We start from the raw sequence: 110,645 nt of genomic DNA, 5'->3' as shown, positions 1-110,645 counted from the left end.
AATCCCGTCCGCCCCGCGCCACTGCCCGTGGCTGGCCCGGCCCCGGCGGCGGCATGGTCGGCTACGTCGATCCCGCACCCGAGTGGCGAGGCACCTCCGTACAGGTGTGTGGTCTGTGGCCGTTCGGCGCGGGCGCCGGGACCCCCATGGTCGGGGTGCCGCTCGGCCGTGACCTGGACTCCGGAGCCACCGTGTGCTGCGATCCCGTGTCCTGGTTCATGCGCACGGGCCTGCTGGCCAACCCGTCGATGTTCGTGCTGGGCCGTCCCGGACTCGGCAAGTCGACGGTCGTACGGCGCATGGCCCTCGGCCTCTCCGGCTACGGAGTCCATCCGCTGATCTTCGGTGACCTCAAGCCCGACTACGTGGACCTGATCAGGGCCATCGGCGGCCAGGTCATCAGCCTGGGGCGGGGCCGCGGCAACCTCAACGTCCTGGACCCCGGCGAGTCCGGCAAAGCGGCGGCCCGGCTCACCGGCGACGCCCGCGGACGGCTCCTCGCCGATATCCACGGCCGCCGCCTCAACATGGTCTCGGCCCTGGTGACCATCCTGCGCTCGGCGCCGCCGACGGACCGCGAGGAGACGGTCCTCTCGACCGCGCTGAACGTCCTGGACGACCGGCACGACGCACGCTCTGGCCGGGTACCGGTGCTCGGTGACCTCGTGCAGGTCATCAAGGACGCCCCGGAAGCGGTACGGGCGGTCGCCCTGGACCGGGGCGACCTGACCCGCTACCGGGACATCACGGAGAACCTGGAGGCCTCACTGACCGCGCTGCTCGGCGACGGCCGCCTGGGCGGCACCTTCGCCCGGCCGACGACGGAGGCGATGAAACTGGACCGCCCGGTCTGCTTCGACGTCAGCGGCATCGACGACAGCGAGGCCCTGCTCCAGGCCGCCGCCCTGCTGTCCTGCTGGTCGTACGGCTTCGGCGCGGTCGCCGCGGCACACGAACTCGCGGACGCGGGACTGGAACCGCAGCGCAACTACTTCCTGGTCATGGACGAACTGTGGCGCGTCCTCCAGGCGGGCCGCGGCCTGGTCGACCGCGTCAACGCCCTCACCCGGCTCGACCGCCAGCGCGGAGTGGGCCTGGCCATGATCACCCACAGCATCGACGACCTCCTGGCGCTGCCCACGGAGGAGGACCGCACCAAGGCGAAGGGCTTCGTGGAACGCGCCGGCATGGTGGTCAGCGGGGGCCTCCCGCCCGCCGAGATACCGCAGCTCGCCCAGATCGTGGAGCTGACCGAGGCGGAGAAACGCCTGCTGGTCGACTGGTCCACCCCGTCGGCCTGGGACGCGGCCAACGGCCGCAGGACCGAACCGCCGGGCCTCGGCAACTTCCTCATCAAGGTCGGCAACCGGCCCGGCATTCCTCTGCACGTCGACCTGACGGCGGCCGAACTCAAGGTCAACAACACGAACAAGAGGTGGAACAAGTAGGTGTGCGCCCACCGCGCCGAACCCGCGACAAGGACACACCGGACCGTTGGCGACTGAGGGCGTGCCCCTCGCATGGGCGCTCAGCCGGTGGTGTCGATTCTTTCGAGGACGAGATCGCTGATCTCCGCGAGCACGGTGATCTGCCCGGGGGTGAGGTGGTCGATGAACAGCCTGCGGACGTCGTCGACGTGGCGAGGGGCCGCGGCGGTAATCGCTTCCCGTCCCTCCTCGGTCACCGACACATAGGCTCCGCGCCGATCCTCGGCGCACTCGGCGCGCTCGATGAGTCCGCGCTTCGCCATGCGGGTGAGCTGGTGAGACAGCCTGCTCTTCTCCCATCCGAGGATCCGGGCGAATTCGAGCATCCGCAGCTGCCCGCCAGGAACTCGTGTCAGTTCGGCCAGGACCGTGTAGTCCGCGCCGGACAGACCGAACTCTTCATGCATGGACCGACCTGTCCGATTGACGAGGATGTCGTGCATGCGTAGCAGGCCTCGCCAAGCGCGTTCCTCGTTCGCCGTCAGCCATTGCGGAGAGTCACTCATAAGTCCAGCCTACAAAGGGTCTGATGCACGCTTATGAGTCGTCCTCGGCGGCGGTTGGCCACGGCGGCGGGCGCGCCGCCCGTACCTTCCCAGGTCGGATCGGGAGAAGACAGACCGGGAGGAGAGAGATCGGGAGAGGAGACAGGAGGACGACCGGGGCCGCCACCCCCCACAGGAGAGGCCCCGGTCGCCGTCCGGCGGAGCCGCGTTACGGCCCCGTACTCATAACAGCGCCACCGATGCGTTTTCTGTCACACCGCAGAATGTCAGCGCGTAGTTGCAGGTTGTACAAGACATGGACGCGGGCCCGGGAACGCCGTAGCGTGCAGAGTCGCGTGGGGCGGCGCGGCCAGTGACCAGCCGCGATTTCAGGACAGGTTGTGGGAGTGCTGGGGGACGACGCGGAGCTGACCGCCGCGGTGCTCGCGGCACAGGACGGGGACGAGGACGCCTTCCGTACTGTGTATCGCGCGGTGCACCCGCGGTTGTTGGGCTACCTACGGACCCTCGTCGGCGAGCCGGACGCCGAGGACGTGGCCTCCGAGGCCTGGTTGCAGATCGCCCGTGACCTCGGCCGCTTCTCCGGCGACGCCGACCGCTTCCGCGGCTGGGCCGCCCGTATCGCCCGTAACCGTGCCCTCGACCACATACGGATGCGCGGCAGACGCCCCGCGATCGGTGCCGACGAGACCGAGCTGACCGGGAAAGCGGCCGATTCGGACACGGCGGACGAGGCGATGGAGGCACTCGCCACCGGCCGGACGATGGCACTGATCGCGCGGTTGCCGCAGGACCAGGCCGAGGCCGTCGTCCTGCGGGTGGTGGTCGGACTCGACGCGAAGAGCGCGGCCAAGACGCTGGGCAAACGGCCTGGCGCGGTACGGACGGCCGCGCACCGCGGACTCAAACGCCTCGCCGAACTGCTCGACTCCGACGAGGGGCCGGAGCACGCCGACGACCCCGAGCATGCCGACAACCCCGACCATGCCGCCGCCCCTGAGCACCCCGCCGCGTCGCCCCGCGCGCTCCCCGGCGCATCCCCCGAGGTGTCCCTCGGCCCTCCGGGTCAGGACGGCGGATTCGGTGGCGTACCCCCACAACGCACCATGCGGCCCGGAGCCGCGGCCTCCGCGGGTGTGACGGATTCGCGCCTGCGGACGCAGAAGGACATGTGATGGCCGAGGAGCGTGACCCGTGGCTTGACAGGGACGCGGCGGAGAGAATGCTGCGCGGTGAGCCTGTCCAGACGGCGGACGAACACGTCCGGGCCCGGTCGGAACAGCTCGCCGAGGCCCTGCGGGACATGACCGCCGTCACATACGCGAACGAAACATACGCGCACGAAGAGGAACTTCCCGGCGAAGCCGCCGCCTTGGCCGCCTTCCGCAAGGCCGCGGCCGAGGGCGGTGACGCGCGCGGGGCCGTCCGGGACCGCGGCGCCCTGGGCACGGGCGCCGGGAATCTGCTCGGTACGGTACGTATCGCGCTGGACCCCCGCGCCGTACGCGCGCCGCGGTTCGCCCGCCCCATGCGCAGGGGACTCGCCGCGGCGGTGGCGGGCTGCGCGCTCGGTGGCATCGCGGTCGCGGCCGGCGCCGGCGTACTGCCGACGATCTTCGGCGGCGAGCACAACCCGACCCCCGTCAACTCCGTCTCGGCGGTGGCCTCTCCGAGGCCGCTCGCCTCCGGGTCCGGATCGCCCGAGGGGAGCCGGGACCCGGCCGACCCCTGGGGCACCCCGAGCGGGACCGGTACGGGACAGCCCTCGCCACCTCCGTCGCCCACGCCCGGCGCCGGCGGTACGCACGAGGGTGGCCACGCCGGTGAGAACGACGGCGCGGGCAAGGGCGAAGGCGGAGACGACGGTGCGAAGGGGAAGGGCAAGGACAACCAGCCAGGTCCCCCCTCGGGCTCCCTGTCCGGAGAGTGGTTCAACAAGACGGCCAACGCCTGCCGCGCCTACCGCGACGGTGTGCTCGACCCGAAACGCAAGGAAGCCCTGGAGTCGGCGACCGACGGTCCCGAAGGGGCCGCGCGGTTCTGCGACCGGCTGCTCGGCGACGACGGGCGCCACAGCGTCAAGAACGACAAGGGCGAGGACTACGGGGGCGACGAGGGCGAGGGCGACGGCGACACAGGGGGCGGCGGCGGGTTCGTGGGATCACCGGGCGTGCCCACGAAGCAAGCGCCCACGCCGCCCCCGTACTGGACGCCCGCGCCGTACGAGCCTCCGACCCCGGATCCCACGCCGGTCCCCACGCCGGTTCCCACGCCCGTCCCGACGCCTGGCGTGACGGCCGGTCCGTCGCCGTCCCCGAGCACGAGCGGCCTGGGCTGAGAGCCGGATCGGAAGCCGGTCCAGGATTCGGTCCAGGAACCGGACCAGGAACCGGACCAGGATTCGGACCGGCCGCCGGATCCGGCCCTCGACGCGGCCCGTTCGGGCGCGCACACGGGATCTGTCGAATAGTTCCCCACGCCCTCCTGAACTGGAGCTTTACGGTTCCGGGAGATCGGGTGTGACGTTTTTGCGGGCCACGGCGCAGTACAGAGTGAGCCGACTGGTCATCGGCCGCGCACAGAGCCGGGGTTCCCCCCGTACCTTCGGCTCGGCGCACTCGGCGCGGGCGGGACACGTTCCCCCGGTCCCGCCCGCGCCATCCTCTTCTTCGCGCCTGAGCGGGCGCCGCTCTCGCGGACCTGGGCCGCCGCCGTAGGTGTTGCTCAATGGATGGTTGGGGCCCTACCAGTAGATGACGACCTTGTCTCCTGTGCGGACCTGGTCGAAGAGCGAAGCGACCTTCTTCTGATCCCGGACATTGACGCAGCCGTGCGAGGCACCCTCGTAACCACTGGCCGCGAAGTCGGCGGAATAGTGGACCGCTTGACCGCCGCTGAAGAACATCGCGTACGGCATCGGGGTGTCGTACAGCGTCGAGACATGGTCCCGTGACTTCCAGCCCACCGTGAACGTGCCCTCACGGGTCGGGGTGTACTGCGAGCCGAACCGCACGTCCATCGCCGATTTGACCTTGCCGTCGATCATCCAGGTGAGGGTGCGGCTGCTCTTGCTCACGCACATCACCCGCCCCTTCAGGCACCGCGGATCGGGCTTGGCGACCGGCCTGGTGGTCGGCGGGCGCAGTTCGTCAGGGGTCGGCTTCCTGGTCACCCCGACCAGCCGCTGCCAGGTGACGGTGTCCGTCGCGCCGGTGGCGGGCAGCCCGCGGTCCTTCTGGAAGGTGGAGACGGCGGAGACCGTGATGGAGCCGTAGTAGCCGGTCGGGTTGAGAGCGAAGTGACCGGTTTGCTGGAGCCTCGCCTGGAGTTCCCGTACCCGATAGCTCTCCGAGCCGCTCGCCATCAGCGTTCTGGGCCGGTACGCGGTGCGGCTCGGCGTCGGCGCCGGGGGCGGCGTGGCGGTCCTGGGCGGCTCGGGAGTGGGCGTCGGGGCCGCCGTGGTGCGGACGGCGGGGCTTGTCGGCGGCTTCGACGACGGCGACGGCCGCGACGGCGAGTGTGACGGCTCCGGTGAGGAGCCGCTCGCCGTTACGGGAACACCGCCCTGCTTGGCATCGGCCGACCCGGGGAGCGGCTGCACCGTACAGCCGACGCCCGCGGCCAGCACGGCGGCTGTGGCGAGCCCTCTGCGTAGGGCGGATGTCCTGAGCATCTTCGGCGTCCCCCGGTTTCTCCCGTGATCCATGGCATGCGTTCCTCAGTGTTCCCTCAGACAGTCCCCCGCAGGGCAAGGTTGCCCAAGCGGGCGAGGAATCCTGCCCCGGAGTCATCTTCCCCTGCCGGGAGACGAATTCCAGCGGGGGATTCCCCGGAGTGAAAGTACTTCCGGCCATGCTGCCCGTTCGGGCTGCCGCGATGCCGCGCATGGCCGCGCGTCGGCGTCCGTGTCCGCGCGCCGGTGTCCGGGCCACCCCCGCGTGTGCCCCGTACGCACCGTACGCGCGCCGCTACAGTCCGTCATGACCGGCCGGTCATGACTGTCCGTCAGCGGAGGCAGGGAGCAGAGCAGATGGCACACGAACCCGGCGGCGAACGGCTCACCGAGAGCGGTCTGCCCGTCGCACCGGTCTACGGCCCCGACGCGCTGGCGGGATGGGACCCCGCCGAGAAGCTCGGCGAGCCCGGCTCGTACCCCTTCACCCGTGGCGTCTACCCGACGATGTACACGGGCCGGCCCTGGACGATGCGCCAGTACGCGGGATTCGGCACCGCGGCCGAGTCCAACGCCCGCTACCGACAACTGATCGCGCACGGTACGACGGGTCTGTCCGTCGCCTTCGATCTGCCGACCCAGATGGGGTACGACAGCGACGCACCGCTCGCGGGCGGCGAGGTCGGCAGGGTCGGGGTCGCGATCGACTCGGTCGACGACATGCGGGTGCTGTTCGACGGCATCCCACTCGGCCGGGTCTCCACGTCGATGACGATCAACGCCCCCGCCGCACTGCTGCTCCTCCTCTACCAACTGGTGGCCGAGGAGCAGGGCGTACCGGGCGCCGCCCTGACCGGCACCGTCCAGAACGATGTGCTCAAGGAGTACATCGCGCGCGGCACGTACATCTTCCCGCCGAAGCCGTCGCTACGGCTGACCGCGGACATCTTCCAGTACTGCCGCGCCGAGCTGCCCCGGTGGAACACCATCTCGATCTCCGGCTACCACATGGCGGAGGCCGGGGCCTCGCCCGTGCAGGAGATCGCGTTCACGCTGGCCAATGGCGTCGAGTACGTACGGACGGCCCTCGCGGCGGGCATGGACGTCGACGACTTCGCGCCCCGGCTCTCCTTCTTCTTCGTCTCCCGTACGACACTGCTCGAAGAGGTCGCCAAGTTCCGCGCCGCGCGCCGCATCTGGGCCCGGGTCATGCGCGACGAGTTCGGCGCCCGGGACCCCAAGTCCCTGATGCTGCGCTTTCACACCCAGACCGCCGGCGTCCAGCTGACCGCGCAGCAGCCCGAGGTCAATCTCGTACGGGTGGCGGTCCAGGGGCTGGCGGCGGTGCTCGGCGGTACGCAGTCGCTGCACACCAATTCCTTCGACGAGGCCATCGCCCTGCCGACGGCCACCTCGGCCCGGCTCGCGCTGCGTACCCAGCAGGTGCTGGCGTACGAGACGGATGTCACCGCCACCGTCGACCCCTTCGCCGGCTCGTACGCCGTCGAGGCCATGACGGACGACGTCGAGGCGGCGGCGGTCGCCCTGATGACGCGGGTCGAGGACCTGGGCGGCGCGGTCGACGCGATCGAGCGCGGCTTCCAGAAGAGTGAGATCGAGCGCAGCGCGTACGCCGTCGCCCGGGAGACGGAGTGCGGTGAGCGGGTGGTCGTCGGGGTCAACCGCTTCACCCTCGACGAGGAGGAACCGTACGAGCCGCTGCGCGTCGACCCCGCGATCGAGGCCCAGCAGGCGGCCCGGCTGGCGCGGCTGCGGTCGGAGCGGGACCGGCCCGCGGTGGACCGCGCGCTCGCGGGGGTGCGGGCGGCGGCGGAGGGGACGGCGAATGTGCTTCCGCCGATGAAGACGGCGCTGGCGGCGCGGGCCACGGTGGGGGAGGTGTGTGACGCGTTGCGGGAGGTGTGGGGCAGGTACGTACCGACGGACGCGCGCTGACTTTCCGCCGACCTTTCGCCGCCCCTGGACACACATGCGGGTATTGGTCCGTGTGTGCGACACTCCGGCCATGCTGGGTGTGACTGATCTGCCCACCTATCTGGTGGGCCTCGTGCTGATCGTTCTGCTGCCGGGACCGAACTCGCTCTATGTGCTCTCCGTGGCGGCCCGGCGCGGGATACGCGCGGGCTATGGCGCGGCGGCGGGCGTCTGGTGCGGCGACACCGTACTGATGGTGCTCTCCGCCGCCGGTGTCGCGTCGTTGCTCCAGGCCAATGAGCTGGCTTTCGGCGTCGTCAAGTTCGCCGGCGCCGGTTATCTGATCTGGCTCGCGATCGGAATGATGCGCGCGGCCCGGTCTATGTGGCGCACCCGGCACGAGCGCGCGCAGGCGGCGTCCGCGTCCGCCGCCTCGCCGACGGCGACGGAGCGGCCGTATCGCAGGGCGTTGGTGATCAGCCTGTTCAACCCGAAGGCGATCCTGTTCTTCATCTCCTTCTTCGTGCAGTTCGTCGACCCGGGCTACGCGCACCCCGCGCTGTCGTTCGTGCTGCTGGGACTGCTCGCCAATGTGGCCAGCGCCCTCTATCTGTCGGCCCTGATCTTCGGCGGCACGCGCCTCGCCGCCACGTTCCGCCGCCGCAAGCGGCTGTCGGCGGGGGTGACATCGGCGGCGGGCGTGCTGTTCCTCGGCTTCGCGGTGAAGCTGTCACTGAGCAGCGCCTGAGCACCGCGCCGAGGTGCCGCGAAAACGCACATGGAGCGCGGCGGCGGTCAGTTGGGGGCCGGTGAAGTCGTTTCGTCGGCCTTGATGTCGAAGTTGATCTCGTCTCCCTTGACCGAGGACACCGTGACCGTCACGCCCAACGTGCTGCCGTCGTCCGCCGTGAGCGTGCACCGGGTGGTGGTACCGACCTTGCCGGTGAGGTCCTCGGGACAGGTGATCTTCGGCTCCGGCCGCCCCGTTGTGGCGGCGAGCTTCTCGGAGACTGTGGTCGCCAGCTTGTCCGCGGAGAGTTTCGGAGTGGACGTTCCGACGTCGACCGAGGCCGAGCAGCCGACGAGCAGCGCACCGGCGGCTATGGCCGAGAGGATCGACGTTGCTGCGGGCAACCGCGTTGCGGTCATGGTGGACTCCGGTCTGGGGTCGTGGCGGGAACTGGCGGGAAGCGCCAGGAAGCATACGTGCCGGGGGACGGTGTCCGCTCTCCGTCCCCCTGTCGCCCCATCAAACGTCCTTACTTGTGCATGATTTGTGTATGAGCGCATTTGAGCCGCGGGCGGGCCGTCTCGGCTCGGGAGCGGCAGGTAGGGTGCACGACGAACTTCCGTGACGCGCGTGTTTGGCGTGAAACGGATGAGGTGTGAAGGGCAACGGGGGTTGCGCATGGGAACCGGAAACGGTGGCGAGCAGACACTCGCCAGCTCGGCGAGTGACAAGCAGCGCGCGGCGAAATACATGGCGGAAGACATGCTTCCGGACACCCAGGCCGCCGCCCGCATGGGGCAGGGCGGCGGAGTGGTACGGCCGCCGTTCCTCGCCCCCGCGGCTCCGGCGAGTCCGCTGATCAAGCAGGACACCGGGCTGAAAGGGCTCTCCGCCTGGGCCCTGGACCAGGGTGTCTCCGACGCCCTGACCGCCTGGAGCGGGCAGGCGAACCGGCTGATGGGCCGGTTGCAGCAGGAGTTGAACGGGCTCAACGGCGCGAAGAACACCTTCCAGAACCAGGACATCGCCACCGGCGCGCAGGCGGACGCGGTGCGGCTCCCCAGCAGCTTCGACGGTATGTGAGGGGAGCGGCCATGACACTGAACTATCAGGACGTGATGACGTCCGATCTGTCCCCGCTCACGGACGTGTCCGAGGCATGGAAGAAGATGGGCGAGCGCTTCGGTGAGCTGAAGACCGACTACGAGACGAACGTGCAGAAAGTGCTCGGCAACGGGAACTGGCAGGGGCTCGCCTACAGCACGCAGCAGCAGTACGCCTCGGCCACGGCCTTCGAGTACGGGGCGGCCAAGACGGAGGCGCTGGCCATCGCCAGTCTTCTCACGGACGCGCACACCGAGCTGACCCGCCTTCAGAAGGCGGCCAAGGACCTGGTCGAGGACGCCGAGAAGAAGGACTACAAGGTCGACGGCTCCGGCAAGGCGACCTATGTCGGATACGACAAGCTCTCCGAACAGGACAAGTACGCCCTCCACCACGACCCCGACTACCCCCGGCTGCTGTCCGACGCCCGTGCGAAGGCGCAGCAGTGGACCGATGACATAGCCAAGGCGGTCAAGGCGGTCGACGACGCCGACCAGAGCGTGAAGCGGGCGCTGACCCGCGCGACGAGCGACGCTTCGATGGACGGAATCGGGATCGGCGGGTTCAACGCGAGGGCCGAGGGCGACCTGGCGAAGGCGGGGAAGCCGGACCCCAAGGTCCAGACGGAGGACGGCGGGTGGGTCGTCGAGGGCGAGGCCGACGCCACTGGCCCCGGGACCGGAGCATCGGCCACCGGGCCCGACGTCTCGTCCGGCAAGCTGGCCGAGGCCGAGGCGCATGCCGACCTCGGCCGCGCGACCGCGGAGGGCTCGCTCACCAACGGGCCGCTGAAGCTCGCCGGGGAGGCCGAAGCCTATGTGGGCGCCAAGGCCTCCGCGGGCGGCGGCGTCACCAACGAGGGCATCAGGGGCGAGGCCGGCGCCTTCGCGGGCGCGGAAGCCTCGGCCAAGGGCACCGCCGACGCCGGACCCGTCGGGGTGTACGGGCGGACGGAGGCCAAGGCGGGCGCCGAGGCCGGCGTCAGCGCCGGGGCCGGCCTTGAAGGGTTCCAGGCCGGTGCGGAAGCGTTCGCCGGGGCGAAGGCCGGCGCCGCGGGCGGCGCCGACATCGGCGGCATCGGAGCGGGCGGCACGGTCGAGGGCTGGGCCGGCGTCGGAGCCGAGGCCGAGGCGACGCTCGGCAAGGGCGAGGACGGCAGATGGCACATCGGCGCGAGGGCGGGTGTCGCCCTCGGGCTCGGCGGCGAGGTGGGCTTCGAAGTCACCGTCGATCCGGGGAAGATCGTCGACACGGCGAGCGACGCGGCCAACGCCGTGGGCGACGCCGCCGGAGCGGTCGGCGATGCGATCGGCAGCCTGTTCTGATGCACACTTCCCGCAGACCCATGCCGTAGTGAGGAGGGCCCGAGATGCCCACGACCCTGCCCGTACCGATCGAGTTCGAACTGCCGGAAGGCTGGCGCGCCGCACCACCGGACAAGGCCGGCGCACCGGGCGCGGCGTTCGTCGCGCTGCATCCGCGACCGGATGCCGGATTCACCGCGAACATCACGATCGACGGTGAGTACCGCCCGGACGCGGCGACGCTGCCCGAGATCGCCCACGAGTCCGTGGAGCGCCTGCGGCAGGCCACCACGTCGGTCGTGGTCGCCGGGAGCCGCGAGGTCGGCTCCGCGGACGCACCCGGGTTCACACAGACGCTGGCCGTCTCGGCCGTCGTCGGCGGCGCACCCCAGGAACTCGTCCAGTCCCAGGTGTATCTGTCCATGCTGGACGTCGCCGATCCGCGGAAGCGGGCGGTGATCCGGCTGGTCCTGACGGCCACCGTGGCCCAACACCCTTCCGTGGTGGAGGACTTCCAGGACTTCGTGCGCACCGTCCGCCCGGACACCGGCGCGGCCTCGTAGCGCGTCGGACGGAAGCGGCGGATCTCGCGGCGGCGGACCTCGGGCGGGCGGGCCCGCGGCGGCGGACCTCGCGCGGGCCGGCCCGCACCGGCAGACCTTGCACCGGCAAACCGACTCCTCATAGGTTGAACTCATGGGACTCTTCGACAAGCTGACCGGAACCAAGCGCCCCGCCGACGGCATCGCCCCGCGATCCGCCGCCGAGGTCCACGCGGCTCTGCTCGGTCTCAACAGCCCTGACGTCCCGTACGTCATCCGGGACGGCCGCGAGGAGGGCGCCGATCTGGTGGCCGAGTGGCGCATCCTGGACCCGGCCTGGCAGACCTTCTTCGTCCGCACCCAGGTGAGCCGGGTGTTCCAGGTCCGTATGCGCCTGGTCGGGGAGAAGAACGAAGTCCGATCCCTCGACCAGCAGTACGAGGTCACGTGGCACGGCGACACCCCCAGGCTGGCCGTCTCGGCCGAGGCCCAACGCGGCCAGGTGCAGACGGTCTCGAAGCGCTGGACGCTCGGCGGGGGCGAAGACGGCTCGGGAACGACCGAGACGTTCAGCTTCGACAGCTCCGACCTGAAGAACCCCTTGCAGGACACCGTCCTGGGCGCGGGGTGGACCTGGCGCGGAGTCATCACCGGCAAGCTCTGAGGCCGGTGGGGGATGACTTCGTTCTGGACGGGCGAGCGGGTACGGCTGCGCGGTATCGAGCCCGAGGACTGGACCGCGTTCCTGCGCTTCGCCATGGCCGACGAGTTCGCCCAGCTCCACCCGATGAGCGAGCAGTGAGCGGCTCGGCCATCGAGGGTGCCGAAGGCGTCGAGCGCGACGAGGGCGTTGAGGTGTCCCTGCCGTTCACGGGGCCCTGGCGGGTGGAGAACAGCCCCGCGCGGCGGGTGCCCAGCCACGGCACGGACCTCTTCGGCGGGCGGTACGCCATCGACTTCACGGCCGTGGACGCACGCCATCGGTCCGCCGCCGGCCGCGGTTGGCGGACCTTCCTCGCCGTCGAATCGCCCGAACTCTTCCACGCCTTCGGGCGCCCCATCCTGGCTCCCGTGGACGGCGTGGTCGTCGCCGTGCACGACGGCGAACCCGACCACGAGGCCCGCAGATCCCAGCCGGCGCTGGCGGCCTACGCGCTGAGCCAGGGCGCGCGCCTGCGGCGGGGAGTGGCAGCCGTCGCAGGCAACCACGTGATCATCTCGATGACCGGGCAACAAAGGGGACAAGAGGGGCAGGGGGCACCGGAGCGACGAGCGCGACGAGAGGTCTACCTCGCGCTGGCGCACTTCCGGCAAGGGTCACTCCGGGTGTCCGCCGGGCAGCGGGTCGTCACGGGGCAGCATCTCGGGGACTGCGGAAACTCCGGCAACTCCACCCAGCCGCACGTCCATATGCAGGCCATGGACAGCTCCGACCTGTCCGTCGCCCGGGGCCTGCCCATGCTCTTCCGCCACTACCGGGAATGGACGTCCGGACCTGGTAGCCACCGGCTCGCCCATCGTGCCGTCCCGCGCGAACGCGCGGTCGTCGAACCCTTCCGTGACAGCTGAGCCCCCGCCGTACCAGCCGCCGGTGTCCGAAGTGTTTCGTTCCCCTTACCGATGGTGTGCGTTCACCTCCCGGGCGGAGGGATTTCCTACCCTGTCACCCATTCACCATCTGTCCGTGGGGCAGTAGACGCCGGGAGCAGCATGACGAAGGCCCGAAGACTGTGGCCGATATGGCGCGGCGGCAAGAACGCCGAGAACGGTCGGAGCCGAAACACCGGCAGTACCGCCACCGCGCCCTCGGACGGTCCGCACGTCAAGGATTCGAAGGAACTGGAGGAGTGTCTGCGCGTCTGCGCGCTGCACGCTGACCGGCTCTCGGCCGCCGGTACGGACGGCGACCGCAAGCGCACCGCTCTCGCCGCGAAGCTGCGGGATCTGCGGACCGCGTACGCCTCCGCGGCGCACGCTCCGGCCTCCGGTACCTCCCCGGCCGCCGGGACTTCCCCGGCCTCCGGGACCTGCACGAACGAGGTGTTCGACGCGCTGCTCGCCGCCGGAACCGCGGCCCTGGAGTGCGGTGACGGCGGCGAGGAGCCGGCGCTCGCCCTTCTCATCAGCGCCACCGTCCTGGCCGAGCGCGGAAGCTCCCGCGCCGGCTGGCGGCTGCGCGCCAGGGTCCTGGAGGCCGCCGGTGACGAGATCGCGGCCATCGACGCGTACGAGCGCTATCTCGCGCTCACCGACGACGACTGGTACGGCGTCGCCCCCCGTCTCGCGGGGCTGCGGATCGCCGCCCGGCAGCAGGAGGAGATGCTCCGGCTGCTGGCCCGCGAGTGCCCCGGCGCCGAGGAGCTCGTGACCGCGTCCGCCTCCGTCTCCGAGGTACGGGACGTGTGGGAAGAGGGACTGCGGCTGCACGAGAAGGGCGAGCGCGAGCGGGCCGAGCCGCGCCTCGTCGGCGCGCTGCTGGCCATGGGCCGCGACCGCCATCCGGTCGGGGAGCTCCAGAACGCCGTCGGCCAGTATCTCGACCTGCGGATCGCCGCGGCCGACGGTGACGCCTCGGCGCTGCGCGGGCTCATCGGCCACTACGCGGAGCAGCGCAGGAACCGGATGCGCCCGCCCCTCGCCGATCCCACCCTCGGCGGCGTCGACTGGATCGGCGTCGGTGAACTGCGGAACCTCATCGCGGGCAAGTCCATCTGCCTGGTGGCCAACTCGGAGAGCCTTGGCCGCGGTTCGCTGGGGCCGGAGATCGACGCGTACGACCTGGTCGTACGGTTCAGCTCGTACCGTATCGACGCGCCGGCCACCGGTACGCGGACCGACCTCCACGCCACCGCCCACGAGCACGGCTTCAACTGGGACCGGTCCGTGACGACGCGGATGGTGTTCGGCGGGTCCGCGGAGAAGTGGGGCTACTCGCTGCGCGAGCGGCTGGTGCCCGGCGCCCAGCGGTATGTGACCGACGACTCGGTGCGCTGGCCGCTGCGCCATCTCGGCGGGGTCGACTGGGACGCCTGGCCGTCCGTCCCGACCAGCGGGTTCAACACGCTGTGGCTCCTTGATTTCCTGGATGTCAGCCCGGCGCTCGATCTGTTCGGCTTCGACTTCTACGAGAGCGGCGTCCACCGCCTGCCCGGAGCGATGCGCGTACCCGTCACCTCCGAGCGCGAGCGGACCAGCGAGAAGGCATGGGTCATGGAACGCGCCCAGAGCGTCAACGACATGAGGATTTCCCTGAGATGACCCCGAGCCCTGTGCCCGCGAGCGCCGTGCCCGCGACCCCGAACCCCGCGACCCCGAACCCGGCGGTCCCGAATCCCGGGGCCCCGAACCCCGGGACCTCGGACACCGGGGCCGCGAACTCGCTCACCGGCAAGCGCCGTATCGCCTTCGCCGCGCTGGTCGGCGACGACGACGTGCCCGGCCTCCTGACGCTGCTGCGCAGCCTCGCCCTGTCCAACCCGGGCGTGTGCGAGGACTTCGTCGTCCTGCACAGCGGTCCCGGTCTGCCGCCCGCCACCGTCGCCCGTATCCACGCGCTCCACCCGCGCGTCGAGCTGCGCCCGGCCGGGAGCGCCGGGACCGGATCGCGCCACGATCTGTTCCGTGTCCCCGGCTACGACACCGTGATCGTCCTCGACCCGCGCACGGTCGTACGGGGCGATCTCGGCGCGCTGCTGCGGCTGCGCGAGGGAGTGGTCGCCTTCACCCCGGGCGACACCCTCGTCATCCAGCGGGACCACACGGACACGGTGACGTCCGGGGGCGAGGCGCCGGTCAGCGAGTCGCCCGACGACCGGGGGGAGTACGAACTCTCCGACGCCGAGCTGCACGCCGCGTACCTCGCGCTGAACGGCACGCCCCACCACGATCTGATCGTGCACTACGGGACCCCGCACGTCGCCCGCACCGGAGACGTCGAGAGCGCCCGCCGGGTCGCGCTCGCCCATATCGCGGCGGGCGAGTTCCAGGAGGCCGCCGACCTGCTGGGATCGGTCCGTATCCCGGTGAACGAGGCCTGGCCGCACGAGGTGTTCGGGCACGCCCTGATGAGCCTGTCCCGCTACGAGGAGGCCGAGGCCCAGCTGCTGCTGGCCACCGCCGCCCCCAAGCGCGCCGCCACCGCCTTCGCGCGGCTGGCCCAGATCGCCTGGATCCACGGCGACGACGCCACGGCACAGCGCCACGCCATGAACGGGCTCTCCGCCGATCCCACGCACCGGGGCGCGCGACAGATACAGCGCCGTACGACCGGCGCGCTGGGCGACGAGGCAGTGGGCGACGACGTACCGGGCGGGGGTCCGGCCCCGCGCGAGGGCGCGGCGCGCGACCAGCTCGCGCATGTCGCGTACTACATGCCCCAGCAGGGCAACGCCGGGGACAAGCTGCTGCCCGAGTCCGTACGGCTCACCTTCGACGCCGACACAGGACCCGGCCGCTGGCACTCGATCCACGCCCACCGGCTCTTCGACGAAGCCGCGCTGGAGCGGGTCAACGCCAGGCGCGGGCTGGTGATCGGGGGCGGCGGGCTGTTCATACCGGACACCGCGCCCAACGGCAACAGCGCCTGGCAGTGGAACGTCCCCGACGCGATGCTCGACCGGATCGACGTGCCCGTCATGGTGTACGCGGTCGGCTTCAACGCCTTCGACGGACAGTCCTACCGGCGCGAACGCTTCAACGCCGCGCTGCGCCGGCTCGTCGAACGGTCCGCCTTCTTCGGGCTCCGCAACCACGGCTCGATCGAGAAGGTCCGTGCGCTGCTGCCCGCCGAACTCCACGAGAAGGTGCGCTTCCAGCCCTGCCCGACCACCGTCACCCGGCAGCTGGTCGAGGGCTGGACCGACCCCGCGCACCGGGAGAACACCGTCCTGATCAATGCCGCGTACGACCGGGCCGGGCTGCGTTTCGGCCATGACTACGGGCATTTCCTCGCCGAACTGGCCAAGGCCATAAGGGCGTTGAGCGGTCATGCCGAGGTGAAGTGTGTGGCGCACTCGGTGGACGACGAGCGGATCGCCTTCGATCTGCGGCGCGAACACGACATCTCACTGCCGGTGGTCCCGATGTACGACTCGGAGAACGACGAGATCCGGGACATCTACGCCCGTACGAAGCTGGTCATCGGGATGCGCGGGCACGCGGGGATGATCCCGTTCGGCTGCGGGACGCCGATCATCAGCCTGATCTCGCACCCCAAGATGGCGTACTTCCTGTCCGACATCGAGCGCCCGGAGTGGGGCGTCTCCGTCCATGACAAGAACCTCGGCGCGGTGCTGACGGAGCGGGCGCTCGGGCTGCTGGACGATCACGCCGCGTCCGTCGCCGACGTACACGCCAGACAGCGGGAGCTGTGGAAGGTGACGCGGGCGAACGCGGCCGAGCTGCGGGCGATCCTGGGGGCCGGCGCGCAGACGCCGACCGGCGGTCCGTTCGGCTGAGCCCCGCCGGACGGGCGGTCTGTTCCCCGCCGGACGGGCGGCACGTGGCGGCCCGTCCGGCGATGGGGAGCAGACCTAGCGCAGCACCGCCCGGCGCAGCTTCCGCGCCCGGCGCACCATCCGCCGGGCCGTCGCGTTGCGCGGGATACGGGCCAGCTGCGCCGGGACCGCGCCGGGCAGCGCCAGCGCCGTGAGCCGGCGCCGCTTGAAGTAGCGCCAGGTGTGCGTGTCGAGATGCTCGGAGAGGTACTTCTCCGCCGTGGGCCGCAGCCCCGGGTAGATCTGGTGCTGCATCGCGTACCCGACGGTCGCGACCAGCTCCGCGATCCGGGGCTCCGGCGTGTGGGCGGCGGCGTCACTGTCGTCCAGCGACGGCAGCAGCGCGTCCACGATCGTCACCGGTACGCGGTTGCTGTTCTGGTACGGGGTCAGCCGCTCCAGCAGCAGTTCCGTGCCCGTGTGTGCCACCGGAATGCCGTAGAACGCGGACGCCGTGAACAGCGCCGTCGAGAAGCAGCCGACCACCAGCGCGGGCTTCAGCCGCCGGTAGAGCACCTCGGCGAGCACCGGGCTGTCCAGGATGGTCAGTTCGGCGCCGAGCTTCTTCGCCTCCTGCTCCAGCTTCCGTGACCAGGCGGCCGGGGCCGTGGGATGCGGTTTGAAGACCACCTGGGTGTGGCCCTTGGCGACCGCGCCCCGCACCATCCGGATGTGCAGTTCCTCCTCCTCGCTCTCGGTGAGGATTCCGAGTGCGGAGAGGTACTGGCCGAGGAGCAGCGCCGGGGGCTCCGACGGTGTGTCGAAGTTCCGCTCGGCGTCGGTGAGTTCGTCGAGGACACGCAGGAAGGCGTCCGTCGGCACCAGCTCGGGGTCGACGCCGAACTCGGTCAGGAGCAGCGGCTTGAGCCCCGGTACGAGATCGAGATGCAGCAGTCTGCGCACCCGCTCGCCCACCAGGGGCTCTATCTTCGAGCGGGTGGGCCCGTAGCTCATCAGCCCGTCCGCGTACACCTCGATCGGCGCGCCGGTGAAGATCTGCGCGATCGCGAGCGCCGGATTGACCTGGATCGACTCGACGATCAGCTGTACGTCGTCGTCGCCGAGCCGCCAGGCCAGCCGCAGATGGCGTTCCCAGATGGGGATGTCGTCGGCGCGCGGCGCCCAGCTGCCCGGGTGGAACGGCGCGATGGTCTCGTTCCACGACACGAGGTCGTCGAACCGGTCGCGCAGCTCGTCGAAGCCCGGCATCTCGTCGATCGAGGGCGTCAGCTCGGGCGAGCCCGCGTTGTTGCAGACGACCAGCAGTCGGCGGCCGGCCGCGGGGAAGAGCCCGGCGTCGATCGCGGCGGCCAGGGTGGCCGCTCCGTAGAGGGTGGAGGCGCAGAAGACCTGCGTCGTACGCCCGGCCGCGGGCGCGCTCGGGAAGAGGGACGACGCCATCACGCTGCCGCCTTCCCGGTGGACACATGCCGCCTTCGCAGGCGGCGCAGCCGGGCCGAGCGGTCCAGGTCCATCGAATCCAGCGCTTCCTTCAAGACGTCCTGAGGCAGTCGTTTCAGCGCGCCGGCGCTCATCGTGCGCAATTGTCGCGCCACGGCCGGTTCGAATCGCTCTTTGGACGCCAGATGGTGGGAAATGATCGCGCAGTAGGTGCGCACGGCTTTCAGCATAAAACGGTCGGCTTCCGCGTCTTTCGCGGTCTCCTCGATGACCTGGTCGAAGGCGCGGATGAAATCGAGCTGCCGTACGTCACCGATCTGGGTGAGCGACGAGGCGACCCCGCGCCGGTAGAAGATCCCGAGCAGTCCGACCACGGCGAAGGACTCCGCCTCGCGGTGCAGCCGCCAGATCCAGGGCCGGTCCTCGGCGGTCCGCAGCCCGTCGGGGAAGTGCACCAGACCGCGGTCGACGAGCCGGCGGTGGTAGACACCGGCCCAGGCGTACGGATAGTCGACCGCGGTGGAGCGGTCGGCGGGCAAAATCGCGTCCCGGGGCGACAGCACCTCCCCGCGCCGGCCGACGGGGACGCGGTGGATCGTCCGCGCCCTGGCCGTGAACTGCACATGGTCGGTACGGACGAAATCGCAGCCCAGCCCCTCGATGGAGGCGAGCAGCTGTTCGTAGTAGCCGGGCGCCACCCAGTCGTCGCCGTCGAGGAAGGTGACGTACTCCCCGTCCGCGGCGTCCAGACCGGTGTTGCGGGCGGTGGCCAGCCCTCCGTTCTTTTCATGTCTGAGGAGGACCGCCCCCGGAAGGTCGCGTGCCGCCTGTTCGAGGATCTGTGGGGTCCCATCGGTCGAACAGTCGTCGACAAGAACGAACTGGAAGTCCTCGCGGCTGTTCGCGCGCAGGCTTCTGAGGGTTTCGAGGGCGTACGTCTGCACGTTGTAGAACGGCACGACAACAGAGAGCTTGGCCACCCGCGAGACGCTAGGCGGCGGCACGTCATGCAGCCTGACATCCGGGCGCATGGAAGGTGAACGAAGAATGGCGGAATGGTGAAGCGGTCCGGATCCCGGCCGTTTTCCGGCCGTTCCGGGCTCACGTCGCCATTCGTAGACGTGCTGTTAACCCTTTATTGCCATTGAGTTGGGGCGACAAACGGAATGACTTTCTAACGTCCTCGTCGTGCCATCACGTACCAGCGGTCAAGCGGTCCGGGTCGCCGTGCTCGCCGACTCCGACACCCGGTGGAAGTGGGGCGCGCTCACCGCGCGCCGCATCACGCCGGACGATCGCTCCATAGAGCTCAGCGGTTTTCTCCTGCGCGGACGGGCCACGCCCACCGCGAGACAGCTCGCCGAGGTCGGCGCTGAGGCGGACGCACTGCGTGAGCTCACCGGCACCGACTTCCTGCGGACGCTGCGCGAGGAGTCGTACGACATGGTCGTCCTGGCCCTCGTCGGCGGCGCCGTACAGGCGATGCTGCACGGGATAGCCGCCCTGAAGCTGACCGACCGGCCCGTGATCGTCACCGGCTATGTCGGGGTCGTCTACGAGAAGCTCTCCGACGGGCTGCTGCTGCGCCACGGCGCGGATGTCGTCCTCGCCAACTCGCGCTACGACGCGCAGCGGTTCCGCACCGTATATGAGGGAGTCGGCGCCGACGCCTCCTCCGTCACCGAGGCCGCGCTGCCCTTCCTCGGCGGTGAGCGGTATGTGCCAGAGGAAGGCCGCGACACCGTCGTCTTCGCCGCCCAGCCCTCCGTACCGGCGAGCCGCGCCGACCGTACGTATCTGCTGCGGCGCCTCGTCGAGCACGCCAGGCTCCACCCGCGCCGCGAGGTGCTGCTGAAGCTCCGCAGCAAGCCCGGCGAGCACACCACACATGTGGAGGAGTTCCCCTACCAGCGCCTCGCCGAGAAGGTGCCCGGCGGTCTGCCGCCCAACTTCCGGCTCGTGTACGGGAACATGGGCGAGGTCCTCGACCGCACCGACCTGCTGGTCACCGTCTCCTCGACGGCCGCACTCGAATCCCTGCACCGGCGCATCCCGACCGCGATCCTCACCGACTTCGGGGTGCGCGAACCGCTCGGCAACCACCACTTCATCGGCTCGGGCTGTCTGGCGTCCTGGGACCAGCTGGACGGCGGCGGGCGCCCGCGCCCCGACGCCGTCTGGGCGGACCGGCAGGGCGTCGCCGCCGACGGATCGTACGCGTCGGCCTTCGACACCGCCCGGCGGCGGGTGGCGGAGCTGCTCGACGGGCCTGAGCTGCCCGACATCGACCCGTACTACACGGCCACCACCGCACCGGGGTATCTGCCGCCGCTGCTGGCCCGCTACCACCTGGCCGTGGACGGGACTCCACTGCCGACCCGGGCCTCCAACGGCGATGCCCGAGGGGTCAGGCGCGTGGTACGCGAGGCCGTACGGGGCGCCGCGCGCGGCGCCTACCGCCACGGAGTGCAGCGGGTGGCGCCCGTCATCCGCCGCATGGGCGACCTGTGACCGGGCCGTCGGCACGGGCACAGGAACCGACCTCCGGCCGGTCGGCCACCCCGGGACGGGTGGCGGACGGCCGGGCCGCGGACGCCCCCGGAGCGGACGACCCGGCCGCGAACCGAACCACCCCAGATGACCGAGCCGCAGCTGAACGACCCACGGACGAGCTGTCCGCGGACCAAGGAGTACAGATGACCGTCCTCGCGGTGATCCCCGCACGCGGCGGATCCAAGGGCGTACCCGCCAAGAACCTCGCCCCCGTCGGTGGCGTACCGCTCGTCGTGCGCGCCGTACGCGCCTGTCTGGCGGCCCGGCGCGTGACCGATGTCGTCGTCTCGACCGACGACGCGGCCATCGCCGAGGCGGCCCGCACCGCCGGCGCCGAGGTCGTCCTGCGCCCCGCCGCCATCGCGGGGGACACGGCGACCAGCGAGGCAGCCGTGCTGCACGCGATGGACGCCTACGGCGCGATGCGCGGCAAGACCGCGGAGGTCGTCCTGCTGGTGCAGTGCACCAGCCCGTTCATCACCGCCGACGACCTCGACGGCGTCGCGGGCGCGGTCACCGAGGACGGCGCGGACAGCGCGCTGACCGTCGCGCCGACCCACGGCTTCATCTGGCGCCAGGACAGCGCGGGCAGCGCGGACGCCGGGGCGTCGGGCGGCTACGGCGTCAACCACGACAAGGCGAACCGGCCGCGCCGCCAGGACCGCCCCCAGGAGTATCTGGAGACCGGCGCCGCCTACGCGATGCGCGCCGAAGGCTTCCGTGCGGCCAAGCACCGCTTCTTCGGCCACACCGCGCTCGTCACCACCGACCCCGCCCGGGTCCTGGAGATCGACGACCCGCACGATCTGGCCCGCGCCCGCGCGCTGGCCCCGCTCCTCGACCCGGCCGTCCTGCCGACGTACGACGACATCGACGCGGTCGTACTCGACTTCGACGGCACCCAGACCGACGACAAGGTCTTCGTCGACTCCGACGGCCGCGAAATGGTCGCCGTGCACCGCGGCGACGGGCTGGGGATCGCCGCGCTGCGCCGCAGCGAACTGAAGCTGCTCATCCTCTCCACCGAGCAGAACCCGGTCGTCGCCGCCCGCGCCCGCAAGCTCCAGGTGCCGGTGCTGCACGGCATCGACCGCAAGGACGTCGCGCTCAAGCAGTGGTGTGACGAGCACGGGATCGCGCCCGAGCGAGTGCTCTACGTCGGCAACGACGTCAACGACCTCCCGTGCTTCGGACTCGTCGGCTGGCCGGTGGCCGTCGCGAGCGCCCATGACGCCGTACGCGCCGCGGCGCGTGCCGTCACCACGACCCCCGGAGGCGAGGGAGCGATCCGCGAGATCGCCGCCTGGATCCTCGGGCCGGGTCTCCAGACCCCCCACACCCCCACCCTCAACAAGTAAGGACGCTCCATGAGCACCAACTCCACCTCGCGCCTGCGCACCTTCGGCACGCGGACCGCCGGACCCGGCCAGCCGGTCTACGTCACGGGTGAGATCGGCATCAACCACAACGGCGAGCTGGACAACGCCCTGGCCCTGATCGACGTCGCCGCCGACGCCGGCTGCGACGCGGTCAAGTTCCAGAAGCGCACCCCGGAGATCTGCACCCCGCGCGACCAGTGGGACATCGAGCGGGACACCCCCTGGGGCCGGATGACGTACATCGACTACCGTCACCGCGTCGAGTTCGGCGAGGACGAGTACCGCGCCATCGACGAGCACTGCAAGAAGCGCGGCATCGACTGGTTCGCCTCCCCGTGGGACACCGAGGCCGTCGCCTTCCTGGAGAAGTTCGACCTGCCCGCCCACAAGGTGGCCTCCGCGTCCCTCACCGACGACGAGCTGCTGCGCGCCCTGCGCGCCACCGGCCGTACGGTCATCCTCTCCACCGGCATGTCGACGCCGAAGCAGATCCGTCACGCGGTCGAGGTCCTGGGCAGCGACAACATCCTGCTCTGCCACGCCACGTCCACGTACCCGGCCAAGGCCGAGGAGCTGAACCTGCGCGTGATCAACACGCTCCAGGCCGAGTTCCCGAACGTCCCGATCGGCTACAGCGGCCACGAGACCGGTCTCCAGACCACCCTCGCCGCCGTCGCCCTCGGCGCCACCTTCGTCGAGCGTCACATCACCCTCGACCGCGCCATGTGGGGCTCGGACCAGGCCGCCTCGGTCGAGCCGCAGGGCCTGCAGCGCCTCGTCCGCGACATCCGCACCATCGAGGCGTCCCTCGGTGACGGCGTCAAGAAGGTCTACGAGTCGGAGCTCGGCCCGATGAAGAAGCTCCGCCGTGTCGCGGGCGTCGTCGCCGAGTCCACCGAGTCGGTGGCGGTCTGACGCCATGACCGGTGCCGGCGGGGGCTCCCCGCACCCTCGTGCGACCGCGGGCGCAGGCGCCGGCGGGAACGCCGACGCGATCGCATTCGTGGAGAGCCCGGTCCAGCTGCTCAATGTGCTGGAGTGGACGCGCGCCAGCGCGACCGGTGACGCGCTCACCGTCGTCGTGCTGTCACCCACCGATCCCATGTCGCGCGGTCAGCTCCGCAGAATGGCGGAGCTGGCCCGTGACGAGGGTTTCACCGTGCGCTGGCAAGAGGCGCGCGGTGGTGCGGGGGCGCCCCTGCGGACGCTGCGGGAACTGACCCCGCTGCTCCGCAAGGCCGGCCGGATAGTCATCGGGGACCCGTTCTCCCGTTATGTACAGCTGCTGCTGACCCTGGTCAGCGGCAAGGAACTGACGGTGGTGGACGACGGCACCGCCACGCTGGAGTTCATCGGGCAGATCGCCCGCGGTGAACGGCTGGTGCGCTGGCACCGGCGCGGCGGCAGCCGCGGGCCGCGGGAACTGGTCCTCGCGCCCGTCACCGCGGCCGCGCGACGCCGGCTCTCCCCGTCGGACGGTCGTACCGTCGAGGTCTTCACCTCGATGCCCGTCGAGGAGATCCCGGCCGGCATCACTGTCACCGCCAACCGCTTCGAGTGGACGCGGGCCACGTTCGGGCCGCCCCGGATAGCCGCGGGCGCGGACATGGTCGGTACGTCACTGGTCGAGACGGGCGTGATCGACGCGGACCAGTACATCGAGGCGGTGACGGCCCTCGCCCGCACACACGGCGCCACCCGCTACTTCGCGCACCGCCGCGAGGACGTGGACAAGCTGCACCGGCTCCACACGGTCACGGGCCTGGAGATCGTCCGCCCGGACCTCCCCCTGGAAGTGATCGCGCGCCGCGGGCCGATCGGCAAGACGATCCTGAGCTTCCCCTCCACGGTGGTCCACACCCTCCCCCTGGCCCTGGCGGGCACAGGCGTACGCGTCGCGGTCTGCGACATCGCCCCGGAATGGCTGAAGGAGACCGCGAGCCCACGCGCCCAGGGCTTCCTGTCGGGGGTGACGGGCACGGCCCGCGACATCCACCGCCTCCCGAGACTGCCTTCGCCGGCCTGAGGCACTGAGCCGGGAACGGGAGTCGCGCCCCAATAACAATCAATTTGTTAGACTGGGCGTATGGCCACTCCTCCTGTTCCTGGCGAAGGTCCCACGCGGCCGGTGTCCGTCTCTCTCCACGAAGGCACGATCGCGGCTCTCAAAGAACGCACAGGTAGGCGCGGCATGTCCGCGTATGTCGAAGCCCTCATTCAACGGCAGCTGGAACGAGAGCGGCTGCGGGAGCTGATCGAGGACGCGGAGGCTCAGCATGGCCCGGTCGACCCGACAGCGGTCGAGGCCAAGCGGGCCCTCCTGCGCGGTGACTCCGGCGGCTCAGTGAACGCCGCGTGAGCGGGACGCTCGTCCTGGACTGCGAAGGGCTGTCCAAGCTCGTACGAGGCACCCCCGAGCTCACGGAGTGGCTGGCCGCGGCCGAATCCGAAGACGTGCGCGTGGTCGTCAGTTCCGTCACGCTCGTCGAAGCCCGCGACCCCAAGGTCAACCAGGCCCGGTTCGATTACGCCGTCTCCCGCTTGAACATCATCCCACCCACGGAAGCCATCGCCCGCCACGCGAGCAGGCTCCTCGCGGCGGCCGGCCTGCATGGCCACAAGTACGCGCTCGACTCCATCGTGGCGGCCACCGCACTGGCCTCGCCCGCCCCGGTAACCGTCCTGACCTCGGACCCCGAGGATCTCTTGATGCTCTGCGGCTCCGGTGTCCGCGTGATCAAGGTCTGAGACATGGCCCTGAGGCTCCGGTCCCGACGAACGTCGGCCGCTCGGCGCCGCGAGGATGCGCCGGTATACCCGCTTGGTCCGTACCTCATGCACGCCGGAACCCGGTTTCTTGGCCTGTGTGGCTGAAATTTTCTTGATCGGGGGCTGGTTGATCAGTGAAGGGGCCTACTCTTCAACAGGTGAGCCAGTTGATGTCCTGCGAGTCCGAGCCAGACCTGCCCGCGCCAGCGGAAGCCGCACTCCCCGGCACGTTGCCCGAAACTCTCCGTGCCGAGCTGATCGCCTTCCGCCGGGACATGCATATGCATCCCGAGTTGGGCAACCAGGAATTCCGCACCACCGCCGCGCTCAAGCACCGGCTGGAGCGAGCGGGGCTCGTGCCGCGGGTGCTGAAGACCGGGACCGGGCTCGTGTGCGACATCGGGACGCCGGACCCCGCCCGGCCCATGCTGGCCCTGCGCGCCGACATCGACGCGCTGCCCATCCCGGACACCAAGACGGGGGTCCCGTACCGCTCCACCGTGCCCGACCGGGCGCACGCCTGCGGGCACGACGTCCACACCGCCGCCGTGCTCGGTGCGGGGCTGGTTCTCGCCGAGCTCGACCGGCAGGGGCAGTTGCCCAACGCCGTACGGCTGATCTTCCAGCCCGCCGAGGAAGTGCTGCCGGGCGGCGCCGCCGACGCCATCGAGTCCGGGGTGCTCGACGGCGTCGGCGGCATCGTCGCCGTGCACTGCGACCCCAAGGTTGACGCCGGGCTGATCGGACTGCGGCCCGGCCCGATCACCTCCGCCTGCGACCGGCTGGAGATCAGCCTCGACGGTCCCGGCGGCCACACCGCGCGTCCCCACCTCACCACCGACATGGTGACCGCCGCGGCCAAGGTGGCGACCGAGGTCCCCGCGCTGCTCGCCCGCCGGGTCGACGCCCGCTCCGGGCTCTCCGTCACCTGGGGACGTATCGCCTCGGGCCACGCCTGTAATGTCATCCCGCAGCACGCCGAACTCTCCGGCACCGTCCGCTGTCTGGACCTGCCCGCCTGGCGCGACGCCCCGGACCTGGTGCACGCCGCGATCGACGAGATCGCCGCGCTGCATCACGCCAAATCGCAGATCGAGTACATCCGGGGCGTGCCGCCGGTCGTCAACGACCCGGTCGTCACTGAGCTGCTGCGCGCGGCGCAGACCGCCCGCCGCGGTTCGTATGCGATCGAGGACACCGAGCAGAGCCTCGGCGGGGAGGACTTCTCCTGGTACCTGGAGCAGGTGCCCGGCGCGATGGCGCGGCTCGGCGTACGGACCCCCGGCAGCCAGGCCAGGTACGACCTGCATCGTGGCGATTTCGACGTCGACGAGCAGGCGATCCAGGTCGGCGTGGAGCTTTTCACGGCCGCCGCGTTGATCGACGGAAACCGTTTGTAGGCGGCCATGACATCTCCGGCTCGCACTCCGTTCGCGACGATCCGATAACAGCTTCCGTACAGGTCTTTATCTGACATCTACGCGCGTTACGATCCGGGGCGAAACCAGCGCCAGCCGAGGCGCTTCGGTCAGGTTGAAGGAGCCTCCCTTGCGCCGGATCACCAGGATCGCCACCGTGGGTGTCGCGTCAGCGGCACTCGCGCTCACGGCCACCGCGTGTGGCAACAAGTCGTCGTCGGACGCGGGTTCCGACTCCAAGGAAGCCGGCGCCGCCATCGCGTACGACATCGGCGGCCGCGGCGACCAGTCGTTCAACGACGCCGCCTTCGCGGGCCTGTCCAAGGCCGAGACCGATCTGAAGATAAAGGGCAGCGCCGCCGAGCCCTCCGAGGGTGAGTCGGACGCCGACAAGGTCCAGCGCCTGACCGAGCTGGCCCGCTCCGGCAACAACCCCGTGATCGGTGTCGGCTTCGCGTACGCGCCCGCCATCAAGAAGGTCGCGCCGAAGTTCCCGAAGACCACCTTCGGCATCATCGACGACTCCTCGGTGACCGGCAAGAACATCGCCAACATGGTCTTCAACGAGGAGCAGGGCTCGTACCTCGCCGGTGTCGCCGCCGCCAAGGTCACCAAGTCCAAGACGGTCGGCTTCATCGGCGGTGTCGAGACCCCGCTGATCAAGAAGTTCGAGGCGGGCTTCGCGCAGGGCGTCAAGGACACCGACCCGGCGGTCAAGGTCCTGTCGCAGTACCTGACCCAGCCCCCGAACTTCGACGGCTTCTCCAAGCCCGACCTGGGCAAGGCCGCCGCGCAGGGGCAGCTCGACAAGAAGGCCGACGTGGTCTACGCCGCCGCCGGTCTGGCCGGCTCCGGCTCGATCGAGGCCACCGCGGGGGCCGGCAAGTGGGCCATCGGCGTCGACTCCGACCAGTACAGCCAGAAGGGCCTGGCCGCCTACAAGGACCAGATCCTGACCTCGGTCACCAAGGATGTCGCCGACTCGGTCTACAACCTGATCAAGTCCGTCCAGGACGGGACGCCGCAGACCGGTGAGATCCGCTACGGCCTGGACAAGGACGGCGTCGGCCTGGCCGACTCCAACCCGGCCTACACCAAGCTGACCGATGTGGTCGCCGCGGTGGACCAGGCGAAGAAGGACATCGTGGACGGCAAGATCACCGTCAAGACCACGCCGTAACGGCTCTGTCCGGTCGCGCGGTGGTTTCTCCCGCGGGCCCGGGGCGACGGTGTACGCCGTCGCCCCGGGCCCCGGGCGCACCTGTCGGCGACCGGTCGGCCCCCGCCGGTGCGCCGGCGTACGCCCCGGCTCACCGCCCGGGATACAAACCCCCGGTCACCGCCCGGTCACCCCCCGATCGGCCCAGCACCCCCCGTCTTACGATTCGGCAGCGCTACGCGAGTAGACGACCCTCCGGCGCGATAACTTCACCCCCGCCTGCCACTGTCACCCCCGCCTTCACTCCTTTCCCGCCAAGGAGAGTGCGTCATCAACGCGTCCAGCAGCCCGCCCAGCGGTCCCACCAGCAGCCCCCCCGCAGTCGAACTGCGCGGCATCACCAAGAGATTCCCCGGCGTTGTCGCCAACCACGACATCGACATCACCATCCGCAAGGGCACGGTCCACGCCCTGGTCGGTGAGAACGGCGCGGGCAAGTCGACCCTGATGAAGATCCTCTACGGCATGCAGAAGCCGGACGAGGGCACCATCACCGTCGACGGCGCGGAGGCCGCGTTCACCAGCCCCGCCGACGCCATCGCGCGCGGCATCGGCATGGTGCACCAGCACTTCATGCTCGCCGACAACTTCACCGTCCTGGAGAACGTCGTCCTCGGCGGCGAGAGCCTGTACGGAATCGGCGCGAAGGCGCGCAAGAAGATCAAGGAGATCTCGGACGCGTACGGCCTCGGCGTACGCCCCGACGCGCTCGTCGAGGACCTCGGGGTCGCCGACCGCCAGCGCGTGGAGATCCTCAAGGTCCTCTACCGCGGCGCCCGCATCCTGATCCTGGACGAGCCCACCGCCGTGCTGGTGCCGCAGGAGGTCGAGGCGCTCTTCGACAATCTGCGCGAGCTCAAGGCCGAGGGCCTGACCGTCATCTTCATCTCGCACAAGCTGGGCGAGGTGCTGTCGGTCGCCGACGACATCACCGTCATACGCCGCGGTACGACCGTGGGCACCGCCGACCCCGCGCACACCACCACCAAGCAGCTCGCCGAGCTCATGGTCGGCAGTGAGCTGCCGTCGCCGGAGACCCGCGAGTCGACGGTGACGGACATACCGACGCTCACGGTGGACGGGCTGCGGCTGACCGCGACCGACCCCGACGGCGCGGTACGCGAGGTGCTCGACGGCATCTCCTTCACCATCCACCGGGGCGAGGTCCTGGGCATCGCGGGCGTCGAGGGCAACGGCCAGACCGAGCTGATCGAGGCGCTGATGGGGCTGCGCGACCCCGACACCGGGGTGATCACCCTCGACAACGCCGACATCTCGCACGCGCCCACCCGCAAGCGCCGCGAGGACGGTATCGGCTACATCCCCGAGGACCGGCACCGCCACGGCCTGCTGCTGGAGGCCCCGCTCTGGGAGAACCGCATCCTCGGCCATGTCACCGAGCGGCCCAACAGCCGCGGCGGACTGCTCGATCCGAAGGCCGCCCGCGCCGACACCACCCGGATCGTGCGCGAGTACGACGTCCGTACGCCCGGTATCGAGGTCACCGCGGCCTCGCTCTCCGGCGGCAACCAGCAGAAGCTGATCGTCGGCCGCGAGATGAGCCACCACCCCAAGCTGCTGATCGCCGCCCACCCGACGCGTGGTGTGGACGTCGGCGCGCAGGCGCAGATCTGGGACCAGATCCGGGACGCCCGCCGGGAGGGGCTGGCCGTCCTGCTGGTCTCCGCGGACCTGGACGAGCTGATCGGGCTCTCCGACACTCTGCGGGTGATGTACCGCGGCCGGCTCGTCGCCGACGCGGATCCCGCCACCATCACTCCGGAGGAACTGGGTTCGGCCATGACCGGCGCGGCCACCGGTCATCTGGAGGCAGAGCCCGAGCCCGCGGCGGAGTCCGCGCCGACGGCACAGGCACCACAGGCCGCAGCGGCACCCCCGGAGGACGACGCCCGATGAAGAAGTTCGACAAGGACCGGCTGATCCTGGGCTTCGCGGGCCCGGTGCTCGCGCTGGTCGTCGCCATTGTCCTCACCACCGTGGTGCTGCTCGTCTCGGGCAGTGACCCCTTCGAGCCGTACCGCATCATGTTCGAGTCCGCCTCGTACGTCGATGTCCAGGTGCTGATCGTCAACCAGGCCGGCACGTACTACCTGGCCGCGCTCGCGGTCGCGGTCGGCTTCCGGATGAACCTCTTCAACATCGGTGTCGACGGGCAGTACCGGCTCGCCGCGATGATGGCGGCGCTCGTCGGCGCCAGCGTCGATCTGCCGGGCCCGCTCCAGATCGCGCTGATCGTGATCGTCGCGATGCTGGTCGGCGCCTTCTGGTCCGGCATCGCCGGCATTCTGAAGACCACCCGCGGGGTGAGCGAGGTCGTCTCCACGATCATGCTCAACTCGATCGCCACCAGCCTCGTCGCCTGGCTGATCCTGCCGAAGAACTTCGGCGTCCAGCCGGCCGGCTCCAACAATCTGACCACCGGTGACATCCCGGAGTCCGGCTGGTTCCCCGGCCTGTCCATGGGCGCCGAGGCCGGCGAGATCTACGGCTTCACCTTCGTCGCCGCCGCGTGCGGCCTCATCTACTGGTTCGTCCTCGGCCGTACCCGCTTCGGCTTCGACCTGCGCGCCACCGGCGCCAGCGAGACCGCGGCCCAGGCCTCCGGCGTCGACGCCAAGAAGATGATCCTCACCTCGATGCTGATCTCGGGCGCGGTCGCCGGCCTCGCCGGGATGCCGACGCTCCTCGGCGACACCCACACCTACAGCCTCGACTTCCCGACCGGCATCGGCTTCACGGGCATCACCATCGCCCTGCTCGGCCGGAACAACCCGCTCGGCATCGCCTTCAGCGCCCTGCTCATCGCCTTCCTGGACAAGGCCTCCGCCTCTCTCGACCAGTACGGGTACGAGAAGGAGATCGCCACGATCATGCAGGGCCTGATCGTGATCTCGGTCGTCGTCAGCTACGAGCTGGTCCGCCGCTACGGAATCCGCCGCCAGCAGCACAAGGTCGGCGCGGAACTCGCCGCCGGTGGAGCCCTCACGACCGAGGCCCACCCCAAGAACGACATGTCCGAGACCGAGAAGGAGGGGGCCGCGCTGTGAGTACGAGCACGAGCACCGTCTCAGCCACCAGCGCCGCCCCCAAGAAGGGCGGGGGCCGCCGCACACTCTCGCTGCCCGTCATCCTGCTGTTCGTCGCGGGGGCGCTGGCCCTCGTCTCGCTCGTACGGCTGATCAGCGGCGCCGAGGACATCACCTCCGTCGGCCAGGTCGCCGGCGCCCTCGAACTCGCCATCCCCATCGGGCTCGCCGGGCTCGGCGGACTGTGGGCCGAGCGCGCGGGAGTCGTCAACATCGGCCTCGAAGGCATGATGATCCTCGGCACCTGGTTCGGCGCCTGGGCCGGCTTCCAGTGGGGTCCGTGGGCCGGCGTCCTGTTCGGCATACTCGGCGGCTGCCTCGGCGGTCTGCTGCACGCCGTCGTCACCGTCACCTTCGGTGTGAACCACATCGTCTCCGGTGTGGCCATCAACATCCTCGCCGTCGGCGCCACCCGCTATCTCTCCAACTTCGCCTTCGACGGGGTCGACGGCGGCTCCTCCAAGCAGTCCCCGCGCATCGACTCCATCACCGAGATCACGGTCCCCGGGCTCGCCGACTGGATGCAGGACCTCCAGGCCAGACACTGGTTCCTGGTCTCGGACATCGCGGGCGTCGTCGGCGGTCTGGTGACCAATCTGTCGCTGCTCACCGTGGTCGCGCTGCTGCTGATCCCCGGCACCTGGTGGGTGCTGTGGCGTACGGCGTTCGGCCTGCGGCTGCGCTCCTGCGGCGAGAACCCGGTCGCCGCCGAGTCGCTCGGCGTCAACGTCTACAAGTACAAGTACATCGCCGTCACCGTCTCCGGCGGGCTCGCCGGACTCGCCGGCGCCTTTCTCGCGATCGTCGCCACCGGCATCTACCAGGAGGGCCAGACCGGTGGCCGCGGCTATATCGGTCTCGCCGCGATGATCTTCGGCAACTGGATGCCCGGCGGCATGGCCCTGGGCGCCGGGCTGTTCGGCTTCACCGACAGCCTCAAGCTGCGCGGCGGCGCCGAGAACGTCCACGCCATGCTGCTGCTTCTCGCGATCCTGCTCGTCCTGGTCGTAGCGTGGCAGCTGTACAAGAAGAAGTACGTCTCCGCGGTGATCTCGGCGGCCGTCTCGGCGCTGCTCTTCGCCTGGTACGGGCTGACCGACCAGGTGCCGAGCCAGTTCGTGGACGCCGCCCCGTACGTCACGACGCTGCTGGTCCTCGCGCTCTCGGCGCAACGGCTCAGGATGCCCAAGGCGGACGGGATGCCGTACCGGAAGGGGCAAGGAAAATGACCGCACCGGCCGGACCGGCGGTGGACTGGGAGGCGCTGCGGGCCTCCGCGCGTGCCGCCATGACCCACGCGTACGCCCCGTACTCGAAGTATCCGGTCGGGGTCGCGGCCCTGGTGGACGACGGGCGTACGATCACCGGCTGCAATGTCGAGAACGCCTCGTACGGCATCGGGCTGTGCGCCGAGTGCGGTCTGGTCTCGGCGCTCCAGCTGAGCGGCGGCGGCCGGCTCACCCACTTCACCTGCGTCGACGGCGCGGGCGAGGTGCTGGTGCCGTGCGGGCGCTGCCGCCAGCTGCTGTACGAGTTCGGTGGCCCGGAGCTGGTCCTGGAGACTCCGGACGGCTTCCGCACGATGGCCGAGATGCTGCCGCAGGCGTTCGGCCCTGGGCACCTGAACTGACCGCGGCCCTCGGGGCGTACGCCCCTTCCTGAACCGGCCCCTCCACCGCCGCGACCGACCCGGCGGTGGAGGGGGCCGTACCACCTCGAATCTATGCGCGTAGAGACCTCCGGGATACTCTCGCCACGTACGGCGCCACGTACGGCAGTCATCGAAAGGATCACCATGGACGTCATCTCCGTCATCCGCACCAAGCGGGACCGGGGCGAGCTGAGCCCGGAGCAGATCGACTGGGTGATCGACGCCTATACGCGCGGCGAGGTCGCCGACGAGCAGATGTCGGCGCTGGCCATGGCGATCCTGCTCAACGGCATGAACCGTACGGAGATCGCGCGCTGGACCGCGGCCATGATCGCCTCCGGCGAGCGCATGGACTTCTCCGCGCTGTCGCGACCCACGGCCGACAAGCACTCCACCGGCGGCGTCGGCGACAAGATCACACTGCCGCTGGCTCCGCTGGTCGCCGCGTGCGGCGCCGCCGTACCGCAGCTCAGCGGCCGGGGCCTCGGCCACACCGGCGGCACGCTCGACAAGCTGGAATCCATCCCCGGCTGGCGGGCGCTGCTCTCCAACGCCGAGATGCTGGACGTCCTGGACACCACCGGAGCCGTCATCTGCGCGGCGGGCGACGGACTGGCCCCGGCCGACAAGAAGCTGTACGCGCTGCGCGATGTGACCGGCACCGTCGAGGCCATCCCGCTGATCGCCTCCTCGATCATGTCCAAGAAGATCGCCGAGGGCACCGGTTCGCTGGTCCTGGACGTCAAGGTCGGCTCCGGCGCCTTCATGAAGACGATCGAGGACGCCCGCGAACTGGCCTCCACCATGGTGGGCCTGGGCACCGACCACGGGGTACGGACCGTCGCACTGCTCACCGACATGGACACCCCGCTCGGCCTCACCGCGGGCAACGCCCTGGAGGTACGGGAGTCCGTCGAGGTCCTGGCGGGCGGCGGCCCGGCCGATGTCGTCGAACTGACCCTCGCCCTGGCGCGCGAGATGCTCGACGCGGCGGGCCTGAAGGACACGGACCCGGCGAAGGCACTGGCCGACGGCTCGGCGATGGACGTCTGGCGCCGCATGATCGCCGCGCAGGGCGGCGACCCGGACGCGGCGCTGCCGGTCGCCCGCGAGACCCAGGTGGTGGTGGCCCCCGCCACGGGCGTCCTGACCCGCCTGGACGCGTACGGAGTGGGCGTCGCCGCCTGGCGCCTGGGCGCCGGCCGCGCCCGCAAGGAGGACCCGGTCCAGGCGGGCGCGGGCATCGAACTCCACGCCAAGCCGGGCGACCCGGTCACGGCGGGCCGGCCCCTGCTGACGCTGCACACGGACACCCCGGAGAAGTTCGACTACGCGCTGGACGCGCTGGCGGGCGCGTACGACATCGAGGCGCCCGACACGGAGTTCAAGGCGACGCCGGTGGTGCGGGAACGTATCGCCTGACCCGCGCCTGACCTGGGCTTTCCTCGTTCGGGTGAACGGGATCGGTGGACGGCCGCCGATCCCGTTCGGCATGCTGGGATCGAGATATGACGCATCGATCGAAGCACACCAACAGCTGGGACGAACTCGTCCGCTTCTGGGAAGAGACGGACTGGCCGGAGGGCTGCAAGGTGGAGATCGTTGACGGAGTTGTCACGGTGGCCCCGCCGGCATCCTGCCGGCACGGCCGCATTACCAGCAAGGTGACCCGCAGCCTGTGCGATGTGGTTCCTGCGGATTGGTACGTGTTCCATAGGCAGGCGACGGTCGTTCCTTCGCCCCGTGGTCTGTACATTCCGGACGTCGTCGTTTTCCCGAAACCCGCCGGGTGTGGGAGCGACTACTTCGTACCGGCCGCGGCCGCGGAACTCGCCGTCGAGATCACCTCGGAGTTCAACGCGCACCAGGACCGCGTCAGCAAGGCAGCGGGATACGCCCGGGCGGGCGTTCCGCTCTATCTGCTGATTGACGGTTGGGACCCCGGCGGCCCCACCGTCACCCTCTACGGCGAACCCAAAGGGGATGTGTACCGAGTCCTCCATGCCGTCAAGTTCGGTGAAGAGATCACCGTGCCCGCCCCCTTCGACCTGACCCTCGACACGAGCGCGTTCCCGGTCGGCTGACCGCCCGTCCCGCCTCCACACCGTACGGGCCCCGCCCGGAGCGCTGCGATGAGTTCCGGCCGCCGGACCGGTCTCCCCCGTGTGGATGCCACGAAACCGATCGTTCTCGTCATCGCCGGCCCCCTCACGCCGGCCGATGTGCCCCGGTTCCACGAGGAGTTGTACGAGCGGCTGCACGGAGAACTGGCCGCGCGGCCGGACGACTTCGTCGTGACAGAGGTGATCTGTGAGGTCGGCGGTCTCGTCCGGCCGAATCTGGCGGCCGTCGAAGTGCTCGCCAGGCTCCAGCTCGACGCCCGCAGACGGGGCTGCCGGGTCCGGTTGCGGGACGCCGGGCGGGAGTTGCGGCTGCTGCTGGATCTCGTCGGTCTCGGAGACATGGCACGGGACACGCCCCCGGACAGGACCTAGGTGCGCGGCGCATCCAGCGATCAGGTGGTTCGCCGTGTCGTCCGTGGACAGACGCCCGGCGACGGGGAAGGGGACCATCCCGGGGCGCGGGTCGCGTGCCCCATGAAGGAGAGGTGCTCGACATGCGAGCGTTCACGCGTGCCGCGCTGGTCGCCGTCTGTGCGGTCGGTGCCGTCCTCGCCGTCGTTCCCACGGCCCAGGCCGCGCCCAACGCGGCGGCGCAGAAATGTCGTTACTTCTACACCAACTGGGGCCAGGGCCCGAACGGCGAGACCACCGGATTCGGGGACTACGCCGAGGGTGCCACCGATCCCCAGGGCCGGATCTGCCAGAAGGGTTGGTGGTCCGACGCACGCGAGAAGGCCGACCCGCGCGAGACGAAGCGAGCCGACCCGCGCGAGAAGGCCGACCCGCGCGAGAAGCAGCAAGAGCGCGCACGCGGCTGACGCTGCCCTCCCGGCCCTCCGACGTGGTCCGCTCATGGTCCGCTCGCGTCGGAGGGCGGACACCAGGGCCCCGGCAGAAGCCAGGACCCCGGCAGAACGGACCTACGCCTTCTCCAGCCCCGCCGGCAGACCGAACAGCGGGAACCACCGCTCCGTGTCCAGGAAGCAGTGCATCGTGGCGATCTTGCCGTCCTCGATCTCGATGACCTGGAGCGCCCACGGGGTGAAGCCGTCCCCCGACTCCGCCGGCTTGTAGTGCGCGAAGGCCGGTGTGCCGTTGGCCAGCGTCGGCAGGAGCCGCGAGCCCCGGCAGCCCGCGCCGATCGTGAGCATGAAGCCGGTGATGTCGTCGTGGCCCTGGAGCCACAGGTCGTACGGCGGCATGGTGAACTTCGCGTCGTCATGGAGCAGCGCCGTCAGCGCCTTCATGTCGTAGCCCTCGAAGGCCGCCACATACCGTTCGAGCAGCACCTTCTGCTCCTCGTCGAGCGGGTCCGCCGCATCCGTCGCGGCCGGTTCGGACTCGGCGATCGTCGCCCGTGCCCGCTGGAGCGCGCTGTTGACGGAGGCGACCGTCGTCTCCAGCAGCTCGGCGACCTCGCTCGCCTTCCACGCCAGCACCTCGCGCAGGATCAGCACGGCCCGCTGCTTGGGCGGCAGATGCTGGAGCGCGGCCACGAACGCCAGCCGGATCGTCTCGCGCGACACCGCCGTCTCGGCCGGGTCGGCCACCGAGGGCAGCACCCGGCCGTCCGGCACCGGCTCCAGCCAGACGTTCTCCGGAAGCGAGGTGAGCTGGGCCTGGGCCACCGGCGTGGGGCCCGACAGATCCATCGGCCGGGCCCGGCGGTTGCCCGCGTTGAGCATGTCCAGGCATACGTTCGTCGCGATGCGGTAGAGCCACGACCGCAGTGAGGAGCGGCCCTCGAACTTCTCGTAGCTCTTCCAGGCGCGCACCATCGTGTCCTGTACGGCGTCCTCGGCCTCGAAGGCCGATCCCAGCATCCGGTAGCAGTAGCCGGTCAGCTCCGTACGGTGCTTCTCCAGCCGGGAATCCAGGTCCTGTGCGGTTGCAAGATCACTCATCGTGTCACCCCAGTCGCCCCCTTGAGACCAGTCTCCGAGACCGGTCTCACGGAAGCTACCGCAGCGCACTGACAGTCCGCTCAGGTTCCGGGCTTACGGCCGTAAACGTAGACATCGTCGCCGTTCTTCAGCAGCGACCAGTACTTCGCGGCGTCCGTCTTGGTCATGTTCACGCAGCCGTGCGAGCCGGGCGGGTTCCACATGCTCAGGTTCGCCTGGTGGAATGCCTGCCCGCCGTCGAAGAACTGGCTGTAGGGCATGGGCACGTCGTAGATGGTGGAGACGTGGTTCTTGTTCCGCCAGTAGATCTTCTTGAGCCCGGTCCTGGTCTCGTAGCGGTCCCGCCCGGTACGCACCGGCACCGGTCCGTACACCAGCTTCTTGCCGTCCTGGATCCAGCTCAGCTGGCGTGAGAGGTCGACGCAGGCGATCCGGCCCTTGTTGGTCGGGCACTTGCCGGCCTTGTTGGGCGTTTTGCCCGCGGCCTTCTGCTTGTTCATCAGATCCATCACGCCCCAGGTGATGGGCCCGGCGTAGCCGATGGTCGGCGTGATGCCGTGCTTCGACTGGAAGGCGCGGGTCGCCTTGCAGTCCGTGCCCGACTGCTTTCCGTCCACCGGCCGGCCCAGGAACTTCTCGACCTGCTTCTGGTACGGGCCCGTGCTGGTGGTGCACGACGCCGCCTGCGCGGGCGTGGCCCCGCCCAGCACGACGGTCAGTGGGACCACCAGTGCGGCGACCCCCGCCGCCACGGCCCCGTTACGGGTTATGTCCGCGCGTCTCATCCCGTTCCGTCCCCCTCTGCCCCTCGGCCGCGCCACTCGGAAGGCGCGCTCTGTGGGCTAGACGGGTGAAACGAGGGGTTAGTTGCGCGGAGGGGACAGAATGGCGCGACTCAGTCGGTGGCGAGCCGCCGGGCGTATGCCGGAGGCACGCTGGAGGCACGCCCCGGCATACGCCCGGGGCACGCCGGCGGGGGCCCGCGCCGCGCCGCTCAGTCGGTGGCGAGTGTCCGGGCCCGCGTCCCCGCGAGCGACCGCCGCCGCTCCACGCGCGCCGCGTGCGATCCGTACAGCGTGATCGAGACGACACCGAGCACCGCCAGCAGACCCAGCGCCACCGCCGCCGCCCAGCCGCCCGCGTGGAACGCGATCGCGCCCAGCGTGCCGCCCGCGCTGCTGCCCAGGTAGTACGCGGACTGATAGAGCGCCGAGGCCTGCGCGCGGCCCGTCTTCGCCGTACGGCTCACCGACGACGAGGCGACCGCGTGGCCCGCGAAGAACCCCGCGGTGATCAGGACCAGTCCGAGCAGTACGGCGGTCAGCGAGTCCGCCAGCGTCAGCAGCAGACCCGCCGCCGTCGTGCCCACCGCCAGATAGAGCGCGCCGCGCCGGCCCAGCCGCTCGACCAGCCGGCCCGCCGCCGCCGAGGAGACCGTACCGACCAGATAGACCAGGAAGATCGAGCCGATGACGCCCTGCGGGAGACTGAACGGCGCTGCCACCAGCCGGTAGCCGATCACGGTGTAGACCGCGCCGAACACCGTCATGAAGAGCGCGCCTATCGCGTACAGCCGGCGCAGCAGCGGATCGGCCAGATGTCCGCCCACGGTCGTCGCCAGCGCGCGCGGACTCAGCGACCGCGACGTGAAGTTCCGCGCCTTCGGGAGCAGGGCGCGGAACACCACCGCGCACACCACCGCGAGCAGCCCGACCGCGCCGAGCGCCGCCCGCCAGCCCCACAACTGGGCGACCCAGCCGGTGAGAACGCGGCCGCTCATCCCGCCCACGCTGTTGCCCGCGACGAACAGACCGATCGCGGCGACCAGCGCCTTCGGCCGTACCTCCTCCGCCAGGAACGCCATCGCCGAGGCGGGCAGACCGGCCAGCGCGGCGCCCTGCACGGCGCGCATCGCCACCAGCCACTCCACGTTCGGCGCGAACGGCACCAGCAGCCCCACGATCACCGCGACCGCCAGCGACACCGTCATCAGCGTGCGCCGGCCGAACCGCTCGGACAGCGCGCTCAGCGGCAGTACGAACAGCGCGAGCGCGCCCGTCGCGGCCGAGACCGTCCAACTCGCCTGGCTCGCCGTCACACCGAGTCCGGCGGAGATGGCGGGCAGCAGGGCCTGGGTGGAGTAGAGGAGTGCGAAGGTCGCGACTCCGGCGGCGAAGAGCGCGAAGCTCATTCGGCGGTAGCCGGGGCGGCCGGGGGAGAGCAGCGAATCGGTGGCGGCGGCGGACGGTGCGGCGGCGGCACCCGCGGTGGCGGGTGCCTCGGTACTGACGGAAGGCATGCTTCGAAGGTAGGCACCGCATCTTCATGCGTCCAATGCATGGAAAGGCGATAATCGTTCCCATGGCGCATGAACCCAGCTCACGACGGCGGCTGTCACGGAGCGGTGACGAACACGACATGGATCACACCGGGCCCGTGGACCGCACGGCGTCCGTGGCCGGTCTGGACCCCGACTCCTGGTCCGCGGTCCTCGCGCCCCGGCTCGCCCACTTCGCGGGAGTGGCCCGCCATGAGCATGTGACCCGCGCCGCCCAGGACATGGCCGTCCCGCAGTCCACGCTCTCCCGGGCGATGGTCAGGCTCGAACGGGACCTGGGCGTCGCCCTGTTCGCCCGCAAGGGCCGCACGGTCTCCCTCACGCCCGCGGGCCGTACGTTCCTCACCTCGGTCGAACGGGCCCTCGCGGAGGTCGAGCGGGCCGCCGAGTCCGTACGCGCCGACGCCGACCCGGCGTCCGGCAAGGTCGCCTTCGGCTTTCTGCACACCATGGGCTCGGAGACCGTACCCGCGCTGATCAGGGCCTTCCGCGCCGACCATCCGCGGGTACGGTTCCAGCTCGTGCAGAACTACGGGGAGGCGATGCTGGAGCGGCTGCGCGCGGGCGAGCTGGACCTCTGTCTCACCTCACCCGTGCCGGACGCCCCTGATCTGGTCGCCCGCAGGCTGGACGAACAGCGGCTGCGGCTGGTCGTGCCCGACGACCACCGGCTGGCCGGACGCCGGCGCGTACGCCTCGCCGAGGCCGCCGACGAAACGTTCGTCACGCTCGAACCGGGGTACGGGCTGCGCCGGATCACCGACGATCTGTGCGCCGAGGCGGGCTTCCGGCCACGCGTCGCGTTCGAGGGCGAGGAGGCGGAGACGCTGCGCGGACTGGTGGCCGCGGGCCTGGGCGTCGCCCTGCTGCCACCGCCCGCCGTGGCCCGCCCCGGGGTGGTCGAGCTGACCGTCACGGCGCCCCGCGCGGCCCGCGAGATCGGCGTCGCCTGGCTCGACGGACACCCGGACACCCCGCCGGTGGCGGCCTTCAAACGCTTTCTGATCTCCCGCCGCGGCCAACTGCTCCCGGACTGAGGGGGAGTGGGGGCCGAACGGAAACGGCGCGGCTCACTGCCGCAGCGACCGTCCGAACCCCGCCGCCAGCGGCATCCGCAGCCCCAGCGGCGGCGGCGCCGCCAACGCGTCCGCGACCGGCCTGGAGTACATCCGCGGCAGCAGCGCGCCCAGCGCGAAGTCCGCGGCCAGCGCAAGGACTTCGTCGTGGTGCTGGCGCAGCGCGTGGCCGTCGGAGTGGATCTCGAAGCGGCAGGTGTCCCGGTTGACCTTCTTGGCGCGCTCGGCCAGCCGGTAGGAGAGTTCGGGGTCGGTGCGCGCGTCGGTGGTGCCGTGCATGATCATGACGTGCCGCCCCGTCAGTTGCCGCACCGGCTCCGGTTCGGCGGCCCGGTCGTCCTCCGGCAGCCAAGGGGCCATCGCCAGCACGGAGTTGACGGCGCGGTGGCCCGCCGCGTGCAGCGCGGCCCGGCCGCCCATCCCGTGTCCCGCCAGACACACCGGCACATCGCCGTAGCGCCGTACGACCTCGTCCGCCGCCCACTCGGCGTCCGCCGCCAGCCGTGCCCGCGCGCCGTTCCAGCCGCGCTCGCCGTAGTGCACCACATGCGCGACCAGCCCGTCGGCGGCCCCCGCCCTGGCGAGATGGCGCAGCAGGGGCACCATGCGCGCGTACGCGACGGGGGAGGGGCGGCGCGCGGAGACGGGCTCGCCATCGGGAAGCACCAGGATCACGCCCCCCACCGCGGTCCCCGCGGCAGACGCGCCGAACGCCCGCCCCAACCGTGCCCGCGGCTCCGCGTGACCGCGTGCCGAACCGTCCCGGCCTGCCGTACGTCCCCCCGGCCCGGGAGCCGCTTGCTGTCCCATAGCAGAACAGTCTCAGAAGGAGAGGTGTACTCCACCCGTCCGCCCGGTCACTGTTACATATCGACACCCCGTGCTCTACGCGCGTAGGCGTTAGAGTGCGGAGATGACGAGCCAGACCTACCGTCCGCCCAGTGCCGACCAGATCCGCCGCGCCCCCAAGGCCCTTCTCCATGACCACCTGGACGGCGGACTCCGTCCCGGCACGATCATCGATCTCGCCCGTGAGACCGGCTACGAGAACCTGCCCGAGCAGGAGTCCGACAAACTCGGTCTCTGGTTCCGGGAGGCCGCCGACTCCGGCTCGCTGGAGCGCTACCTGGAGACCTTCGCCCACACCTGCGCCGTCATGCAGACCCGTGACGCGCTCTTCCGGGTCGCCGCCGAGTGCGCGGAGGACCTGGCGCAGGACGGCGTCGTCTACGCGGAAGTGCGGTACGCGCCCGAGCAGCACCTGGAGCGCGGACTCACCCTCGAAGAGGTCGTGGAGGCCGTCAACGACGGCTTCCGCGAAGGCGAACGGCGCGCCCAGGCCGACGGCCGCCGCATCCGCGTCGGCGCCCTGCTCACCGCCATGCGGCACGCGGCCCGCGCCCTGGAGATCGCCGAACTCGCCAACCGCTACCGCGACTCGGGCGTGGTCGGATTCGACATCGCGGGCGCCGAGGCGGGCTTCCCGCCCACCCGCCACCTCGACGCCTTCGAGTATCTGAAGCGCGAGAACAACCACTTCACCATCCACGCGGGCGAGGCCTTCGGGCTGCCCTCGATCTGGCAGGCGCTCCAGTGGTGCGGCGCCGACCGGCTCGGCCACGGCGTGCGCATCATCGACGACGTCGAGGTCGCCGAGGACGGTTCGGTGCAGCTGGGCCGGCTCGCGGCGTACGTACGCGACAAGCGCGTTCCGCTGGAGCTGTGCCCCAGCTCCAACCTCCAGACGGGCGCCGCCGCCTCGATCGCCGAGCACCCCATCGGGCTGCTCCGCAAGCTGCACTTCAGGGCCACGGTGAACACCGACAACAGACTGATGAGCGGCACGAGCATGAGCCGGGAATTCGAGCTGCTGGTCGACGCCTTCGCCTACACGCTCGATGACATGCAGTGGTTCACGGTCAATGCGATGAAATCAGCATTCATTCCTTTCGATGAACGACTGGCCATGATCAATGACGTGATCAAGCCGGGATATGCCGAGCTGAAATCCGAATGGCTGTTCAGGCAGACCGCTGTGACCAGCTGATTCTTGAAGGCGGCGGGGTGATCGCCGAAATGGGGAAGCGGCCGGGAACACGGAATCCCGGCCGCTCTCGGGTATTTGCGGGCCATGCGCGCGGATGGCTAGGTTGGAAAACCGCTCGTATTCCCCCGCTTTTTGGTTTCCCGATTCCCAGCTCCATCCCTTCCCCCTCCCCACCCTCAAGGACGAAATCCCAGATGAAGCAGTCCGCCATCAAGACGCTCGGCACCGTCGCCCTCGGAGCCGCCTTCGCCGCCACCGCCGCGGGCAGCGCCACCGCCGCGTCCGTCGTGCCCGAGACCGCCGCCCCGACGGACCTCGTCACCAGGACGCTGCCGGTGGGCGACCTTGTCGGCCAGCTCCCCCAGCCCCTGCCCAGCGCGCTGGCGGCGACCGGGCTGGCGCTCGGCACCGTCCAGCAGACCATGCCGTACGCGGCCGACGCGGTGAAGACGGCCGCCCCCGTCCAGCAGCTGGTCGGCGGGCTGCCGGTGAACGGCCTGGGCAAGGGGCTCCCGGTCAACGGGATTCCGCTCGGCGGCTGAGCACGAGCGCACACAGCGGTGGGGCGTACACCCGAATCAGGGTGTACGCCCCACCGTTACGCGTACGGGGTACCTGTCGGCCCGGCGGCTACCAGGCGGCCGTGGCGGTCTTCTCCTCCGGCAGCAGCAGCCACAGCGCCAGATAGAGCAGGAACTGCGGGCCCGGCAGCAGACACGAGACAAGGAAGTACACCCGCATCCTGTCCGTGGAGATACCGAAGCGCTGGGCCAGCGCCGCGCACACTCCACCGAGCATCCGTCCGTGTCGAGGGCGGACCAGACCAGCCATGATGGGCTCCTTCGTGAGACCTTCCGGGAGCCTCTCTCGTCGTGCTCCCCGATGTCTCCATCGTGCGCCGGGAGCGGGGGACGGAGCGTCGCTCTACGGAGCGATGCCGACCCTGGGAATCGTCGGGGTCGATCCCTGAAGCGCCTCATCCCGCGCGACGGTGTCGGACTCCTTCTCCGGGCCGCCCGGGTGCGACCTCCGAGGGACCCGGCGGGGGACCGTACGGGAACGGCGCGCGCGGCGCAGCCTGGCCCGGCCGGCCGGAACCACCGCCAGATGCGCCAGCGCCACCCCCGCCGTATTGAGCAGCAGCGAGTCCACATCGACCACCCGGCCAGGCACCCCGGTCTGGAGCAGTTCGATGCCGAGCGAGATCATCGCGCCGGCCGTGACCGTACGGGCCATGGAGGCCCACCCGGCGACGAAGAGCCGGCCGTCGGCCATCGGGAGCAGCACACCGAGCGGGGCCAGCAGCAGAAGCCCCTCGCCGATGCGGCGGGCGGCCTGGACGGGCCCCAGCGCCAGATCGGCCCTGATACCCGCGAAGGGCGTCAGATTGGCCGCGTTCACCCACATGACGTCCAACGGGCGGAGCGTCACCCATCCCACCAGCAGCAGATGCAGCAGGAGGAGAACGAACCCCGCCATACGGAAGCGGATGACGGCACTGCCGCCCGGACCTTGACGCACGTTTCCCAAGACGCGGCGGCCGGCGGGATCGGTTCCGCAGGCCGTGGAAGAAGGGGTTCATGAGACGGGTATCACCCGTCCGGCCCGTCCGGGCCCCGGAACTACGAACCGGACGGGGAGGCGGAGCCGGACGGCGCCGGGACCGGGCCGAGCGTCGGCACCGGTCCGTCCGGCTTGGCCTTCGTCGCCGGGGTGCAGCCATAGACGTGCGGCGGATAGTCACCGGGCCCGCCGAGGACGACCTGCCCGTCCGTCGCCTCGCTCTCCGCGAACGTACAGACGATCTGCGCCAGCGCCGTCGCGGGCAGATCCTCCGGCTGGCGGCTGAGCCGCAGTGTGCCGGCGGGGTCGCCGTCCCGCGAGGCCGAGATGACCAGCGGCCCCCGTACGGCCGTGCTGAACCCCGCCTCCCGCTCATCGGCGGACGGCTGGGCCTGCAACTCGTCGAGCAGCCCCTGGGCGATGCGGACCCGGTCGTCGGGAGCCTTGCCCTGCTGGATCCGAGCCGCGCGCTCCACCGACGCGAGCCCGGAGGAGCAGGCCAGATAGATCCGCACGGGAACGCCGGGCCGCGCCTGGGTGATGACGTCCTTCCCGGAGACCTCGCACGGTTTGCGGGAGGGCGCGGGTCCGGCGTCCACCGGTACCGAGGTGGTCCTGATGCCGCACCCCGCGGCGAGCGCGGTGAGTACGAGCACGCCGGCGAGCCGCCCCGGCGCCACCGCACCGGGCCGCCGCCGGCGCCTCGTGCCGCTCCCCGTCGTCCCCCTCCAGCGCGTCACCGGGCGTCGCCCTCCTCCACCGAATCCTGATCGCCGTCACGTCCCGCGGCCTCCGCGCCGTCCCGGGGCAGTCGCAGTACGAACATCGCGCCGCCGCCGGGCACATTGGCCGCGGTGATGTCACCGCCGTGGATATGCGCGTTCTCCACCGCGATCGAGAGCCCGAGCCCGCTGCCCTCGGAGCGCGGTCGGGACGCGCTCGCCTTGTAGAAGCGGTCGAAGACATGCGGCAGGACGTCCTCCGGGATACCGGGGCCGTGGTCCCGCACCTCGATGACCAGCCAGTCGTCCTCCGTGCGCACCGCCACCCGCACCGGCGAGCCACCGTGCTTGAGCGCGTTGCCGATCAGATTCGCCATGATCACATCGAGCCGGCGGGGATCGAGCCGCGCCATGATGCCGCGCTCGGCGTCCAGATCGACCGCGTCCAGCCAGGCCCGTGCGTCGATACAGGCCGTGACCTGGTCGGCGACATCGACATCGTCCAGGACGAGCCGGGCCGTACCCGCGTCGAAGCGGGTGACCTCCATCAGATTCTCGACCAGCACATTGAGCCGGCGCGTCTCGCTCACCACCAGCGTCACGGCGGGCGCGATCATCGGGTCGAGACTGTCGGCCTCTTCCTCCAGCACCTCCGTCACCGCGGTCAGGGCGGTCAGCGGGGTACGCAGCTCATGGGACATGTCGGCGACGAAGCGGCGGCTGGACTCCTCCCGCGCGCTCATGTCCGCGACCTTCTTCTGCAACGACTCTGCCGCCTTGTTGAACGTACGGGAGAGATCGGCCAGTTCATCACCGCCCGACACCCGCAGCCGGGTGCCGAACCTGCCCTCGCCGAGCTGCCGCGCCGCCTCGCCGAGCCGCTGCACGGGCTTGAGCACGGTCGTCGCCGCGGCGTGCGCCAGCAGGGCGGAGCCGACGAGCGCGAGCGCCGTGGCGATCCCCAGCGACCAGGCGAGCGAGTTGAGATCGGTACGTTCCTGCTGGAGCGACTTGAACAGATACCCGGTCGGCCCGCCGCCGATGATCCGCGTACCGCCGACCAGATAGGGCGTGCCGCCGCGCTCCACGCGCTGCCAGAAGACGTGGTACGGGTACTTGTTCCCGGACGTGACCTTCTGCTTGTCGTTCACCGCGTCCTGGAGGGACTTCGGTACGTCGTCCATGGTGAAGGCGTCCGGATCGGAGACGCCCACGATCGGCTTTCCGCCGTCGCGCGTGCCTATGAGCAGGACGCTGTAACCGGGGCTCTCGCCCGCCATCAGCTCGGCCGCGCTCTTCAGCTCGAACTGGCTCGGCCGCAGGGGCAGCTCCGCGGCGCGGTTCTGCATCTCCTGCCGGAAGTCCTCAAGCGCCGAGTCCTGGGTGCGGGTCAGCACGGCCTCGCGGTTGAGCCAGTACGCGATGCCCGAGGCGGAGACGGCGGCGGTCAGCGCGACGGCCGCGAAGACGACCACGAGCCGCAGTCGCAGACTGGTCCAGCGGAGCCCCGCGAGCACTGCCCTCTTCAGGGCGCCCGCCGTCGCCTCACCGGCCGCGCCGCGGCGCGGGCTCCGGCGGGGGTTCCGGTACGGGTCGATGCCGTCAGCGAGGTGCGCGGCGCCCGGGTCGTTCCGCGACGGCCCGTCGTCCGGCCCGTCGTCCCTGGGCACGGCAGTCACGAAGGCGTGTCCAGCCGGTAGCCCACACCGCGCACCGTACGGATCAGGGTCGGCGAGGACGGCACGTCCTCCACCTTCGCGCGCAGCCGCTGCACACACGCGTCCACCAGCCGTGAGTCACCGAGGTAGTCGTGCTCCCAGACCAGCCGCAGCAACTGCTGCCGGGACAGGGCCTGGCCGGGCCGGCGGCTCAGCTCAAGGAGCAGTCGCAGCTCGGTCGGGGTGAGCTGGAGGTCCTCCCCGTTCTTGGTGACGGTCATCGCGGAACGGTCGATCACCAGACTGCCGAAGGTGGCGGAGTCCGTGGACTCACGCTCGCCGCGGCGCAGCACCGCGCGGATCCTCGCGTCCAGCACCCGCCCCTGGACAGGCTTCACCACATAGTCGTCGGCCCCGGACTCCAGCCCGACCACGACATCGATGTCGTCGTTGCGCGCCGTCAGCAGGATGATCGGCAGCTGGTCGGTGCGTCTGATACGTCGGCACACCTCGAAGCCGTCGATCCCGGGCAGCATCACATCCAGCACGATCAGATCCGGCCGCTGCTCCCGGAGCAGTTTCAGGCCGTCCTCTCCCGTCGCCGCGGTGGCCACTCGGTGGCCCTGGCGTGACAGCGAGAGTTCGAGGGCCGTGCGGATGGCGTCGTCGTCCTCGATCAGCAACAGGAAAGGCACGGAGGTCATTGTGTCCCATGGGGCGACCGGAGATCGACCGTTGGAGCGCTCCCACCTTTTCCCCGTGCGTTTCACAAGTCCCGAAGTCCCCTGTGACAGGGCTGTGACAGACGGCGGACAGGGCCATGAAACTGCCCCGGCAAGCTCATTGGCACACGGAACGAACCAGACTCCACCGACGGGGGGCGCGGGATGAACGCACTGCACGGCACGACCTCAAGCGCAGTGGTCACGCGTCTTCATGACGTCACGAGGAGCAGCGAGAAGTCCGGCGCCGTGAACGGGCGGGGGTGCGTTCGCGGCGCCGGGCGTCAGCACCTGCCGTCGTACATGACGGTGGTTGACGCGGACCGCACGGACCGGGCGGGCAGCGGCAACGGGGGTAGCGGGGGCGCCAAGGCGGTCGTGTACGGGGAGGCTCCGGGGGAACGGACGGTCCTGGCGGACCGGGCGGACGCCGAAGCGGCGTTCACCGCGTACGTCCAGGAGCGTCGCGCCTCCCTGTACGCGACCGCCTACCACCTGACCGGCGACCGGTTCGAGGCCGAGGATCTGCTGCAGAGCGCCCTCTTCTCGACCTACCGGGCGTGGGACAGGATCAGCGACAAGGCCGCGGTCGGCGGCTATCTGCGCCGCACCATGACCAATCTGCACATCAGCGCCTGGCGCAGGCGCAAGCTCAATGAGTACCCGACGGAGGAGCTGCCGGAGACGGCGGGCGACACCGACGCGATGCGCGGTACGGAACTGCGCGCGGTGCTCTGGCAGGCGCTCTCCCGCCTGCCGGAGCTCCAGCGCACGATGCTCGTACTGCGCTACTACGAGGGCCGCACCGACCCGGAGATCGCGGAGATCCTCGACATCAGTGTCGGCACGGTGAAGTCGAGCATCTGGCGGTCGCTCCGCCGGCTGCGCGAGGACGAGGTCCTCAGCTTCGGCCGTGACGAGGAAGAGTCCTTCGGCGAGCTTGTCGCCTGAGGGCCGCTGGGGGAAGCACGGGGGATACACGGGGGAAGCGGGACCCGTCGTCTCGGGGGAGGCGTCGGGAGCAACTGAAGGACCGGAGGACCGGGGGGTCCTCGGGGGATATCGGGGGATCACGGGGGAATACGGGGCAGGAAGCGGGATCGCACAGGTCTGGGGGGCTTGTGCGATCCCGCTTTCGCGCGTCCGCGTGCGTGTCCGCGTCCGCGTCTGTGTCAGCGTCCGTGTCCGTGCGCGCGTGCCGTCGATCCGGGGCCGATGGCCTACGGGTGGCTGGTCGCCGCCGGAGACGCGTCGGCGCGGGCAGTGCTCGCGGGGCCCGCGGGGCCCGCGGGAGGGGTGGTGCGGGTGGTGCGCTGCTTGACGCAGCGCCCGGCCGCCGCCGCCTCGATCCGGCCCAGCGCCTCCGACTTCGCGCACGGATACGCGCCCAGCGCCGTCTGCCGGCCCACGATCGCGCGCTCGGTCCGCATCAGCCGCCAGCCGCGCCGCAGCAGGAACGCCACCGACTTCCGCCCCTCGCGCAGATCCCGCATCAGCCGGCGCCGGAACGTGGTCGACGGACGTCCGCGCAGACAGAGCGCGTCCGCGAGTACCCCCAGCTCCCGGCAGCGCGCGACGATATCGGCGGCGAAGATGCCCTCCGCGAGGAACAGCGGCGCCCGCCGGATATCGAGGGCTTCGGCGTCCACGCGCGAGCTGGTCGCGATGGAGTAGACGGGCACGGTCGTACGTCCCGTACGGCACAGCTCCTCGACCGCCGCGACCGCGGCGTCCGCGTCCCAGGACCGCACCGAGTCCCAGTCGATGTCCGAACCCCCCACCACCAGCGGCAGCGTGGGGTCGTCGCCCTCTTTGTAGAAGTCGTCCAGGCGCAGTACGGGCAGGCCGGTCCGCGCGGCGAGGGACGACTTCCCCGAGCCGGAGGGGCCCGCGAGCAGAACGACCCGGGTCGGAACAGTAGGTGAACTCACGGGACACCAGTGTGCGGCATGTACCTGCCCAGGGAACCCCCGGGGACCGATTCCGGGGACTGATCGGGCGGGACGGGCTGGTCGGTTCGGCTGGTTTGGCGGGTTTGTTGGTATCGGTGCCGCCGCCTCAACTACTCTGCGTGTCAGTCCGATTACTCATCGATCAGGCCAGGTAGGAAATTCCATGGCACGTCACGCAGCTTCCCCCTCTCCCCGGCGCACTCTGCTCCGCGCCGGTCTGACCGTCACCGCGGCGGGAGTGACCCTCGGTCTCGGCGGCCCGGCGGCCCAGGCGGCGGGGCTCGTCGCCCTCGCGCCCGCGACGGACCCGGGCCAGCGGCTCTCCGACTCCTCCTCGGCGGCGGGCCAGGCTCTGGTCGGCTCCGTCGGGTACGCGCTCGGCCCGCTCACGGATCTGAAGCTCAACCCGCTGGCGAAGACGGGCGTGGATCCCCTGGACAACGCGGTGGGTACGCAGATCGCCGACTTCAAGCCGGTCTCCACCGCGCAGGTGACCGCCCCGCTCACGGAGGGCGCGGCGATCAGCGACCTGCCGGTGCTCGGCCCGGCGGTGGGCGGGGCGGTGGGCCTGCTGACGGGGTGACCGGCGTCGATATCAGGCTGCGCGGCCCAAGTGCATGACGGTGATGGTGATCACGGCGTCCTCGATCTCGTAGATCAAGCGATACAGGCCGACCTGGACGCGGCGGATGTCAGGAGAGCCGTAAGCGAAGGACCCGTCGGGGCGAGGCTCTTGGGCGAGCAGGTCCAAAGAGGCAAAGACCTGTAAGAGACCGACCGGATCGTCCGCCATGAAACGGTCGGCTGCCTTCAGTGCCGAATCCCGCCAGTGGATCTCGTATGTCATGCCCCCGGCTCCAGGCCGAGCATGCGCTTGACTTCTTCGTGGGGGACGGTGCTCAGCGTTCCGTTGGCCTTCTCGGCCAGATACTGGGCGACCGCGAGGGAGTCCTCCAGATCCGCCAGATCCTGCGGGTTGATCAGTATGGCCGCCACGTGCCCATGGTCCGTGATGGCGATCCGTTCGCGAGAGTGGGCGGTCCGGCGGACCAGCGTGCCGAAGTTGGCGCGGGCCTCAGTCATGGCGTAGGTATCAGTCATGTACAGAAGCGTACGGCTCTGCCAAGTACGGTGCACTGAATAAGCCCCGTTTTCCCCCGTACGGGGGAAAACGGGGCTTCCGTACGACGGTTCAGTACGCCGAGCCCGACGCGCCCAGGCTGCCCGTGGGGTGCCAGACCGTCTTCGTCTCCAGGAAGGCCGTCAGCCGGTGGGTGCCGGGGTCCGTCGTCCAGTCCGCGCGTCCCTCGCGCTCGGGGCGAAGTACCCGCTTCAGGTTGTCCGCCGCCGCGATCTCCAGCTCCTTGGCGAGAACATCGTCCGCGCCGGTCAGGTCGATCCCGTTGACGTCCTGGTGCGCGGCGAGCGGGGCCGCGATCTCGGCGGTCCTTCCCGAGAGGATGTTGACCACGCCGCCCGGGAGGTCGGAGGTGGCCAGCACCTCGCCGAGGGAGAGCGCCGGGAGCGGGGACCTCTCGCTCGCGACGACGACCGCGGTGTTGCCCGTGGCGATCACCGGCGCGATGACCGAGACCAGGCCCAGGAACGACGACTCCTGTGGCGCGAGTACGGTCACCACCCCGGTCGGCTCGGGGGTGGAGAGGTTGAAGAACGGTCCCGCCACCGGGTTCGCGCCGCCCACCACCTGGGCGATCTTGTCGGTCCAGCCCGCGTACCAGACCCACCGGTCGATCGCCGCGTCGACGACCACGGCCGCCTTCGACTTCGACAGGCCCTCGGCGTCGGCGACCTCCCGTACGAACTGGCCCCTGCGGCCCTCCAGCATCTCGGCGACGCGGTAGAGGACCTGGCCCCGGTTGTACGCCGTCGCGCCCGACCAGCCGCCGAACGCCTTGCGCGCCGCGACGACCGCGTCACGGGCGTCCTTGCGGGAGGACAGCGGGGCGTTGGCCAGCCAGGTGCCCTGCCCGGCCGCCCCGTCAGCCCCGTCAGCCCCTGAGGTCGCTGTCGTCACTTCGTACACCCGGCCGCTCTCGCTGCGGGGGAACTTGCCCCCGACGTACAGCTTGTAGGTCTTGAGGACGCTCAGACGGTTCGCTTCAGACATCGAGATACGCCTCCAGGCCATGGCGACCGCCCTCGCGGCCGTACCCCGACTCCTTGTAGCCGCCGAACGGCGAGGTCGGGTCGAACTTGTTGAACGTATTGGCCCAGACGACACCCGCCCGGAGCTTGCCCGCGACCGCGAGGATGCGGGAGCCCTTCTCCGTCCAGATGCCGGCCGACAGCCCGTACTGGGTGTTGTTGGCCTTGGCCACGGCCTCCTCGGGCGTACGGAACGTCAGCACCGACAGCACCGGGCCGAAGATCTCGTCGCGGGCGATGGTGTGCGCCTGGGTAACGTTCGTGAACAGCGTCGGGGCGAACCAGTAGCCGGAGGAGGGCAGTTCGCACGCGGGCGACCAGCGCTCGGCGCCCTCCGCCTCGCCCGCGTCGGCCAGCGCCGTGATACGGGCCAGCTGCTCGGCGGAGTTGATCGCGCCGAGGTCGGTGTTCTTGTCCAGCGGATCGCCGACCCGCAGCGTGGCCAGCCGGCGCTTGAGCGAGTCCAGCAGCTCGTCCTGGACCGACTCCTGTACGAGCAGCCGCGAGCCCGCGCAGCAGACCTGGCCCTGGTTGAAGAAGATGCCGGTGACGATCCCCTCGACCGCCTGGTCGATGGGGGCGTCGTCGAAGACGATATTGGCGCCCTTGCCGCCCAGTTCGAGCGTGACCCTCTTTCCCGTACCGGCGATCTCGCGCGCGATGGCCTTGCCGACGGCGGTCGAGCCGGTGAAGGCGACCTTGTTGACGTCCTCGTGCGCCACGAGGGCGGCGCCCGCGTCGCCGTACCCCGGAAGGATGTTGACGACGCCGCGCGGCAGACCGGCCTGACGGCAGATGTCCGCGAAGAACAGCGCGCTGAGCGGGGTTGTCTCGGCGGGCTTGAGGACGACGGTGTTGCCGGTGGCGAGCGCGGGGGCGATCTTCCACGCGAGCATCAGCAGCGGGAAGTTCCACGGGATGACCTGGCCCGCCACGCCGAGGGGACGCGGGTGCGCGCCCCCTCCTCCTTCTGTCGTCCTCCGGCCGAACCCTGCGTGGTCGAGCTTGTCGGCCCAGCCCGCGTAGTAGAAGAAGTGCGCGGCGACCAGGGGGAGGTCGGCGTCCCGGGTCTCGCGGATCGGCTTGCCGTTGTCGAGGGTTTCGAGGACGGCCAGTTCGCGCGAGCGCTCCTGGATGATCCGGGCGATCCGGAAGAGGTACTTGGCGCGCTCGGCGCCGGGCAGCGCGGACCACTTCACGAACGCCTTGCGGGCCGCCTTCACGGCCCGGTCGACATCCTCGGCGCCCGCGCGAGCGACCTCGGACAGCACTTCCTCGGTGGCCGGGGAGACCGTCTTGAAGACCTTGCCGTCGGCGGCGTCGGTGAACTCGCCGTCGATGAACAGGCCGTAACTCGGCGCGATGTCGACGACCGAGCGCGACTCGGGGGCCGGTGCGTATTCGAATGCCATCGTGTATCAGTCCACCGTGACGTAGTCGGGGCCGGAGTAGCGGCCGGTGGCCAGCTTCTGGCGCTGCATCAGCAGGTCGTTGAGCAGGCTGGAGGCGCCGAACCGGAACCAGTGGTTGTCCAGCCAGTCCGCGCCCACGGTCTCATTCACCAGCACCAGGAACTTGACCGCGTCCTTGCTGGTACGGATGCCGCCCGCCGGCTTCACGCCGATCTGCACCCCGGTCTGCGCGCGGAAGTCGCGTACGGCCTCCAGCAGAAGCAGGGTGTTGGCGGGTGTGGCGTTGACGCCGACCTTGCCCGTCGACGTCTTGATGAAGTCCGCGCCGCCGATCATGCCGAGCCAGGAGGCGCGGCGGATGTTGTCGTACGTGGACAGCTCACCGGTCTCGAAGATCACCTTGAGCCGGGCCGCCCCCGCGGCCTCCTTCACGGCGCGGATCTCCTCGTACACCTTGAGGTAGTGACCCGCGAGGAACGCGCCGCGATCGATGACCATGTCGATCTCGTCGGCGCCCGCGGCCACGGCGTCGCGGGTGTCCGCGAGCTTGACGGCCAGCGAGGCGCGGCCGGCCGGGAAGGCGGTGGCGACGGAGGCGACCTTGACGTCGGAACCGGCCAGCGCGGCGACCGCCGTCTCCGCCATGTCCGGATAGACACAGACCGCGGCGGTGGCGGGCGTCGTACGGTCGGTCGGATCGGGCCGGAGGGCCTTGGCGGCGAGCGCCCGGACCTTGCCCGGGGTGTCCGCGCCCTCAAGCGTGGTCAGGTCGATCATGGAGATGGCCAGATCGATGGCGTATGCCTTGGCCGTGGTCTTGATCGAGCGTGTACCGAGCGACGCGGCGCGTGCCTCCAGGCCGACGGCGTCGACGCCGGGGAGCCCGTGCAGGAATCGGCGCAGTGTGCTGTCGGACGCGGTCACGTCAGCGAATGCGGGGGTAATGGTGGGCATGGTCACCAGATGAGCATATCTACGCGCGTAGCAGCCTGTACAGGGGGTGAGGGGTACGAGGGGGAGCCGTTCCCGAGATGTGACCCGGCGCGGGGCCAGGGGGGAAGCGACAGGGAGGTCCCCGCCAGGGGTGTGGAGGCATGTTCGGGCCATACGGCAGAATCGGACGTATGACGACCCCCGAGCAGCCCACCGAGCCGACCTACGCCGACCGCGTCTTCCGGTCGGCCGGCGGGATCGTCGGCGGCGGCCTGCTGCTCGTGATCACCCTCTGGCTCGGCGGCGACGCGCTCTTCCGGGGGACGGGCCGCACGCCGTGGCTGGCGCTCGCCTCCCTGCTGTTCGTCGTACCGCTCGTGATCGCGTTCACCCTGCGCCCGGCGGTCTACGCGAACGCCGACCGGCTGCGGATCAGGAACCCCTTCCGGACCATCACGCTGCCGTGGTCCTCCGTCTCGACCGTACGGGCCAGGTTCTCCTGCGAGGCGCTGACGGAGGACGGCACGAAATATCAGCTGTGGGCGGTCCCGGTCTCGCTGCGCCAGCGCAAGCGCGCGAACCGCCGCCAGGCGCGGTCGGGAGGGGGCCTTTCCGGCCGCTCCGCCTCCGCCTCCGCCTCTGCCTCCGCTTCCGTCGCCACCGCGCACGCGAACGCCGCCGACCAGTTCGGCATGGCCCAGGCGGACCGTACGGTCGCCGAGCTGCGCGAGCTGTCGGAAAGGTCGGCGTCGCGGCCGTCGGCGCAGGGGGAGCCGACGGTGCGGTGGGCGTACGAGGTGATGGGCCCGGCGCTCGCGGGCCTGATCGTGCTGATCGTGCTGCTGCTGACGTAGCGCGGGTCCCGTGGTCAGTGGGCGCAGAGGTGGGGGGCCGCGGCGCCCGTCGTCGGGGGCTCGCTCGCGGCGGCGGCGCGGGCCACGTCGGCCAGCAGGCGCAGGCGTTCCGCGCGGTCGAGGTAGCGGCCCGCGACCAGGGCGGAGTCGATCCGTCGCGTATGGCGGATGTCGGTGCGCGGGTCCGCGTCCAGGACCAGCAGGTCGGCGCGGTCGGCGGGCAGGCCGAGCATCCGGGCGGGCGCGGTGGTCGCGGCGCGGAGGACGTCCCGGGTGGGCAGTCCGGCCTCGGACAGCAGCTCCAGCTCGTGGTGGAGGGAGAAGCCGGGGACCGCGTAGCCGGTGCCGGTGTCGGTGCCCGCGAGCAACCGCACGCCGGCCCGGTGGAGTTCGGCGACGAGGCGCAGCCGGTGCTCGTAGAGCTGGTGGATGCGGGCGGTGTCCCGCGCGGTGCGACCGGCGGTCAGGCCGGCCCAGATGGTGGGCCAGTATGCGGTCATCCAGGCCGGTAGATAAGTGAACTCCGGTGAATTGGTGGGGAGTTCGTCGGTGCGCTCCAGGGAATGGTGGACGGTGAGAGTCGGTACGACGCGGGTGCCGTTGGCGGCGAGCCGGTCGAAGAGGGCGCGGGTGCGGCCGATGTCGTACGTCCGCATCGCCTGCCACTCGACCGCGTGCACCTGCCGGAACCAGCTCGCGTAGCGCTCGAAGCTGGAGCCGAGGGCGGGGTCGATACGGACCTTCGCCATGGCCCGCCTGATCTCCGGCTCCCGGGCGGAGGTGGCGAGAAGCAGGGCATGAAGGTGCTCGATGGACTGCTGTCCGGTGTCGCTCGCGCGGGCGATGGGCAGGGTGTCGGGGCAGTGGCCCGCGTGGCGCAGGCCCTGACGGGCGGACTCGTCGGCGATCGCCTCGTACGCCTCGGGGGTGAGCCGTGAGTACACCTTGACGAAGTCGGCGCCGCTCGCCTTCGCCTCGCGCACCGCGCGACGTGCGGACCTGGCGTCGGTGACCTCGACGATGCGCTGACCGGTGTCATTGGCCCATATCGAGGGGCCTCCGTCGAGGATCGAGCTGGCGATCACCCAGCGGGGGCCGAGGAGCGTGCCCGCGCGGACCTTGTCGCGCCACGCGTGGTGGACCGGTCCGCCCCACATCTCGCGGACCGCGGTCACGCCGTTGAGCGGGAAAAGGGGCGGCAGCACGCTCTCGGGTCCGTCGTTGTGGACATGGGCCTCGACGAGGCCGCCGGGGACGATGTATTTGCCGGTCAGGTCGTACGTCGTCGCCCCGCGCGGGATCGGGACCTCGGCCGAGCGGCCGGTACGGGTGATACGGCCGTCGCGGATGAGGACGGTGCGGTCGGGGCCCGCGCCGAGGACGGTGGCGTGGGTGAGCGCGATGGTGCCGCCGGGGCGCTGACCGGATACGGCCGTCGCGCGGCCCGGGGCCACGCGCGGGACGGCCGTGGCGGCCGGGGCGGCGGACAGGAGAGCGCCGCCGGTCAGGGCGGCCGAGGCGGCGAGGGCTTCGCGTCGAGTGGGCATGGCACCACTCTGGTCCGGGCCGGAGCCTCGATCACTGGCTCCAGGCGGTGAGTTCCGGGGTGTTGGTGGCACCACCATGCGTTCCGAGTTCCGCGTTCCGCTCAGCCGCGAGGCGTTCAGGCGCGGTAGGCCGTTGTCGCGATCTGGACGAAGGACCGGACCAGCGGGTTCGCGTCGCCCTCGTTCCACACCGCCACCACGCGGCTCGGCGTCATGTCGGTCAGGGGTACCACGGCCAGTTCCGGGGACAGATCGTGCCCGAGCGGGGTCATCCCGACCGTGCCGTTCCAGAGGACGGCCTGCACACACTCCTGGACCGCGCGTACCACCGGTCCCTCGCGGGACTCACCGCCGTTCCAGTACGACTGCCACAGCGGGTCGGTGCCGTCGGGGAACCGGAACCAGCGCCGCCCGGCCAGGTCGGTGAGGCTCACGCGGTCCCGGCCGGCCAGTACGTCGTCCGCGCGCAGCACCGCGCCGACAGGGTCGGTGCGCAGCTCGTGCACCGTCAGGCCGGTGTCGTCGAACGGCGCGCGGGTCAGCGCGACATCGACCAGTCCGGCGCGCAGGCCGCAGGTCGGATCGGTCAGATCGGTCTCGCGGACGTGGACCTCGACATCCGGGTGACGTCGGCGGTACGCGGCGGCCAGCCGCCGCGCGCCCGGGTCGGTGCTGTCACCCAGCAGGCCGACGGTGAGAGTCGCCGAGCCGGCCGCGACCGCCAGCCGCACGCGGAGCCGGTCGGCATGGTCGAGCAGGGAGCGCGCCTCCACCAGCAGCGCCGCCCCCACTGCGGTGAGCGTGACACCGGCCGGGGAACGGTGGAGCAGCGGGGCGCCGATCTCGCTCTCCAACTGCTTGACAGCCCGGCTCAGCGGCGGCTGGCTCATGTGCAGCCGGACAGCGGCACGGCCGAAGTGCAGTTCCTCGGCGACCGCCACGAAATAGCGCAGCGTACGTAGCTCCATGCTGCGACGATACCGATCCGGTATCGGCGTCGCCGAACGGGTCTTGGACAGCCGCCGCGCCCGGGAGTGGAATCGGAACATGGCTGACGAACCGATGACGAGCGAACCGACCACCGATGGACTGATGACCAGCGAACCGACGACCGGCGAACCGATGACGAGCGGACCGGCCCCCGACCCCGCCGTATCGGTGGTAGGCCCGGACGACGGCGAGACGATCACCCTTGGCACCACACGGGGGCGCATCCTCGAAGACGGCACCACCACCGGGCACCGTCTGGGCCTGGCCGAGTTCGTCCTCGCCCCGCACACCCCCGGACCGCCCCAGCACCGCCACGCCCAGCATGACGAGGGCTTCTACGTCATCTCCGGCACGCTGCGGTTCACGGTGGGGGACCAGGTCCACGACACGAGCGCGGGCACGCTCGTCATGGTCCCGCCGGGAGCGCCGCACACCTTCGCCAATGTCACCGACCACCCGGCCGTCATGCTCAGCATCTTCACGCCCGACCTGTACGTGCAGTACTTCCGGGACCTCCAGGACATGATCGCCGACGGCCGGAAGCTGACCCCGCAGGCCAACATCCACGTGATGAGCCGCTACGCCACCGAGCCCGCCACCGACTTCGCCGACTTCGCCTGAGGACCCATGAACATCGCCTATTGGATCCTCGCGGGCCTGCTCGCCCTCTTCTACCTCTACGCGGGCGCGATGAAGGTGTTCCGGAGCCGTGAGCGGCTGCGGCCGATGATGGCCTGGGTGGACCGCGTACCGATGCAGGCCGTCAGGGGCATCGGCGTGGCCGAAGTACTCGGCGCGATCGGCCTGATCCTGCCACCGCTGACGGGCATCGCGCCCGTACTGGCCCTGGCCGCCGCCGTGGGCCTCGTGGTCCTCCAGACCGGCGCGATCGCGGTCCACCTGAGGACCGACCGGCAGGTCGGCATCAACATCCCGCTGATCCTCGCGGCGGCCCTGACCAGTTGGCTCGCGACCACGTGGCTGTGACGTCGCGACGTGGCGCACGATCGGGCGGACGGTCAGGAGTGCCGGGCGGTGACACGTTCGCCCCAGACGAGGTAGGCGGTACGGCCGGTGAGCCACGCTTCGTGGGCGGAGTGGATACGGTCGCGCTCCGGACCGAGGCAGAGGGTGTCCGTCTCCTTGAGCGTCGCCCAGCGGTACGCGGTCGGTTCGGTATCCGGGTGGTACGGGACGAGGTCCGCGTGGTACGGGACGGGGTCCGCACCCTTGAAGACGACGTCGAGCCCTTCGGCCTCGGTGACGCCTCTGGGGACGTGGTCCACGACGAGGATTTCCTCGGGCGGGGTGGGAGTAAGGCCGGTCCTCTCCGCGATCTCGCGTACGTACGCCTCGTGGATGAACTCGTCGGACTGGGCGTCACCGCCGGGCAGTTGCCACGTTGCGCCGGTGCCGACGGGCATGAGGAGGACGTTCAGTTCGTCGCCGATCCGCCGGGTGAAGAACCCGGCGACCCCGGTTCGGCGGCGGGGTGGTTCGGGCCGACCGAGTTCGACGTACATGTCCTCACCACTCCTCGTTGAGCGTCTCGTTGACCGTTACGGGGTACGGGGCCGCCTTCACGGTGAAGATGAGGCCCTTCCCGGTCATCGTTCTGACGACGGACCACCCGGGCGCGAGGAGGTCCAGTAACTCCAGCCCCCTGCCGTGCTGGTCCCATGCGCCGTGCGTGCGGTGCGAGGGGCGTCGTTCGCTCCGGTCGTGCAACTCGATCTGGACCGCGCCGTCGAACGGTGCGTGGCAGATCAGATCGAACCCGCCCCCGCCGGCGTGCAGCACGGCGTTGGTCGCCGTCTCGCTGACCAGCAGCTTGACCGTGTCGTGGTCCACCCAGGGATACGGCGCGTAGGCGCGGGCGGCTATGGCGCGTGCCTCGGGCACGGCAATTGCCGTACAGGGATAGCGCTCTACCGCCAGGACGTAACCACGCTGATCCATGACCCACACCTTTCAGGCGCGCGGATGTAGGGATGCGCGCCCGGTTGTGAGTGCTCGCGGCGCGATCGCCTCAGTGTGGGTCACGCGACTCGTCTCGCGCAACTGAGAGTGTGGATCCCAGCCCGGAGAGTCATAGGGTGAGCAACTGACCGATACTCTGGCGATGTCGGGGGACCACGTCGCTGGAAGCGAGGAAGGGAGAACCGTGACGGTCAGCGTCAACGCGAACGCCATCTTCGCCATGCGCCGTGTGGGCGAGGAACTTCAGCGACTGCGCTCGGAGGCGGGCCTCAAGCAGACGGCAGCTGGAGAAGTGCTCGGCGTATCGCGGTTCACCGTGAGCAAGATCGAGCGCGGCCAGGCATTTCCCACCGAGGAACAACTCCCCAAACTGCTCAAGCTCTATGAGGCGACGCCCGAAGAGCAAGCCGGGATCGTCGCAACGATCGAGCAGGGCAGGTCGTATGGTCGCGCGTGGTACGAACGGCCTGAAGTTCAGGCCGTGTTCAGCGGCGACTCGTATCGCTACCTATCTCTTGAGGATGCCGCGGAACGCATCTTGGTCCACTCGGGAACGTACGTACCGGGCCTCCTCCAAACCCGTGAATACGTCGAGGCGATCGTTGCCTTCGGACAGAAGCACGAGAGCACGGAGCGCCGTGAGACCTTCGTCGAGGCGAGGCTGAGACGACAGGAAGTCCTCACCCGCAGAAACCCGCTTACGGTGGACGCGCTGTGTCTGGAGTCCGCGCTCCGGGCTGTTGTCGGTGGACCGGAGGTCATGCGCGCGCAACTGCGACACCTGGTGTCATGCGCCGAAGAGTCGAACGTCACCCTGCGGGTGATCCCCTTCGCGGTAGGGGCCGCGAGTATCGTCGGCGCTGCCTTCACCATCATCGACTTCCCAGGGGCCGACAATCGCAGTGTCGTGTCACGGGAACTGGTCCGAGGCGAATCCCTACAGGACGATCCCGCAGAGGTGCGGCGCGTTCGCCGAAGGTTCGCCAACTTGGCAGACCACGCATTGGATGAGAGAGCGACCGTCCGGTTCATCGAGGAAATAGAAAAGGAACTCGCATGAGCGACCCGAGGGATGCCCTCTACGCGGCACTGCTGGACGGTGAGTGGGAGAAGTCCTCGTTCAGCGCCGGCTCAGGAGACGATTGCGTACAGATCATGCCGATCGACGGCGGCGTCGCCTTCGGTGACTCCAAGCGCCGCGACCTCGACGGTGCGTTGCGTTTCACCGACAGGGAGATGCTGGCGCACATCCTCGCCGTCAAGGCGGGGCAGTACGACCACCTCATCCCCGACGGCACCGAACTCTGAGCAAGACCGCAGGTCGGGCCTGAGTTTCCTCGTGCACGTGAGCACTGAGCACGCACGGTCGCGGCCGAGGCGTGAACGCGCGTCCACAGCTGCCACGTTGGGTACGTATCCGTCCGAGGTAATCCGTGACTTGGCGGCGGAGGCGCATCATGAAGAGGTCGCGCGGCGGGCTCATCGCATTCGAGGCAAGAGTGGGCGAGGCCGCACGGACTCTGTTGCAGAACCAGGGCTACGACGGCGGGTGGGGGCTCACGCTGACCTCGGTGTCGTCAATCGTCAACACCAGCGAGGTCCTGCCGATCCTGCGGGTCGCCGGCATCGCGGGGCAGCCCGTTCGCCGGGCCCTTGACTTCCTGGTCGGCGCGATTCCGGAGCACTGCCTGCCGCGCCACAAGGGCGGACGTGGCGAGCACTCCCGGTTCGTCGCCTTCGGTCTTGCCGGGCTGTTGTCCCACCCGCAGTTCTTTCACCACAACGGTGTCGCGGAGGCCGCAGCCTGGTGCGTCGAGTGGCTCAAGGACCACCAGGTCGACCACGGCTGGCCCGAGGTGGTGGGACTCGACGACACCTCGCTGCATCAGACTGCCCTCGCCGTTCACGGGCTCGCCAAGCTCCGGGACGCCCTCCACGGGCTCGGCCCCGGGCTCAGCCTCCCCGGCGGGGTGGACACCGGCAGCCTGTTGGAGCGCGTCGAGCCGCTGATCGACCACGGTGTGCACGGCCTGCTCTACCACCGCCGGTCCAGCGGGGCATGGGGCTGGCGCACGTACGTCGACACCGACCCGAGTCCGAGTAAGACCGCGCTGTGCCTGCTCGCTCTCTCCGCCGTCGTCTCCGGAATCGGCCCAGGGGGCGAACCGGCGTACCCGGACGTGCCCCGGGAGGCTGGGGGCGTGCACGGGTCAGTTCAGACGAAGCGGCTGGGTGACATGGTCACCGAGGCCGGGCAGTGGCTGCTCCACAACCACCACCTCTGGGAGACGTTCGTCGAGGACGACAAGGATGTGCAGGGCACCGCGTGGGAACACATGGCGTACGCGTCGTGCACCCAGGCCGCCGTACGGTCCGGCGCCGGCCCGCGCGATCCTCGGCTCGCCAAGGCGTGGCACCTGATGAACGACCTGTGGGATCCCGAGACCGGGCTGTGGAACGAGCCGGGTGCCTCGGGCAAGCGGGCCACCATCCGCGCCGCGTACTACACGGTGTCGGCGTACACCGAGGCGTTGCGGCGCCTGACGCGGCTGAGCCTGGACGACGGCGCCCTTGAGGAGACGGGCCAGGTGTCGGCCGAGATGGTCATTGAACATGTCGCGCTCGGCCCGGGGCGCAAGGTCATCCTCAGCGCACGCGGCAACGACGGGGAGGTGGTCTGTGAGCTGTCGGAGCGCATGTTCGACCTGGTGAAGGTCATGCACAACGCGCCCGAAGGTGGGCTCGTGACGGAGCGGATCGCGGGGACGCTTCACGTCGCGCCATCCTCGGTGCCCAAGTACGCTCAGCGCCTGAACCAGGCTGTGTCCGCCGCTTTCGGTGGTGCTCCGGCCCGGCTGCTCCTGGCCTGTCATGTCGCAGGCGTCGGCGGGTATCGTCTCGCGGGCCGTCGCGGGCGATCCAGCGAAGCAGGCGCTTACGGCTGGGCGCGCTCCGCCGCCACCGGGTAGTTCAGTAGCGCGAACCGGGCCAGGGAGCGTACCTGGTCGAAGGTCTTGAGCCCGTCGATGTCCTCCAGGCCGAACCACGCCGCCCCATGCACCTCTTCGAGTTGCGCCTCCACTGCCTGTTCGCGGGTGCCCGGCTGCCGCTGGACGTAGAAGAACTGGACCAACGCCGGGGTCGGGAAACCTTCGCGCTCGATGTCCACGTAGAACGGCACAGGTTCGGGGGTGGCGTTGTGATCGGCCGGGTGGATGGCAGGCTGGCTGGAGATCGCCTCCACCAGCAGCCCCGTCTCCTCCTTGAACTCGCGTACTGCCGTGCCGGCGAATGACTCCCCAGGCTCGATATGCCCTCCCGGCGGAACCCATTTGTCGAAGCGGTTGTGGTGCACGAGCAGCACTTTGCCGTGCTCGACGAGGTAGCCCGAGCAGCAGTACACCAAACCGATGTCACGGGCGGTCTGGCCGTCGTGGATCAGAATCGAGCGAGGCACGGTCGTCACGATAACCCACCGCTATCCGCTCGAACTCCCATGCCGGTGCGGAGACTTCGCCTCGGTGTCATTGCCACACAGATGACATGTCATCGGCGATGACAACACGATGTCATCGCGTACAGGTCATCACGGGACAGATAGTGGTCGCATCCTGCCTCGCGGCTCCCCGCCACGGGGCGGCGACGCCCCCTGTCCGTCGAGGAGAGGCCCCCGATGCGCTCTCGCCCATCCCCGTGGCGTGCCCGATACCAGCAGCGGTTCGCGGCCCCGCAGACCGTGGTGGTTCAGCCCACGACCTGGTGCAATCTGGACTGCCGGTACTGCTACCTGCCGTTTCGCAAGCTCAACCATCAGATGTCCCCGGAGGTGGCCGAAGCCCTTGCGGAGGCGGTGACCCAGTTCGAGGACAGCGGCCATCCGATCGGCATTGTCTGGCACGGCGGGGAGCCGCTCGCTGTTGGGCAGCAGAAGTTCGCGGTCCTGCTCGCGCCGTTCGAAGCCCTGCGACGGGCGGGCCGTGTCCATCACTACGTACAGACCAACGCGACGCTGATCAGCGATACGTGGTGCGACCTGCTGGCCACGTACGACGTTCAGGTCGGGGTGAGCATCGATGGCCCGGCCGTCGTGAACGCCGAGCGTGTCGACCTTCGCGGCAAGCCTGCCTTCGACCGGATCCTGCGCGGCATCACACGGCTGCGTGAGCACGGCATCCCGTTCTCCGTCATCTCGGTGGTCGGTGCCACGGGCATCACGATGCCGGAGGATCTGCTGGAGTTCTTGGCCACTCTGGGGTGCCACTCGGTGGGCTTCAACATCGAGGAGATCGAAGGGGTCAACACCGACCGGTGGCCCCCCACTCCGGTCCAGGCAGAGGAGTTCTGGCAGCGCACCATCACCTGGACCCGCGAACACGGCGCAGCCCTGGCCGTGCGGGAGGTCGAACGCCTCGCCGAATACCTTTGGCTGACCCGTTCCGGGCAGCGAGCCGAGTGGGACCGGCGCCTTCTCGATCCGATCCCCACCGTCTCCTGGAGGGGCGACGTGGTCCTGCTTTCCCCGGAACTCGCGGACACGACAGCGCCCGAGTACGGCGATTTCACGGCCGGCAACATCCTCGACCGGCCGCTGTCCGAGATCGTTCGCAACGCCCACCGGCTCTGCTATGTCAGGGAGTTCCTCACCGGGCTGGACCGCTGCGAGGCCGAGTGCGAGTTCTTCGACTTCTGCCGCGGCGCTCAGGCCGCCAACCGCTACTTCGAGAACGGCAGCCTCACGACCACCGAGACCAACTACTGCCGGGTCTCCCGGCAAGCCCTGGTCACGGCCCTGTCCACGCTAGCAACCAAGGAGGCAGCGTTATGACGGTACTGGACCGACTCACCGCATCCGACACCACCGTTGTGACGGAGTTGACAGCCACGCACGACGCTTCGACCCGGGAGATCATTGAAGCGACGTGGGACAACCGGCCCACGTGGGACAACTGGGCGAAGAACCCGGCCCCCTTCGACAACCGCCCGACCTGGGACAACTGGAACAAGAAGAAACAGGCCGTGCCGGCACACCCCGGGCGTGCCGGCAGCTCCGGTGACCGACCCACCGCCCTGAAAGGCTGTTGATGGATTCCCGCACGATCCGCCGCACGAGCGTCACGCTGCCCGCCCTGAACGAGCCGGGCCGTTACCTCTCCAACGTCACCTCGTTGGAGGGCGGCCGTGGCCGGGTGGCGGAGTTCCACTACGCCGACGCCGACCTGCGGGACCTCGACCTGGCCGACACCCACCTGATGGACGGGAGGATCACCGGTCTCAAGGCCCGGCGCACCCGGCTGGAGAAGCTCCGGGTCGACTCCGTGGAGTTCACCGGCTGCGACCTTTCCTCCCTGCGCTGGACCGACAGCAAGATCTCCCGAGCCGTGTTCCGCGACTGCAAGCTCATGGGCGCCGCGCTCGAAGATGTCACGCTCGACAACGTGCTGTTCGAGAACTGCAAGTTGGACTACAGCACCCTCACTCGCGTCCGGGCCGTCGGGCCCGTGATCTTCGTCAGGTGTTCGCTGCGGGAGACTACCTTCACCGCCGTCGATCTGGGCGCCGCGCTGATCGACGACAGCGATTTGTGGCTGACCGAGTTCGACGGCGGGAAGTTCCGTGGCCTCGACCTACGGGGCAGCGACCTCTCCCAGCTCCGTGGCGTCGCCTCGCTCAAGCAGACCGTTATCGACCGGGCCCAGGCACTCCAGCTGGCCGAGGCCCTCATCGCCGAGCTGGACCTCACCTTCGGCGACGACCTCGACGACACGTAGCCCCGCACCTGCCCTCGGGAGGCACAGTCATGGGCCCTCGACTCGTATTCGACACGTTCGACCACATACGCGGCCGGTGCGACATCGCACCGGTCCGGCTGCCCGGCGGCGAGCCCGGCTATGACGACGGCGCAATCGTCCCCGGCGACGACTGGACACCCCTGACCGCCGACGAGGCCGAGCAGCACCGAGCCGACGCCTCGACGCCGGACAGCGTCCGGATCGAGCTCGTACGCCGTCCGTTACCGGACCTCGATCCGGACGATTTGGCCGGGCGCCTCGAAACCGCCGCCCGCCTCGACCCCCTCAAGAGCCGCCGGCCTCCTACACTCCTGGGCTGTACGGCCAGCCCCGCCAACTGGACCACCACCACTCAGGACTCCGCCACCGGTCGGCGCATCGGCCTGCACGTCGACAACTTCGACCGACTGCCGTACGCCAGACGCCACCAGGGTCGCAGGCGGCTCTGCCTCAACCTCGGACCCGGCCCGCGCTACGTGCTCATTGGCGACCATGACGTCCAGCAGATCTGCCGCACACTTCACCCCGATCCAGAGCAGCACTACCCCCACACCGACGACATACGTCGCTACGTCACCGCCGGGCACCGACTGCGCTGTTTGCGCATCCGCCTCGAACCGGGCGAGGGGTACATCGCCCCCACCGAGTTCCTGCCCCACGACGGCTCCACTGCCGGAATCGACCGGCCATCCGTCGCCGCCTTCTGGCTCGGCCGGCGAGCCGGTGAGACTGACTGAGCACGACTCTCACTTGTGGGCCGACCGGGCCCAGCAAGGTCAGGTCTCCGGCGCTGTTCAGGCCGTTCTCGACACCTGGCGCGAGTGGACAGCCTGATCGCTCCGGCACCCACGCTCCTGTGGTCGACGACGGGAGTGCGTCCCGGTGGCAGCCCCTACGCCGTTATCGCGTACAGGGTGCCCGACGCGCCGGTCACGTAGGTCGCGGGGCCCGACACCAGTGGGCCCGTGCGGAGTGGTTCGTCGGCGGGGAAGGCCCATTTCTTCTTGCCGGAGTCCGCGTGAAGCGCGTGCAGGGTGGTGTCGGCCGCCACGCAGACCGTGCCGCCCTCGGCGCTCGGGGTCGGGTGGAGCGCCGAGGTGAAGGGGGTTCGCCACTTCGGGGCGCCGGTCGTGGCGTGCAGGGCGTACAGAGTGGTATCGCCGCAGATGTAGACCGTGCCGTCGGCCACGATCGGGGGGCCCTGGAACGCGCCGCCGTCCTCGGGGGTGGCGAGCCATTTCTCCGTCCCGTTCGTGGATAGTGCCGAGACGGAGGTGCCGTTCTCGCCGAATACGGTGACGTACACGGTGTCGCCGGACACGGCCACGTCCGAGAGCCGGACCGCCGGGGTCAGATGGCGCCATTTCCGTTTTCCGGTGGCCGGGTCGTACGCGTACAGGGCGCCTGCGCTGCTGGTGTAGACCGTGCCGTCGGCCATGCGCGCCGATTCGGCGTAGTCGAGGTCGGCGGAGGTCTCCAGCTGGATTTTCTCGGTCGCCGTGGACACCGCGTACAGCACGGTCGAGGAGCCGCTGCTGCCGAGGAAGGAGACGGTGTCGCCGGCCGCCGACGGGCCCGCGTCGGCGACGTTCAGTTCGGAGGTCGCCCACATCCGTTCGCCGGTGTCCGCGTCCAGCGCGCGCAGGACGTCGCCGACGACGACACAGACGGTGTCGGCGGTCACGGCCGGGGTGGGCACCAGCGTGCCGTCCGTGGCGCTGGTGGTGTGGGTCCACCGTTCCGTGCCGTTGTCGGCCGAGACCGCGTACAAGCCCTTCCGGCCGGGGAAGTAGACCATGCCGTTGGCCACGGCCAGCGCCCCGTCGGCGTCGTCGCGGCCGTCGCCGGTGGCGACCGTGGACTTCCAGCGCTGGGCACCGGGCCGCCGAGGGACCGTCGGGCTCTGCTGGGGGGCGGACGAGGCGTCGCCGGGATCGTTGTCGTCGGTGCGGGTGAGCCGCCAGGCGCCGTAACCGATGCCCGCCGCGGCGAAGACCCCCGTGAGGCCGAACAGCGCCCGGCGGCGGGTGAGGCTCGTGGGCGGGGGCTCCTGGACGCCGTGGAGTTCCACGGTCCGGGCGAGCGGTTCCGGCAGCCATCCGCCGGCCGGTGCCGGGGCGGTGTACTCGCCGGTCCCGGACAGGTGATGCAGGAGAGCCGCCACGGTGGGGCGTCGGCCGGGTTCCTTGGCCAGGCAGTGGTCCACCAAGGGGCGCAGTTCGGGGGACAGTTGGTCGAGGCGGGGCGTCTCGTGCACCGTCCGGTAGTGCAGCGCGTGCGGCGCTCCCGTACCGAACGGGCCCGCCCCCGTGGCGGCGTACGCGAGGACCGCGCCGAGCGAGAACACATCGCTCGCCGGGCTGATCCGATCGTCCGTCAGCTGCTCGGGGGACATGAAGCCCGGGGTGCCCACCATCATCCCGGTCTGGGTCAGCGCGCTGGCGTCGCCGACCACCGAGATGCCGAAGTCGATCACGCGCGGGCCGTCATGGGCCAGCAGAATGTTCGAGGGCTTCAGATCGCGGTGGACCACCCCCGCCGCGTGGATCGCGCCCAGCGCCTCGGCCAGCCCCGAGGCGAGCGTCAGCACCGGTCCAGGCGGCCATGGTCCGTGTGCGGCGACGGCGTCGCTCAGCGCCATTCCCGGTACGTAGACCGTGGCCAGCCAGGGAAAGACGGCCTCAGGATCGGCGTCGACCACACCGGCGGTGAAGGCGCCGTTCACGCGCCGGATCGCGGTGACCTCCCGGACGAACCTGCGGCGGAACCGCGGGTCCTCGGCCAGATCCGGGCGTACGACCTTGACGGCCACCGCCCGCCCGCCGCGTGAGCGCCCCAGAAACACGCTGCCCATACCGCCGGAGCCGAGCCGGCCCACGATGCGGTAGGGCCCCACCCGATCGGGGTCTCCGGGACGCAACGCCTTCAACGCTTCCACCACGTACCCCCGCCGCACCTCGCGGCCCACCGTCGCTGTCGGATCCCTGCGGAGTCCGACACACTACTGCGGTACGCGCGCGGGTGCGGCGGAGGCTCAGATACCCGCCGCCACAGCCAAGTCCCGCTTCAGCGCCGCCAGTACGTCCGTACCGGCCGCGCGCGCGGTGGTCAGCGCCGTCGCGTCCGCCACCGGGATCACGACCTCCAGATAGCACTTGAGCTTGGGCTCGGTGCCGCTCGGCCTGACGATGACCCGGGCGCGGTACGTGCCCTCCAGGTGGTAGCGCAGGCCGTCCGTCGGCGGGAGGGTGTCCGTACCGTGCGTCAGGTCCTCGACGGAGGTGACGGTCAGGCCCGCCAGCTCCGCCGGGGGATTCTCGCGCAGTTGGCGCATCGCGTCGGTGATCAGGGACAGGACCTGGACGCGGACCGAGAGCTGGTCCGTGGCGTGCAGACCGTAGGTGACGGCCAGATCGTCCAGCAGGTCGGTGAGCGTGCGGTCCTTGGCCTTCAGCTCGGAGGCCAGCTCGGCGACCAGCAGCGCGGCCGTGATGCCGTCCTTGTCGCGGACGCCGTCGGGGTCGACACAGTAGCCGAGCGCCTCCTCGTAGCCGTACCGCAGACCCTTGACACGGGCGATCCACTTGAAGCCGGTCAGCGTCTCCTCGTACCCCAGCTCCGCCGCCCCGGCGATCCGGCCGAGCAGCGAGGACGAGACGATCGACTCGGCGAAGGTGCCCGTCGCGCCCTTGTGGACGAGATGGGCCGCGAGCAGCGCGCCGACCTCGTCGCCGGTCAGCATCCGCCAGCCGCTGACGACCGTGTCGTCGGGGACGGCGACGGCGCAGCGGTCCGCGTCCGGGTCGTTCGCGATGATCAGGTCGGGCCGTGCGCGCCGGGCGGTGGCGAAGGCCAGATCCATCGCGCCCGGCTCCTCCGGGTTCGGGAACGAGACGGTCGGGAAGGCCGGATCGGGCTCGGCCTGCTCCGCCACGAGCACGGGCTCGGGGAAGCCGGCCCGCGCGAAGGCCGCCAGGAGGGTTTCCGTACCGACGCCGTGCAGCGCCGTGTGCACGACGCGCGCGGTACGGGGGGTGCCGGGGGTCAGGACCGCGTCCGTACGTTCCAGATACGCCGCCAGGACCTCGTCACCAAGGATCTCCCAGCCGCCGTCGGGCCGGGCCACACCGGCCAGCGGGCCGACCGCGGCGATCCGGGCCGCGATCTCGCCGTCGGCGGGCGGCACGATCTGGGAGCCGCCGCCGAGATAGACCTTGTAGCCGTTGTCCTGGGGCGGGTTGTGGCTGGCGGTGACCTCCACGCCCGCGACGGCACCGAGATGCCGTACGGCGAAGGCGAGGACAGGCGTCGGCAGCGCCCGGGGCAGTACGGCGGCGCGCAGCCCGGCGCCGGTCATCACGGCCGCGGTGTCCCGGGCGAAGTCGGCGGACTTGTAGCGGGCGTCGTATCCGATGACGACCAGACCGTCACCATGGCCTTGGGCCCTGAGGTACGCGGCGAGCCCGGCCGCGGCGCGGATGACCACCGCGCGGTTCATCCGCATGGGCCCGGCGCCCAGTTCGCCGCGCAGCCCGGCGGTGCCGAACTGGAGCGTGCCGGCGAACCGTTCCGCCAGGGTGCCGGTGTCCCCGGCGTCGATGATCTTTCCCAGCTCTTCGCGGGTGTCGCTGTCGGGGTCCTCGGCCTGCCAGGCCTTGGCCCGCGCGATGAGATCCTGATGCGTGGCGTCCTGCTGCACGGTGGGGGGCACCTCCTGGTAGCTGTACTGCCGGGGCCGACGGCGTGGCCCCGGCGGGATGTCATTCCCGTGCCGGACGCGGCTTAGGCCCTGTCCGGCGGACGGCCCTAGGGCCTTTCGTTCGGATCTTGCCGGGCTCGCGTGCCCTGGCACCGCGCCTCGCCGCGTTGTCGTCAGTCGCCAGGGCTCCGCCATGGCTCCTTCCTCCGCCTTGCGATCCACGGCACCAGCCCCCGCTCCCTGATCCGGCCTGATCCAAACGAAAGGCCCTAGACTCGTTCAAGCACCTGGGCGAGCAGAGCACCCATCTGGGTCGCCGAGTCGCGGCCCGCCTGAAGGACCTCCTCGTGGTTGAGGGGCGCGCCCGAGATGCCCGCGGCGAGGTTCGTGACCAGCGAGATACCGAGAACCTCGGCGCCCGCCTCGCGGGCCGCGATCGCCTCCAGGACGGTGGACATGCCGACGAGGTCGCCGCCCATGACGCGGACCATGTTGATCTCGGCGGGCGTCTCGTAGTGGGGGCCGGGGAACTGCACGTACACCCCCTCTTCGAGGGCCGGGTCGATCTCCTTGCACAGCGCGCGCAGCCGCGGCGAGTACAGGTCCGTCAGGTCCACGAAGTTGGCGCCGACGATCGGGGAGACCGCCGTCAGATTGATGTGGTCGCTGATCAGCACGGGCTGGCCGGGGCGCATGCCCTCGCGCAGCCCGCCGCAGCCGTTGGTCAGGACGACGGTCTTGCAGCCCGCGGCCACCGCGGTACGTACGCCGTGCGCGACGGCGGCGACCCCGCGGCCCTCGTAGTAGTGCGTACGCCCCAGGAAGACCAGCGCGCGCTTCTCGGCGATCCGGTACGAGCGGATTCTGCCGCCGTGGCCGGCCACGGCCGGCGGCGGGAAGCCCGGGAGCTCGGTCACGGGGAACTCCGCCTCGGGGGTGCCGAGCGCGTCGACGGCCGGCGCCCAGCCGGAGCCCATCACCAGGGCGACGTCATGGGTCTCGGCGCCGGTCAGCTCGCGCAGGCGGGTGGCGGCGGCGTCGGCGGCGGCCAGGGGGTCGGGTCCGTCGGCGTTGGCCGGGATAACAGATGCGTTCACGCGGATGAGGGTAGCCGGTCATTCCCTACGCGCGTAGATGCGCGTCGCACGGGCATGACATCGTTGTACTGTCGTTTCCAACGAAAACGGCGTTTGTTGTGCTGATCTTCCGCCCGCGGGCCGGTCCCGGTGCGATGCGTCCCCCCGGTCAGCAGGGGCGCTTGCGCAGCTCCATCACATAGTCGTGCGGGGCGCCCGCCGACTCCGCCGCGTCGGCCAGCTCGCCCAGATAGCGCGCCGAGGGGAGACCGCCCTCGTAGCCGTTCAGGACATACATCCAGGTCGGCTCCTCGCCGTCCAGGGTGTGCACCCGTACCCGCATACGGCGGTAGATGTCGAGCCCCACGCCCTCCCAGCGGTCCATGGAGTCCTCGTCCATCGGGGCGATGTCGTACAGCGCGACGAAGACCTGGGAACGCGGCGCCTCGACGACCGTGGCCAGCGCCCCCTCCCAGCCCATCTGCTCGCCGCCGAAGGTCAGCCGCCAGCCGTTGAGCCAGCCGGTGCCACGCAGCGGGGAGTGCGGGGCGCGGCGGGTCATCAGCCGCGCGTCGAGGTTGCCGGCGTACGCGGCGTAGAGCGACATGGGGTCGAGGGTACGGGAGGTACAGACGTGGCTTGCTTTTTCGGGCTCGGTTCGCCTCCGGGTGCCCCAGGTACGAGCGAATCGAGCACGGTCGACCGTCGACAGGGGCAGAGAGCGCCCGGAGGCGAACCGAGCCCGGAAAAGAAGAGTGTGGGGACCCCGGAGGGGCGGTACTTGAAGCGTGCGGGACAATGGAGTACGTACTGCATCCCCCGGGGCTCCCCCGGAACCCCGGCCGGGGTGGCAGACGGGCCGGGTTGACAACGCGAGGCGGACTTTTTCGTGACCCGGATCGTGATCATCGGTGGCGGCCCCGGCGGCTACGAGGCGGCCTTGGTAGGGGCTCAGCTCGGCGCGGAAGTGACCGTCGTCGACTGTGACGGACTCGGTGGCGCGTCGGTGCTCACCGACTGCGTACCGTCGAAGACCCTCATCGCGACGGCCGAGGTGATGACCACCTTCGACTCCTCGTACGAGGAACTGGGCATCATCGTCGCGGACGACACCCCTCCTCTTGAGCAGAAGGCCCGCGTCGTCGGGGTCGATCTCGGCAAGGTCAACCGGCGTGTGAAGCGGCTCGCGCTCGCCCAGTCGCACGACATCACGGCCTCCGTCACCCGGGCCGGCGCGCGCGTCATGCGCGGGCGGGGGCGGCTCGACGGACGCCAGGCCGTGGACGGCTCGCGCCAGGTGATCGTGACCGCGGCGGACGGCAGCGAGGAGTCGCTCACCGCGGACGCCGTACTGATCGCCACCGGCGGTCACCCCCGCGAGATCCCCGACGCGCAGCCCGACGGCGAGCGCATCCTCAACTGGACGCAGGTGTACGACCTCGACGAGCTGCCCGAGGAACTGATCGTGGTCGGCTCGGGCGTCACCGGCGCCGAGTTCGCCGGTGCCTACCAGGCGCTCGGCTCCCGGGTCACGCTCGTCTCCTCCCGTGACCGCGTGCTGCCCGGCGAGGACCCCGACGCCGCGGGCGTGCTGGAGGACGTCTTCCGGCGCCGCGGCATGAACGTGATGTCCCGCTCCCGCGCCGAGGCCGCCAAGCGGGTCGGTGACCGGGTCGAGGTGGCGCTCTCCGACGGCCGGGTCATCTCCGGTACGCACTGTCTGATGGCGGTCGGCGCCATCCCGAACACCGCGGGCATGGGCCTGGAGGAGGCCGGCGTCCTGCTCAAGGAGTCGGGCCACATCAAGACCGACCGGGTCTCCCGTACCTCCGCACCCGGCGTCTACGCGGCCGGCGATGTCACCGGGATCTTCGCCCTCGCCTCCGTCGCGGCCATGCAGGGCCGGATCGCGATGTACCACTTCCTCGGCGACGCGGTCACCCCGCTCAACCTCAAGACCGTCTCGTCGAACGTCTTCACCGACCCGGAGATCGCCACCGTCGGTTACAGCCAGGCGGACGTGGACGCCGGCAAGATCGACGCCCGTGTCGTCAAACTGCCGCTGCTGCGCAACCCGCGCGCCAAGATGCAGGGCATCAGGGACGGCTTCGTCAAGATCTTCGCCCGTCCCGGCACCGGCATCGTGGTCGGCGGGGTCGTCGTATCGCCCCGGGCCAGCGAGCTGATCCACCCCATCGCGCTCGCCGTCGACAACAACCTGACCGTGGAACAGATCGCGAACGCCTTCACCGTCTACCCGTCCCTGTCGGGCTCGATCGCCGAGGTGGCGCGGCAGTTGCACACCGTGAAGACCGGTGAGGAGAGCTGACCCGGTCCGCCGGTCGCGACGGGCGTCCCGGGCGGGCTCCGGCGGGGCGTTCATCGGCTCGTAGGACTGGGTAAGCCCGCTCCATGGTGGTGCGTTCGAATTGCGGGATCGCTTTATACCACTGTGCGCTCTCGTCTGTGTACAACTTCTGTTATTCGGCGCAAACTGCTGAAAGCAGACGGTCGTTGGGGTTACTGTCAGTTTCGTGTTCGCTGCAGAACGTCGCCAATTGATCCTCGAAATGGTGCGCGCCAACGGGGCCGTGTCGCTCCGTGAGCTCGCCCGCGTCGTCCAGACCTCCGAAGTGACCGTACGGCGGGACGTGCGGGCGCTGGAGGCCGAAGGACTCCTCGACCGCCGGCACGGCGGTGCGGTATTGCCGGGCGGATTCACGCGAGAATCCGGCTTTCCGCAAAAGTCCCATCTCGCAACGGCCGAGAAGACGGCCATCGCCGATCTCGCCGCGAGTCTCGTCGAAGAGGGCGAGGCCGTGGTGGTCGGCGCCGGTACGACCACGCAGGAGCTGGCCCGCCGGCTCGCGCGGATCCCCGGCCTGACCGTCGTCACCAACTCGCTGCTCGTCGCGCAGGCCCTCGCGCATGCCAACCGGGTCGAAGTCGTCATGACCGGCGGCACGCTGCGCGGCTCCAACTACGCGCTGGTGGGCAGCGGGGCTGAGCAGTCCCTCCAAGGCCTGCGGGTCACCCGCGCGTTCCTGTCCGGGAGCGGGCTGACCGCCGAGCGCGGGCTCTCCACGTCCAACATGCTCTCGGCGAGCGTGGACCGGGCGCTGGTGCAGGCCGCGGCGGAGGTGGTGGTGCTGGCCGACCATACGAAGCTGGGCACCGACACGATGTTCCAGACGGTGCCGACGGATCTCATCAGCAGGCTGGTGACCGACGAGCCGCCGGCGCATGACGATCGCGCGGCGACGGAGCTTCAGGCGCTGGCCGATCAGGGGGTACAGATCGCGGTGGCCGGCGGAACCGGCGGCTCCGCGGGCGGGGTGTCCGGGGTGTCGGCCGGTGCGGGCTCTGGCTCCGGATCCGGTTTGGTCGCCGGTTCCGTCACGGGGGCCGGTGCAGGGGCGTCGGGCGGTGGTTCGGGCGACGTGCATCCGGCGGGGCGTCAGTCACGTCGGGACGTACCGCTTCCGGGGCAGCGCCGCACGCATGCGGCGGGTCCGGGTCCGGGACAGGGGCCGGGGAGCGGGGGGCCGGGGCCGCAACTGCGCAGTGCGGCGGCGTCGCTGGCGGCGCAGGAGACGGGGGAGCGGGCGAGGGTGGCGGACTTGCGCCGCCGGTAGGGGTTTCGCCTCCGGCGGGGGTTGCGGGTGCGCCGTTCGGCGCGCGGTGCGGTGCGCTTCCAGCGGGGGTTGCGGGTGCGCCGTTCGGCGCGGGGTGCGGTTCCGCCTCCGGCGGGGGTTGCGGGTGCGCCGTTCGGCGCGGGGTGCGGTTCCGCCTCCGGCGGGGGGCGGTGCGCTTCCAGCGAGGGGTCGTGCGTGGTGCAGGTGCGGGCGTCGTGGTGCCGGGGGCCGGGGCCTCCGGAGGTCCGTGTCCGGACTGCTTTCCTCACCGTGCTTCGCACGAGTTGCGACGCTTTACGTCCGGACACGCACCTCCTCCGACCCCGACCCCCTCCCCCCGGTGGGCACACTCGCCCACGTGCCCGCCCGGGTCAGCGCGTGACGTTGAAGGTCGCGGCCTCGGGTACGAAGATCGTGTCCCCGTCGTTGGCCGTCGCCAGCGCGGAGACGTGCCAGACGCCCTCGGGCAGGCTGGCGGCTTCCTCCCGCGTGACCTTCAGGGTGTAGGCGCACAGGTCCTTCTTGCACGTGGCGCTCTCGACGTCCGTCATTTCCTCGGCCGTCGGCTTGAGGTCCGAACTCTTCGGCCAGGCCAGCACCTTGAGGCTCCGGATTCCCGAGTCGTCGGTCACCTTCGCGGTGAAGGTGACCGAACCCGCGGCGTCGGCGGTCGGGGCGACGTAGCGGGCAGCGCCGTTCTCCACGGTCGGCTTGACGGCCGGGCTGGCCGAGGCGATGCCACCGATGGTGATACCGCCGAGAGCGACCGCACCAATGAGCGACGGAACGATGATGCGCTTGGACATGGATTCCCCTCCGAGTACTGGGCGCCCCGGTTGTCGGAGCGTTTCCCGATGTGATCGAGCCTATGAGCGCGGGATCGCGTGGTCCTCGGGCTCTGGGATGATCAGCTCCTCTGACCAGAGACAGAGTCGGCTCCGGACGCCTCGTCGGTGACGGGCGGTGAAGGGGGGCGCGCAGGGGTCGTGTCCGGGACGTAGAGCGTGATTTGTGGCGCGCGAACGCCCGTTCCCTGACTGTGGCCGGAGTCCGCCGTACGGGGGTCCGGGGGCGTCCCCCGGGAAAGCACAGCATGCAGTCCCGGGCGCGAGCCCGGAGCGCACCCCGGCGACGACCCGCGCCCGGAAACCGGCCCTGGCCGAGGCAAGCGCACCCCGGCGACGACCCGCGCCCGGAAACCCGCCTTGGCCCAAACGAACCGCGACCACGGCCCACCCGGGGACGCTCAGGGTCGCAGCCCCGTGAGCGTCAGTTTCAGGAGGCGGTCCGCCAAGCGCGGGTCGGACGGGGATTGTTCCGCCGCCAACGCGATCGCGTTCGTGAGCTGCATCAGGTCGTCGATCGAGACCTCGGGCCGGATGTGGCCGGCCCGCTGCGCCCGTACCAGGAGGCGTCCGCCCGCCTCGCGCATCGGCACACTGCACTGCGACAGCGCCGAACTCTTGTCGTGGGAGGCCGACATGAGCGCCTGCGAGAGCCTGCGGTACTCACCCGCGTGGGTGATGAGCGTACCCAGCCATTCGACCAGCGCGCCGCACGGCTGCTCCGCCTCGGCGAGCTCGCGGCTGCGCTCGATGAGGGAGCCGAGCGCTTCCTGGAAGACCGCGTTCATGAGCGCGTGGCGGTTCGGGAAGTGGCGGTAGAGCGTGCCGATGCCGACGCCCGCGTGGCGCGCGATGTCCTCCAGGGAGGCGTCCGTGCCGTGTTCCGCGAAACTGCGGCGGGCCTCCGTGAGCAGGCGCTCGTAGTTGCGGCGCGCGTCGGCGCGCATGGGCCGGGGCAGCGCGTGTGCCGTACCGCTCGCCATGTGGGGGTCCTCCCTGTCTCCGCCCGTGGCGTCAAGGATGCCACCGCACACGCGAAGGCCCCGCCAGAAGTGGGAAGTGGGCGGCGGGGCCTCGGTGCGGGTCAGTCCTTGATTTCGCAGATGGTGGCGCCGGAGGTGAGAGCCGCGCCGACCTCGGCGGTGAGGCCCTTGATGGTGCCGGAGCGGTGCGCGTTGAGGGGCTGCTCCATCTTCATGGCTTCGAGGACGACGACGAGGTCGCCTTCCTTGACCTCCTGGCCCTCTTCGACGGCGACCTTGACGATGGTGCCCTGCATCGGGGAGGCCAGGGTGTCGCCGGAGGCCGCGGAGGCGGACTTCTTGGCGGCGCGGCGCTTGGGCTTGGCGCCGGCGGCGAGGCCGGTGCGGGCCAGGGTCATGCCCAGGCTGGAGGGCAGGGAGACTTCGAGGCGCTTGCCGCCGACCTCGACGACGACGGTCTCGCGGCCGGGCTCGTCCTCGGCCTCGGCGTCCGCGGGGGCCGCGAAGGGCGGGATGTCGTTGGTGAACTCCGTCTCCATCCAGCGGGTGTGGACGGTGAAGGGGTCGGAGGTGAAGGCGGGGTCGGTGACGACCTTGCGGTGGAAGGGGATCGCCGTGGCCATGCCCTCGACCGTGAACTCGTTCAGGGCGCGGGAGGCGCGCTGGAGGGCCTGCTCGCGGGTGGCGCCGGTGACGATCAGCTTGGCGAGCAGGGAGTCCCAGGCCGGGCCGATGACGGAGCCGGACTCCACCCCCGCGTCGAGACGGACGCCGGGGCCGGCGGGCGGGGCGAAGGTGGTGACGGTGCCGGGGGCGGGCAGGAAGCCGCGGCCCGGGTCCTCGCCGTTGATACGGAATTCGAAGGAGTGTCCGCGCACGGCCGGGTCGTCATAGCCGAGGGCCTCGCCGTCGGCGATGCGGAACATCTCGCGGACCAGGTCGATGCCGGTGACCTCTTCGGTGACCGGGTGCTCGACCTGGAGGCGGGTGTTGACCTCCAGGAAGGAGATCGTGCCGTCGGTGCCGACGAGGAACTCGACGGTGCCCGCGCCGACGTAGCCGGCCTCCTTGAGGATCGCCTTGGACGCCGCGTACAACTCGGCGTTCTGGGCGTCGGAGAGGAACGGGGCGGGGGCTTCCTCGACGAGCTTCTGGTGGCGGCGCTGGAGGGAGCAGTCGCGGGTGGAGACGACGACGACATTGCCGTGGGAGTCGGCCAGGCACTGGGTCTCGACGTGGCGGGGCTTGTCGAGGTAGCGCTCGACGAAGCACTCGCCGCGGCCGAACGCGGCGACGGCCTCGCGGACGGCCGAGTCGTACAGCTCCGGGATCTCTTCGAGGGTACGGGCGACCTTCAGGCCGCGTCCGCCACCGCCGAAGGCCGCCTTGATGGCGATCGGCAGGCCGTGCTCCGCGGCGAACGCGACGACCTCGTCCGCGCCGGAGACCGGGTCGGGGGTGCCGGCGACCAGGGGGGCGCCGGCGCGCTGGGCGATATGGCGGGCGGCGACCTTGTCGCCGAGGTCGCGGATGGCCTGCGGGGGCGGGCCGATCCAGGTCAGTCCGGCGTCCAGTACGGCCTGGGCGAATTCGGCGTTCTCGGACAGGAATCCGTAGCCCGGGTGGATCGCGTCCGCGCCGGAGTCCTTGGCCGCCTGGAGCACCTTGGCCATGTCCAGATAGCTGGCTGCCGGGGTGTCACCGCCCAGGGCGAAGGCCTCGTCGGCCGCGCGGACGTGCAGGGCGTCCCGGTCCGGGTCCGCGTAGACGGCTACGCTCTGGATCCCGGCGTCCCGGCAGGCACGGGCAACGCGGACAGCGATTTCGCCACGGTTGGCGATGAGCACCTTGCGCACGATGGCTCCCTCCTTGAAAACAAGCTGAGTTTAGGGACTGCCGACACGCCCCAAGGATCCGTCCCCAATGGTGACCTTGCCCACACAGAGCGTGGTCCGAGGCCGAGTCAGGGGGCGAAATCCCTTGTGGCACCACGGTACGCCGGGTTTCCCCGTCGCACAGTAGCGCTCGGATGTGGTCCACCTCTCTGTCCGAGTACCCCTCGGCGGATCGCGATTCTTTGTGGAGTCCCTACGAATGGCCGAATGATTCTCTGCCCTCGCTCGGGCCCTTGTCCGGTGGTTTACCGGTTAGTAGCGTGCGCGATGTCGTACGTACTACCGGTAACAGAGGAAGAGGGTGGCGTCGTGGCGCGCAGACCGGTGGCCTGGGTGGCCGCGATCGTGCTGCTGCTTGAGGCGGTCGGCATCGTGTTCGTCAACGGTGTGTTGGCGACGGTTGTCGACAATCAGCGGATGTCCCTGGCCGGACTCGATCCGTCCGCCATGTCCCTCGGTACGTGGGTGATGGGCGGGGTCTTCGGCGCCTATCTCGTGCTCGTGGCGGTGATTCTGGTGCGTACGGCCCTCAAGGACCGGGCTCCGGGCCGCTTCGGCAGGATCGCGCTCATCGTCTGCGCGGTGCTGCACGGGCTGCTCGGCGCGGTGACGGTGGGTCTGGTGGGGTGGAGTGCCTTCGCGGTCATGATGGTCGTGCTGGGGCTGATCGTGCTGGTGCTGGTGGCGTACGAGCCCGAGCGGGTGAGCCCGGCCGTGAGCCCTGACGAGGGACCGGCCGAGGGGCCTGCGCCCGCCTGAGCGCAAGTGCCGTGGGCAAGGGGCCCGTTCAGGCCCACAGGTCGGTGATCGTGACGCCGTGCTCGCCGAGCAGCCGGCGCAGCAGGGGCAGCGACAGGCCGATGACATTGCCGTGGTTGCCGTCGATCCCGTCGACGAAGGGCGAGGAACGGCCGTCCAGGGTGAAGGCGCCCGCGACCTGGAGGGGTTCGCCGGAGGCGACGTACGCGGCGATCTCGGCGTCCGTCGGGGTGCCGAAGCGGACGGTGGTCGAGGCGGTCTCGGCGGCGCGGCGGCCGGTCGTCGTATCGATCACGCAGTGGCCGGTCCGCAGGATTCCGTCGCGTCCGCGCATCGACTTCCAGCGGGCGGTGGCCTCCTCGGCGTCGGCGGGCTTGCCGAACGCCTCGCCGTCGAGTTCGAGGACGGAGTCACAGCCGACGACCAGCGCGCCGGCCGCGGCGGGGAGCGCGGCCACGGCGGTGGCCTTGGCCTCGGCGAGAACGAGCGCCAGTTCGGCGGGGGTCGGGGCGGAGAGGGCGTCCTCGTCGACGCCGCTGACGATCACCTCGGGGGCGAGCCCGGCCTGCCTGAGCAGTCCGAGACGAGCGGGGGAGGCGGAGGCGAGCACGAGCCGGCGGCGCTGATCGGTCATGCGGGCCATCGTAGGCCGCGGCATCCGGCCGGTACGGGGGAGGGCCGTGCGGGGTGATCAGCCGAGGCCGAGCACGATCATCGCGACCACCACGGCCAGGGCGAGCAGGAGCCCGGCGCGGCGCAGCATGAGCTGCGCGTCGCGCATCTCCCTGGGCGGCTCGTTCTCGGGGTCGGACCACAGCATGGGACCGATACTCCGGCCGCCCGGGCCTGAGCGCCTGAGTACGTGTACTCAGGCGCGGCGGCGGCGCCGCATTATCCGGACGCGCCCCGGGGCCGAGCCCCGCCCCGCCCTCCGGGCGGACGGCGCCATGTGTCGGACAGGGCCTAGGGCCTTTCGGCGCTAGCCCGGCCAGTACGTACGCGCCCACGCCCGCGGTCCCGGCTCCGGGAGCCGGCGGCGGGCGATCCGCGTCGGGGCCGACCACTCGGCGGGCGGCTCGGCCGCGCCCGGCGGTGAGTCCGCCACCGCCGCCGCGCGCGCCCGGACCACCGCGAGCGCGGCGGCCAGCTCCTCCCGGGTCGGGTTTCCTCGTACAACCTTGATCACTTCGGCGCCCTTCCCGGAGTCCTACAGGGGGATGTTGCCGTGCTTCTTCGGAGGCAGGCTTTCCCGCTTCGTCCGCAGTTGACGCAGGCCCTTGACGATGTGCGCCCGGGTCTCCGACGGCATGATGACCGCGTCGACATAGCCGCGCTCGGCCGCCGCGTACGGATTGAGCAGCGTGTCCTCGTACTGCTGGATCAGTTCGGCGCGCGTCTCCTCCTGCGCCGTCACATCACCGGCCGCCGCGATCGTGCGGCGGTGCAGGATGTTCACCGCGCCCTGCGCGCCCATCACCGCGATCTGCGCGGTCGGCCAGGCCACGTTGAGGTCGGCACCCAGATGCTTGGAGCCCATGACGTCGTAGGCGCCGCCGAACGCCTTGCGGGTGATCACCGTGATCAGCGGGACCGTGGCCTCGGCGTACGCGTAGATCAGCTTGGCGCCGCGCCGGATGATGCCGCCGTACTCCTGGTCGACCCCCGGCAGGAACCCGGGGACGTCCACGAAGGTCAGCACCGGGACGTTGAAGGCGTCGCACGTACGGACGAACCGCGCGGCCTTCTCGGAGGCGTTGATGTCCAGACAGCCCGCGAACTGCATCGGCTGGTTCGCCACGATCCCGACCGGGAAACCCTCGACCCGGCCGAAGCCGGTGATGATGTTCGGCGCGAACAGCGCCTGGGTCTCCAGGAATTCGGCGTCGTCCAGTACGTGCTCGATGGCCGCGTGCATGTCGTACGGCTGGTTCGCGGAGTCCGGGATCAGCGTGTCCAGCTCGCGGTCCTCGTCCGTCGTCGCCAGGTCCGCCTCCTCGGGGAAGGCGGGCGGCTCGGACAGGTTGTTCGAGGGGAGGTACGACAGCAGGGACTTGACGTACTCGATGGCGTCCTTCTCGTCGCCCGCCATGTGGTGCGCGACGCCGGAGGTCGTGTTGTGCGTACGGGCGCCGCCCAGCTCCTCGAAGCCCACGTCCTCGCCGGTCACCGTCTTGATGACATCGGGCCCCGTGATGAACATGTGCGAGGTCTGGTCGACCATCACCGTGAAGTCGGTGATCGCGGGGGAGTAGACCGCGCCGCCCGCGCACGGGCCGACGATCAGGCTGATCTGCGGTACGACGCCCGAGGCGTGCACATTGCGGCGGAAGATCTCGGCGAAGAGGCCGAGGGCGACCACGCCCTCCTGGATCCGGGCGCCGCCGCCGTCGTTGATGCCGATGACCGGGCAACCGGTCTTCAGCGCGAAGTCCATGACCTTCACGATCTTCTCGCCGTAGACCTCGCCGAGCGAGCCCCCGAAGATGGTGAAGTCCTGCGAGTAGACACAGACCGGACGGCCGTCGACCGTGCCGTAGCCGGTGACGACCCCGTCCCCGTACGGGCGGTTCTTCTCGATGCCGAAATTGGTGGAGCGGTGCCTGGCGAACTCGTCCAGTTCGACGAAGGACCCCTCGTCGAGCAGCAGATCCACCCGTTCGCGGGCCGTCAGCTTGCCCTTGGCGTGCTGCTTCTCCACGGCGCGCGCGGAACCCGCGTGGGTGGCTTCCTCGATGCGCCGCTGAAGATCCGCGATCTTGCCCGCGGTGGTGTGGGCGGCGGTTCCGTGGGGGATTCCTCGGGCGTTTTCCGGCTCGGACATCGGGATGCGGCTCCCTGCGGGTTCACGGATGCGGGTGTTCCGGGTGCTACTGATCCGTAGGGTATCGGCGCGGATACCGTTCGGCAGTGCGGTGTTGGCCACACCTAGGGTGGCTTGCATGACGGATCCCCATGCACCCGAGAGCCGCTGGTCCGACCTCGAACGCCCCCCGCTGAACGAACGCGCGCTGCGCCGCGGTCTGATCCGGCCCGACGGGCTGTGGAGCTCGCTCGACGTGGTCGCCGCCACCGGATCCACCAACTCCGATCTGGCCGCGCGGGCCAGGCCGGGGGCGGACGGCACCCCGGGAGCGCCGGAGGGCACCGTACTGATCGCCGAGGAGCAGACGGCGGGCCGCGGCCGGCTGGACCGGCGGTGGACCGCGCCCGCGCGCTCCGGGCTGTTCTTCTCCGTACTGCTGCGGCCAGGGCCCGGGGTACCCGTCCACCGGTACGGCTGGCTGCCGCTGCTGACGGGAGTGGCCGTCGCGACCGGGCTGGCGCGGGCCGCGGGCGTGGACACGGCACTCAAATGGCCCAATGACCTGCTGGTGACCGTGGGCGGCGAGGAGCGGAAGGCCGGCGGGATCCTCGCGGAGCGGGCGGGGGACGACGCGGTCGTGGTGGGCGTCGGCGTGAATGTCTCGCTGCACGCGGCGGAACTGCCCGTACCGGCGGCCGGTTCGCTGGCCCTGGCGAACGCGGTCTCCCTCGACCGCGACACCCTGCTGCGCGGGGTCCTGCGGGCGCTGGAGCGGTGGTACGGGGAGTGGCGCGAGGCGGGCGGCGATCCCGCCGCTTCCCGGCTCCAGGAGGCGTACGCGGCGGGGTGCGCGACGCTGGGCCGCACCGTACGCGCGGTCCTGCCGGGCGACCGCGAGCTGGTCGGTGAGGCGGTGGCCGTGGACGGCGACGGACGGCTGGTGGTCACGACCGAGGACGGCGCCCGGCATCCGGTCGGCGCGGGCGACATCGTCCATCTGCGGCCGGTCGCCTGAACGCGCGGGCGGATCCGGAGGCTCGTCCTCCGGCGTGGGCATATGCAAAGTGCACATGGCACCCGCATGCGGGCAGGCCCGCGTGCGGCCACTGGCGACGGCCCGTGACCGGACCGTCGCGCCCCGATCCGGGTGCCCCCGCGATACGTGAGCCAGCGCACATCTGCCGTATCGTTGAGGCGGTCCACGACAGATCGGCAGGGCAGTGCGCAGGGAACGGGCAGGAGGCGGCCGGTGACCGTCGACGATTCGACTTCCGGCGAGGACGCGCAGCCGCCGTCGGAGTCCTCGGCACACCCCACTCCCCACCATGTCGTCGACCACACGGCCGAGCCGTCCGACGACCCGCTGGCCATCCGCCTCGAACAGCTGATCCTCGGCGCCGACCGCCGCTACACCGCCTTCCAGGCCGCCCGTACCGCCGGGGTCTCGATGGACCTCGCCTCCCGCTTCTGGCGCGCCATGGGCTTCGCCGACATCGGCCAGGCCAAGGCGCTCACGGAGGCGGACGTACTGGCCCTGCGGCGGCTCGCCGGTCTGGTGGAGGCGGGGCTGCTCAGCGAGCCCATGGCGATCCAGGTCGCCCGCTCGACCGGGCAGACCACCGCCCGGCTGGCGGAGTGGCAGATCGATTCCTTCCTGGAGGGCCTGACCGAGCCGCCCGAGCCCGGCATGACCCGTACCGAAGTCACCTACCCCCTGGTGGAGTTGCTCCTGCCCGAGCTGGAGGAGTTCCTCGTCTATGTGTGGCGGCGCCAGCTCGCCGCCGCCACGGGCCGCGTCGTCCAGGCCGCGGACGACGACGAGATGGTCGACCGCCGGCTCGCCGTCGGCTTCGCCGACCTCGTCGGGTTCACCCGGCTGACCCGGCGGCTGGAGGAGGAGGAGCTCGGCGAGCTGGTCGAGGCGTTCGAGACGACCGCCGCCGACCTCGTCGCCGCGCACGGCGGCCGGCTGATCAAGACCCTCGGCGACGAGGTCCTGTTCGCGGCGGACGACGCGGGAACGGCCGCGGAGATAGCGCTGCGCCTGATAGAGACCATGACCCATGACGAGTCGATGCCGGCGCTGCGCGTCGGGATCGCGTTCGGGACGGTCACGACCCGGATGGGCGACGTGTTCGGTACGACGGTGAACCTCGCGAGCCGGCTGACGTCGATAGCGCCGAAGGACACGGTCCTCGTCGACGGCGCGTTCGCGGAGGAGCTGATCCGCACGGGCGACGCCCCGGCCTCCGAGGCGCAGGCGGCGGAGGCCGCGGCGAAGGCCGACAAGGAGGGCGTGGCGCTGCCCTCGTACCGCTTCGGGCTCCAGCCGATGTGGCAGCGGCCGGTGCGGGGGCTGGGTGTGGTCGAGCCCTGGCTGATGGGGCGGCGTAACACCTAGAGCCTGGCCCAGGCCCTGCCCTTGGGCCCGAGCCGCCCCATAGGATCAGCCCCGGTGAAGGTGAACCGTCGTTAACCGGGAGGGTGTGGTCATGGCTGAGGCTGAGCAGAGGTTCGGGGAGTTCGTCGTCGTACGGCGGCACGGGCAGGGCGGGCAGGTCGCGGAACTGGTGCTGGACCGGCCCAAGGCCATGAACGCCGTCTCCACCGAGCTGGCCAGGTCCCTCGGGAACGCCTGCGCCGCGCTCGGCGTCGACCGGGACGTACGGGCCACGGTGCTGACGTCCACCCATGAGCGGGCCTTCTGCGTCGGCGCGGACCTCAAGGAGCGCAACTCCTTGAGCGACGCCGAACTCGTGCGCCAGCGGCCGACCGCGCGGGCCGCGTACACCGGCGTACTGGAGCTGCCGATGCCGACCGTCGCGGCGGTGCACGGCTTCGCGCTGGGCGGCGGCTTCGAGCTGGCGCTCGCCTGCGATCTGATCGTCGCCGACTCCACGGCGGTCGTGGGGCTGCCCGAGGTGTCGGTCGGGGTGATCCCCGGCGGCGGGGGTACGCAGCTGCTGCCGCGCCGGGTCGGCGCCGCGCGCGCCGCCGAACTGGTCTTCACCGCACGGCGGGTGGCCGCGGCCGAGGCGGCGGCGCTGGGGCTCGTCGACCAGCTGGTGGACGAGGGCGCCGACCGGGACGAGGCGCTGGCCCTGGCCGGCCGTATCGCCGCCAACTCGCCCGTCGGCCTGCGCGCCGCCAAGCGCGCGCTGCGGCTCGGGCACGGGCTCGATCTGCGGGCGGGGCTTGAGGTCGAGGACGCCGCGTGGTGGTCCGTCGCGTTCTCCGGGGACCGGGCGGAAGGGGTCGCCGCGTTCAACGAGAAGCGGAAGCCGCAGTGGCCCGGAGAGTGAACGCGCCCTGTGGGTGAACGCGCAACGATCCCCCATCCCTCCAGATGATCAAATCCCCTCAAACCGTCTTAAGCTGGGGCGATGGGAGTGGATGGGCGACTGCGCGCCATAGTGCAACTGTCTCAGGCGATGGCGGCGGCCCCTACGGCGATCGAGTCCTGGCGGGCCGCCGCGCACGGCGCGCTGGAGGCGCTCGGGGGGAGCTTCGCGGCGCTGTCGTCCTGGGAGCGGGAACTCGGGCATCTCAGGGTGCTGGTGAACACGGGGGCGCGGGTCGCGGGGGAGGAGGAGTTCCCCAAGGACGAGACCTACCCCGTGCACGAGTTCCCCGAGATCGCGGAGTTCCTGCACGAACGGTGGGCGGCGGGCGGCGGTCCGCAGGCGTGGGTCGAGACCGCGGCGGGGCCCGCGGTCGTACCGGCGCCGGGGGTGCCCGGCGGGCCCGGCTACAACCACCAGCGCGTGGCCGCGCTGCGCAGGCGCGGCCGTGGCTGCTGTGTCGTCGCGCCGATCGTGCTGCACGGGCGGGCGTGGGGCGAGCTGTATGTGGCCAGGCCCCCGGAAGCCCCGCTGTTCGACGCGGCCGACGCGGATTTCGCGACCGTCATCGCGTCGGTGGTGGCGGCGGGGATCGCCCAGACCGAGCGACTGGAAGAGGTCCGCAGACTCGCCTTCACCGACCCGCTGACCGGCCTCGCGAACCGGCGCGCGGTCGATGTACGGCTCGACGAGGCGATCGGGCGCCACCGGGAGGAAGGGGCCGTCGTCAGCTTGGTCGTCTGCGACCTCAACGGCCTCAAGAGGGTCAACGACACCCAGGGCCACGCGGCCGGTGACCGCCTGCTGGAACGGTTCGCCACGCTGCTGTCCGTCTGTGGCGCGCGACTTCCCGGCGCGCTGGTGGCGCGCCTCGGCGGGGACGAGTTCTGTCTGCTGACGGTGGGGCCCACGTCGGACGAGGTGCTGGCGGTGGCGGCGGATCTGTGCGAGCGGGCGGCCGGGCTGGAGCTGGGCGAGGGCGTGGCGTGCGGGATCGCGTCGACGGGGGATCCGATCGGGGAGGTGCCGTCGGCGCGACGGCTGTTCCGCCTGGCGGACGCGGCACAGTACCGGGCGAAGGCGGCGCGGGCGGGAGGGCCGGTGGTGGCGGGGCGGGACGGGGCGGTGCTGAGGCTGGCGGACGCGCCGGCGCGGGGAGAGGGAGACCGCAGACGCTTCCGCGACGCGCCCCCGCCTCCGGCGGGGTCGGCGTAGCCGACGGGCCCGGGCGCCGCCTGAGGCGGCACCGCCCCGGTGGCCGGCACCGCGGCGCGTACCCGCGCCCCCCGCCGGAGGCGCCCCGTGCTCGCGCCTAAGGGCTGTCCCGTAATCCCCGGCGGGCGCGCGACGACAGCTACGGCACCTCGCCGCGTTGTCGGAACGCCCGAATACGTCCAGTATGCGAGCGCCCCTCCGCCTTGCGATGCACCGCATCTGACGCCGCGCGCTGATCCACCAGGGATTACGGGACAGCCCTTAGTGACACGCTCAGATTCAGTCCGTACGCTCCTGAATATGGATATGCACACTGTCGTGGTGGGGACGTCCGGGACGACCGCCGAGGATGTGGTCGCCGTCGCCCGGGGGCGCGCTCGGGTCGAGCTCTCCGCCGAGGCGCTCGACGCGCTCGCCGCCGCTCGGGAGGTCGTGGACGCGCTGGCCGCCAAGCCCGAGCCGGTCTACGGGGTCTCCACCGGGTTCGGGGCGCTCGCGACCCGGTGGATCAGTCAGGATCTCCGGGGCCGGCTCCAGCGCAATATCGTGCGGTCGCACGCCGCCGGCATGGGCCCCCGCGTCGAGCGGGACGTCGTACGGGCGTTGATGTTCCTGCGGCTCAAGACCGTCGCATCGGGGCGCACCGGCGTGCGCCCCGGCGTGGCGCGGGCCATGGCCGACGTGCTGAACGCGGGGATCACGCCCGTGGTGCACGAGTTCGGCTCGCTCGGCTGCTCCGGGGATCTCGCCCCCCTCTCCCACTGCGCGCTGACCCTCATGGGCGAGGGCGACGCGGAGGGTCCGGACGGCGTCGTGCGGCCCGCGGGGGAGCTGCTCGCGGCGCACGGGATCGAGCCGGTGGAGCTGCGGGAGAAGGAAGGGCTCGCCCTGCTCAACGGGACCGACGGCATGCTCGGCATGCTCGTCATGGCGATCGCCGATCTGAAGCGGCTCTACACCTGCGCCGACATCACCGCCGCGCTGAGCCTGGAGGCCCTGCTCGGTACCGCCAAGGTCCTCGCTCCCGAGCTGCACGCCATCCGCCCGCATCCGGGCCAGGGCGACAGCGCCGCCAATATGCTGCGGGTGCTCGCCGGGTCCGGGCTGACCGGGCACTTCCAGCAGGACGAGGCCCCGCGGGTCCAGGACGCCTACTCCGTGCGCTGCGCCCCGCAGGTCGCGGGCGCGGGCCGGGACACGCTGGCGTACGCGAGTGTCGTGGCCGAGCGCGAGCTCGCGTCCGCGGTCGACAACCCCGTGGTGCTGCCGGACGGCCGGGTGGAGTCCAACGGCAACTTCCACGGCGCCCCGGTGGCGTATGTGCTGGACTTCCTGGCGATCGCCGCGGCCGACCTCGGGTCCATCGCCGAGCGCCGTACGGACCGGCTCCTGGACAAGAACCGCTCGCACGGTCTGCCGCCCTTCCTCGCCGACGACCCGGGCGTCGACTCGGGGCTGATGATCGCCCAATACACCCAGGCCGCCCTGGTCAGTGAGATGAAGCGGCTGGCGGTGCCGGCCTCGGTCGACTCGATCCCCTCGTCCGCGATGCAGGAGGACCATGTCTCCATGGGCTGGTCGGCGGCGCGCAAGCTCCGTACCGCCGTCGACAATCTGGCCCGCGTGATCGCCGTGGAGCTGTACGCGGCGACGCGCGCGATCGAGCTGCGTACGGGCCTGACGCCCGCGCCCGCCTCCCAGGCGGCCATCGACGGCCTGCGCGCGGCGGGCGTCCAGGGGCCCGGTCCTGACCGCTTCCTGGCGCCCGATCTCGCCGGGGCCGACGCGTTCGTGCGCGGGGGCGGGCTCGTCGCCGCGGTCGAGCCGGTGACCGGGCCGCTGGCCTGAGACGGCTGAGCGTACGGAGCTGAACGTACGGAGGGGCCCGCCCGGACGCCGGGCGGGCCCCTCCCGTACATACGACGCGGCTCAGAGCGGCACGCGGGCACCTCTGCGCAGGGAGTACGCGACGAATCCCGCGCCGATCCCGAGACAGAGGCTCCCGCCGACCAGATACGGCGTGGTGTCCACGCCACCGGTGTCGGCGAGGGTCAGCTGCGCGGACTCCCCGGCGGTGAGGCTCTGAGCGGATACCGCTGACCGCTCCCGCGGACCGCTGTGCTCCTCGGTGGCCTTCGCGGAGGGCACGAACCACAGGGCGCAGAGCAAGGTACCGGCGGCGGTAGCGGTCAGGAGCGGTCGGCGCGCGACGGACACGTGATCGATCCCCCTTGTGACAACGCCGAATTGGCTGGGTGCGGTGATGTTAGTGATAGCAGCGGGTCGCGGGAAAGTCGTGGGGCCGGGCGCTTACCCTCCGTCGTATGAGCGATTCTGAGACATCACGGTATGTTCGGGTACAGGTGGAATTGGTGCTGGAGGTCGATGACCCCGAGCGACTGAGCGCCGCCGCCCTCGCCCGGATCGGCGCGGACGAATCCATGCCGGACGACGAGCGGGCGCATGCCCGGTCCGCTGTCAGGGAAGACGAGGCGGAGGCCCTCGCGTATCTGGTGGAACCCTTCGACCTGGTCAAGGAGGTGCCGGGGGTCGAGCTGGCCCAGGCCTCGTGGACCAGCGAACTGATCGACTACGACCCCGACGCGGTGGAGTGGGGCCTCGACGAGGAGGACGAGGAAGACGCGGACGACGGCGAAGAGGCCGGGGTCGAGGGCGAGGTCGGAGCTGGTCGGATGTAACGCGGAGACATGTCACTCTGGTAAGCCCCGGTCCGCCGCAGCCGACGGGCCGGGGCTTCCGTGTTTCCGCGGGGCGAGTGGTGTTCACCACATCTTCGGTCGATGTGGAACCGGACGAACCGGTACAGGTGTTCTTAGGTGTTATCGGCAGGGTTAAGCGGCGATGATGGAGAAGCGTGTGATGAGGGACAGCAAGCGGCGCAAGGTCATCGCGGCCGCGTCCGTGGCGCTCGGCGGCATTCTGGTGCTCTCGGCCTGTAGCCAGGGGGCGGACAAGGGCCCCTCCGAGAGCACGGCGTCGGCGCAGGCCAAGGCGGACGAGGTAGCCGCCAAGGAGACCTCACAGGCCCAGATAACCATCGCGCCCAAGAACGGCGCGACGAACGTGGGCATCAACAACGACGCCAAGGTCACCGTCACCAAGGGCACCCTCACCGGCGTGACCATGACCACCGCGGACGGCACCGACGTCAAGGGCACCCTGGCCGCCGATGCCAAGAGCTGGAAGCCGGACGCGCAGCTGGAACGCTCCACCTCGTACAAGATCACCGCGACCGCGAAGGACGACAAGGGCCGTGAGGCCCATGAGAACTCCTCGTTCACCACCGTCTCGCCGAGCAACAGCTTCATCGGGAACTTCACGCCCGAGGACGGCTCCACGGTCGGTGTCGGTATGCCGGTCTCGATCAACTTCGACAAGGCGATCACCGACAAGAAGGCCGTCCAGGACGGCATCACCGTCACGTCGAGCAGCGGCCAGCAGGTCGTCGGCCACTGGTTCAACCAGCAGCGCCTCGACTTCCGCCCCGAGCAGTACTGGACGGGCGGCTCCACGGTCACCCTCAAGCTGAACCTGGACGGGGTCGAGGGCGCGGACGGCGTCTTCGGTGTCCAGCAGAAGACCGTCACCTTCCAGATCGGCCGCAGCCAGGTCAGCACGGTCGATGTCAAGAGCAAGACGATGACCGTCGTACGGGACGGCAAGACGCTCAAGACCATCCCGATCTCCGCCGGTTCGCCGGAGAACACGACCTACAACGGCCAGATGGTGATCTCCGAGAAGTTCAAGGAGACCCGGATGAACGGTGCCACGGTCGGCTTCACGGACGACGACGGCAAGGGTGAGTACGACATCAAGGACGTCCCGCACGCCATGCGGCTCTCCACGTCCGGGACCTTCATCCACGGCAGCTACTGGGGCGGAAACGCCTTCGGCAACGTCAACACGAGCCACGGCTGTGTGGGCCTGAAGGACGTGAAGGGCGCGGGTGACCCCAACCAGCCGGCCGCCTGGTTCTACAACAACTCGCTCCTCGGCGACGTGGTCGTCGTCAAGAACTCCGCCGACAAGACGATCGCGCCGGACAACGGCCTCAACGGCTGGAACATGAACTGGGCCGAGTGGCAGGCCGGTTCGGCCGCCTGACCCGAGCCGACCTGACCCGAGCCGACCTGACCCGAGCCGAGCCGACCCGACCTGAGTCGGCTCGACCTGACCCGCCCCGAGTCGGCCCGATTCGTCCGGCCGGTCCGCGCCCCTGTGTGAACGGCGGCGGCACCTCCTCCGGTGCCGCCGCCGCTGCCGTTCTCATCCCGCTCTCACCCGGTCCTTAACCCGTCATCACACCGGGCATCTAGCTTCGCGCCCATGTTCTTCACCTACCTCAGGCGCGAGCTGCGCCGTCGCAGAAAGGCGGCGCTCGTCGTCGCCTCGGGGCTCGCCCTGGGCATCGCGCTGGTGATCGTCGTCAGCTCCGTCTCCTCGGGCATGAGCCAGGCCCAGGACAAGGTCCTCCAGTCGCTCTACGGCCTCGGCACCGACATGACCGTCACCAAGGCCGCGGCCCCGCCCGGCGAGGGCGACACCAACCGCAGGCGCTTCGAGTTCGACGCCAAGGACGACGCCGACGCCGAACAGAGCAGTGACCGGGTGATGGTGCAGGGCCTCCAGACCCTGGCCTCCTCGACCGTCACCGAGGTCGGCGACCAGGACGGGGTCGCCGAGGCCGTCGGCGGGCTCAGCCTCACCGTGCTCAAGGTCAACGGGGAGTTCAAACCAGGTGAGGTCGCCCCGCCGCAGGGCGGTGGCCGAACCGGCCAGGGCGGTACGGGCGGTTCCGGCGGCGGTGAGGTCCGGGGCGGCGGCGCCGCGTTCGACGTCGACTCGTACACCGTCTTCGGCACCGATGTGGCCGCGCCCGCGCTCGGCCCGCTGACCTCGTCCAAGATCACCACGGGCCGTACGTTCGAGAGCACCGAGACGGACGCGGCGGTCGCGGTCGTCGACAGCGCGTACGCCAAGGAGAAGAGCCTCGCGGTCGGCAAGACCGTCACCATCTCCGGCACGAAGTTCTCCATCGTCGGGGTGGCCACCGCCGACAGCGGGGACTCCGCCGCCAACCTCTACGTCCCGCTGAAGAAGGCCCAGACCCTGGCCGACTCCAAGGACAAGGTCACCACGGTCTACGTCAAGGCCGCCGACTCGCAGCAGATCGCCGCCGTCAAGTCCGCCATCCAGAAGAACATCCCGGACACGACGGTCACCACCTCCGCCGATCTCGCCGGCACCGTGTCCGGCTCCCTGTCCACCGCCTCCGACCTCGCCACGACCGTCGGAAAGTGGCTCTCCATCGCCGTGCTGATCGCGGCCTTCCTGGTGGCGGGTCTGCTCACCTCCTCGGCCGTCAGCCGCCGCGTGAGGGAGTTCGGCACGCTCAAGGCGCTCGGCTGGAAGAGCGGCCGTGTCACCCGTCAGGTGGTCGGCGAGGCGCTGGTCAACGGGCTGCTCGGCGGTGCGCTCGGGATCGCCCTCGGCCTCGGCGGCGCCTATCTCGTCACCGCCATCAGCCCGACCCTCACGGCGCAACTCGGCGCCACGGGCGGCGGTGGCGGTGGCGGCCTCGCGGGCGGCGGTCCCATGGGCGGCGGCCCCGGGCGCCAGACCGCGGCCAAGGCCCTCGACATCGCCCTGACCGCGCCCGTCTCCCTCGCCACCATCGCCATGGCCGTGGGGCTGGCCGTCGCGGGCGGTCTGATCGCCGGTGGCTTCGGTGGCTGGCGGGCCTCCCGGCTGCGGCCCGCGGACGCCCTGCGCCGCGTCGAGTAGTCCCGTTCCCCCTTTCAGCAGGATTTCGCACCGCAGGAGTTCAACGTGTACCAGCTCAGAGGCGTCACCAAGCGCTACTCGCGCGGCAAGAAAACCGTCGACGCGCTCGCAGGCGTCGATCTGACCATCGAGGACGGCGGCCGGCTCGTCATCCAGGGACCGACCGGCGGGGGAAAGTCCACGCTCCTCCAGATGCTCGGCGGCCTCGACCGGCCGACGCAGGGCAGCGTCGAATTCGACGGGGTGGATCTGGCCAAGCTGCCCGAGGCCAGGCTCACCAAGGTACGGGCGGAGAGCATCGGCTTCGTCTTCCAGAGCTTCAACCTCATCCCCACCCTGACCGCGCAGGAGAACGTCGAGACGGCGCTCGTGCCGCTCGGCCTCAAGGGCGCGGCCCGGCGCGAACGCGCGGCGGAGGCGCTGGGCTCCGTCGGCCTCGGCGAACGGCTCGGCCATGTGCCCGGCGAGCTCTCCGGCGGCCAGCAGCAGCGCGTCGCCATCGCCCGCGCGCTCGTCAAGCGGCCCAAGGTGCTGCTCGCCGATGAACCCACGGGAAATCTCGACGAGTCGATGCGTGACGAGATCATGGAACTGCTGGAGGGCCTCTGGAAAGAGCACGGCCTGACCTTCATCATGGTCACTCACGACAGCTCGATCGCCCGCCGCGCTCCACGGCTCGCCACGATCCGCAAGGGACGGGTCACGATCACCGAGAACGCCGCGGCCTGACTCCGCGAGTGGCGCGCGCCGGGCCGTACGGGCTTCGACGTACGGCCCGGTTCCGCCCGGACGTCTCCGAAAGTCGGGGGCGTCACCACCCTCGTACGCGTAGGTTCGACCCATGCTGATCACTCTGGGAAGCCCGCCCTCGGACGCCGAGACAGCCGCCTGGCACGCGGTGATCAGCGCGGCCCATGTCCGCGATCTGCCGGCCTCCGCGCCGGAGCCGAGCAGGACGGAGACGGCGGGAAAGCTGCGGATCCCGCCGGTCAGCGGGCGAAACGTGCATCTCGTGGCGGTGGGGGAGGACGGCGCGTACGAGGGCGTCGCCTCGCTGCTGCTGTTCACCGACGAGGCCAACCGGCACACGGCCTTCCTGGACGCCCTGGTGGTACGCCCCGACGCCCGGCGGCGCGGTGTCGGCGCGACGCTCTGGACGGCGATACGCGCCGAACTCGCCGCCCAGGGACGCTCCTCGGTCTCGACCGTCCTGGAACTCGGCGGCGCGGGCGAGGCGTTCGTCGACAGCCTCGGCTTCACGAACGTCCTGCGCCTCGGCTGGTACGTGCAGCGCGTCGCACAGGCGCTGGAGGAGATTCCGCGGCCCGCGCTGCCGGCGGGGCTGCGCTTCGTGGACTGGTCGGGCGTCGTGCCCGACGGCACGGCCGAGGCGTTCGCCCGCGCCCACGGCGCGAGACGTGATGTGTCGGGGCCCAGCAGACGGCTGGACGAACACACCCCGAGCTGGGACGTGGAGCGGGTACGGACAGCGGCCCGGCTGATCGAGCGGCGCGGCGGGACCGTCCTGACCTCGGCCGTCCTGGACACCGAGCGGGACGACGCCGTCGTCGCCTACACCGAGGTCGTCCTGACCGCCCCCTCGGACACCCGCGCGCTCCAGTACGACACGGTGGTCGTCCCCGCCCACCGGGGCCGGGGTCTGGGCCGCGCCGTCAAACGCCATCTGCTGGGGCGGCTCAGTGAACTGCACCCGGGCGTACGGGAGATCCGTACCACCGTCGCCGACGACAACGCGTCGATGCTCGCGATGAACGCGGCGCTCGGCTATCGGCGGGAGCGGCCCGCCGGGGTCTTCGAGGCGAAGCTCTGACCGACGGGCGGCGAGGCGAAGCCCTGACCGACAGGCGGCCTCACGGCAGGCCCGCCCCCCCACCCGTCGGTCAGCGGTGCCGGCCGGTCAGCTGATGACCCGGCCCGCCCGGAGCTCCAGCCGCGCGCCCGTGAACCGGGCCCGGAAACCGCGGTCGTGCGAGACCACCACCACCGCCCCCTGGTACGCCGCCAGCGCCTCTTCCAACTCCTCCACCAGGCTGAGCGCCACATGGTTCGTCGGTTCGTCGAGGATGAGCAGATCGGCGGGGCGGGTCACCAGCCGGGCCAGTTCCAGCCTGCGCCGCTGCCCGACCGAGAGGGCCGCGACCGGTACGCCGAGATCGTCCGGCCGGAAGAGCCCGAGGCCCAGCAGCTCGTCCGCGTACTCCTCCGGGAAGCCGGGACGGCCCGCCGCGAAGGCCCCCAGCAGCGGGAGGCGCGACGGTACGGCGGGCAGCTCCTGGGCCAGATGTCCGAGCGGGCCGAAGTGGCGCACCGTACCGCTGTCCGGGCGCAGTTCACCGGCCAGGACCCGCAGGAGTGTCGTCTTGCCCGCGCCGTTGGGGCCGGTCACCAGCAGCCGTTCGCCCGCCGTCACGCGGAGACCGGCGATCGACAGCCGGTCGCCGACCACGACATCGTCCAGCTGAGCGACCACGCCCTTGGTGATCACCTCCCCGGCGACCATGCCCTCGGCGGCCACCCCGCCCGCGGCCACGTCCCCGGCCGTCGTGTCCGGGCCGCCGGAGGCGAGCGTGGCCGTGAACCTCAGCGGCTCCGGAGGCGCCGGCACGGGGCTCTCCATGAGCCGCGACAGCCGCTCCCGCGCCGCCCTGACCCGCCCTGACAGCTTCGCCTCGTGCGAGCGGCGGTGCTTGCCGAAGCCCTGGCCGGGGTCCCCGCCGGTGGCCACGAGCCGCCGGCCGGCCGCCGCGACCAGCTCCTCCGTACGCGCCACCTCGGCCACGTACTCCAGATGGTCCTGCTCCCAGCGGCGCCGGGCCGCGGCCTTCGCCGTCCGGTAGCCGCCCCAGCCGTCGCCGTACCGGGTCACCGCCCGGGTGTCCCGGTCGACCTCCAGGATCGTTGTCGCGATCCGTTCCAGGAACGCCCGGTCATGGGTGACGGCGAGGACCGTCCCGCGGTGCGCCCTGAGCTGGTCCTCCAGCCAGACGCTCGCGCGGACGTCGAGATGGTTGGTGGGCTCGTCGAGCAGCAGCAGCTCGGGCGCCGAAGCCAGCACACAGGCCAGCGCCAGCCGGGACCGCTCGCCGCCGGAGAGTGTGCCGAGGGTACGGTCCCGGGCCACCCCGGCGAGCCCGAGGCCATGGAGCGCGGCGTCGACGCGGGCGTCGGCGCGGTAGCCGTCGCGCTTCTCGTAGGCCGCCAACAGATCGCCGTAGGCGGCCAGTTCGTCAGGACCCGCCTCGCCGAGTGTTGCTTCGGCCGCCGCGATCCGGCGCTCCAGCGCGCGCAGTTCGGCCAGGGCAGCGTCCACGGCGTCCTGGACGGTCTGATCGGGATCGAGGGCGAGGGTCTGGGCGAGATGGCCGACGCCGCCGGGGAAATGGACGGTGATCTCACCGTCGTCGGGCCGTTCCGCCCCGGCGAGCAGCCGCAGCAAGGTCGACTTGCCGGAGCCGTTCTCCCCGATGACTCCGGCCTTCTCGCCGGGACGTACGGTCAGCGACACCTGGTCGAGAACCGACCGGTCGCCGTACGCCTTGGACACGTCTTTCATCGCCAATTGGGCGCGTTCGCGCATGCTTCTTCCTGGATTGTCACGCCCTTGTGCAGGGCTGAGCAGTGTCGGACCTGGGGAGCGGGTCCGGAATCACAGGAAGAAGTAGTGCGCGAACATGCCGTCCACTGTAGCCGCGCCTTTCGGCGCGGCCCAGGGATTTTCTCCGTACCGCCGGTGCGGGCGCCAGTGCCGGTGTTGCTACCGGTGCCGGCGCCGGTGCTGCTACCGGTGCTGGTGCTGTGCGGTCAGGGGTTGCCGACCAGCTGGACCGGTCCGTTCAGGGTGTTCGGGGTGCAGCCGGGGCCCGACAGGGTCAGCCGCTGCTTGGTGTTGACCACGGAGAGGGGACCGGTCAGCGAAGTGCCGCAGAGCTGCACGGTGTTGGCGCCGACCGCCTGGACGGGCCCGGTGATGTCCGCGCCCTTCGCGATCAGGCTCGCGCCACCCGTGACCACGACCGGGCCGGTCTGGCGCGTGCCGTTCAGACAGATGACACCCGAGGAGACGACCAGCGGGCCGGTGTGCTTGCCGGTCAGCGTCTTCGTGCAGGCGGGCGTGGCCGGAACGCGGCCACGGAAGTCCAGCGCGTACGCGAGCTTGCCGGGCTTCTTGTCGGAGATCGGGGCGCTCAGCTTGCCGAACTCACCGCCGGTCGGCTTCTTCCCCTCGTTCCACTCCGCCATCCGGCCCAGCTCTTCGGCGGTGCGGCCGTCGGCGATGACGGTGTCACCGGCCGTGCCCGACATGGCCTCGGAGGCGGCGCGGACGGCGGTCAGATAGGAGTCGGGGGAGCCGAGGTCGTACGAGTCGAGGTTCACGCGGTCGCGCAGCCAGGTGCCCCACAGGAACTCCAGATACTCCGCCGCCTCCGCCGGGGCCTGGTAGCCGATGTCACGCGTGAAGTAGACGAGGCTGCGGTAGCGGTCGTCATGGAAGCCGGCCAGGCCGAGGCGCTGGGGGAGCTGGTCGATGGTGATGGGCTTGTTGTTCTCGTCGCGCAGCCAGACCCACTTCTTCTCCTGCATCGTCCGCCAGAAGGCGGCGGGCGACAGGCCGCTCAGATTGGCCGTGACGCGCAGTCGGATACGCGTCTTCGGGCCGCCGTCGGGCGTTTCGAGGAAGGACGTCAGGGAGTGGTGTCCGTCGGTGAGATACAGCTCGCCGCCGGGACCGACGACGACCGTCTTCATCGCGGCGCGCGTCTCGTCCGTCTCCTGGCCGGTCGGGACGGTGCAGGTGAAGGTGGACGGGTCGGAGAGCTTGGCGCCCGGCGACACCGTCGCGGCCTCCTCCTGGCCGTTGGTCTCGCACCAGTCGTCGAACCGCTTGTTGAAGTCGCCGTTCTGCTCGTCCTTGGCGCTGCTGTAACGGCCGAGCTTGTAGTAGATCTGGTCGAAGCCCACGGAGGGCTGGGTGGGCCGCAGTTGGTCGAGCGTGACGTCGAGGAGGTCGCCGGGCCGGGCCTTGAGGGCGGCGCTCTTGGCTCCCGCACCGGTTGCGCCGGCCGTACCCGCCGGGGCCGCGCCGACGGGGGAACCGCTCGCGACGACACCGCCCAACGCGAGCGCGCCCACGGCCAGTCCGGCGGCCAGACCGCGCGCCGCGCTGCCCGGGAGGCTGCCGGCCCGTGCCGGGCGGTGGCTGTCGGGCCGGTGCTGCGTACGGGCTGAGCCGGTCATACGGTCTCCAGTTGTTGGGTTCACGGGACCGCGCCCCCTGCGGGAGGCGTGGTGGATCGGACATATCCACTCACCTTTCCCGGTACCGTCCGATGGCTTCCGGTCATCGGGTGGGTGGCGGACGGGTGAACGATGGTGTCGGGTTGGCGCGGTTGCCGGGGCGCCGCGGGCGACACCGCCCTACGGGCCGGTCAACGCCGGGGCCGGGCGGGCGCGTAGAGCTGAACCGCCGGACAGGCCCTGGACGTACGGGTCCGGCGCGAGGGTTTCCGTCCGGTGCGCCCGGTGTCACCTTCGGGCCGGGGGGGCGTCGGCCGTCACGGGCGGCCGGCGCGGGGCCGGAGCCGGTGTATGCGGTCCAGATCACCGGCGAGCAGATCGTCGTGGGTGATGGCGAAGTCGCCGTTGGGGAGGGAACAGCCGCCGAAATAGGACCCCATGACGGTGTCCGGCAGATACTGCCGCAACTGGTGGCGCATCCCGGGTGGATAGTCGACGGCCTCTCCCCAGCCATCCGGCGCCTCATCGGTGCTGAGCAGCACCCAATGGTCCACGGGCACCTCGGTGTTGAGGTCGGGCGGCTCGCCGGTATGGCAGTCCAGCGCGGGCAGCGTCAGCCGGTCGGGGGCCGTTGGCCGGTACCACATCAGCAGCGGCTTCGCCCGCTCCGCCTCGGCGTTGTCGAAGCAGCACACGGCGATGGAGTGGCCGGGGTAGTAGGCGGCGTAGAACTCCAGCAGGAGTGGATTGAGGCGCGGTCGTCTGCGTAACGGCACCTGTATCAGGGCGGATTCGAGAAGCGTCGGATCGCTGGCGAGGAGCACCGTATAGATGTCGTGCTCGAACACCTCGACCCGCTGCCCGGAGTCCCACCCCATCCACGCCATCCCATCCCGCCCCGCGGCGGGCACCGGCTGTACGGCGTCGACCATCCGGCTGAGCACGTCCGGACTGCGCCCCGCCGAGATGAAGTTCTCCCGGGACATCTGCCGCGCGGGCAGATGCAGCAGCATGGCGTTGGGCCCGACGGCGAGATTGGCCGCGGTGTTCTGATACCCGAGGACATGAATCAGCCCGTGCGCCGCGTGATGCAGCCGCCCGGCGTACAGGGTGGTGCCTGAGAACTCCGCCTGGTCCATCGAGACGCACATGCGCTCAAGCTATCCGCCGGGATGGGGGGCGTGAAGTGGGCGTGTTCCGGTGCGACATGGGCAGGAGTGAATCCCGGTCGCCCACCGGAGCCGAGGAGACGGGGGCGTGACCGGTACAGTCCGAAGGTCCGATAATTTCCATGTAGGGGGGCCAGTCATGGCACTGTTCGGCAACGCGCACACGGTCGACCCGGCGGCGGCACAGCAGGACTACGCGCGCCTTCTGGGCCAGGGCGAGCAGGTGTACGCCGCGTACACGCTGATCCGCGACACCATGCTCTTCACCGACCGTCGGCTGGTCCTCGTCGACAAGCAGGGGATCACCGGCAAGAAGGTGGAGTACCACTCCATCCCCTACAAGAGCATCACGCACTTCGCCGTGGAGACGGCGGGCACGTTCGATCTCGACGCGGAGCTGAAGATCTGGATCTCCAGCAACCCCGCGCCGATCACGAAGACGTTCACGAAGGGCGTCGACATCTACGAGGTCCAGGCCATCCTGACGCAGTTCGTGGCGCGGTAGCCCGACCGGGCGGGCCACCAGGCAACCGTTTGGGACCGACCCCCGGCCGGACCACCCAGTAGCTCGCAGGCGCGAGGGTGGTCCGGTGTCCATCTGAGGTTGCTGTGCACGGCACCTGTGCCCGGTCGCCGGCCGGGCCGAGGTCAGAAGCGCTGTTGGCTGCCGGAGTACTGGATTGACTTACGGCACTCCGGCGCATCGTCAGGCACTGGTTCCGCGTTGAGCGCGTAGCAGAGAGCGGCATGAAGCCCCTCCGCCTCAGCCACGGTCAGCACCAACGGAACAGTTACGAACTTCTCCCCGGGACGGACGATCTGAAGCGTCAGCGCAAGTTGGCCCCTTCGTTCACGGCTCACTGAGCGGTTCGGCGCAAGTCCGATCTGCCAGTCCGGCACCCCGCGCTCGCTCCTGCTCATCCGGGCTTCCCGTCACACGGTGCCGGGCTGTCATCCGGCCCGTCCTCGTGATCGACCTCCGGCAGCCGTGCGCCCCTGCTTTCAGCGACCCGCAGCGCATCACGCAGCGCTTCGCACAGTCGGTGTCCCAGGAACCGGAGTTCCCAGACCTCCACCTTCTGGTCAGCGAGCATCTCGGCCGCGTGACTGAGCACGGTCTCACCCGCGGTCAGCTGGACCGCTTCCATCTCGTCAGCCAGCTGTGACAGGTAGCTGCCGCCGTCGTCGGTCACGAGATAGGAGCGCTGGCCAGCAGGGCCCATCCAGGGGAGCAAGCGAGGGTGCGTACTCAACTCGCCACCGCCATCCAGTGCGCGGTGCACACCAGCCCCGCATGACAAGCGCACTCAGGCCGCCGCTCCACCCGCCGCTCATGGGCCACCACGTACGGCCGCACCAGCCGGACATCCTCACCACGCACCGGACGCCAGACGTACGGGTCAGGCACACGAGGCAAGCTCATCGTCGGCACATCCTCAGAGCCCACGACGGGACTTGCCGCGACCGCGCGATGCCGGCCCGGAGCGGGCCACAACAGTCTCAGCAACAGCTCGAAAATCCTGCCGATATGGTTCCGCATGTCGACCTGCCTTCATCAGGTTGGCCACACCCCGGGGTGCCTGCATGCATCGCCGGGGTCTGTCTTGTCCGACAGTCAACGACTGTCTTTGGCCACGCGGCAGCGTTCACCCAGGGGTTCATATGCACGCGGACGTCCAAGAAATCCGGTGAGGGGGTTCACCGTGAACCCCTCACCGGATCTGCTGTGACACGATGAACACTTGACGTGAGGTCAGGGGTGTCAGCAGAACGTGAACAGAGACGCGAACCACCAGTTGGCCGCTGTTATGGCGGAAGCCGGAGCTTCCAACAAGGGATTGGCCAAGCGCGTTCGTGAGGTCGCGCAGCGGCATGGCGAATGCCTGGGAACCACTCATGTCGCTGTTCAGCGGTGGTTGGACGGTGGTGGCATCCAGCGTCAGACTGCGGCATTCGTGGCTGAGGCACTTGGTGACAAGCTGCGGCGGAAGATCACACCGAAAGACCTTGGTTTCCCCGGCGCAACGCCGGTCCCTGCCCCCGTGACCGGTATGAGCTACGCCAGTTCATTGTCCGAGACATTGAGCACCCTCGATACCCTCACGCATCAGCGCCCAGAAGACGGACCGGCGGATGAACCGTCGCTGCCTGACAGCGACGTGCGCTCTGCCGCTCTCTCATGGCTCATCTCGCGCCCAGATGGCCTGCCCACGGACGCCCCCGCAGCACGCCGAGTCGGTATGCGTGACGTCGCCGCAATTCGAACCGCTGCCGGATTCTTCATGCAGCTCGACTTCCAGTTCGGCGGCGGACACGCTCACAAGGCATTCCGTCACTACTTCCGGGAAGACGTACTTCCCTTGTTGGGCGCCAGCTTCAGCACCAAGGTGGGAGACGCACTCTTCAAGGCGGCGTCAGAGATGTCACAGCTCCTGGCATGGAGTGCGTACGACAGCGGGAATCACGCCCTGTCCGACCGCTACATGATGTCAACGCTGCGCCTGACGCAGGTATCGGGCGACCGCATGATGGGTGCGCGAATTCTGACCAACATGAGTCACCAGGCCAATTACTTGGGTCACGCGCCCCGAGCGGTCATGCTTGCCCGTGCCTCAGTGGAGGGAGGGAAGGGAAGTTCCACACCGCGAGCGATGGCACTGTTCTCCGCTCACGAGGCTCGCGCGCTGTCCACCGCACGAGACCACAAGGGTGCGGCGCGAGCTATGAACGAGGCGGAAAGATTCTTCGAGCGAGCCGACGGCGTCGAAGATCCTGAATGGCTCGCCTACATGGATGAAGCGGAGCTGATCGGCGAGTTCTGCCACTGTTTCCGCGATCTCGGTCAAGGCGCCCAGGCCGTTCGTTTCGCCGAACGCGCTGTTGCGCTTACCGATCCCAAGTACGCTCGTACGCTGGGTTTTTGCAGTTTGGTGCTCGCCCAGAGCCAGCTGATCAACGGCGAACCTGAGGCAGCAGTTTCCACCGCAGGTCTCGCCGTCGAAGAAGGCGATGCCCTACAGTCCGCGCGATTCCAACGATACGTGGAGGACTTCCAGCGGAAGGTCTCCACCTACGCCGGCAACTCCGCCGTTGAGCAGTTCAACGAGCTGATTCGGGACGCGATGAACCGGCTTGATGACGAGTAGCTGAGATCACCCCGGGTTCCAGTCGCGTGGCGCTTCGTCATTCCGCAGCGAGAAAATCCGACGGGTGTACTCCGCTGCTGTCTCAGGACTCTCGGAGATGTTTTGCATGAGCCAGGTCGTCATGTTGAACTCCTGCACCGCCCGCAGAGTGTGGAATCCGGGCCATGTCCGGAGATCTCGGCCATACGCGCAGATGAAGGCGCTGTATTCTTCCGGGGTTTGCCAGCCCAAACTGTGATGCTCTGTGGCTGTGACCATGAGATCCCATTCGGGGAAGTCGTAACTGAACCTCTCCAGGTCGATCAGGATCACCTGATCATTTCGATCCACCATGAGGTTCTGCACATGGGCATCCCCGTGCACAGGGCCTCTCTCGGATTCGAAAAGAAGATCTGCCACGCGCCCCCGAAGCTCACGCGCACGTTTCCGCAGAAACGAGCGGTCATTCTCCGGTATGTCGACTGCCGCATTGATCCGTCGGTCAGTCCGATCGAGGACAGGGTAGGGAGCCAGGCGCAGAGTGTCAGGCAGGCTGAGCGAGTGCAGGTCCCGGAGAACCGCGCCCAGCTCCCCGTACGTCGCCTTCCGGTCGCTCTCCTCGATCAGGTGCCAGAACGTCACCGGGTGACCGTCGATGATCACGGGTTGCTCCAGATCATCGACCGCCCGCGTGGCGGGGAAGCCCTCGCGCGCCAGCCAGCGCGACACCTGAACTTCACCACGCGCCGAGTCCAGGTACTCAGCGGACCGCGCGATCCGCACGACCACCGGATGCGCGGCGAGACGGAACAGGGCGTTCTCTCCCAGGCGAATCAGGTCCGCGCCGTCACCGTTGAGGCCCGCGCGTCGGCATGCCGCAGCCATCACCCGCGCAGCTCTGGCAGACAAGAATCCCTCCGCCGTGCCGCGTTCTGCATCAGACGGCATGCGTGTACGACCCCCCCTGGATACCGTCAACCAGTAGCCACAGGCCGCTGAGGCAATCAGCGACCAGCGACAGACGTCTCTGTGACGGTACCCATGGGCAGCGAAGCCGGACGAGACCGGGGCATGACGATCAGCCACCCACTACCGACGACGTGATCGCGGCAGCTACGGAAGGAGTTCTCGCTCAGCGGTCAGGCGGAGGCGACGCCGATCGGGCAGGAGACGCCCGTGCCGCCGAGGCCGCAGTAGCCCGCCGGGTTCTTGTCCAGGTACTGCTGGTGTTCGGCCTCGGCCGGGTAGAAGACGCGGCCTTCCGCCGGGAGGATCTCCGTGGTGATCGTGCCGTACCCGTTGCCCGTCAGGACCTTCTGGTAGGCGGCGCGGGAGGATTCCGCGGCCTCGGCCTGGGCCGGGGTGTGGGTGTAGACGGCCGAGCGGTACTGCGTGCCGACGTCATTGCCCTGGCGGAACCCCTGGGTCGGGTTGTGGGACTCCCAGAAGGTCTTCAGCAGGTCGGTGTACGAGACGACCTTGGGGTCGTAGACGACACGCACCGCTTCGGTGTGGCCCGTCAGGCCGGAGCAGACCTCTTCGTAGGTGGGGTTCGGCGTGGCGCCGCCCTGGTAGCCGACCAGGGTGGTCCAGACGCCTTCCTTCTGCCAGAACGTGCGCTCCGCGCCCCAGAAACAGCCCAGGCCGAAGTCGGCGATCTCCAGGCCCTCCGGGTACGGGCCCAGCAGGGGGTTGCCGAGGACCGTGTGGCGGGAGGGGACCGCGAACGTGGGCTCCGGGCGGCCGCGGAGGGCCTGCTCGGGGGTGGGGAGCTCGGGGGTGCGGCGCAGGAACATGGCTCTCCTCGGGTTTGGGGTCCTGTTCAGCGGAACGTACGAGGGGGCCAGGACATTCCGGGACCCACACCGGGACCCACGGTCCCTGGCCGGTGGCTCAGCGCGGCAGCGTCGCCGGGCTGCCGCCGTTCGCCTCGTATCCCGCCACCGCCAGCGCCCGGTACACCGTGTACTCCGCCGCCGGGTCGCCGTCGTGCGTCCAGGGCAGCGCCCCGACATGGCCGTCCACCCGGACCAGCTGGTTCATCGCCTCCGCCCAGCGCTCGGACCGTACGAGGAAGAGGATCAGCAGATGCCGTACGTGCGGGAGCATCGGGTCGTCGTGCCGAGCCGCGTGGACCGCGAAGAGCGCGCCCTCCACCGCCTTCGTGACCACCGCGCTCTGGTAGAAGCCCTGCACCAGATTGACCTCGGGAAGGTGCTCGTACACCGCGAACAGCGGCAGCGCCGCCAGCAGTGAGCCCCCCGGCGCGCGCGCGGCCGCCGCGGTCGCGAACCGGTCGGCCTCTTCCCGGGAGCCGTGCCACTTCTCGCACCAGTAGTGCAGCGCCGCCAGATGCGCCCCCATATGCGCCGAAGCGCGGTCGATCACCTTCGCCCACAGCTGGTCGAACCGCTCGGGCGGGTAGCCGAGCCCACGGGCCACGGCCAGCTCGATGATGTACGGCACGGGGTCACCCGGCGCCAGCAGGGCCGCCTCGCCGCACACCGTACGGGCCTCCTCCAGGATGATCCGGAACTCATCGGTCCCGGCGGCCGAGGACCGCCACGCCTGCTGCACCAGAAACTCCGCGTGCACCGCGGCCCCGCCCGCGTCCTTCGGCGACTCCGCACGCCAGGCCCGCAGCCACGCCCCGCCCGCCGGGCGCCGCGCCTCCTTCACCAGCGGCCCCTCCTTCAGCGGCGCACCCGCCGACGCGCCCGCCGACGAGGCCTGGAGCTCCAGCGAGGCCGCCCCGGCGAACGCCTGCACACGCTGCCAGCGCACCTCGCCCTCCTTCGGGGTGCCCGCGAGCAGCTGCGCGGCGGCGCGCCAGTCCTGGGTGCGCTGCACGACATCGAGTACGTCCAGGAGGTCCTGGTCGGGACCCGGCAGCCGGACGTCCAGCGCCTCCTGCCGTACGAAGCCGTACGCGGCCGGGTCGGCGGCATCGGGCGATCCCGGGGCGACCTGGCGGATACCGCCCCTGCCGCGTCGTACGAACGGAACGATGACCGCGGCCAGCAGGCCCATCGCGATCAGGAACCAGAGAATCTCCATGGCCCCATTGTCCCGGATGCCACGGCGACCGGACCCGCCCGCCCCCACACCCTCACCGCCCCCGCCGGACGGCGAACCGGCGCTACGCTCAGGCCCATGAGCGACCAGCACACCAGCGAGCACCACTTCGAGACCCGCGCCATCCATGCGGGCAACACCGCGGACCCCCTCACCGGCGCCGTCGTCCCGCCGATCTACCAGGTGTCCACCTATAAGCAGGACGGCGTCGGCGGCCTGCGCGGCGGTTACGAGTACAGCCGTAGCGCCAACCCGACCCGTACCGCGCTGGAGGAGAACCTCGCGGCCCTGGAGGGCGGCCGGCGCGGGCTCGCCTTCGCGTCCGGGCTCGCCGCCGAGGACTGCCTGCTGCGTACGCTGCTGGCGCCCGGCGACCATGTGGTGATTCCCAACGACGCCTACGGCGGCACGTTCCGGCTCTTCGCGAAGGTCGTCTCCCGCTGGGGAGTGGACTTCTCGGTCGCGGACACCTCGGACCCGGCGGCGGTACGGGCCGCGCTCACCCCGCGTACGAAGGCGATCTGGGTCGAGACCCCCTCGAACCCGCTCCTCAACATCACCGACATCGCCCAGCTCGCCGGGATCGCCCGCTCGGCCGGGGCGAAGCTCGTCGTCGACAACACCTTCGCCAGTCCCTATCTCCAGCAGCCGCTGGCGCTGGGCGCCGATGTCGTCGTGCACTCGACGACGAAGTACATGGGCGGGCACTCCGACGTCGTCGGTGGCGCGCTGATCGTCGACGACAGCGAGCTGGCCGACGAACTGGCCTATCACCAGAACGCGATGGGGGCCGTCGCCGGACCCTTCGACGCCTGGCTGGTGCTGCGCGGCATCAAGACCCTCGCCGTACGGATGGACCGGCACTGCGAGAACGCCGCGCGCATCACCGAGATGCTCACCTCGCACCCGCGCGTCTCCAAGGTCCTCTACCCGGGGCTGCCGGAGCACCCGGGGCACGAGGTCGCCGCCAAGCAGATGAAGGCGTTCGGCGGCATGATCTCCTTCCAGGTCGAGGACGGTGAGGAGGCGGCGGTCGCGGTCTGCGACCGCGCGAAGCTGTTCACGCTCGGCGAGTCCCTCGGTGGCGTCGAGTCCCTGATCGAGCATCCCGGCCGGATGACGCACGCCTCGGCGGCGGGCTCGGCGCTGGAGGTGCCCGCCGACCTGGTCAGGCTCTCCGTGGGGATCGAATCCGGCGACGATCTGCTGGCCGACCTCCAGCAGGCGCTGGGCTGAGCGTCCCGCTCACCGTCGGACCGCGCAGCAGCGGAACCGCGCGGCCGTGGAACCGCTGAACCACAGAGCCGCTGAAGCACAGAGCCGCTGAAGCACAGAAACGCTCACCGCCGCTGAGGGCTTCACCAGTCCTCCAGCGGCGGTGTCGTCTCCGCAGGCGGCACCGACCACGGATGCGCGGCCGACGCCCAGACGCTGAACACGACCAGCACCACGATCAGCAGCGTCCAGAGCACCCGCCGCGCGGCCCGGCGCCTGCGCAGCAGCCGGGCGCCGCGTTCGGTGGCGCGGCGGATGAGTTCGGCGGGTACGTCGGGCCGTACCGGATCCAGCATCATCCGCAGCACCTCGGCCCGCTTCCGGTCGGCGCCCCTCATCGGCCCGCCTCCCGGAGCCCGGAAGGCCCCGGCCTCGTACCGCGCCGCCGCGCCCGCTCCCGCATCGCCGCGACCGCCCGCTCACAGATCACCCGGACCCGCTCCACCGGGAGACCGATCAGCGCCGCGGTCTGCTCCTCGGCCAGCCCTTCGTACAGGCGCAGCACCAGTACGACACGTTCCTGCGGGCCCAGCCCCCCGAGCACGCCGCCCGCCCGGCGGCCGCGCCGGGCCGGGTCGCGCCAGGCGGCCTCGCGGGCGAAGCGCAGCACCAGCTCCCGGCGGGCGCGGTCGTACGGATCCTCGCCGTCGTCACCGCTGAGCCGGTGCCACTGCGCGTACGTACGGGACAGCGCGGCGATCAGCAGACGCTGGGCCCGCGGGGTGGCGTCGGGCGGCTCGCCCGTGAGCAGTGCGGCCGCATGCAGCAGCCGGCCGGCCGCGCCCGCCGCGAACGTCTCGAACTCCCGGGCGCGGCGGCGATCCAGGGCAGCCCGCCGCTCTCGCACGACCTCATATGAGGCCAGTCAGGCGCCCAGGGTCAAGAGGGCGTCCCGGCGCCCCGGCTCGCCTCCCCGGCCACGCGGTCGCCCGCCTCCGGCTCGTCCGCACGGCCCGTAACACCCGTAACGTCCGTATCGCCGTCACCACCCGTACCGCCTTCACCGGAGGGCAGTCCTGCCGCCCGCGCCGACAGCGCGCCATTGAACCGGGTGAGCAGGGTGGTGAAGGAGTTCCGCTCCTCCTCCGTCCAGCCGCCCGTGACCCGCGCCATCAGCTCGCGCCGCGACGAGCGGACCTCTTCGAGTCTGGCCAGCCCGCGCGCCGACAGTTCGAGCACGACCGCACGGCCGTCCTCCGGATGCGAGGTGCGCTTGACCAGGCCGGAGTCGACCAGCGGAGCGACCTGTCGGGTCACCGTGGAGGAGTCGATGCCCATCCCGGCGGCCAGCGCCTTGACGCCCATCGGGCCTTCCCGGTCGAGCCGGTTGAGCAGCAGATACGCGGCACGGTCCATGGAATTGCGGACCTGGCCCACACCGCCGAGCCGGGTCTGTTCGGCCCGCCGGGCGAAGACGGCCACCTGGTGCTGGAGGGCATCGAGGAGGCCGGCGTCGTCCGAGGGTTCGGAGGGCGTCTCCCTGGAGACCGACGCAGCGGAAGTCATGTCCTGAATGGGGGGCATGGCTATGGCTCTCTTGTGCGGGGGTCGGTTGGTGGGGGACAGAGTACGCGGCGGCGGCTTGGACCGTACCTGCCCTGCGTAAACCCGCCGAGGTACATGACCCGCACCGGTGCCCGGTCCGTGGACTCCGACCGCCACCCGGCCGGTGAGCTGCGAGACTGGCACTCATGAGCTTCGGTACGTCCCGCCCGGCGCCTCGCCCCGCGCACCACCCCGCGCACCCCCTGATTCTCGATGACATCCGAGGGGCCCAGAAGATGCTGTCCGGTGTGGCGCGGATGACCGCGATGGAGGGGAGCAGGTATCTGACGCAGCTGGTCGGCGCACCGGTCCTCTTCAAGTGCGAGAACCTCCAGCGGACCGGCTCCTTCAAGCTGCGCGGCGCGTACGTACGGATCGCCGGCCTCTCCCCGGAGGAGCGCGCGGCGGGCGTCGTCGCGGCCAGCGCGGGCAACCACGCCCAGGGCGTCGCGCTCGCCTCCACCCTCCTCGGCGTCCGGTCGACGGTGTTCATGCCGGTCGGCGCGCCCCTGCCGAAGGTCGCGGCGACCCGCGACTACGGAGCGGAGGTACGGCTGCACGGACAGGTCGTGGACGAGACCCTGGCCGCCGCCGAGGAGTACGCCAGGAACACCGGCGCGGTCTTCATCCACCCCTTCGACCACCCGGACATCATCGCCGGACAGGGCACGGTCGGCCTGGAGATCCTGGAGCAGTGCCCCGAGGCGCGGACGATCGTCGTGGGGATCGGCGGCGGCGGGCTGGCCGCGGGCATCGCCCTCGCGGTGAAGTCGCTGCGCCCCGACGTCCGGGTGATCGGCGTCCAGGCGGCGGGCGCCGCCGCGTACCCGCCCTCGCTCGCCGCCGGCCGCCCGACGGAGGTCGACTCACCGCAGACGATGGCGGACGGCATCAAGGTGGGCCGCCCCGGCGACATCCCGTTCCAGCTGATCCAGGAACTGGTCGACGAGGTGCGTACGGTCTCCGAGGACGAGCTGTCCAGCGCCCTGCTGCTCTGCCTGGAGCGGGCGAAGCTGGTGGTGGAACCGGCCGGGGCGAGCCCGGTGGCCGCGCTTCTCAGCGACCCCGGCGCCTTCCACGGCCCGGTGGTCGCGGTGCTCTCCGGCGGCAATGTCGACCCCGTACTGATGCAGCGGATCCTGCGCCACGGCATGGCGGCGGCCGGACGCTATCTGAGCCTGCGGCTACGGGTGACGGACCGGCCGGGCGCGCTGGCCACGATGCTCGGGGTGCTGTCGGTCGCCGACGCCAATGTGCTCGATGTGAGCCATGTACGGACCGATCCGCGGCTCGGGCTGACAGAGGCGGACGTGGAAGTCCATCTGGAGACCAAGGGGCCCGCGCACTGCGCGGAGGTGGCGGCGGCACTGCGGGAGGCGGGCTACACGATCCTGGGCTGACGGCGCCGGCCACCAGGGCCGACGGAGCCGCCTGCCGGACCGGGTGGTCCGGCAGGCGGCTGCCTCGTGGTGCTCAGCCCTGGTAGGGCTTGGCGTCGAGGATCTTCACGGAGGCGGTCCTGCCGTTGGGCAGCTCGTACTCCGCGTTCTCACCGACCTTCTTGCCGTTCACACCGCTGCCGAGCGGGGACTGCGGCGAGTAGGTCTCGATGTCCGAGCTGGCGTACTCACGCGAGGCCAGCAGGAAGTCCAGGGTGTCGTCCGGATCTCCGTCGAACGCGATCGTCACGACCATGCCGGGCTCGACGATCCCGTCGTCCGCCGGGGCCTCGCCCACCTTCGCGTTCTGCAGGAGCTGGGTCAGCTGGCGCACTCGGAGCTCCTGCTTGCCCTGCTCCTCCTTGGCCGCGTGGTACCCGCCGTTCTCCCGCAGATCGCCCTCCTCACGGGCCGCCGCGATCTTCGTAGAGATCTCCGTGCGCGCGGGACCAGACAGGTACTCCAGCTCGGCCTTCAGCTGGTTGTACGCCTCCTGGGTGAGCCAGGTGACGTTCTCACTGGTCTGGGTCACAGGTGCTCCTCGTAGGTACCGGGAATACAAAGCAACGCCCTACCCAGAAGAATGTGCCTTCTCGGGTGGGCGAAACCACGAGCCTAACAATTTCGTGGCGCAAGGGGGAGGACGAATGCCGTCAGAATTGCATCAGCGCAGGTCAGCGCCTTGCATCGGGGGGCGTCGGCGGCGGGTCCCGGGGCTTGCGCCGCCGATTCCGGCGCGCGAAGGCCCGGTCTTCCGGAAGAAAACTAGTCCGACGTGCAGGCCAGCAGCTCGGTACTGGTCGCGCTGCCCGTGGTACGCACCGTGACGACCCGGTCGATCCGCGTCTCGCCCGCGCCGAAGCGCACGTCCAGCCGGCCGACCTCCGCGCCGCTCTCCGCGAGCGAGCGGAGCGTACAGCTGCCGGTGGCGTCCCGGTCCTTGCGGACCTCCAGATGCGCCTCGACCTCGGTGGCGGAAACCCGCTTGAATTTGATGAGCTCGCCGGAGACACTCCGCTCGACCACATAGTGATAGCCGAACCAGCCGATCAGACCGATCAGCGCGACGCCGAGCACCGCGCCGACGATCTTCAGCCCGCGGTCCGCGCGCTGGTCCGCCGAGCGGCCGTAGCGGTCCCGGAGAGACTCCTCGCGCACCACGGCCATGATCGTTCCCTTCGGAGTCGGGCAACCCGGAATTTCCGCCCCCCGATATCCGTCACTATAGAAGCCGTTCAACGCGACACATCACTGAGGATCGAGTCTTGACTGAGCAGCTGCGACTGATGGCCGTTCACGCCCACCCCGACGACGAGTCGAGCAAGGGCGCGGCCACCATGGCCAAGTACGTGTCCGAGGGGGTGGACGTGCTGGTCGTGACCTGCACGGGAGGCGAGCGCGGCTCCATCCTCAACCCGAAGCTCCAGGGCGACGCCTATATCGAGGAGCACATCCACGAAGTACGCAAGAAGGAGATGGACGAGGCGCGCGAGATCCTCGGCGTCAAGCAGGAGTGGCTGGGCTACGTCGACTCCGGTCTGCCCGAGGGCGATCCGCTGCCGCCGCTGCCCGAGGGCTGCTTCGCGCTGGAGGACGTGGACGAGGCGGCGGGCCGTCTCGTACGCCTGATCCGCTCGTTCCGGCCGCAGGTCGTCACCACGTACGACGAGAACGGCGGGTATCCGCACCCGGACCACATCATGACCCACAAGATCTCGATGGTGGCGTTCGAGGCCGCGGCGGACAAGGAGAAGTACCCGGAGGACGATTTCGGTCCCGTCTGGCAGCCGGAGAAGCTCTACTACAACCAGGGCTTCAACCGGCCGCGTACGGTCGCGCTGCACGAGGCGCTGCTCGCCCGGGGCCTTGAGTCCCCGTACGGCGAGTGGCTGGAGCGCTGGAAGGAGTTCGAGCGCGAGGAGCGGACGCTGACCACGCATGTTCCCTGCGCCGACTTCTTCGAGATCCGGGACAAGGCGCTGATCGCGCACGCCACCCAGATCGACCCCGACGGCGGCTGGTTCCGTATCCCGATGGACATCCAGCGGGAGATCTGGCCGACGGAGGAGTACGAGCTGGCGAAGTCGCTCGTCGATACCTCCCTCCCCGAGAGCGACCTGTTCGCGGGCATCCGCGACAATGCCTGATATGGATGCGATTCAGGCAGTGGCGTTCGCGGCTCCCCTCGCCAAGGAGCTCGACGAGAACAAGGTGACGCCCGGTGTGCTCGGGTTCATCGTGTTCGCGGTGATGGCGGGGGGCGTGTGGATGCTGATGAAGTCGATGAACCGCCACATGGACATGGTCAACTTCGAGGAGACCCCGGAGCAGCCGCCGGTCGCCGCGGCCCAGTCCCCGGACGCGCCGGCTACGAAGCGGCCCGCGGAGAGCGAGCCGTCGTCCGCCGCCCCGCGCGGCGAGTAGCGGCCTTCGACGTCCCGCGCCCGGCCCCGTGACGCCCGACCCGCCGGGCGTCACGGGGCCGCGCGTGCCGGACGCCCCGGGGCAGACGAGACTTCGGAATTACTCGTCCAAGTGACCGCGGTCACGCAGGCCCTAGGTGTATTGATCCGCAGCGTTGTTTACGCGGCTGATCGGGGGCTGGCCTGCGAGTGCGGTGTGGCTGCGGTGGTGGTTGTAGGTGTGGAGGAAGTCT

Annotated in this window: 112 protein-coding genes and 2 pseudogenes (1 of these 114 running past the window's edge); 63 read left to right on the top strand and 51 right to left on the bottom strand. The window is 70.5% G+C overall.

Annotated elements, in window-relative coordinates; all coding sequences use genetic code 11:
* A protein-coding gene (locus tag ABTZ59_RS12325; protein WP_351394851.1) for a putative type IV secretion/conjugal transfer ATPase crosses the window boundary here: on the top strand, positions 1-1,448 show its 3' portion. 10 nt of this gene lie to the left of the window's left edge; 1,448 of the gene's 1,458 nt are visible here — the last part of the coding sequence; its start codon lies off the left edge, out of view; its stop codon occupies positions 1,446-1,448.
* 80 nt (positions 1,449-1,528) lie between these two features.
* Here ABTZ59_RS12325 and ABTZ59_RS12320 read toward each other — a convergent pair whose 3' ends face one another.
* On the bottom strand, positions 1,529-1,894 hold the full coding sequence (locus ABTZ59_RS12320; protein WP_351394849.1) for a MarR family winged helix-turn-helix transcriptional regulator: 366 nt from the start codon (positions 1,892-1,894) through the stop codon (positions 1,529-1,531).
* Positions 1,895-2,379: 485 nt separating this feature from the next.
* Here ABTZ59_RS12320 and ABTZ59_RS12315 point away from each other — a divergent pair, with 485 nt between their 5' ends.
* Entirely contained in the window at positions 2,380-3,168 is a 789-nt protein-coding gene (locus tag ABTZ59_RS12315) for an RNA polymerase sigma factor (protein ID WP_351395052.1), read from the top strand.
* Positions 3,168-4,331 (top strand): hypothetical protein, encoded by a 1,164-nt coding sequence (locus ABTZ59_RS12310; protein ID WP_351394846.1) that lies wholly within the window; start codon positions 3,168-3,170, stop codon positions 4,329-4,331. Before ABTZ59_RS12315 ends, ABTZ59_RS12310 begins: the two co-directional genes overlap by 1 nt.
* A 405-nt stretch (positions 4,332-4,736) precedes the next feature.
* Here the strand turns inward: ABTZ59_RS12310 and ABTZ59_RS12305 are convergent, their stop codons facing one another.
* Positions 4,737-5,699 carry a L,D-transpeptidase family protein gene (locus ABTZ59_RS12305; protein ID WP_351394844.1) on the bottom strand — a complete coding sequence of 321 codons (963 nt, stop codon included), beginning with the start codon at positions 5,697-5,699 and terminating at the stop codon, positions 4,737-4,739.
* Positions 5,700-6,023: 324 nt separating this feature from the next.
* On the opposite strand from ABTZ59_RS12305, the gene ABTZ59_RS12300 reads away from it, so the two are divergent.
* Together ABTZ59_RS12300 and leuE are read left to right on the top strand one after the other, a co-directional pair.
* Positions 6,024-7,622: an acyl-CoA mutase large subunit family protein gene (locus tag ABTZ59_RS12300; RefSeq protein WP_351394841.1), complete on the top strand. Its 1,599-nt coding sequence runs from the start codon at positions 6,024-6,026 to the stop codon at positions 7,620-7,622.
* A 70-nt stretch (positions 7,623-7,692) separates the two neighbouring features.
* Positions 7,693-8,349 (top strand): leucine efflux protein LeuE, encoded by a 657-nt coding sequence (gene leuE, locus ABTZ59_RS12295; protein ID WP_351394838.1) that lies wholly within the window; start codon positions 7,693-7,695, stop codon positions 8,347-8,349.
* Between the two features lie 47 nt (positions 8,350-8,396).
* Here leuE and ABTZ59_RS12290 read toward each other — a convergent pair whose 3' ends face one another.
* Positions 8,397-8,750 (bottom strand): DUF4333 domain-containing protein, encoded by a 354-nt coding sequence (locus tag ABTZ59_RS12290; protein ID WP_351394835.1) that lies wholly within the window; start codon positions 8,748-8,750, stop codon positions 8,397-8,399.
* 259 nt (positions 8,751-9,009) lie between these two features.
* Between ABTZ59_RS12290 and ABTZ59_RS12285 the strand changes: the two genes are divergently transcribed.
* From ABTZ59_RS12285 to ABTZ59_RS12250, 8 genes are all read left to right on the top strand, one after another.
* Positions 9,010-9,414: a hypothetical protein gene (locus ABTZ59_RS12285; protein ID WP_351394832.1), complete on the top strand. Its 405-nt coding sequence runs from the start codon at positions 9,010-9,012 to the stop codon at positions 9,412-9,414.
* A gap of 11 nt (positions 9,415-9,425) precedes the next feature.
* A complete protein-coding gene (locus ABTZ59_RS12280; protein WP_351394829.1) occupies positions 9,426-10,760 on the top strand; it encodes a hypothetical protein in 1,335 nt (444 codons plus the stop codon).
* A 44-nt stretch (positions 10,761-10,804) separates the two neighbouring features.
* On the top strand, positions 10,805-11,302 hold the full coding sequence (locus tag ABTZ59_RS12275) for a hypothetical protein (RefSeq protein WP_351394826.1): 498 nt from the start codon (positions 10,805-10,807) through the stop codon (positions 11,300-11,302).
* A 133-nt stretch (positions 11,303-11,435) separates the two neighbouring features.
* Positions 11,436-11,945 carry a hypothetical protein gene (locus ABTZ59_RS12270; protein WP_351394823.1) on the top strand — a complete coding sequence of 170 codons (510 nt, stop codon included), beginning with the start codon at positions 11,436-11,438 and terminating at the stop codon, positions 11,943-11,945.
* A 12-nt stretch (positions 11,946-11,957) separates the two neighbouring features.
* The gene (locus ABTZ59_RS12265; protein ID WP_351394820.1) at positions 11,958-12,083 is read left to right on the top strand and encodes a hypothetical protein; all 126 of its coding nucleotides are present in this window, start codon (positions 11,958-11,960) and stop codon (positions 12,081-12,083) included.
* Positions 12,080-12,850 (top strand): M23 family metallopeptidase, encoded by a 771-nt coding sequence (locus tag ABTZ59_RS12260; RefSeq protein ID WP_351394817.1) that lies wholly within the window; start codon positions 12,080-12,082, stop codon positions 12,848-12,850. The genes ABTZ59_RS12265 and ABTZ59_RS12260 overlap by 4 nt, the downstream gene beginning before the upstream one ends.
* Positions 12,851-12,991: 141 nt before the next feature.
* Positions 12,992-14,539, top strand: a complete 1,548-nt coding sequence (locus ABTZ59_RS12255; RefSeq protein WP_351394813.1) for a hypothetical protein — start codon at positions 12,992-12,994, stop codon at positions 14,537-14,539.
* Positions 14,536-16,737, top strand: coding sequence for a polysaccharide pyruvyl transferase family protein (locus ABTZ59_RS12250; RefSeq protein ID WP_351394810.1), 2,202 nt, complete (start codon positions 14,536-14,538; stop codon positions 16,735-16,737). Before ABTZ59_RS12255 ends, ABTZ59_RS12250 begins: the two co-directional genes overlap by 4 nt.
* Positions 16,738-16,812: 75 nt before the next feature.
* Here the strand turns inward: ABTZ59_RS12250 and ABTZ59_RS12245 are convergent, their stop codons facing one another.
* Positions 16,813-18,177: an alpha-2,8-polysialyltransferase family protein gene (locus ABTZ59_RS12245; RefSeq protein ID WP_351394807.1), complete on the bottom strand. Its 1,365-nt coding sequence runs from the start codon at positions 18,175-18,177 to the stop codon at positions 16,813-16,815.
* A complete protein-coding gene (locus ABTZ59_RS12240) occupies positions 18,177-19,157 on the bottom strand; it encodes a glycosyltransferase family 2 protein (RefSeq protein ID WP_351394804.1) in 981 nt (326 codons plus the stop codon). The genes ABTZ59_RS12245 and ABTZ59_RS12240 overlap by 1 nt, the downstream gene beginning before the upstream one ends.
* Positions 19,158-19,365: 208 nt before the next feature.
* Between ABTZ59_RS12240 and ABTZ59_RS12235 the strand changes: the two genes are divergently transcribed.
* From ABTZ59_RS12235 to ABTZ59_RS12160, 16 genes are all read left to right on the top strand, one after another.
* Entirely contained in the window at positions 19,366-20,688 is a 1,323-nt protein-coding gene (locus tag ABTZ59_RS12235; RefSeq protein ID WP_351394802.1) for a DUF6716 putative glycosyltransferase, read from the top strand.
* A 185-nt stretch (positions 20,689-20,873) separates the two neighbouring features.
* On the top strand, positions 20,874-22,088 hold the full coding sequence (locus ABTZ59_RS12230) for a cytidylyltransferase domain-containing protein (RefSeq protein WP_351394799.1): 1,215 nt from the start codon (positions 20,874-20,876) through the stop codon (positions 22,086-22,088).
* A 9-nt stretch (positions 22,089-22,097) separates the two neighbouring features.
* Entirely contained in the window at positions 22,098-23,024 is a 927-nt protein-coding gene (locus ABTZ59_RS12225) for an N-acetylneuraminate synthase family protein (RefSeq protein ID WP_351394796.1), read from the top strand.
* A 4-nt stretch (positions 23,025-23,028) separates the two neighbouring features.
* On the top strand, positions 23,029-24,135 hold the full coding sequence (locus ABTZ59_RS12220) for a hypothetical protein (RefSeq protein ID WP_503002658.1): 1,107 nt from the start codon (positions 23,029-23,031) through the stop codon (positions 24,133-24,135).
* Between the two features lie 165 nt (positions 24,136-24,300).
* Complete coding sequence (locus ABTZ59_RS37360) at positions 24,301-24,468, top strand: hypothetical protein (protein WP_503002656.1); 168 nt, start codon at positions 24,301-24,303, stop codon at positions 24,466-24,468.
* Positions 24,465-24,857, top strand: coding sequence for a type II toxin-antitoxin system VapC family toxin (locus ABTZ59_RS12210; protein ID WP_351394788.1), 393 nt, complete (start codon positions 24,465-24,467; stop codon positions 24,855-24,857). The genes ABTZ59_RS37360 and ABTZ59_RS12210 overlap by 4 nt, the downstream gene beginning before the upstream one ends.
* Before the next feature lie 191 nt (positions 24,858-25,048).
* Positions 25,049-26,278 (top strand): amidohydrolase, encoded by a 1,230-nt coding sequence (locus tag ABTZ59_RS12205; protein ID WP_351395044.1) that lies wholly within the window; start codon positions 25,049-25,051, stop codon positions 26,276-26,278.
* A gap of 148 nt (positions 26,279-26,426) precedes the next feature.
* The gene (locus tag ABTZ59_RS12200) at positions 26,427-27,476 is read left to right on the top strand and encodes a BMP family lipoprotein (protein WP_351394785.1); all 1,050 of its coding nucleotides are present in this window, start codon (positions 26,427-26,429) and stop codon (positions 27,474-27,476) included.
* A 309-nt stretch (positions 27,477-27,785) separates the two neighbouring features.
* Positions 27,786-29,432, top strand: a complete 1,647-nt coding sequence (locus tag ABTZ59_RS12195; protein ID WP_351395041.1) for an ABC transporter ATP-binding protein — start codon at positions 27,786-27,788, stop codon at positions 29,430-29,432.
* On the top strand, positions 29,429-30,583 hold the full coding sequence (locus ABTZ59_RS12190; protein WP_351394782.1) for an ABC transporter permease: 1,155 nt from the start codon (positions 29,429-29,431) through the stop codon (positions 30,581-30,583). The genes ABTZ59_RS12195 and ABTZ59_RS12190 overlap by 4 nt, the downstream gene beginning before the upstream one ends.
* A complete protein-coding gene (locus tag ABTZ59_RS12185) occupies positions 30,580-31,851 on the top strand; it encodes an ABC transporter permease (RefSeq protein WP_351394779.1) in 1,272 nt (423 codons plus the stop codon). Before ABTZ59_RS12190 ends, ABTZ59_RS12185 begins: the two co-directional genes overlap by 4 nt.
* Positions 31,848-32,252 (top strand): cytidine deaminase, encoded by a 405-nt coding sequence (locus ABTZ59_RS12180; RefSeq protein WP_249948199.1) that lies wholly within the window; start codon positions 31,848-31,850, stop codon positions 32,250-32,252. Before ABTZ59_RS12185 ends, ABTZ59_RS12180 begins: the two co-directional genes overlap by 4 nt.
* 165 nt (positions 32,253-32,417) lie before the next feature.
* The gene (locus ABTZ59_RS12175) at positions 32,418-33,695 is read left to right on the top strand and encodes a thymidine phosphorylase (RefSeq protein ID WP_351394776.1); all 1,278 of its coding nucleotides are present in this window, start codon (positions 32,418-32,420) and stop codon (positions 33,693-33,695) included.
* A gap of 86 nt (positions 33,696-33,781) precedes the next feature.
* Entirely contained in the window at positions 33,782-34,357 is a 576-nt protein-coding gene (locus ABTZ59_RS12170) for a Uma2 family endonuclease (RefSeq protein ID WP_351394773.1), read from the top strand.
* An 81-nt stretch (positions 34,358-34,438) separates the two neighbouring features.
* The gene (locus ABTZ59_RS12165; protein WP_351394770.1) at positions 34,439-34,768 is read left to right on the top strand and encodes an STAS domain-containing protein; all 330 of its coding nucleotides are present in this window, start codon (positions 34,439-34,441) and stop codon (positions 34,766-34,768) included.
* 122 nt (positions 34,769-34,890) lie between these two features.
* Positions 34,891-35,214, top strand: a complete 324-nt coding sequence (locus ABTZ59_RS12160) for a hypothetical protein (RefSeq protein ID WP_351394767.1) — start codon at positions 34,891-34,893, stop codon at positions 35,212-35,214.
* 102 nt (positions 35,215-35,316) lie between these two features.
* Here ABTZ59_RS12160 and ABTZ59_RS12155 read toward each other — a convergent pair whose 3' ends face one another.
* The 3 genes from ABTZ59_RS12155 to ABTZ59_RS12145 form a co-directional block, all read right to left on the bottom strand.
* The gene (locus tag ABTZ59_RS12155; protein ID WP_351394764.1) at positions 35,317-36,300 is read right to left on the bottom strand and encodes a sigma-70 family RNA polymerase sigma factor; all 984 of its coding nucleotides are present in this window, start codon (positions 36,298-36,300) and stop codon (positions 35,317-35,319) included.
* 80 nt (positions 36,301-36,380) lie between these two features.
* Entirely contained in the window at positions 36,381-37,085 is a 705-nt protein-coding gene (locus ABTZ59_RS12150) for a L,D-transpeptidase (protein ID WP_351394761.1), read from the bottom strand.
* 209 nt (positions 37,086-37,294) lie between these two features.
* Entirely contained in the window at positions 37,295-38,599 is a 1,305-nt protein-coding gene (locus tag ABTZ59_RS12145; protein WP_351394758.1) for an MFS transporter, read from the bottom strand.
* 62 nt (positions 38,600-38,661) lie between these two features.
* Here ABTZ59_RS12145 and ABTZ59_RS12140 point away from each other — a divergent pair, with 62 nt between their 5' ends.
* A complete protein-coding gene (locus tag ABTZ59_RS12140; RefSeq protein ID WP_351394755.1) occupies positions 38,662-39,675 on the top strand; it encodes a LysR family transcriptional regulator in 1,014 nt (337 codons plus the stop codon).
* 33 nt (positions 39,676-39,708) lie between these two features.
* Here ABTZ59_RS12140 and ABTZ59_RS12135 read toward each other — a convergent pair whose 3' ends face one another.
* Complete coding sequence (locus ABTZ59_RS12135; protein ID WP_503002650.1) at positions 39,709-40,389, bottom strand: alpha/beta hydrolase; 681 nt, start codon at positions 40,387-40,389, stop codon at positions 39,709-39,711.
* 238 nt (positions 40,390-40,627) lie between these two features.
* Between ABTZ59_RS12135 and ABTZ59_RS12130 the strand changes: the two genes are divergently transcribed.
* Complete coding sequence (locus tag ABTZ59_RS12130) at positions 40,628-41,761, top strand: adenosine deaminase (protein WP_351394752.1); 1,134 nt, start codon at positions 40,628-40,630, stop codon at positions 41,759-41,761.
* A 194-nt stretch (positions 41,762-41,955) separates the two neighbouring features.
* The gene (locus ABTZ59_RS12125; protein WP_351394749.1) at positions 41,956-42,303 is read left to right on the top strand and encodes an ATP-binding protein; all 348 of its coding nucleotides are present in this window, start codon (positions 41,956-41,958) and stop codon (positions 42,301-42,303) included.
* 88 nt (positions 42,304-42,391) lie between these two features.
* Here the strand turns inward: ABTZ59_RS12125 and ABTZ59_RS12120 are convergent, their stop codons facing one another.
* The 5 genes from ABTZ59_RS12120 to afsQ1 form a co-directional block, all read right to left on the bottom strand.
* On the bottom strand, positions 42,392-42,592 hold the full coding sequence (locus ABTZ59_RS12120; protein WP_351394746.1) for a PspC domain-containing protein: 201 nt from the start codon (positions 42,590-42,592) through the stop codon (positions 42,392-42,394).
* A 93-nt stretch (positions 42,593-42,685) separates the two neighbouring features.
* A complete protein-coding gene (locus tag ABTZ59_RS12115; RefSeq protein WP_351394743.1) occupies positions 42,686-43,240 on the bottom strand; it encodes a VanZ family protein in 555 nt (184 codons plus the stop codon).
* A 143-nt stretch (positions 43,241-43,383) separates the two neighbouring features.
* Positions 43,384-44,064: a hypothetical protein gene (locus tag ABTZ59_RS12110; RefSeq protein ID WP_351394740.1), complete on the bottom strand. Its 681-nt coding sequence runs from the start codon at positions 44,062-44,064 to the stop codon at positions 43,384-43,386.
* On the bottom strand, positions 44,061-45,716 hold the full coding sequence (locus tag ABTZ59_RS12105; protein WP_503002690.1) for an ATP-binding protein: 1,656 nt from the start codon (positions 45,714-45,716) through the stop codon (positions 44,061-44,063). The genes ABTZ59_RS12110 and ABTZ59_RS12105 overlap by 4 nt, the downstream gene beginning before the upstream one ends.
* Positions 45,717-45,721: 5 nt before the next feature.
* Positions 45,722-46,399 carry a two-component system response regulator AfsQ1 gene (gene afsQ1 / locus ABTZ59_RS12100; RefSeq protein WP_249948185.1) on the bottom strand — a complete coding sequence of 226 codons (678 nt, stop codon included), beginning with the start codon at positions 46,397-46,399 and terminating at the stop codon, positions 45,722-45,724.
* Between the two features lie 192 nt (positions 46,400-46,591).
* Here afsQ1 and ABTZ59_RS12095 point away from each other — a divergent pair, with 192 nt between their 5' ends.
* Entirely contained in the window at positions 46,592-47,377 is a 786-nt protein-coding gene (locus tag ABTZ59_RS12095; RefSeq protein WP_351394736.1) for a SigE family RNA polymerase sigma factor, read from the top strand.
* A 269-nt stretch (positions 47,378-47,646) separates the two neighbouring features.
* Here the strand turns inward: ABTZ59_RS12095 and ABTZ59_RS12090 are convergent, their stop codons facing one another.
* Positions 47,647-48,357 (bottom strand): hypothetical protein, encoded by a 711-nt coding sequence (locus ABTZ59_RS12090; protein ID WP_351394733.1) that lies wholly within the window; start codon positions 48,355-48,357, stop codon positions 47,647-47,649.
* 184 nt (positions 48,358-48,541) lie between these two features.
* Between ABTZ59_RS12090 and ABTZ59_RS12085 the strand changes: the two genes are divergently transcribed.
* Positions 48,542-48,961, top strand: a complete 420-nt coding sequence (locus tag ABTZ59_RS12085) for a hypothetical protein (protein ID WP_351394730.1) — start codon at positions 48,542-48,544, stop codon at positions 48,959-48,961.
* A 12-nt stretch (positions 48,962-48,973) separates the two neighbouring features.
* Here ABTZ59_RS12085 and ABTZ59_RS12080 read toward each other — a convergent pair whose 3' ends face one another.
* From ABTZ59_RS12080 to deoC, 5 genes are all read right to left on the bottom strand, one after another.
* Positions 48,974-49,225: a type II toxin-antitoxin system RelE family toxin gene (locus ABTZ59_RS12080; protein ID WP_351394727.1), complete on the bottom strand. Its 252-nt coding sequence runs from the start codon at positions 49,223-49,225 to the stop codon at positions 48,974-48,976.
* Positions 49,222-49,479: a type II toxin-antitoxin system prevent-host-death family antitoxin gene (locus tag ABTZ59_RS12075; RefSeq protein WP_326610677.1), complete on the bottom strand. Its 258-nt coding sequence runs from the start codon at positions 49,477-49,479 to the stop codon at positions 49,222-49,224. Before ABTZ59_RS12075 ends, ABTZ59_RS12080 begins: the two co-directional genes overlap by 4 nt.
* A 91-nt stretch (positions 49,480-49,570) precedes the next feature.
* A complete protein-coding gene (locus ABTZ59_RS12070) occupies positions 49,571-50,506 on the bottom strand; it encodes an aldehyde dehydrogenase family protein (protein WP_351394724.1) in 936 nt (311 codons plus the stop codon).
* On the bottom strand, positions 50,499-51,956 hold the full coding sequence (locus ABTZ59_RS12065) for an aldehyde dehydrogenase family protein (protein WP_351394722.1): 1,458 nt from the start codon (positions 51,954-51,956) through the stop codon (positions 50,499-50,501). The genes ABTZ59_RS12070 and ABTZ59_RS12065 overlap by 8 nt, the downstream gene beginning before the upstream one ends.
* A gap of 6 nt (positions 51,957-51,962) precedes the next feature.
* Complete coding sequence (deoC, locus tag ABTZ59_RS12060) at positions 51,963-52,916, bottom strand: deoxyribose-phosphate aldolase (RefSeq protein ID WP_351394719.1); 954 nt, start codon at positions 52,914-52,916, stop codon at positions 51,963-51,965.
* A 164-nt stretch (positions 52,917-53,080) separates the two neighbouring features.
* Here deoC and ABTZ59_RS12055 point away from each other — a divergent pair, with 164 nt between their 5' ends.
* Positions 53,081-53,743: a PH domain-containing protein gene (locus tag ABTZ59_RS12055; RefSeq protein ID WP_351394716.1), complete on the top strand. Its 663-nt coding sequence runs from the start codon at positions 53,081-53,083 to the stop codon at positions 53,741-53,743.
* 14 nt (positions 53,744-53,757) lie between these two features.
* Here the strand turns inward: ABTZ59_RS12055 and ABTZ59_RS12050 are convergent, their stop codons facing one another.
* The gene (locus ABTZ59_RS12050) at positions 53,758-55,290 is read right to left on the bottom strand and encodes an amidohydrolase family protein (protein WP_351394713.1); all 1,533 of its coding nucleotides are present in this window, start codon (positions 55,288-55,290) and stop codon (positions 53,758-53,760) included.
* Positions 55,291-55,406: 116 nt separating this feature from the next.
* Positions 55,407-56,258, bottom strand: a complete 852-nt coding sequence (locus ABTZ59_RS12045) for a LysR family transcriptional regulator (protein ID WP_351394710.1) — start codon at positions 56,256-56,258, stop codon at positions 55,407-55,409.
* Positions 56,259-56,382: 124 nt separating this feature from the next.
* Here ABTZ59_RS12045 and ABTZ59_RS12040 point away from each other — a divergent pair, with 124 nt between their 5' ends.
* Together ABTZ59_RS12040 and ABTZ59_RS12035 are read left to right on the top strand one after the other, a co-directional pair.
* Entirely contained in the window at positions 56,383-56,901 is a 519-nt protein-coding gene (locus ABTZ59_RS12040; RefSeq protein WP_503002688.1) for a cupin domain-containing protein, read from the top strand.
* A 6-nt stretch (positions 56,902-56,907) separates the two neighbouring features.
* Positions 56,908-57,267 carry a DoxX family protein gene (locus tag ABTZ59_RS12035; RefSeq protein WP_351394707.1) on the top strand — a complete coding sequence of 120 codons (360 nt, stop codon included), beginning with the start codon at positions 56,908-56,910 and terminating at the stop codon, positions 57,265-57,267.
* A gap of 32 nt (positions 57,268-57,299) precedes the next feature.
* Here ABTZ59_RS12035 and ABTZ59_RS12030 read toward each other — a convergent pair whose 3' ends face one another.
* Both ABTZ59_RS12030 and ABTZ59_RS12025 read right to left on the bottom strand, forming a co-directional pair.
* Positions 57,300-57,803: an NUDIX domain-containing protein gene (locus tag ABTZ59_RS12030; RefSeq protein ID WP_351394704.1), complete on the bottom strand. Its 504-nt coding sequence runs from the start codon at positions 57,801-57,803 to the stop codon at positions 57,300-57,302.
* Positions 57,804-57,807: 4 nt separating this feature from the next.
* Entirely contained in the window at positions 57,808-58,239 is a 432-nt protein-coding gene (locus ABTZ59_RS12025) for an ATP-binding protein (protein WP_351394701.1), read from the bottom strand.
* 205 nt (positions 58,240-58,444) lie between these two features.
* Here ABTZ59_RS12025 and ABTZ59_RS12020 point away from each other — a divergent pair, with 205 nt between their 5' ends.
* The 3 genes from ABTZ59_RS12020 to ABTZ59_RS12010 all read left to right on the top strand — a co-directional run bounded on the left by ABTZ59_RS12020 (position 58,445) and on the right by ABTZ59_RS12010 (position 61,229).
* Positions 58,445-59,320 carry a helix-turn-helix domain-containing protein gene (locus ABTZ59_RS12020; protein ID WP_351394698.1) on the top strand — a complete coding sequence of 292 codons (876 nt, stop codon included), beginning with the start codon at positions 58,445-58,447 and terminating at the stop codon, positions 59,318-59,320.
* The gene (locus ABTZ59_RS12015; RefSeq protein ID WP_351394695.1) at positions 59,317-59,568 is read left to right on the top strand and encodes a DUF397 domain-containing protein; all 252 of its coding nucleotides are present in this window, start codon (positions 59,317-59,319) and stop codon (positions 59,566-59,568) included. Before ABTZ59_RS12020 ends, ABTZ59_RS12015 begins: the two co-directional genes overlap by 4 nt.
* Before the next feature lie 149 nt (positions 59,569-59,717).
* Complete coding sequence (locus ABTZ59_RS12010) at positions 59,718-61,229, top strand: prenyltransferase/squalene oxidase repeat-containing protein (protein ID WP_351394692.1); 1,512 nt, start codon at positions 59,718-59,720, stop codon at positions 61,227-61,229.
* Here the strand turns inward: ABTZ59_RS12010 and ABTZ59_RS12005 are convergent.
* Positions 61,196-61,717, bottom strand: coding sequence for an NUDIX domain-containing protein (locus ABTZ59_RS12005; protein ID WP_351394689.1), 522 nt, complete (start codon positions 61,715-61,717; stop codon positions 61,196-61,198). The two genes, ABTZ59_RS12010 and ABTZ59_RS12005, sit on opposite strands and share 34 nt — an antisense overlap.
* Positions 61,718-61,933: 216 nt before the next feature.
* On the opposite strand from ABTZ59_RS12005, the gene amcB reads away from it, so the two are divergent.
* From amcB to ABTZ59_RS11985, 4 genes are read left to right on the top strand one after another with little or no spacing between them, the layout of a single operon-like run.
* Complete coding sequence (gene amcB, locus ABTZ59_RS12000; RefSeq protein WP_351394686.1) at positions 61,934-63,085, top strand: cyclophane-forming radical SAM peptide maturase AmcB; 1,152 nt, start codon at positions 61,934-61,936, stop codon at positions 63,083-63,085.
* Positions 63,082-63,342, top strand: a complete 261-nt coding sequence (gene amcA, locus ABTZ59_RS11995) for a multiple cyclophane-containing RiPP AmcA (protein ID WP_351394683.1) — start codon at positions 63,082-63,084, stop codon at positions 63,340-63,342. Before amcB ends, amcA begins: the two co-directional genes overlap by 4 nt.
* Positions 63,342-64,028 carry a pentapeptide repeat-containing protein gene (locus tag ABTZ59_RS11990; RefSeq protein WP_351394680.1) on the top strand — a complete coding sequence of 229 codons (687 nt, stop codon included), beginning with the start codon at positions 63,342-63,344 and terminating at the stop codon, positions 64,026-64,028. The genes amcA and ABTZ59_RS11990 overlap by 1 nt, the downstream gene beginning before the upstream one ends.
* A gap of 29 nt (positions 64,029-64,057) precedes the next feature.
* Entirely contained in the window at positions 64,058-64,786 is a 729-nt protein-coding gene (locus ABTZ59_RS11985; protein ID WP_351394677.1) for a hypothetical protein, read from the top strand.
* 155 nt (positions 64,787-64,941) lie between these two features.
* Here the strand turns inward: ABTZ59_RS11985 and ABTZ59_RS11980 are convergent, their stop codons facing one another.
* From ABTZ59_RS11980 to ABTZ59_RS11965, 4 genes are all read right to left on the bottom strand, one after another.
* A complete protein-coding gene (locus ABTZ59_RS11980; protein WP_351394675.1) occupies positions 64,942-66,990 on the bottom strand; it encodes a protein kinase domain-containing protein in 2,049 nt (682 codons plus the stop codon).
* 93 nt (positions 66,991-67,083) lie between these two features.
* Positions 67,084-68,748: a phospho-sugar mutase gene (locus tag ABTZ59_RS11975; RefSeq protein ID WP_351394673.1), complete on the bottom strand. Its 1,665-nt coding sequence runs from the start codon at positions 68,746-68,748 to the stop codon at positions 67,084-67,086.
* A gap of 269 nt (positions 68,749-69,017) precedes the next feature.
* Positions 69,018-69,845, bottom strand: coding sequence for a purine-nucleoside phosphorylase (locus tag ABTZ59_RS11970; protein ID WP_249948165.1), 828 nt, complete (start codon positions 69,843-69,845; stop codon positions 69,018-69,020).
* A 148-nt stretch (positions 69,846-69,993) separates the two neighbouring features.
* A complete protein-coding gene (locus ABTZ59_RS11965) occupies positions 69,994-70,431 on the bottom strand; it encodes a gamma-glutamylcyclotransferase family protein (protein ID WP_030355792.1) in 438 nt (145 codons plus the stop codon).
* 282 nt (positions 70,432-70,713) lie between these two features.
* Here ABTZ59_RS11965 and ABTZ59_RS11960 point away from each other — a divergent pair, with 282 nt between their 5' ends.
* Both ABTZ59_RS11960 and ABTZ59_RS11955 read left to right on the top strand, forming a co-directional pair.
* Complete coding sequence (locus ABTZ59_RS11960; protein WP_351394668.1) at positions 70,714-72,153, top strand: NAD(P)H-quinone dehydrogenase; 1,440 nt, start codon at positions 70,714-70,716, stop codon at positions 72,151-72,153.
* 205 nt (positions 72,154-72,358) lie between these two features.
* Positions 72,359-73,459: a DeoR/GlpR family DNA-binding transcription regulator gene (locus ABTZ59_RS11955; RefSeq protein ID WP_351394665.1), complete on the top strand. Its 1,101-nt coding sequence runs from the start codon at positions 72,359-72,361 to the stop codon at positions 73,457-73,459.
* A 371-nt stretch (positions 73,460-73,830) separates the two neighbouring features.
* Here the strand turns inward: ABTZ59_RS11955 and ABTZ59_RS11950 are convergent, their stop codons facing one another.
* From ABTZ59_RS11950 to ABTZ59_RS11940, 3 genes are all read right to left on the bottom strand, one after another.
* A complete protein-coding gene (locus ABTZ59_RS11950) occupies positions 73,831-74,265 on the bottom strand; it encodes a DUF5707 domain-containing protein (protein ID WP_351394662.1) in 435 nt (144 codons plus the stop codon).
* A gap of 440 nt (positions 74,266-74,705) precedes the next feature.
* The gene (locus tag ABTZ59_RS11945; protein ID WP_503002686.1) at positions 74,706-75,251 is read right to left on the bottom strand and encodes a TetR/AcrR family transcriptional regulator; all 546 of its coding nucleotides are present in this window, start codon (positions 75,249-75,251) and stop codon (positions 74,706-74,708) included.
* 137 nt (positions 75,252-75,388) lie between these two features.
* Positions 75,389-77,143 carry an acetyl/propionyl/methylcrotonyl-CoA carboxylase subunit alpha gene (locus ABTZ59_RS11940; protein ID WP_351394656.1) on the bottom strand — a complete coding sequence of 585 codons (1,755 nt, stop codon included), beginning with the start codon at positions 77,141-77,143 and terminating at the stop codon, positions 75,389-75,391.
* Positions 77,144-77,449: 306 nt separating this feature from the next.
* Between ABTZ59_RS11940 and ABTZ59_RS11935 the strand changes: the two genes are divergently transcribed.
* The gene (locus tag ABTZ59_RS11935; protein ID WP_351394653.1) at positions 77,450-77,941 is read left to right on the top strand and encodes a hypothetical protein; all 492 of its coding nucleotides are present in this window, start codon (positions 77,450-77,452) and stop codon (positions 77,939-77,941) included.
* Positions 77,942-77,969: 28 nt separating this feature from the next.
* Here the strand turns inward: ABTZ59_RS11935 and ABTZ59_RS11930 are convergent, their stop codons facing one another.
* The 4 genes from ABTZ59_RS11930 to ABTZ59_RS11915 all read right to left on the bottom strand — a co-directional run bounded on the left by ABTZ59_RS11930 (position 77,970) and on the right by ABTZ59_RS11915 (position 80,762).
* Complete coding sequence (locus tag ABTZ59_RS11930) at positions 77,970-78,584, bottom strand: nucleoside triphosphate pyrophosphatase (protein WP_351394650.1); 615 nt, start codon at positions 78,582-78,584, stop codon at positions 77,970-77,972.
* Between the two features lie 48 nt (positions 78,585-78,632).
* Positions 78,633-78,761 (bottom strand): morphogenic membrane protein MmpB, encoded by a 129-nt coding sequence (gene mmpB, locus ABTZ59_RS11925; RefSeq protein ID WP_351394647.1) that lies wholly within the window; start codon positions 78,759-78,761, stop codon positions 78,633-78,635.
* 159 nt (positions 78,762-78,920) lie between these two features.
* Positions 78,921-79,127, bottom strand: a complete 207-nt coding sequence (locus tag ABTZ59_RS11920; protein ID WP_249948158.1) for an acyl-CoA carboxylase epsilon subunit — start codon at positions 79,125-79,127, stop codon at positions 78,921-78,923.
* 21 nt (positions 79,128-79,148) lie between these two features.
* Positions 79,149-80,762: an acyl-CoA carboxylase subunit beta gene (locus tag ABTZ59_RS11915; protein WP_351394643.1), complete on the bottom strand. Its 1,614-nt coding sequence runs from the start codon at positions 80,760-80,762 to the stop codon at positions 79,149-79,151.
* A 118-nt stretch (positions 80,763-80,880) separates the two neighbouring features.
* Between ABTZ59_RS11915 and ABTZ59_RS11910 the strand changes: the two genes are divergently transcribed.
* From ABTZ59_RS11910 to hutH, 5 genes are all read left to right on the top strand, one after another.
* Positions 80,881-81,759, top strand: a complete 879-nt coding sequence (locus ABTZ59_RS11910; protein WP_351394640.1) for a biotin--[acetyl-CoA-carboxylase] ligase — start codon at positions 80,881-80,883, stop codon at positions 81,757-81,759.
* Positions 81,760-81,993: 234 nt separating this feature from the next.
* Positions 81,994-83,145: an adenylate/guanylate cyclase domain-containing protein gene (locus ABTZ59_RS11905; RefSeq protein WP_351394638.1), complete on the top strand. Its 1,152-nt coding sequence runs from the start codon at positions 81,994-81,996 to the stop codon at positions 83,143-83,145.
* A gap of 91 nt (positions 83,146-83,236) precedes the next feature.
* Positions 83,237-84,046 carry an enoyl-CoA hydratase/isomerase family protein gene (locus ABTZ59_RS11900; protein WP_351394635.1) on the top strand — a complete coding sequence of 270 codons (810 nt, stop codon included), beginning with the start codon at positions 83,237-83,239 and terminating at the stop codon, positions 84,044-84,046.
* Between the two features lie 81 nt (positions 84,047-84,127).
* A complete protein-coding gene (locus ABTZ59_RS11895) occupies positions 84,128-85,300 on the top strand; it encodes a GGDEF domain-containing protein (RefSeq protein WP_351394633.1) in 1,173 nt (390 codons plus the stop codon).
* A 300-nt stretch (positions 85,301-85,600) separates the two neighbouring features.
* Positions 85,601-87,148 (top strand): histidine ammonia-lyase, encoded by a 1,548-nt coding sequence (hutH, locus tag ABTZ59_RS11890; protein ID WP_351394629.1) that lies wholly within the window; start codon positions 85,601-85,603, stop codon positions 87,146-87,148.
* A gap of 81 nt (positions 87,149-87,229) precedes the next feature.
* Here hutH and ABTZ59_RS11885 read toward each other — a convergent pair whose 3' ends face one another.
* Positions 87,230-87,517 (bottom strand): hypothetical protein, encoded by a 288-nt coding sequence (locus ABTZ59_RS11885; protein WP_351394627.1) that lies wholly within the window; start codon positions 87,515-87,517, stop codon positions 87,230-87,232.
* 107 nt (positions 87,518-87,624) lie between these two features.
* Between ABTZ59_RS11885 and ABTZ59_RS11880 the strand changes: the two genes are divergently transcribed.
* The 5 genes from ABTZ59_RS11880 (at position 87,625) to ABTZ59_RS11860 (ending at position 92,936) form a co-directional block, all read left to right on the top strand.
* The gene (locus ABTZ59_RS11880) at positions 87,625-87,999 is read left to right on the top strand and encodes a hypothetical protein (protein ID WP_351394624.1); all 375 of its coding nucleotides are present in this window, start codon (positions 87,625-87,627) and stop codon (positions 87,997-87,999) included.
* Positions 88,000-88,165: 166 nt separating this feature from the next.
* The gene (locus ABTZ59_RS11875) at positions 88,166-89,425 is read left to right on the top strand and encodes a L,D-transpeptidase (RefSeq protein WP_351395030.1); all 1,260 of its coding nucleotides are present in this window, start codon (positions 88,166-88,168) and stop codon (positions 89,423-89,425) included.
* A gap of 222 nt (positions 89,426-89,647) precedes the next feature.
* The gene (locus tag ABTZ59_RS11870) at positions 89,648-91,105 is read left to right on the top strand and encodes an ABC transporter permease (RefSeq protein ID WP_351394621.1); all 1,458 of its coding nucleotides are present in this window, start codon (positions 89,648-89,650) and stop codon (positions 91,103-91,105) included.
* Between the two features lie 45 nt (positions 91,106-91,150).
* Entirely contained in the window at positions 91,151-91,834 is a 684-nt protein-coding gene (locus ABTZ59_RS11865; protein WP_351394618.1) for an ABC transporter ATP-binding protein, read from the top strand.
* A 112-nt stretch (positions 91,835-91,946) separates the two neighbouring features.
* On the top strand, positions 91,947-92,936 hold the full coding sequence (locus tag ABTZ59_RS11860) for a GNAT family N-acetyltransferase (RefSeq protein WP_351394615.1): 990 nt from the start codon (positions 91,947-91,949) through the stop codon (positions 92,934-92,936).
* 87 nt (positions 92,937-93,023) lie between these two features.
* Here ABTZ59_RS11860 and ABTZ59_RS11855 read toward each other — a convergent pair whose 3' ends face one another.
* The 3 genes from ABTZ59_RS11855 to ABTZ59_RS11845 form a co-directional block, all read right to left on the bottom strand.
* A complete protein-coding gene (locus tag ABTZ59_RS11855; RefSeq protein ID WP_351394612.1) occupies positions 93,024-94,703 on the bottom strand; it encodes an ABC-F family ATP-binding cassette domain-containing protein in 1,680 nt (559 codons plus the stop codon).
* Between the two features lie 224 nt (positions 94,704-94,927).
* A complete protein-coding gene (locus ABTZ59_RS11850) occupies positions 94,928-96,361 on the bottom strand; it encodes a ParB/Srx family N-terminal domain-containing protein (protein WP_351394609.1) in 1,434 nt (477 codons plus the stop codon).
* Positions 96,362-96,678: 317 nt separating this feature from the next.
* Positions 96,679-97,512, bottom strand: a complete 834-nt coding sequence (locus ABTZ59_RS11845) for a hypothetical protein (protein WP_351394606.1) — start codon at positions 97,510-97,512, stop codon at positions 96,679-96,681.
* A gap of 157 nt (positions 97,513-97,669) precedes the next feature.
* On the opposite strand from ABTZ59_RS11845, the gene ABTZ59_RS11840 reads away from it, so the two are divergent.
* Positions 97,670-98,035: a PH domain-containing protein gene (locus ABTZ59_RS11840; protein WP_351394603.1), complete on the top strand. Its 366-nt coding sequence runs from the start codon at positions 97,670-97,672 to the stop codon at positions 98,033-98,035.
* Positions 98,036-98,178: 143 nt separating this feature from the next.
* Here ABTZ59_RS11840 and ABTZ59_RS11835 read toward each other — a convergent pair whose 3' ends face one another.
* Entirely contained in the window at positions 98,179-98,451 is a 273-nt protein-coding gene (locus tag ABTZ59_RS11835) for a hypothetical protein (RefSeq protein WP_351394598.1), read from the bottom strand.
* The gene (locus tag ABTZ59_RS11830) at positions 98,448-98,723 is read right to left on the bottom strand and encodes a hypothetical protein (protein ID WP_351394595.1); all 276 of its coding nucleotides are present in this window, start codon (positions 98,721-98,723) and stop codon (positions 98,448-98,450) included. Before ABTZ59_RS11830 ends, ABTZ59_RS11835 begins: the two co-directional genes overlap by 4 nt.
* A gap of 579 nt (positions 98,724-99,302) precedes the next feature.
* Between ABTZ59_RS11830 and ABTZ59_RS11825 the strand changes: the two genes are divergently transcribed.
* Positions 99,303-100,676 carry an NsdA family TPR-like regulatory protein gene (locus tag ABTZ59_RS11825; RefSeq protein WP_351394592.1) on the top strand — a complete coding sequence of 458 codons (1,374 nt, stop codon included), beginning with the start codon at positions 99,303-99,305 and terminating at the stop codon, positions 100,674-100,676.
* A gap of 6 nt (positions 100,677-100,682) precedes the next feature.
* Here ABTZ59_RS11825 and ABTZ59_RS11820 read toward each other — a convergent pair whose 3' ends face one another.
* The 3 genes from ABTZ59_RS11820 to ABTZ59_RS11810 all read right to left on the bottom strand — a co-directional run bounded on the left by ABTZ59_RS11820 (position 100,683) and on the right by ABTZ59_RS11810 (position 103,712).
* The gene (locus ABTZ59_RS11820; RefSeq protein WP_351394589.1) at positions 100,683-101,603 is read right to left on the bottom strand and encodes an aminoglycoside phosphotransferase family protein; all 921 of its coding nucleotides are present in this window, start codon (positions 101,601-101,603) and stop codon (positions 100,683-100,685) included.
* Between the two features lie 191 nt (positions 101,604-101,794).
* Positions 101,795-102,451, bottom strand: coding sequence for a peptide-methionine (S)-S-oxide reductase MsrA (msrA, locus tag ABTZ59_RS11815; protein ID WP_351394587.1), 657 nt, complete (start codon positions 102,449-102,451; stop codon positions 101,795-101,797).
* Between the two features lie 97 nt (positions 102,452-102,548).
* Entirely contained in the window at positions 102,549-103,712 is a 1,164-nt protein-coding gene (locus ABTZ59_RS11810; RefSeq protein WP_351394584.1) for a hypothetical protein, read from the bottom strand.
* A 96-nt stretch (positions 103,713-103,808) separates the two neighbouring features.
* On the opposite strand from ABTZ59_RS11810, the gene ABTZ59_RS11805 reads away from it, so the two are divergent.
* Positions 103,809-104,966: a cystathionine gamma-synthase gene (locus tag ABTZ59_RS11805; RefSeq protein WP_351394582.1), complete on the top strand. Its 1,158-nt coding sequence runs from the start codon at positions 103,809-103,811 to the stop codon at positions 104,964-104,966.
* 122 nt (positions 104,967-105,088) lie between these two features.
* Here the strand turns inward: ABTZ59_RS11805 and ABTZ59_RS11800 are convergent, their stop codons facing one another.
* The 3 genes and pseudogenes from ABTZ59_RS11800 to ABTZ59_RS11790 form a co-directional block, all read right to left on the bottom strand.
* The gene (locus tag ABTZ59_RS11800; protein WP_351394579.1) at positions 105,089-105,343 is read right to left on the bottom strand and encodes a hypothetical protein; all 255 of its coding nucleotides are present in this window, start codon (positions 105,341-105,343) and stop codon (positions 105,089-105,091) included.
* Positions 105,340-105,852 (bottom strand): sigma factor-like helix-turn-helix DNA-binding protein, encoded by a 513-nt coding sequence (locus tag ABTZ59_RS11795; protein ID WP_351394577.1) that lies wholly within the window; start codon positions 105,850-105,852, stop codon positions 105,340-105,342. Before ABTZ59_RS11795 ends, ABTZ59_RS11800 begins: the two co-directional genes overlap by 4 nt.
* Positions 105,853-106,016: 164 nt before the next feature.
* Positions 106,017-106,529, bottom strand: a pseudogene (locus tag ABTZ59_RS11790) (MarR family winged helix-turn-helix transcriptional regulator); the annotation flags it as partial.
* 167 nt (positions 106,530-106,696) lie between these two features.
* On the opposite strand from ABTZ59_RS11790, the gene ilvA reads away from it, so the two are divergent.
* On the top strand, positions 106,697-107,950 hold the full coding sequence (ilvA, locus tag ABTZ59_RS11785) for a threonine ammonia-lyase (protein ID WP_351394571.1): 1,254 nt from the start codon (positions 106,697-106,699) through the stop codon (positions 107,948-107,950).
* Positions 107,951-108,023: 73 nt separating this feature from the next.
* Here the strand turns inward: ilvA and greA are convergent, their stop codons facing one another.
* Both greA and ABTZ59_RS11775 read right to left on the bottom strand, forming a co-directional pair.
* Positions 108,024-108,521, bottom strand: coding sequence for a transcription elongation factor GreA (greA, locus tag ABTZ59_RS11780; protein WP_249948131.1), 498 nt, complete (start codon positions 108,519-108,521; stop codon positions 108,024-108,026).
* A 233-nt stretch (positions 108,522-108,754) separates the two neighbouring features.
* Positions 108,755-109,156: a DUF4307 domain-containing protein gene (locus ABTZ59_RS11775; RefSeq protein WP_351394568.1), complete on the bottom strand. Its 402-nt coding sequence runs from the start codon at positions 109,154-109,156 to the stop codon at positions 108,755-108,757.
* 98 nt (positions 109,157-109,254) lie between these two features.
* On the opposite strand from ABTZ59_RS11775, the gene mca reads away from it, so the two are divergent.
* Entirely contained in the window at positions 109,255-110,136 is an 882-nt protein-coding gene (gene mca, locus ABTZ59_RS11770) for a mycothiol conjugate amidase Mca (RefSeq protein ID WP_351394565.1), read from the top strand.
* Position 110,137: 1 nt separating this feature from the next.
* Positions 110,138-110,413, top strand: coding sequence for a hypothetical protein (locus tag ABTZ59_RS11765; RefSeq protein ID WP_503002625.1), 276 nt, complete (start codon positions 110,138-110,140; stop codon positions 110,411-110,413).
* Positions 110,414-110,545: 132 nt separating this feature from the next.
* Here the strand turns inward: ABTZ59_RS11765 and ABTZ59_RS11760 are convergent.
* Positions 110,546-110,645 (bottom strand): annotated as a pseudogene (locus ABTZ59_RS11760) (IS481 family transposase); the annotation flags it as partial.

This window comes from Streptomyces sp. NPDC094034, from assembly GCF_040303865.1.
Classification (GTDB): domain Bacteria; phylum Actinomycetota; class Actinomycetes; order Streptomycetales; family Streptomycetaceae; genus Streptomyces.
This window is presented reverse-complemented; position numbering and strand designations above follow the sequence as displayed.

What these genes read in the sequence shown, in the direction of transcription:
- ABTZ59_RS12320 (WP_351394849.1), bottom strand. Translation starts at nt 1,894, where the DNA reads ATGCATGAAGAGTTCGGTCTGTCCGGCGCGGACTACACGGTCCTGGCC.
- leuE (WP_351394838.1), top strand. Translation starts at nt 7,693, where the DNA reads ATGCTGGGTGTGACTGATCTGCCCACCTATCTGGTGGGCCTCGTGCTG.
- ABTZ59_RS12050 (WP_351394713.1), bottom strand. Translation starts at nt 55,290, where the DNA reads ATGCCCACTCGACGCGAAGCCCTCGCCGCCTCGGCCGCCCTGACCGGC.
- ABTZ59_RS11805 (WP_351394582.1), top strand. Translation starts at nt 103,809, where the DNA reads ATGAGCGACCAGCACACCAGCGAGCACCACTTCGAGACCCGCGCCATC.
- ABTZ59_RS12045 (WP_351394710.1), bottom strand. Translation starts at nt 56,258, where the DNA reads ATGGAGCTACGTACGCTGCGCTATTTCGTGGCGGTCGCCGAGGAACTG.
- ABTZ59_RS12025 (WP_351394701.1), bottom strand. Translation starts at nt 58,239, where the DNA reads ATGGATCAGCGTGGTTACGTCCTGGCGGTAGAGCGCTATCCCTGTACG.
- ABTZ59_RS12270 (WP_351394823.1), top strand. Translation starts at nt 11,436, where the DNA reads ATGGGACTCTTCGACAAGCTGACCGGAACCAAGCGCCCCGCCGACGGC.
- ABTZ59_RS12205 (WP_351395044.1), top strand. Translation starts at nt 25,049, where the DNA reads ATGTCCTGCGAGTCCGAGCCAGACCTGCCCGCGCCAGCGGAAGCCGCA.
- ABTZ59_RS12120 (WP_351394746.1), bottom strand. Translation starts at nt 42,592, where the DNA reads ATGGCTGGTCTGGTCCGCCCTCGACACGGACGGATGCTCGGTGGAGTG.
- ABTZ59_RS11845 (WP_351394606.1), bottom strand. Translation starts at nt 97,512, where the DNA reads ATGTGCGTCTCGATGGACCAGGCGGAGTTCTCAGGCACCACCCTGTAC.
- ABTZ59_RS12010 (WP_351394692.1), top strand. Translation starts at nt 59,718, where the DNA reads ATGAAGAGGTCGCGCGGCGGGCTCATCGCATTCGAGGCAAGAGTGGGC.
- ilvA (WP_351394571.1), top strand. Translation starts at nt 106,697, where the DNA reads ATGAGCTTCGGTACGTCCCGCCCGGCGCCTCGCCCCGCGCACCACCCC.
- ABTZ59_RS12015 (WP_351394695.1), top strand. Translation starts at nt 59,317, where the DNA reads ATGAGCGACCCGAGGGATGCCCTCTACGCGGCACTGCTGGACGGTGAG.
- ABTZ59_RS12085 (WP_351394730.1), top strand. Translation starts at nt 48,542, where the DNA reads ATGGCACGTCACGCAGCTTCCCCCTCTCCCCGGCGCACTCTGCTCCGC.
- ABTZ59_RS12305 (WP_351394844.1), bottom strand. Translation starts at nt 5,699, where the DNA reads ATGGATCACGGGAGAAACCGGGGGACGCCGAAGATGCTCAGGACATCC.
- ABTZ59_RS11810 (WP_351394584.1), bottom strand. Translation starts at nt 103,712, where the DNA reads ATGGAGATTCTCTGGTTCCTGATCGCGATGGGCCTGCTGGCCGCGGTC.
- ABTZ59_RS12055 (WP_351394716.1), top strand. Translation starts at nt 53,081, where the DNA reads ATGACGACCCCCGAGCAGCCCACCGAGCCGACCTACGCCGACCGCGTC.
- ABTZ59_RS12095 (WP_351394736.1), top strand. Translation starts at nt 46,592, where the DNA reads ATGAACGCACTGCACGGCACGACCTCAAGCGCAGTGGTCACGCGTCTT.
- ABTZ59_RS11965 (WP_030355792.1), bottom strand. Translation starts at nt 70,431, where the DNA reads ATGTCGCTCTACGCCGCGTACGCCGGCAACCTCGACGCGCGGCTGATG.
- ABTZ59_RS11950 (WP_351394662.1), bottom strand. Translation starts at nt 74,265, where the DNA reads ATGTCCAAGCGCATCATCGTTCCGTCGCTCATTGGTGCGGTCGCTCTC.
- ABTZ59_RS12310 (WP_351394846.1), top strand. Translation starts at nt 3,168, where the DNA reads ATGGCCGAGGAGCGTGACCCGTGGCTTGACAGGGACGCGGCGGAGAGA.
- ABTZ59_RS12275 (WP_351394826.1), top strand. Translation starts at nt 10,805, where the DNA reads ATGCCCACGACCCTGCCCGTACCGATCGAGTTCGAACTGCCGGAAGGC.
- ABTZ59_RS12290 (WP_351394835.1), bottom strand. Translation starts at nt 8,750, where the DNA reads ATGACCGCAACGCGGTTGCCCGCAGCAACGTCGATCCTCTCGGCCATA.
- ABTZ59_RS12170 (WP_351394773.1), top strand. Translation starts at nt 33,782, where the DNA reads ATGACGCATCGATCGAAGCACACCAACAGCTGGGACGAACTCGTCCGC.
- ABTZ59_RS12250 (WP_351394810.1), top strand. Translation starts at nt 14,536, where the DNA reads ATGACCCCGAGCCCTGTGCCCGCGAGCGCCGTGCCCGCGACCCCGAAC.
- ABTZ59_RS12040 (WP_503002688.1), top strand. Translation starts at nt 56,383, where the DNA reads ATGACCAGCGAACCGACGACCGGCGAACCGATGACGAGCGGACCGGCC.
- ABTZ59_RS12145 (WP_351394758.1), bottom strand. Translation starts at nt 38,599, where the DNA reads ATGCCTTCCGTCAGTACCGAGGCACCCGCCACCGCGGGTGCCGCCGCC.
- ABTZ59_RS12285 (WP_351394832.1), top strand. Translation starts at nt 9,010, where the DNA reads ATGGGAACCGGAAACGGTGGCGAGCAGACACTCGCCAGCTCGGCGAGT.
- ABTZ59_RS11990 (WP_351394680.1), top strand. Translation starts at nt 63,342, where the DNA reads ATGGATTCCCGCACGATCCGCCGCACGAGCGTCACGCTGCCCGCCCTG.
- ABTZ59_RS11875 (WP_351395030.1), top strand. Translation starts at nt 88,166, where the DNA reads ATGGAGAAGCGTGTGATGAGGGACAGCAAGCGGCGCAAGGTCATCGCG.
- ABTZ59_RS11775 (WP_351394568.1), bottom strand. Translation starts at nt 109,156, where the DNA reads ATGGCCGTGGTGCGCGAGGAGTCTCTCCGGGACCGCTACGGCCGCTCG.
- ABTZ59_RS11835 (WP_351394598.1), bottom strand. Translation starts at nt 98,451, where the DNA reads ATGAGCAGGAGCGAGCGCGGGGTGCCGGACTGGCAGATCGGACTTGCG.
- ABTZ59_RS12160 (WP_351394767.1), top strand. Translation starts at nt 34,891, where the DNA reads ATGCGAGCGTTCACGCGTGCCGCGCTGGTCGCCGTCTGTGCGGTCGGT.
- ABTZ59_RS12220 (WP_503002658.1), top strand. Translation starts at nt 23,029, where the DNA reads ATGACCGGTGCCGGCGGGGGCTCCCCGCACCCTCGTGCGACCGCGGGC.
- ABTZ59_RS11900 (WP_351394635.1), top strand. Translation starts at nt 83,237, where the DNA reads ATGGCTGAGGCTGAGCAGAGGTTCGGGGAGTTCGTCGTCGTACGGCGG.
- ABTZ59_RS11930 (WP_351394650.1), bottom strand. Translation starts at nt 78,584, where the DNA reads ATGGCCCGCATGACCGATCAGCGCCGCCGGCTCGTGCTCGCCTCCGCC.
- ABTZ59_RS11945 (WP_503002686.1), bottom strand. Translation starts at nt 75,251, where the DNA reads ATGCGCGCCGACGCGCGCCGCAACTACGAGCGCCTGCTCACGGAGGCC.
- ABTZ59_RS11880 (WP_351394624.1), top strand. Translation starts at nt 87,625, where the DNA reads ATGAGCGATTCTGAGACATCACGGTATGTTCGGGTACAGGTGGAATTG.
- ABTZ59_RS11985 (WP_351394677.1), top strand. Translation starts at nt 64,058, where the DNA reads ATGGGCCCTCGACTCGTATTCGACACGTTCGACCACATACGCGGCCGG.
- ABTZ59_RS12180 (WP_249948199.1), top strand. Translation starts at nt 31,848, where the DNA reads ATGACCGCACCGGCCGGACCGGCGGTGGACTGGGAGGCGCTGCGGGCC.
- ABTZ59_RS37360 (WP_503002656.1), top strand. Translation starts at nt 24,301, where the DNA reads ATGTCCGCGTATGTCGAAGCCCTCATTCAACGGCAGCTGGAACGAGAG.
- ABTZ59_RS11935 (WP_351394653.1), top strand. Translation starts at nt 77,450, where the DNA reads ATGTCGTACGTACTACCGGTAACAGAGGAAGAGGGTGGCGTCGTGGCG.
- ABTZ59_RS11855 (WP_351394612.1), bottom strand. Translation starts at nt 94,703, where the DNA reads ATGCGCGAACGCGCCCAATTGGCGATGAAAGACGTGTCCAAGGCGTAC.
- ABTZ59_RS12255 (WP_351394813.1), top strand. Translation starts at nt 12,992, where the DNA reads ATGACGAAGGCCCGAAGACTGTGGCCGATATGGCGCGGCGGCAAGAAC.
- ABTZ59_RS12075 (WP_326610677.1), bottom strand. Translation starts at nt 49,479, where the DNA reads ATGACTGATACCTACGCCATGACTGAGGCCCGCGCCAACTTCGGCACG.
- ABTZ59_RS11895 (WP_351394633.1), top strand. Translation starts at nt 84,128, where the DNA reads ATGGGAGTGGATGGGCGACTGCGCGCCATAGTGCAACTGTCTCAGGCG.
- ABTZ59_RS12280 (WP_351394829.1), top strand. Translation starts at nt 9,426, where the DNA reads ATGACACTGAACTATCAGGACGTGATGACGTCCGATCTGTCCCCGCTC.
- ABTZ59_RS12030 (WP_351394704.1), bottom strand. Translation starts at nt 57,803, where the DNA reads ATGTACGTCGAACTCGGTCGGCCCGAACCACCCCGCCGCCGAACCGGG.
- ABTZ59_RS12300 (WP_351394841.1), top strand. Translation starts at nt 6,024, where the DNA reads ATGGCACACGAACCCGGCGGCGAACGGCTCACCGAGAGCGGTCTGCCC.
- ABTZ59_RS11840 (WP_351394603.1), top strand. Translation starts at nt 97,670, where the DNA reads ATGGCACTGTTCGGCAACGCGCACACGGTCGACCCGGCGGCGGCACAG.
- amcB (WP_351394686.1), top strand. Translation starts at nt 61,934, where the DNA reads ATGCGCTCTCGCCCATCCCCGTGGCGTGCCCGATACCAGCAGCGGTTC.
- msrA (WP_351394587.1), bottom strand. Translation starts at nt 102,451, where the DNA reads ATGTTCCTGCGCCGCACCCCCGAGCTCCCCACCCCCGAGCAGGCCCTC.
- ABTZ59_RS11860 (WP_351394615.1), top strand. Translation starts at nt 91,947, where the DNA reads ATGCTGATCACTCTGGGAAGCCCGCCCTCGGACGCCGAGACAGCCGCC.
- ABTZ59_RS11870 (WP_351394621.1), top strand. Translation starts at nt 89,648, where the DNA reads ATGTTCTTCACCTACCTCAGGCGCGAGCTGCGCCGTCGCAGAAAGGCG.
- ABTZ59_RS11915 (WP_351394643.1), bottom strand. Translation starts at nt 80,762, where the DNA reads ATGTCCGAGCCGGAAAACGCCCGAGGAATCCCCCACGGAACCGCCGCC.
- ABTZ59_RS12155 (WP_351394764.1), bottom strand. Translation starts at nt 36,300, where the DNA reads ATGAGTGATCTTGCAACCGCACAGGACCTGGATTCCCGGCTGGAGAAG.
- ABTZ59_RS12035 (WP_351394707.1), top strand. Translation starts at nt 56,908, where the DNA reads ATGAACATCGCCTATTGGATCCTCGCGGGCCTGCTCGCCCTCTTCTAC.
- ABTZ59_RS12150 (WP_351394761.1), bottom strand. Translation starts at nt 37,085, where the DNA reads ATGAGACGCGCGGACATAACCCGTAACGGGGCCGTGGCGGCGGGGGTC.
- ABTZ59_RS11800 (WP_351394579.1), bottom strand. Translation starts at nt 105,343, where the DNA reads ATGAGGGGCGCCGACCGGAAGCGGGCCGAGGTGCTGCGGATGATGCTG.
- ABTZ59_RS12265 (WP_351394820.1), top strand. Translation starts at nt 11,958, where the DNA reads ATGACTTCGTTCTGGACGGGCGAGCGGGTACGGCTGCGCGGTATCGAG.
- ABTZ59_RS12140 (WP_351394755.1), top strand. Translation starts at nt 38,662, where the DNA reads ATGGCGCATGAACCCAGCTCACGACGGCGGCTGTCACGGAGCGGTGAC.
- hutH (WP_351394629.1), top strand. Translation starts at nt 85,601, where the DNA reads ATGGATATGCACACTGTCGTGGTGGGGACGTCCGGGACGACCGCCGAG.
- ABTZ59_RS12125 (WP_351394749.1), top strand. Translation starts at nt 41,956, where the DNA reads ATGAAGCAGTCCGCCATCAAGACGCTCGGCACCGTCGCCCTCGGAGCC.
- ABTZ59_RS12230 (WP_351394799.1), top strand. Translation starts at nt 20,874, where the DNA reads ATGACCGTCCTCGCGGTGATCCCCGCACGCGGCGGATCCAAGGGCGTA.
- ABTZ59_RS12175 (WP_351394776.1), top strand. Translation starts at nt 32,418, where the DNA reads ATGGACGTCATCTCCGTCATCCGCACCAAGCGGGACCGGGGCGAGCTG.
- ABTZ59_RS12080 (WP_351394727.1), bottom strand. Translation starts at nt 49,225, where the DNA reads ATGACATACGAGATCCACTGGCGGGATTCGGCACTGAAGGCAGCCGAC.
- ABTZ59_RS12115 (WP_351394743.1), bottom strand. Translation starts at nt 43,240, where the DNA reads ATGGCGGGGTTCGTTCTCCTCCTGCTGCATCTGCTGCTGGTGGGATGG.
- ABTZ59_RS12190 (WP_351394782.1), top strand. Translation starts at nt 29,429, where the DNA reads ATGAAGAAGTTCGACAAGGACCGGCTGATCCTGGGCTTCGCGGGCCCG.
- ABTZ59_RS11820 (WP_351394589.1), bottom strand. Translation starts at nt 101,603, where the DNA reads ATGCCGTCTGATGCAGAACGCGGCACGGCGGAGGGATTCTTGTCTGCC.
- ABTZ59_RS11850 (WP_351394609.1), bottom strand. Translation starts at nt 96,361, where the DNA reads ATGACCGGCTCAGCCCGTACGCAGCACCGGCCCGACAGCCACCGCCCG.
- ABTZ59_RS12130 (WP_351394752.1), top strand. Translation starts at nt 40,628, where the DNA reads ATGACGAGCCAGACCTACCGTCCGCCCAGTGCCGACCAGATCCGCCGC.
- ABTZ59_RS12245 (WP_351394807.1), bottom strand. Translation starts at nt 18,177, where the DNA reads ATGGCGTCGTCCCTCTTCCCGAGCGCGCCCGCGGCCGGGCGTACGACG.
- ABTZ59_RS12225 (WP_351394796.1), top strand. Translation starts at nt 22,098, where the DNA reads ATGAGCACCAACTCCACCTCGCGCCTGCGCACCTTCGGCACGCGGACC.
- ABTZ59_RS12065 (WP_351394722.1), bottom strand. Translation starts at nt 51,956, where the DNA reads ATGGCATTCGAATACGCACCGGCCCCCGAGTCGCGCTCGGTCGTCGAC.
- mmpB (WP_351394647.1), bottom strand. Translation starts at nt 78,761, where the DNA reads ATGCTGTGGTCCGACCCCGAGAACGAGCCGCCCAGGGAGATGCGCGAC.
- amcA (WP_351394683.1), top strand. Translation starts at nt 63,082, where the DNA reads ATGACGGTACTGGACCGACTCACCGCATCCGACACCACCGTTGTGACG.
- ABTZ59_RS12070 (WP_351394724.1), bottom strand. Translation starts at nt 50,506, where the DNA reads ATGTCTGAAGCGAACCGTCTGAGCGTCCTCAAGACCTACAAGCTGTAC.
- ABTZ59_RS11765 (WP_503002625.1), top strand. Translation starts at nt 110,138, where the DNA reads ATGGATGCGATTCAGGCAGTGGCGTTCGCGGCTCCCCTCGCCAAGGAG.
- ABTZ59_RS11910 (WP_351394640.1), top strand. Translation starts at nt 80,881, where the DNA reads ATGACGGATCCCCATGCACCCGAGAGCCGCTGGTCCGACCTCGAACGC.